This is a genomic window from Daejeonella sp. H1SJ63, from assembly GCF_029360775.1.
In the GTDB taxonomy this organism is placed as follows: Bacteria; Bacteroidota; Bacteroidia; order Sphingobacteriales; family Sphingobacteriaceae; genus Daejeonella.
In genome coordinates this window covers 1-115,343 of sequence record NZ_JARKMZ010000036.1, presented here as the reverse complement: position 1 = coordinate 115,343, position 115,343 = coordinate 1, and the positions used below count along the sequence as shown (strand labels likewise).

The 115,343-nt window shown below is 40.5% G+C and carries 97 protein-coding genes and 1 tRNA gene (1 of these 98 running past the window's edge); 53 read left to right on the top strand and 45 right to left on the bottom strand.

Annotated elements, in window-relative coordinates:
- Window positions 1-231: the beginning of an adenine phosphoribosyltransferase gene (locus tag P2W72_RS13120; RefSeq protein WP_276363316.1), read on the bottom strand. 300 nt of this gene lie to the left of the window's left edge; only the first 231 of its 531 coding nucleotides appear in the window; its start codon is at window positions 229-231; its stop codon lies off the left edge, out of view.
- Complete coding sequence (locus tag P2W72_RS13115) at window positions 228-1,127, bottom strand: helix-hairpin-helix domain-containing protein (protein ID WP_276363313.1); 900 nt, start codon at window positions 1,125-1,127, stop codon at window positions 228-230. The genes P2W72_RS13120 and P2W72_RS13115 overlap by 4 nt, the downstream gene beginning before the upstream one ends.
- A gap of 297 nt (window positions 1,128-1,424) precedes the next feature.
- Between P2W72_RS13115 and P2W72_RS13110 the strand changes: the two genes are divergently transcribed.
- Window positions 1,425-2,633 carry a hypothetical protein gene (locus P2W72_RS13110; RefSeq protein ID WP_276363311.1) on the top strand — a complete coding sequence of 403 codons (1,209 nt, stop codon included), beginning with the start codon at window positions 1,425-1,427 and terminating at the stop codon, window positions 2,631-2,633.
- Between the two features lie 78 nt (window positions 2,634-2,711).
- Here the strand turns inward: P2W72_RS13110 and P2W72_RS13105 are convergent, their stop codons facing one another.
- The 9 genes from P2W72_RS13105 to rpsT form a co-directional block, all read right to left on the bottom strand.
- A complete protein-coding gene (locus P2W72_RS13105; RefSeq protein WP_276363309.1) occupies window positions 2,712-4,091 on the bottom strand; it encodes a hypothetical protein in 1,380 nt (459 codons plus the stop codon).
- 78 nt (window positions 4,092-4,169) lie between these two features.
- Entirely contained in the window at window positions 4,170-6,971 is a 2,802-nt protein-coding gene (locus tag P2W72_RS13100; RefSeq protein WP_276363307.1) for a TonB-dependent receptor, read from the bottom strand.
- Window positions 6,972-7,411: 440 nt separating this feature from the next.
- Window positions 7,412-7,921 carry an Mpo1-like protein gene (locus P2W72_RS13095; RefSeq protein WP_276363305.1) on the bottom strand — a complete coding sequence of 170 codons (510 nt, stop codon included), beginning with the start codon at window positions 7,919-7,921 and terminating at the stop codon, window positions 7,412-7,414.
- An 89-nt stretch (window positions 7,922-8,010) separates the two neighbouring features.
- Entirely contained in the window at window positions 8,011-9,573 is a 1,563-nt protein-coding gene (gene rny, locus P2W72_RS13090) for a ribonuclease Y (RefSeq protein ID WP_276363304.1), read from the bottom strand.
- Between the two features lie 218 nt (window positions 9,574-9,791).
- Window positions 9,792-10,082 carry a cell division protein ZapA gene (locus P2W72_RS13085; protein WP_276363302.1) on the bottom strand — a complete coding sequence of 97 codons (291 nt, stop codon included), beginning with the start codon at window positions 10,080-10,082 and terminating at the stop codon, window positions 9,792-9,794.
- Between the two features lie 21 nt (window positions 10,083-10,103).
- Window positions 10,104-10,409: a hypothetical protein gene (locus tag P2W72_RS13080; RefSeq protein WP_276363300.1), complete on the bottom strand. Its 306-nt coding sequence runs from the start codon at window positions 10,407-10,409 to the stop codon at window positions 10,104-10,106.
- A 134-nt stretch (window positions 10,410-10,543) separates the two neighbouring features.
- On the bottom strand, window positions 10,544-12,943 hold the full coding sequence (gene pheT / locus P2W72_RS13075; RefSeq protein WP_276363298.1) for a phenylalanine--tRNA ligase subunit beta: 2,400 nt from the start codon (window positions 12,941-12,943) through the stop codon (window positions 10,544-10,546).
- A 97-nt stretch (window positions 12,944-13,040) separates the two neighbouring features.
- The gene (gene radC / locus P2W72_RS13070) at window positions 13,041-13,742 is read right to left on the bottom strand and encodes a DNA repair protein RadC (RefSeq protein WP_276363296.1); all 702 of its coding nucleotides are present in this window, start codon (window positions 13,740-13,742) and stop codon (window positions 13,041-13,043) included.
- 82 nt (window positions 13,743-13,824) lie between these two features.
- The gene (rpsT, locus tag P2W72_RS13065) at window positions 13,825-14,079 is read right to left on the bottom strand and encodes a 30S ribosomal protein S20 (RefSeq protein WP_276363293.1); all 255 of its coding nucleotides are present in this window, start codon (window positions 14,077-14,079) and stop codon (window positions 13,825-13,827) included.
- Between the two features lie 275 nt (window positions 14,080-14,354).
- Here rpsT and P2W72_RS13060 point away from each other — a divergent pair, with 275 nt between their 5' ends.
- On the top strand, window positions 14,355-15,317 hold the full coding sequence (locus P2W72_RS13060; RefSeq protein ID WP_276363291.1) for a zinc dependent phospholipase C family protein: 963 nt from the start codon (window positions 14,355-14,357) through the stop codon (window positions 15,315-15,317).
- Window position 15,318: 1 nt separating this feature from the next.
- On the opposite strand, the gene P2W72_RS13055 is transcribed toward P2W72_RS13060, so the two are convergent.
- The 7 genes from P2W72_RS13055 to P2W72_RS13025 form a co-directional block, all read right to left on the bottom strand.
- Entirely contained in the window at window positions 15,319-15,966 is a 648-nt protein-coding gene (locus tag P2W72_RS13055; protein WP_276363289.1) for a VTT domain-containing protein, read from the bottom strand.
- Window positions 15,967-16,058: 92 nt separating this feature from the next.
- Window positions 16,059-16,706: a DedA family protein gene (locus P2W72_RS13050; RefSeq protein WP_276363287.1), complete on the bottom strand. Its 648-nt coding sequence runs from the start codon at window positions 16,704-16,706 to the stop codon at window positions 16,059-16,061.
- A gap of 79 nt (window positions 16,707-16,785) precedes the next feature.
- Window positions 16,786-17,502 carry a DUF4397 domain-containing protein gene (locus P2W72_RS13045; protein ID WP_276363285.1) on the bottom strand — a complete coding sequence of 239 codons (717 nt, stop codon included), beginning with the start codon at window positions 17,500-17,502 and terminating at the stop codon, window positions 16,786-16,788.
- A gap of 122 nt (window positions 17,503-17,624) precedes the next feature.
- Window positions 17,625-18,749, bottom strand: a complete 1,125-nt coding sequence (gene dnaN, locus P2W72_RS13040; RefSeq protein WP_276363282.1) for a DNA polymerase III subunit beta — start codon at window positions 18,747-18,749, stop codon at window positions 17,625-17,627.
- 112 nt (window positions 18,750-18,861) lie between these two features.
- Window positions 18,862-20,544 (bottom strand): gliding motility-associated ABC transporter substrate-binding protein GldG, encoded by a 1,683-nt coding sequence (gene gldG, locus P2W72_RS13035; RefSeq protein ID WP_276363280.1) that lies wholly within the window; start codon window positions 20,542-20,544, stop codon window positions 18,862-18,864.
- Entirely contained in the window at window positions 20,538-21,266 is a 729-nt protein-coding gene (gene gldF / locus P2W72_RS13030) for a gliding motility-associated ABC transporter permease subunit GldF (RefSeq protein ID WP_276363277.1), read from the bottom strand. Before gldF ends, gldG begins: the two co-directional genes overlap by 7 nt.
- A gap of 23 nt (window positions 21,267-21,289) precedes the next feature.
- On the bottom strand, window positions 21,290-22,018 hold the full coding sequence (locus P2W72_RS13025) for an ATP-binding cassette domain-containing protein (RefSeq protein WP_276363275.1): 729 nt from the start codon (window positions 22,016-22,018) through the stop codon (window positions 21,290-21,292).
- A gap of 120 nt (window positions 22,019-22,138) precedes the next feature.
- On the opposite strand from P2W72_RS13025, the gene P2W72_RS13020 reads away from it, so the two are divergent.
- The 6 genes from P2W72_RS13020 (at window position 22,139) to P2W72_RS12995 (ending at window position 31,032) form a co-directional block, all read left to right on the top strand.
- On the top strand, window positions 22,139-23,599 hold the full coding sequence (locus P2W72_RS13020) for a glycine--tRNA ligase (protein WP_276363273.1): 1,461 nt from the start codon (window positions 22,139-22,141) through the stop codon (window positions 23,597-23,599).
- Window positions 23,600-23,887: 288 nt separating this feature from the next.
- The gene (locus tag P2W72_RS13015) at window positions 23,888-24,703 is read left to right on the top strand and encodes a murein L,D-transpeptidase catalytic domain family protein (protein WP_276363271.1); all 816 of its coding nucleotides are present in this window, start codon (window positions 23,888-23,890) and stop codon (window positions 24,701-24,703) included.
- Window positions 24,704-24,774: 71 nt separating this feature from the next.
- Entirely contained in the window at window positions 24,775-26,373 is a 1,599-nt protein-coding gene (locus P2W72_RS13010; RefSeq protein WP_276363268.1) for a glycosyltransferase family 39 protein, read from the top strand.
- Complete coding sequence (locus P2W72_RS13005; RefSeq protein WP_276363266.1) at window positions 26,370-27,326, top strand: glycosyltransferase family 2 protein; 957 nt, start codon at window positions 26,370-26,372, stop codon at window positions 27,324-27,326. The genes P2W72_RS13010 and P2W72_RS13005 overlap by 4 nt, the downstream gene beginning before the upstream one ends.
- On the top strand, window positions 27,295-28,197 hold the full coding sequence (locus P2W72_RS13000) for a lysylphosphatidylglycerol synthase transmembrane domain-containing protein (protein ID WP_276363264.1): 903 nt from the start codon (window positions 27,295-27,297) through the stop codon (window positions 28,195-28,197). The genes P2W72_RS13005 and P2W72_RS13000 overlap by 32 nt, the downstream gene beginning before the upstream one ends.
- 204 nt (window positions 28,198-28,401) lie before the next feature.
- Window positions 28,402-31,032, top strand: coding sequence for a bifunctional YncE family protein/alkaline phosphatase family protein (locus P2W72_RS12995; RefSeq protein WP_276363262.1), 2,631 nt, complete (start codon window positions 28,402-28,404; stop codon window positions 31,030-31,032).
- Between the two features lie 62 nt (window positions 31,033-31,094).
- On the opposite strand, the gene P2W72_RS12990 is transcribed toward P2W72_RS12995, so the two are convergent.
- Window positions 31,095-32,051, bottom strand: coding sequence for a GDP-mannose 4,6-dehydratase (locus P2W72_RS12990; protein ID WP_276363261.1), 957 nt, complete (start codon window positions 32,049-32,051; stop codon window positions 31,095-31,097).
- Window positions 32,052-32,163: 112 nt separating this feature from the next.
- Between P2W72_RS12990 and P2W72_RS12985 the strand changes: the two genes are divergently transcribed.
- The 3 genes from P2W72_RS12985 to P2W72_RS12975 are packed head-to-tail and all read left to right on the top strand — an operon-like array spanning window position 32,164 to window position 35,118.
- Window positions 32,164-33,909 (top strand): aromatic amino acid hydroxylase, encoded by a 1,746-nt coding sequence (locus P2W72_RS12985; RefSeq protein ID WP_276363260.1) that lies wholly within the window; start codon window positions 32,164-32,166, stop codon window positions 33,907-33,909.
- Window positions 33,910-33,914: 5 nt separating this feature from the next.
- Window positions 33,915-34,619, top strand: a complete 705-nt coding sequence (locus P2W72_RS12980) for an SDR family oxidoreductase (RefSeq protein WP_276363259.1) — start codon at window positions 33,915-33,917, stop codon at window positions 34,617-34,619.
- A gap of 10 nt (window positions 34,620-34,629) precedes the next feature.
- Window positions 34,630-35,118 (top strand): hypothetical protein, encoded by a 489-nt coding sequence (locus P2W72_RS12975; protein WP_276363258.1) that lies wholly within the window; start codon window positions 34,630-34,632, stop codon window positions 35,116-35,118.
- Between the two features lie 339 nt (window positions 35,119-35,457).
- Here the strand turns inward: P2W72_RS12975 and P2W72_RS12970 are convergent, their stop codons facing one another.
- Entirely contained in the window at window positions 35,458-35,799 is a 342-nt protein-coding gene (locus tag P2W72_RS12970; RefSeq protein ID WP_276363257.1) for a single-stranded DNA-binding protein, read from the bottom strand.
- A 157-nt stretch (window positions 35,800-35,956) separates the two neighbouring features.
- Here P2W72_RS12970 and P2W72_RS12965 point away from each other — a divergent pair, with 157 nt between their 5' ends.
- From P2W72_RS12965 to P2W72_RS12940, 6 genes are all read left to right on the top strand, one after another.
- Window positions 35,957-36,310: a hypothetical protein gene (locus tag P2W72_RS12965; protein ID WP_276363256.1), complete on the top strand. Its 354-nt coding sequence runs from the start codon at window positions 35,957-35,959 to the stop codon at window positions 36,308-36,310.
- Between the two features lie 190 nt (window positions 36,311-36,500).
- Window positions 36,501-37,460, top strand: coding sequence for a site-specific integrase (locus P2W72_RS12960; RefSeq protein WP_276363255.1), 960 nt, complete (start codon window positions 36,501-36,503; stop codon window positions 37,458-37,460).
- 182 nt (window positions 37,461-37,642) lie between these two features.
- The gene (locus P2W72_RS12955; protein ID WP_276363254.1) at window positions 37,643-38,476 is read left to right on the top strand and encodes a tyrosine-type recombinase/integrase; all 834 of its coding nucleotides are present in this window, start codon (window positions 37,643-37,645) and stop codon (window positions 38,474-38,476) included.
- An 11-nt stretch (window positions 38,477-38,487) separates the two neighbouring features.
- Window positions 38,488-39,690: an IS91 family transposase gene (locus P2W72_RS12950; RefSeq protein ID WP_276363252.1), complete on the top strand. Its 1,203-nt coding sequence runs from the start codon at window positions 38,488-38,490 to the stop codon at window positions 39,688-39,690.
- A gap of 414 nt (window positions 39,691-40,104) precedes the next feature.
- Window positions 40,105-40,992 carry an adenine-specific DNA-methyltransferase gene (yhdJ, locus tag P2W72_RS12945; RefSeq protein ID WP_276363250.1) on the top strand — a complete coding sequence of 296 codons (888 nt, stop codon included), beginning with the start codon at window positions 40,105-40,107 and terminating at the stop codon, window positions 40,990-40,992.
- Window positions 40,964-42,085: a hypothetical protein gene (locus P2W72_RS12940; protein WP_276363248.1), complete on the top strand. Its 1,122-nt coding sequence runs from the start codon at window positions 40,964-40,966 to the stop codon at window positions 42,083-42,085. Before yhdJ ends, P2W72_RS12940 begins: the two co-directional genes overlap by 29 nt.
- A gap of 177 nt (window positions 42,086-42,262) precedes the next feature.
- Here the strand turns inward: P2W72_RS12940 and P2W72_RS12935 are convergent, their stop codons facing one another.
- Window positions 42,263-43,426: a Fic family protein gene (locus P2W72_RS12935; protein WP_276363246.1), complete on the bottom strand. Its 1,164-nt coding sequence runs from the start codon at window positions 43,424-43,426 to the stop codon at window positions 42,263-42,265.
- A gap of 518 nt (window positions 43,427-43,944) precedes the next feature.
- Between P2W72_RS12935 and P2W72_RS12930 the strand changes: the two genes are divergently transcribed.
- The 7 genes from P2W72_RS12930 (at window position 43,945) to P2W72_RS12900 (ending at window position 50,277) form a co-directional block, all read left to right on the top strand.
- Entirely contained in the window at window positions 43,945-44,280 is a 336-nt protein-coding gene (locus tag P2W72_RS12930; RefSeq protein WP_276363244.1) for a hypothetical protein, read from the top strand.
- 230 nt (window positions 44,281-44,510) lie between these two features.
- Window positions 44,511-45,686 (top strand): MFS transporter, encoded by a 1,176-nt coding sequence (locus P2W72_RS12925; protein ID WP_276363242.1) that lies wholly within the window; start codon window positions 44,511-44,513, stop codon window positions 45,684-45,686.
- Window positions 45,687-45,904: 218 nt separating this feature from the next.
- On the top strand, window positions 45,905-47,119 hold the full coding sequence (locus P2W72_RS12920; RefSeq protein WP_276363240.1) for a voltage-gated chloride channel family protein: 1,215 nt from the start codon (window positions 45,905-45,907) through the stop codon (window positions 47,117-47,119).
- A gap of 77 nt (window positions 47,120-47,196) precedes the next feature.
- Complete coding sequence (locus P2W72_RS12915) at window positions 47,197-48,282, top strand: PAS domain-containing sensor histidine kinase (RefSeq protein WP_276363238.1); 1,086 nt, start codon at window positions 47,197-47,199, stop codon at window positions 48,280-48,282.
- 280 nt (window positions 48,283-48,562) lie between these two features.
- Window positions 48,563-48,769 carry a DUF2892 domain-containing protein gene (locus tag P2W72_RS12910; RefSeq protein WP_276363236.1) on the top strand — a complete coding sequence of 69 codons (207 nt, stop codon included), beginning with the start codon at window positions 48,563-48,565 and terminating at the stop codon, window positions 48,767-48,769.
- Between the two features lie 106 nt (window positions 48,770-48,875).
- Window positions 48,876-49,349 (top strand): DinB family protein, encoded by a 474-nt coding sequence (locus P2W72_RS12905; protein ID WP_276363234.1) that lies wholly within the window; start codon window positions 48,876-48,878, stop codon window positions 49,347-49,349.
- A 40-nt stretch (window positions 49,350-49,389) separates the two neighbouring features.
- On the top strand, window positions 49,390-50,277 hold the full coding sequence (locus P2W72_RS12900; protein ID WP_276363232.1) for an ATP cone domain-containing protein: 888 nt from the start codon (window positions 49,390-49,392) through the stop codon (window positions 50,275-50,277).
- 46 nt (window positions 50,278-50,323) lie between these two features.
- On the opposite strand, the gene P2W72_RS12895 is transcribed toward P2W72_RS12900, so the two are convergent.
- Genes P2W72_RS12895 through P2W72_RS12885 form a run of 3 tightly spaced genes read right to left on the bottom strand, consistent with a single transcriptional unit; the run spans window position 50,324 to window position 53,341 of the window.
- Window positions 50,324-51,004 (bottom strand): ABC transporter ATP-binding protein, encoded by a 681-nt coding sequence (locus P2W72_RS12895; protein WP_276363230.1) that lies wholly within the window; start codon window positions 51,002-51,004, stop codon window positions 50,324-50,326.
- A gap of 1 nt (window position 51,005) precedes the next feature.
- Window positions 51,006-52,265 carry an FtsX-like permease family protein gene (locus tag P2W72_RS12890; protein ID WP_276363229.1) on the bottom strand — a complete coding sequence of 420 codons (1,260 nt, stop codon included), beginning with the start codon at window positions 52,263-52,265 and terminating at the stop codon, window positions 51,006-51,008.
- Window positions 52,265-53,341 (bottom strand): HlyD family efflux transporter periplasmic adaptor subunit, encoded by a 1,077-nt coding sequence (locus P2W72_RS12885; RefSeq protein WP_276363228.1) that lies wholly within the window; start codon window positions 53,339-53,341, stop codon window positions 52,265-52,267. The genes P2W72_RS12890 and P2W72_RS12885 overlap by 1 nt, the downstream gene beginning before the upstream one ends.
- Window positions 53,342-53,526: 185 nt before the next feature.
- Between P2W72_RS12885 and P2W72_RS12880 the strand changes: the two genes are divergently transcribed.
- The 3 genes from P2W72_RS12880 (at window position 53,527) to P2W72_RS12870 (ending at window position 56,399) form a co-directional block, all read left to right on the top strand.
- Entirely contained in the window at window positions 53,527-53,700 is a 174-nt protein-coding gene (locus tag P2W72_RS12880; RefSeq protein ID WP_276363227.1) for a hypothetical protein, read from the top strand.
- Window positions 53,701-53,814: 114 nt separating this feature from the next.
- Window positions 53,815-55,272: a cardiolipin synthase gene (gene cls, locus P2W72_RS12875; protein WP_276363226.1), complete on the top strand. Its 1,458-nt coding sequence runs from the start codon at window positions 53,815-53,817 to the stop codon at window positions 55,270-55,272.
- Between the two features lie 95 nt (window positions 55,273-55,367).
- Window positions 55,368-56,399 (top strand): LLM class flavin-dependent oxidoreductase, encoded by a 1,032-nt coding sequence (locus P2W72_RS12870; protein WP_276363224.1) that lies wholly within the window; start codon window positions 55,368-55,370, stop codon window positions 56,397-56,399.
- Window positions 56,400-56,412: 13 nt separating this feature from the next.
- Here P2W72_RS12870 and P2W72_RS12865 read toward each other — a convergent pair whose 3' ends face one another.
- The gene (locus P2W72_RS12865) at window positions 56,413-56,868 is read right to left on the bottom strand and encodes a YciI family protein (protein ID WP_276363222.1); all 456 of its coding nucleotides are present in this window, start codon (window positions 56,866-56,868) and stop codon (window positions 56,413-56,415) included.
- Window positions 56,869-57,009: 141 nt separating this feature from the next.
- Between P2W72_RS12865 and P2W72_RS12860 the strand changes: the two genes are divergently transcribed.
- The 9 genes from P2W72_RS12860 to P2W72_RS12820 all read left to right on the top strand — a co-directional run bounded on the left by P2W72_RS12860 (window position 57,010) and on the right by P2W72_RS12820 (window position 64,006).
- A complete protein-coding gene (locus P2W72_RS12860; protein ID WP_276363220.1) occupies window positions 57,010-58,131 on the top strand; it encodes an XdhC family protein in 1,122 nt (373 codons plus the stop codon).
- Window positions 58,132-58,135: 4 nt separating this feature from the next.
- Window positions 58,136-58,744 carry a nucleotidyltransferase family protein gene (locus P2W72_RS12855; RefSeq protein WP_276363217.1) on the top strand — a complete coding sequence of 203 codons (609 nt, stop codon included), beginning with the start codon at window positions 58,136-58,138 and terminating at the stop codon, window positions 58,742-58,744.
- Window positions 58,745-58,757: 13 nt separating this feature from the next.
- Window positions 58,758-59,738, top strand: a complete 981-nt coding sequence (moaA, locus tag P2W72_RS12850) for a GTP 3',8-cyclase MoaA (protein WP_276363215.1) — start codon at window positions 58,758-58,760, stop codon at window positions 59,736-59,738.
- A gap of 71 nt (window positions 59,739-59,809) precedes the next feature.
- Window positions 59,810-61,009: a gephyrin-like molybdotransferase Glp gene (gene glp, locus P2W72_RS12845; RefSeq protein WP_276363213.1), complete on the top strand. Its 1,200-nt coding sequence runs from the start codon at window positions 59,810-59,812 to the stop codon at window positions 61,007-61,009.
- A gap of 4 nt (window positions 61,010-61,013) precedes the next feature.
- Complete coding sequence (locus P2W72_RS12840) at window positions 61,014-61,745, top strand: sulfite exporter TauE/SafE family protein (RefSeq protein ID WP_276363211.1); 732 nt, start codon at window positions 61,014-61,016, stop codon at window positions 61,743-61,745.
- An 11-nt stretch (window positions 61,746-61,756) separates the two neighbouring features.
- Window positions 61,757-61,990, top strand: a complete 234-nt coding sequence (locus P2W72_RS12835) for a MoaD/ThiS family protein (protein WP_276363209.1) — start codon at window positions 61,757-61,759, stop codon at window positions 61,988-61,990.
- A 2-nt stretch (window positions 61,991-61,992) separates the two neighbouring features.
- Window positions 61,993-63,102, top strand: coding sequence for a HesA/MoeB/ThiF family protein (locus tag P2W72_RS12830; RefSeq protein ID WP_276363207.1), 1,110 nt, complete (start codon window positions 61,993-61,995; stop codon window positions 63,100-63,102).
- Between the two features lies 1 nt (window position 63,103).
- Window positions 63,104-63,547: a molybdenum cofactor biosynthesis protein MoaE gene (locus tag P2W72_RS12825; RefSeq protein WP_276363205.1), complete on the top strand. Its 444-nt coding sequence runs from the start codon at window positions 63,104-63,106 to the stop codon at window positions 63,545-63,547.
- A gap of 3 nt (window positions 63,548-63,550) precedes the next feature.
- Window positions 63,551-64,006: a DUF1801 domain-containing protein gene (locus P2W72_RS12820; protein ID WP_276363203.1), complete on the top strand. Its 456-nt coding sequence runs from the start codon at window positions 63,551-63,553 to the stop codon at window positions 64,004-64,006.
- Between the two features lie 14 nt (window positions 64,007-64,020).
- Here the strand turns inward: P2W72_RS12820 and P2W72_RS12815 are convergent, their stop codons facing one another.
- On the bottom strand, window positions 64,021-64,932 hold the full coding sequence (locus P2W72_RS12815; RefSeq protein WP_276363201.1) for a Gfo/Idh/MocA family oxidoreductase: 912 nt from the start codon (window positions 64,930-64,932) through the stop codon (window positions 64,021-64,023).
- A gap of 234 nt (window positions 64,933-65,166) precedes the next feature.
- Here P2W72_RS12815 and P2W72_RS12810 point away from each other — a divergent pair, with 234 nt between their 5' ends.
- The 4 genes from P2W72_RS12810 to P2W72_RS12795 are packed head-to-tail and all read left to right on the top strand — an operon-like array spanning window position 65,167 to window position 68,148.
- A complete protein-coding gene (locus P2W72_RS12810) occupies window positions 65,167-65,937 on the top strand; it encodes a LiaF domain-containing protein (RefSeq protein ID WP_276363198.1) in 771 nt (256 codons plus the stop codon).
- A gap of 57 nt (window positions 65,938-65,994) precedes the next feature.
- Window positions 65,995-66,357: a DUF4288 domain-containing protein gene (locus tag P2W72_RS12805; RefSeq protein ID WP_276363195.1), complete on the top strand. Its 363-nt coding sequence runs from the start codon at window positions 65,995-65,997 to the stop codon at window positions 66,355-66,357.
- Window positions 66,335-67,405, top strand: coding sequence for a histidine kinase (locus P2W72_RS12800; RefSeq protein ID WP_276363193.1), 1,071 nt, complete (start codon window positions 66,335-66,337; stop codon window positions 67,403-67,405). The genes P2W72_RS12805 and P2W72_RS12800 overlap by 23 nt, the downstream gene beginning before the upstream one ends.
- On the top strand, window positions 67,405-68,148 hold the full coding sequence (locus tag P2W72_RS12795; RefSeq protein WP_276363380.1) for a LytTR family DNA-binding domain-containing protein: 744 nt from the start codon (window positions 67,405-67,407) through the stop codon (window positions 68,146-68,148). Before P2W72_RS12800 ends, P2W72_RS12795 begins: the two co-directional genes overlap by 1 nt.
- Before the next feature lie 101 nt (window positions 68,149-68,249).
- Here the strand turns inward: P2W72_RS12795 and P2W72_RS12790 are convergent, their stop codons facing one another.
- Window positions 68,250-69,197: a fumarylacetoacetate hydrolase family protein gene (locus P2W72_RS12790; protein WP_276363190.1), complete on the bottom strand. Its 948-nt coding sequence runs from the start codon at window positions 69,195-69,197 to the stop codon at window positions 68,250-68,252.
- A gap of 202 nt (window positions 69,198-69,399) precedes the next feature.
- Here P2W72_RS12790 and purN point away from each other — a divergent pair, with 202 nt between their 5' ends.
- The 7 genes from purN (at window position 69,400) to rodA (ending at window position 77,709) form a co-directional block, all read left to right on the top strand.
- Window positions 69,400-69,981: a phosphoribosylglycinamide formyltransferase gene (gene purN / locus P2W72_RS12785; protein WP_276363187.1), complete on the top strand. Its 582-nt coding sequence runs from the start codon at window positions 69,400-69,402 to the stop codon at window positions 69,979-69,981.
- A 216-nt stretch (window positions 69,982-70,197) separates the two neighbouring features.
- On the top strand, window positions 70,198-71,724 hold the full coding sequence (purH, locus tag P2W72_RS12780) for a bifunctional phosphoribosylaminoimidazolecarboxamide formyltransferase/IMP cyclohydrolase (protein ID WP_276363184.1): 1,527 nt from the start codon (window positions 70,198-70,200) through the stop codon (window positions 71,722-71,724).
- 83 nt (window positions 71,725-71,807) lie between these two features.
- The gene (locus P2W72_RS12775) at window positions 71,808-72,830 is read left to right on the top strand and encodes a rod shape-determining protein (RefSeq protein WP_276363182.1); all 1,023 of its coding nucleotides are present in this window, start codon (window positions 71,808-71,810) and stop codon (window positions 72,828-72,830) included.
- Window positions 72,831-73,043: 213 nt separating this feature from the next.
- A complete protein-coding gene (gene mreC / locus P2W72_RS12770; RefSeq protein ID WP_276363179.1) occupies window positions 73,044-73,871 on the top strand; it encodes a rod shape-determining protein MreC in 828 nt (275 codons plus the stop codon).
- The gene (locus P2W72_RS12765; RefSeq protein WP_276363176.1) at window positions 73,871-74,389 is read left to right on the top strand and encodes a rod shape-determining protein MreD; all 519 of its coding nucleotides are present in this window, start codon (window positions 73,871-73,873) and stop codon (window positions 74,387-74,389) included. The genes mreC and P2W72_RS12765 overlap by 1 nt, the downstream gene beginning before the upstream one ends.
- Window positions 74,390-74,537: 148 nt before the next feature.
- Entirely contained in the window at window positions 74,538-76,457 is a 1,920-nt protein-coding gene (mrdA, locus tag P2W72_RS12760; RefSeq protein WP_276363173.1) for a penicillin-binding protein 2, read from the top strand.
- Complete coding sequence (gene rodA, locus P2W72_RS12755; protein WP_276363170.1) at window positions 76,450-77,709, top strand: rod shape-determining protein RodA; 1,260 nt, start codon at window positions 76,450-76,452, stop codon at window positions 77,707-77,709. Before mrdA ends, rodA begins: the two co-directional genes overlap by 8 nt.
- Here rodA and P2W72_RS12750 read toward each other — a convergent pair.
- Window positions 77,702-78,646 carry a hypothetical protein gene (locus P2W72_RS12750; protein ID WP_276363167.1) on the bottom strand — a complete coding sequence of 315 codons (945 nt, stop codon included), beginning with the start codon at window positions 78,644-78,646 and terminating at the stop codon, window positions 77,702-77,704. The two genes, rodA and P2W72_RS12750, sit on opposite strands and share 8 nt — an antisense overlap.
- A gap of 179 nt (window positions 78,647-78,825) precedes the next feature.
- On the opposite strand from P2W72_RS12750, the gene P2W72_RS12745 reads away from it, so the two are divergent.
- Entirely contained in the window at window positions 78,826-79,404 is a 579-nt protein-coding gene (locus P2W72_RS12745; protein WP_276363164.1) for a thymidine kinase, read from the top strand.
- A 95-nt stretch (window positions 79,405-79,499) separates the two neighbouring features.
- Here the strand turns inward: P2W72_RS12745 and P2W72_RS12740 are convergent, their stop codons facing one another.
- The gene (locus P2W72_RS12740) at window positions 79,500-82,310 is read right to left on the bottom strand and encodes a S8 family serine peptidase (protein ID WP_276363161.1); all 2,811 of its coding nucleotides are present in this window, start codon (window positions 82,308-82,310) and stop codon (window positions 79,500-79,502) included.
- Between the two features lie 173 nt (window positions 82,311-82,483).
- Here P2W72_RS12740 and P2W72_RS12735 point away from each other — a divergent pair, with 173 nt between their 5' ends.
- Both P2W72_RS12735 and P2W72_RS12730 read left to right on the top strand, forming a co-directional pair.
- On the top strand, window positions 82,484-82,912 hold the full coding sequence (locus tag P2W72_RS12735) for a response regulator (protein ID WP_276363159.1): 429 nt from the start codon (window positions 82,484-82,486) through the stop codon (window positions 82,910-82,912).
- A 271-nt stretch (window positions 82,913-83,183) separates the two neighbouring features.
- Window positions 83,184-94,193: a PKD-like domain-containing protein gene (locus P2W72_RS12730; protein WP_276363155.1), complete on the top strand. Its 11,010-nt coding sequence runs from the start codon at window positions 83,184-83,186 to the stop codon at window positions 94,191-94,193.
- 6 nt (window positions 94,194-94,199) lie between these two features.
- On the opposite strand, the gene P2W72_RS12725 is transcribed toward P2W72_RS12730, so the two are convergent.
- Window positions 94,200-95,240 (bottom strand): hypothetical protein, encoded by a 1,041-nt coding sequence (locus tag P2W72_RS12725; RefSeq protein WP_276363152.1) that lies wholly within the window; start codon window positions 95,238-95,240, stop codon window positions 94,200-94,202.
- A 141-nt stretch (window positions 95,241-95,381) separates the two neighbouring features.
- Here P2W72_RS12725 and P2W72_RS12720 point away from each other — a divergent pair, with 141 nt between their 5' ends.
- A complete protein-coding gene (locus P2W72_RS12720) occupies window positions 95,382-96,146 on the top strand; it encodes a DUF4382 domain-containing protein (RefSeq protein WP_276363149.1) in 765 nt (254 codons plus the stop codon).
- Between the two features lie 60 nt (window positions 96,147-96,206).
- On the opposite strand, the gene P2W72_RS12715 is transcribed toward P2W72_RS12720, so the two are convergent.
- The 11 genes from P2W72_RS12715 to P2W72_RS12665 form a co-directional block, all read right to left on the bottom strand.
- The gene (locus P2W72_RS12715) at window positions 96,207-96,413 is read right to left on the bottom strand and encodes a heavy-metal-associated domain-containing protein (protein WP_276363147.1); all 207 of its coding nucleotides are present in this window, start codon (window positions 96,411-96,413) and stop codon (window positions 96,207-96,209) included.
- Window positions 96,414-96,417: 4 nt separating this feature from the next.
- Window positions 96,418-98,691, bottom strand: a complete 2,274-nt coding sequence (locus tag P2W72_RS12710; protein WP_276363144.1) for a heavy metal translocating P-type ATPase — start codon at window positions 98,689-98,691, stop codon at window positions 96,418-96,420.
- Window positions 98,692-98,784: 93 nt separating this feature from the next.
- Entirely contained in the window at window positions 98,785-99,357 is a 573-nt protein-coding gene (locus tag P2W72_RS12705) for a helix-turn-helix transcriptional regulator (RefSeq protein ID WP_276363142.1), read from the bottom strand.
- Window positions 99,358-99,431: 74 nt separating this feature from the next.
- Window positions 99,432-101,474 (bottom strand): copper-translocating P-type ATPase, encoded by a 2,043-nt coding sequence (locus P2W72_RS12700; protein ID WP_276363139.1) that lies wholly within the window; start codon window positions 101,472-101,474, stop codon window positions 99,432-99,434.
- Between the two features lie 42 nt (window positions 101,475-101,516).
- The gene (locus P2W72_RS12695; RefSeq protein WP_276363136.1) at window positions 101,517-102,734 is read right to left on the bottom strand and encodes an efflux RND transporter periplasmic adaptor subunit; all 1,218 of its coding nucleotides are present in this window, start codon (window positions 102,732-102,734) and stop codon (window positions 101,517-101,519) included.
- Entirely contained in the window at window positions 102,731-104,050 is a 1,320-nt protein-coding gene (locus P2W72_RS12690) for an efflux RND transporter periplasmic adaptor subunit (RefSeq protein WP_276363134.1), read from the bottom strand. The genes P2W72_RS12695 and P2W72_RS12690 overlap by 4 nt, the downstream gene beginning before the upstream one ends.
- On the bottom strand, window positions 104,028-105,260 hold the full coding sequence (locus P2W72_RS12685) for a TolC family protein (RefSeq protein WP_276363132.1): 1,233 nt from the start codon (window positions 105,258-105,260) through the stop codon (window positions 104,028-104,030). Before P2W72_RS12685 ends, P2W72_RS12690 begins: the two co-directional genes overlap by 23 nt.
- A 1-nt stretch (window position 105,261) precedes the next feature.
- Entirely contained in the window at window positions 105,262-107,208 is a 1,947-nt protein-coding gene (locus P2W72_RS12680) for an efflux RND transporter permease subunit (RefSeq protein ID WP_276363378.1), read from the bottom strand.
- A complete protein-coding gene (locus P2W72_RS12675; protein WP_276363128.1) occupies window positions 107,198-108,502 on the bottom strand; it encodes an efflux RND transporter permease subunit in 1,305 nt (434 codons plus the stop codon). Before P2W72_RS12675 ends, P2W72_RS12680 begins: the two co-directional genes overlap by 11 nt.
- A 5-nt stretch (window positions 108,503-108,507) precedes the next feature.
- Window positions 108,508-108,780, bottom strand: coding sequence for a heavy metal-binding domain-containing protein (locus P2W72_RS12670; RefSeq protein WP_276363124.1), 273 nt, complete (start codon window positions 108,778-108,780; stop codon window positions 108,508-108,510).
- 159 nt (window positions 108,781-108,939) lie between these two features.
- Window positions 108,940-109,335: a hypothetical protein gene (locus P2W72_RS12665; protein WP_276363121.1), complete on the bottom strand. Its 396-nt coding sequence runs from the start codon at window positions 109,333-109,335 to the stop codon at window positions 108,940-108,942.
- 186 nt (window positions 109,336-109,521) lie between these two features.
- Between P2W72_RS12665 and P2W72_RS12660 the strand changes: the two genes are divergently transcribed.
- Window positions 109,522-110,898, top strand: coding sequence for a neutral/alkaline non-lysosomal ceramidase N-terminal domain-containing protein (locus P2W72_RS12660; protein ID WP_276363119.1), 1,377 nt, complete (start codon window positions 109,522-109,524; stop codon window positions 110,896-110,898).
- 88 nt (window positions 110,899-110,986) lie between these two features.
- Here the strand turns inward: P2W72_RS12660 and P2W72_RS12655 are convergent, their stop codons facing one another.
- Window positions 110,987-112,207, bottom strand: coding sequence for an MFS transporter (locus P2W72_RS12655; protein WP_276363118.1), 1,221 nt, complete (start codon window positions 112,205-112,207; stop codon window positions 110,987-110,989).
- A 279-nt stretch (window positions 112,208-112,486) separates the two neighbouring features.
- On the opposite strand from P2W72_RS12655, the gene P2W72_RS12650 reads away from it, so the two are divergent.
- Window positions 112,487-112,849: a four helix bundle protein gene (locus P2W72_RS12650; protein WP_276363117.1), complete on the top strand. Its 363-nt coding sequence runs from the start codon at window positions 112,487-112,489 to the stop codon at window positions 112,847-112,849.
- Between the two features lie 102 nt (window positions 112,850-112,951).
- On the opposite strand, the gene P2W72_RS12645 is transcribed toward P2W72_RS12650, so the two are convergent.
- From P2W72_RS12645 to P2W72_RS12635, 3 genes are all read right to left on the bottom strand, one after another.
- Window positions 112,952-113,506: a DUF4256 domain-containing protein gene (locus P2W72_RS12645; RefSeq protein ID WP_276363114.1), complete on the bottom strand. Its 555-nt coding sequence runs from the start codon at window positions 113,504-113,506 to the stop codon at window positions 112,952-112,954.
- A 261-nt stretch (window positions 113,507-113,767) separates the two neighbouring features.
- A tRNA-Val gene (locus P2W72_RS12640) sits at window positions 113,768-113,842 on the bottom strand.
- 34 nt (window positions 113,843-113,876) lie between these two features.
- A complete protein-coding gene (locus P2W72_RS12635) occupies window positions 113,877-114,902 on the bottom strand; it encodes a patatin-like phospholipase family protein (protein ID WP_276363111.1) in 1,026 nt (341 codons plus the stop codon).
- Between the last annotated feature and the right edge of the window lie 441 nt (window positions 114,903-115,343).

Here is a 115,343-nt window from a genome sequence, read left to right as displayed (position 1 = left end):
AAATGGTACCTGCAAGCGGTTGGCCAGCATCAAACCAAATAAAAAACCTCTGCTTTCTATTCCGGCAACCACATCGACCTGTACTCCTTCAAGGCGATGAACAAATTCATCAATCACCGCAGTACATAATGCAGAATCTTTAAGTATTGGTGTAATATCTTTGAAAACAATGCCCTGCTTTGGGAAATTGGCTATATCACGAATAGCCTTATCAAGCTCTTTACTGATCATGGATTGAATGAAATATATGGCTCAATTTTACGGATAATTTCTTCATTGAGCAGAGCAACTTTATTTAATTCATCAATACTACCAAAAGGACCATGCTGCCTGCGATACTGAAGAATGGCATTCATTTGTTTATATGTCAAATAAGGGTGCTTTTTAAGCTGTTCAAACGTAGCTGAATTGAGGTCTATTCTGCTGATAAGCTTTGAATCTAAAACAATCTGATCATCAATCTGTTGAAATTTAGCGGAGTCAAGACCATAAACTTCCTTTAACTGTTCCTTTTTATAAAAGCCTCCCAGACGATTTCTATACCTGATAATTCTGGATGCAAAAGCGGGACCAATTCCACGAATTGCAGTTAACATTGCTGAGTCAGCTGAATTAATTTCTACCATCACTACCTCAGTATTCTGCTTTTCCCGGGCGGCGTTTATGAAAGATATCTTTCTGCTTTTCTTTTCAAATGACGTTGGATTAACAATGCGGATATAAGGTTCCAGCTTTAAATACTGCTCAGCACTTATAGAATACATCTTTTTCAAATCCTCCTTACTATTAAACTTCCCTCCTTTTGATTCATATTTATAAATCACTTTGATCTGCTTATCCGAGAGTCCAAGTTTCCTCCATGATTTTTCATCCAGCATATTCGGATCAAACATGAAATATTCTGCTTTAATGGCTTCTTTTAACGGTTGATGAGCACGGGCTTTGCTAATCTGTTCTTTAAGTTCAAGGATTTCCAACTCAAAGTTACTGGTGTCGTACAGAGTATCTTCACTATAATAGCGGTAAATTACAGGGAACGAAAGAGTAATCAACACCAGAGTCAGCAGCAATATAATTCCATTCAGTTCTTTTCTGGAAAAAGAAAAATATGATCTGATATATTTCATGGCCGTATGTTAATTTGAAAATTCAATTCTTCTGAAGAATTCAGATTGCTATCACAGTGAACATAGGAAAATTCCCTAAACACAGATTTACAATCAATTTAAATTCCAATCCAACATTTCTTCAAAAACGGCTAACTTTTCTGAGTTAATGGTACCCTGAAACTCGAAATCAAACTTTCAATGTCTAATCAGATAAAACAGAAATCCTTAAATATTGTAAAAAAACTCTGGCATATCCGCTCTTTTTGTTACTTAAACATTATCTTTATGTTAACTTAATGTTAAGTTATTGGAAAATTGAAGTCACTCATATCCATATTAAGCCTTAAACTGCTATTATTAGCCACGTTTTGCGTTCGGGCTGATTATGCATTTGCAAATAATTTCAGCATAGAATTTTACAGCGGAACTTTTAGTTTCGAGATTGATCCATCATCTGATATTGAGTTTTCAGGAGAGCTCAACACAGAGACCATAAAGGATTTTTATAACAAACTGGATCAAAGCAGATATCAGTCTGTATTAACCTCACTGCTCAATTATAAAGAAAAACACCAGCTGAATGATTGGATCTATTATCAGCTGATCAGAAAAACTGCTCAGAAGATCAGTCCTAAAGCAGAAAACTATCATCGATACACCTTATACAAATGGTTTTTCCTGAGTAAATCAGGATACGATGCAAGACTTTCAATAGGAAATAACAGGATCATTTTTTACGTAAGAAATGACGAGAACATCAATGACATTCCCTTCTTCAGTATAGAAGGGAATAAATACATGTGCCTCAACTATCATGATTATGGAAAGGTAGATTTTGAAAAAGACAAAGTATATCCAATTCAGATTAACATTCCGGAGGCAAAAAATTCATTCTCGTATAAAGTTACCCGTATGCCTGATTTCAGGCCTGAATCATATCGTGAAAAAGAAGTCCTGTTTCAATACAAACAGAAAGCTTATCATTTTCAGATCAAACTAAACCCGGAAGTAGAAAGTATATTCGCCAATTATCCGGGGGTGGATTTTGAATCTTACTTCAATATACCACTCAGTCATGAAACCTACAGTTCCCTGATTCCGATACTTAAAAAAAATCTTACAGGTATGACACAGAAAAAAGGCGTAGACTATTTAATGAGATTTACGCGTTATGCTTTCCTGTATCAGAATGATGAAGACAATTTCGGGAAGGAAAAACGCCTTTCGCCTGAACTAACTTTATTTTCAAAATACAGCGACTGTGATGACCGGGCAGGACTTTTCTTTTACCTGGTAAAGGAGATCTACAATTTACCGATGATTGCTCTCCTGTACCCTACGCATATAAGCATGGCCGTACAGTTTGATAAACCTGTTGGCAAATCAATTATCTACAATGGGCAAAAATATTCTGTTTGTGAGCCAACACCACAAGAACAAAACCTAAGAATAGGTCAGATTGCTTCAGAGTTTCAAAATGCTGATTATGAAGTTGTATATAGCTATCATCCCTCAGCAAAGTAGAATTAGGTTTACAAAAGTCTAAAAAGCAAAATACCCGCCATACAGCGGGTATTTATACTAACATCAAAATAAAGGATCTTAATAGCCGTTTGCCCCTTTAGTGAAATTAAAATTAGTCCATCCTGCCATCCAGTTCGTTGTACCGAATGCTCCACGGTAAGTGGTAGCAGTGAAGAATGAATTAGAAAGATCACCTGCAAATGCAGCTCCTGTTAAAGCAGGAGAACCTGTTTGAGGAAGAAGATTTGGGTTTGTCAGATTAAACGGATCAGTAATTTTAGCATCAGCAGCAGCAGTTAAAGTGATTGTCGAAGCAGCTTCTGCTTTAGATTTCACAATTGCATCACTGGCACCTGTTACAGTTACAGAACCAATTTTATATGTTGCTGCGTATGCATGCAAAAGGTTATTCTTAAACTCAGAGGTTGGAGTTGTTCCGGTCAGACTGTTATAGGTAGCATCTGATTCCAGAGAAAGGCCACCTTTCATCCATCCAACAAGCACAGAATTGTCCAATACAAAGTTTGATGCTCTTCTGAAACGATTTGCAAAGTTGTGATTCTTTGAAGAAGTATTATCTACATTAGGGCCAATAAATGTAAAGTTAGAAAGTACCGGACGGGTTGCAGGAGTTGCATTTGTACCGGTGCCATCATTATCACACTCAATACCATTACCAGCATCACCACCATCCACAAATGATGGATCTCTCAGTGTAACACCAAACTGAATTTTACCGGTGTATCCGAAGTCAAAGTCAAAATCATCATCTGCAGTTCCGTAAGCAATCAGGTACTTAGCATTTACGGTTCCGCCGAAAATCTCAAATGCATCATCATTACCATAAGCAACCTGAACATACTCAATTGTAGTTCCTGAGCCAACACCACCAAGTGTTAAACCGTTAATCTCAGAATTTGGCTGAGCTGCAATACCTGCAAATTCGATACGAACGTACTTCAATGTACCTGAGTTATCATTATCTACTGTACCACCATAATTTTTACCAACTCCACCTTCAATAGTTGGCTCTGTTGAACGATTGGTTTTTGACTTTCCAAGGATGATCAAACCACCCCAGTCGCCTGGATTACGCTGACCAAGTGCTTTACCTGATGTGAATACGATTGGCTTCGCTGCTGTTCCGATAGCGTTAATTTTAGCACCTCTTTCAATTATAAGAGCTCCTTTGTCAGAAACATCACTTTTGATAGTTGTTCCGGCTGCAATGTTAATCTCACTGCCATCTTCAAAATATACATAACCTTTCAGAATGTAAGTACCCTCGGTAAGATTAAGAACCGTATTTTTATAAACACCGGAAATAACCGATCCATTCTGCAAAGTCAGAGTTTGTTTAGCTCCTCCAACAACTTCAGGGGTTCCTGAGTCCTTTTGACAAGATGCTGCAAAAATTGCCAGAGCAAGAATTAAAGTCTTAAATTTCAATGATTTCATGTTATTATTTTTGTTTTTGTAAATGTAAGGACCCAATGTTAGCTCAACTTTAAGCCTTCGTTAAGTCTCTCTCAATTCTTATTTATTCTGTCCCAGACCGATATTGTATGAGAAAGACAATGAGATATTAGAACCCAATCTGGAAGAGTTAATCATACGGTCAATACCTGCACCCTCATAAGCCTTTTTGGAGTTTCCTGCATTATTCTGATAAAAGACAGTGTTTTGATTCAGGATATCACCGAAATTAAGTTTGATTTCAGCTTGTGACTTCATCACTTTCTTACTTACCTGCAAATCAATCACATCGCGGGCATTCTCATAGATATCTCCATAACCCTGATATCCTACAAGGAATATCCTCTGTCCAATACGGTTATACACTGTAGTGAATGTCAATGCTGTCTTAGGTGAGAAGTATTGCAATCCTGCATTCAAAAGGTAAGGCGATTGTCCCTGCAAAGGCCTGTTGATACCTACACCTTTAACCTTTGAATCGATATAGGAAGCATTGGCAAATACAGTCATGTTTTCCAGCCAGTTTTTATCTCCAAGGAAAGATAATTTCTTACGGACATCCAGTTCAATACCTAATGATGTTGCCTGATCAGCATTCAGAAAATTTATACCTCTAACAACCGGGGTTGAATTCGAATTCACACGCTGCTCAATTGGATCATTAAATTTTTTGTAAAAACCTGAAATTGTAAAGGTTTCTCCTGCCGAAGGATATAATTCATATCTAAGGTCAGCATTAAAGATCCTGGCACGTTTCAGGTTAGGATTACCTGTTACTGAAGTCTGACTGATAAAGTCATAATAGTTAAACAATGCCAGTTCTCTGAACTCAGGTCTTGAAACAGTTTGTGAACCTGACATACGAATATTTGAACGATCATTTACTTTAAATGTCAGGTTAGCTGATGGAAGAATATCAAAGTTATCCTGTTTAGCTACAATCGGCTGACCTGAAAAATCAATTGCATTCAATGTTTGTGCAAATTGCTCGAAACGTGCTCCATAAGAAAGTCTGAATCTTTTGCTCAGGTTATTATCCAACATCAGGAAGCCGGCATTTAAATCAGAGTTTGCTGTGTAGCTATCCGTATTATTTGAAAAATCATTTAAGATATAAGCATTCTCGCTGATGTTTGCAGGAGCAAAAATCTGATCGATTGGCAAACTGCTGTAGGTGTGTTCAAATGAAGCCGGCCCAACGTACAGGTAGTTGAAAATACGTGCAGCGAAATCACGCTCTTTGTATTGCTTTAATACACCTGCTTTAAATGTCGACTGCTGATCAAAAAGCTTCACCGGTACAGAAACTGAAGTCTGCGCACCGTAAGTATTTTCCTCAAGACCTGAGAACAGACGTCTTGTATTTCTGTCAATCAGGCGGAATGGTTCCTGTGTTCCAAGAGAACGGCGATAATCAATTGTTCTTTGATCAGGCTGATCTCTGTTAACTCTTGCATAGTTTAAGTTCCAGTTAACTTTCAGCTGCTTTTTACCTAACTGATGCTCGCCTTCAAGCTGAGAGTTTAACAGACTTTTCTCTGTCAGATCAGATACATTAAGCCTTACATCCTGAATATTATCATTGGTATATCCGATTCTTGAAGTGTAATTATCTTCAAATACCCGGTTATACATACTTTTGAAAGCAAGCTTATTAGCTCCTTTGATATAGGCAAAGTTTGCAAGCAAACCCAGACTGGTATTATATTTATTCACGCTTTCGCCGTACTCATAAAAAGGTGTTCCGGAGAACTCATAATCCTTTCTTTGCGCCACCGCTCTGTTCTGGGAGTTTCTGTAGCTTAAAGAGACCACATTACCAAATGAACCGCCATTCTTTAAATCTTTTCTTTTACCCCAGGTTAACTGGTGATTTTGAGAAGGGATAGCCATTGCATTAACTTCACCATAAGCATTGCTTAATTTTGAAGAGTACTTTGCTTTTTCTGCGTTTGTTAATGGATTGTATGCCTGAAATGTTGCAGGGAAGCTGGAAGGAAGCTTACGACTTCCATCATCAAATCCAAGGAAATCGTATTTATTTCTTGCATTTGAAGTAAAATCTTTAAAAGTCGATTGGCTGTTATACCCAAAGCTCGCAGAAATGTTCAGAAAATTCTCTTCCGGAACATCCCTTGTTATAACCTGTATAACCCCACCAGCGAAATCTCCAGGAAGATCAGCAGAAGCAGTTTTATTAACTATTACCCTGTCAATTAAGTTTGCAGGTATAATATCAAATGAAAAAGCCTTTCTATCTGGTTCAGACGATGGAAGTACGGCATTATTCAGAATTGAAGAATTATATCTGTCTGCAAGTCCTCTGATGATCACAAATTTATTCTCCTGAATACTTGCACCACTAACGCGCTTCAATACCTCAGAAGTGCTGCGGTCAGGAGTCCTGCGTATTAACTCAGAAGTTATACCGCTTGATATGCTGATGCTATTCTTTTGTTGAGCATAAAGTGCGCTGATACTTTCCTGTCTTACTGTTGCAGTAATAACAACCTCTTCCAGAGCCAGAGAGCTTGCTTCTTCCATGATCACATCCAGAGTGGTTGTTTTTCCTGGGAGAACTTCAATATCTGTAATGTTCTTTGTTGAATATCCGATATAAGAAAATGTCAGATTGTACTTACCTGGGTTTAACCCGGCAAGTGTGTAACGACCTTCGATATCAGTAGAAGCACCCTGGGTAGCCCCTGTAATTTTTACTGTCAGGCCAATTAATGTTTCACTGGTTTTGGAATCACTTACTACTCCGGAAATTTTTCCGGTTTGCTGACTAAAAGCTGTTAATGTACTTAATGTTAAGAATACAATTAAGCTTAAGATCCGATGATTAACGTTGTGTTTCAATTGTTTAAATTTTGATTTGTACAAAAGTATTACCACAGTGTTAAGTCATTATTGCATTAGTGTTATAGATGAATTACCAATAAATAAATTAATTGTTAAGTATGTTAAGAAAACGTTAAGCGGAATCAAGCAATAAACTACAATGATCTTTAGCTGTATCCAGGCCTGAAAAATGCATTTAAAGGCCTGAAAAAGAGATTTTACAGATTAATTCTACATAAAGAATCTGTCAAATCAGGGGTTGTTAACATTAGAAACAGGCAAAATATCAAAATTCTGCTGACACAGAAATGACAAAGAAGAGATTTATAAAAACATCAGAAATCTGACATCACATCCGAAAATCTTAAAAAAAAACGGGGCAAAACATCCCTGACAAATCAACATGCAGAATTATTCTGCCGGGGATCAGTATTAAAGAAAACCGGTTTGTAGCAAAACTAATATTTGATTCCTGCCTTCTTCAATAAAAAATGAAGCAGCCAGATCGGGCCTATTAACAAGAATCTGAGGTCATCAAAGAATGAAGGCTTTTTCCCTTCTATTTTATGGCCAATGAACTGACCAATCCAGGATAAGACAAAAATACCCAGACAAACCTGCCACATTTGCGGCCAGCCTTCATTATTGTGCATTTTCTCCAGGCTTACAATACCTGCAGAGAAAAACATCATCAGCAGCAACATCAGATAGGATAATACCGGGGACAGTTTATAATAGTAATAGATAGCAAATGCAATCAAAAATGAGGCAAAATTCACATAGCCATTATATCTGCCAAGGAAATCAAGATAAGGAAAAGGAATTGCCCAGATCAGTCCAAACAGACTGAATACAATCAGGGGAACACAAATCCAGTGAATGATTTTATTAGTCGGATTCTGATGACTTTCTGAATACTTATCAAAATATACATCCACTAAACGCTTCTCTTCTTGCTTTTGCATCATTAAATATAAAAAGAATTGAACAATTTACTATAAACAGGATATGCCGGACCAAAATCCGGCATATCCTGTTATAATGGAATAAAACGATTCTATTTCGCGTAAGACACAGATCTGGTTTCGCGGATTACCGTTACTTTGATCTGTCCGGGATAGGTCATTTCAGTTTGAATTCTGTTTGAAATATCAGCAGCAAGAATTTCTGCTGCGGCATCACTGATTCTTTCACTTTCTACCACAACACGTAACTCCCTGCCAGCCTGAATCGCAAAAGTCTTTTCCACACCCGGGTAAGATAATGCAAGAGATTCAAGCTCTTTTAAACGTCTGATATAACTTTCCACTACTTCACGTCTGGCACCCGGTCTGGCACCCGAAATCGCATCACAAGCCTGGATAATCGGAGAAATCATCGAAGTCATCTCTACTTCATCATGGTGAGCTCCGATAGCATTACAAACTTCAGGATGTTCCTTATACTTTTCAGCGAGCTGCATACCAAGGATAGCGTGCGGCAATTCAGGGTTATCGTCAGGCACTTTACCTATATCATGTAAAAGTCCGGCACGTTTAGCCAGCTTCACATTCAGGCCAAGTTCTGCCGCCATAGTAGCACAGAAATTAGCAACCTCGCGCGAATGCTGCAAGAGGTTCTGTCCATACGATGACCGGTAACGCATTCTGCCTACCATTCTGATCAATTCAGGGTGAAGTCCATGAATTCCGAGGTCAATTACGGTACGCTCGCCAATTTCAACGATTTCATCTTCGATCTGTTTCTTGGTTTTAGCAACCACCTCTTCAATTCTTGCCGGGTGAATACGGCCGTCCGTTACCAGACGGTGCAAAGCAAGCCGGGCGATCTCGCGTCTTACCGGATCAAAACCTGAAAGAATGATTGCTTCAGGGGTATCATCCACAATGATCTCAATTCCTGTTGCTGCTTCAAGAGCACGGATATTGCGACCTTCACGTCCGATAACTCTGCCTTTGATCTCATCATTTTCAATATTAAAGATTGAAACGGTGTTTTCAATGGCACTTTCTGTAGCGGTACGCTGAATAGTCTGAATAACAACTTTTTTAGCTTCCTTACTGGCTGTAAGTTTTGCCTCATCAACAATATCCTTGATCTGAATCATTGCCTGAGTACGAGCCTCTTCTCTCAATGAGTCAATCAGTTGATTTTTAGCGTCTTCAGCAGATAAACCTGCAATTGCTTCCATTTGCTGGATATGCTGATTTTTAAGCACATCAACATCTTCCTGCTTCTTCTTTGCAAGCTCTATCTGCTTTTCAAGATTAGATTTTACATTGTTTAATTCCTCTTCCTTACGGTTCAGGTTTTCAATCTTCTGATTAAGCGACTGCTCTTTCTGTTTGATTGAATTTTCGCGCTGATTAATCGTATTATTTTTCGCATTGATTTCCTGTTCATGATCAGCTTTCATCTGCAGAAATTTCTCTCTGGCTTCCAGCAGCTTATCCTTTTTAAGGATCTCTGCATTGGTTTCGGCATCCTTAAGAATTTTTTTAGCCTTATTCTGTGCGTTCAGCTCCTGATTTCTGAATAATTTCAGCAGGAGAAACCGCCCTAGTACTACCCCAACAGCAAGTCCCAGTATAATAAAAAGTACTATCTGTAATATGTTCATAATTGTTTATTAAATAAAAAAACCGCAACTAAATTTTAAGCCTCATGTACTGTAAAAGCTTCATTCATTAGGATTAGAGTTTAAATCTTAACCAGATGCAGGCAAATGGCAGATCTTTTTAACTCTTCTAATACTGAAGTGTTAAGCTTTAAATAGTGAAACTTAAAAATTTAACTGCGGTTAAATCTTTATTGCTCTGAATTCTAAAGAACGATATATTACTTCGAAAAAAAGTCTGTAAGTAGCTGATCCAGTTGATAAACTTTCTCTGCCACATCCGTGTCTTCATGCATCACCTTTCTTTCGGCTTTCAGCGTAGCTGTAGCATAATGTAACACACACATGGACAACAAATCCTGTTTATCTCTAACCGCATAATTCTCCTGATATTCCTTTATGCGTTCATTTATAACTTTAGCCGCCCTTCTAATCACTTCCTCTTCTTCCATGCTTACCTTTAAAGGGTAAACTCTGTCAGCAATATTTATTTTTATGGAGATTTCTCCCATTTGAGCTTAATTCACTATGTACTACTTTTTAAGCAATACAATACACTTATCTATTTCGCGTACAAATTCGGTAATTTTTTGCTTTATGTCAAGAGCTTTTTCATTCAGTCCCAATTCATCCGCTACCTTACCCTCCAAAGATCGCGCCAAGGTCATGATTCTTAACTTTTCTTCGAGTTCGGCATTCTTATTTTTAGCATTTTCAAGTAACTGAGACAGAGAATCATTTTCCAGCTTCAATAAATCATTCTCCTCCTGTAAAACCGAACAAAGCTCAATTAACCTGACTGTTTTATCTACTACCTTACTTAACTGATCTGCTACCATCTTTGTAGTTGTACGTTTTACGTTATACGTTATAAGTTTTACGTGCTACATTATCAGTTTTACGCTCTTGTTTATACGTAACTTACAACGTAGAACGTATTACGTAAAACTTATAACGTAAAACTTATTACGTATTACTTTCTAATCTCCGCTCCGGCCTGCTTCCCTAAATTAAGAATTAATTTCTGCATCAGGCTTTCAATCTGCTTATCTGTCAGTGTTTTTTCTTCATCCTGAATCAGGAAACTCAGCGCATATGACTTTTTACCTTCCGGAAGCTTATCCCCGATGTAAACATCAAATACATTTACTTCCTTCAAAAGACTCTTATCAGTCTTGAGTGCAATCTGCTTCAGCTGTTCAAATGTAATATCCTTGTTCAGCAGCATAGAAAGATCACGTCTTACCGAAGGGAATTTAGACACTTCCGTATAAGTAATCTTATTATTTCTCACTGATCGAATAATAAGATCCCAATCAAAGTCGGCATAAAAAACTTCCGAAGCAATATCCAGTTTTTTTAAGGTCTTCTTTGAAACAGATCCAAAATCAACAAGCGACTTATCTCCTTTGCTGTAACTGATCCCGTATGCGAAATCAGGATTTGCGGTATCAGCACTTGATAAACCTTTAATATTTAACCTGCTAATTACCAGATCAACTAATGATTTCAGGTTATAAAAACTTGCATTGCCTGCTTTTACATTCCAGTTCTCTGACTGCTTTTCGCCGGTAATGAACACTGAAAGGCGTTGATTTTCTTTATAATTCCCGTTATCAATAGAATAAACCTTTCCAAATTCATATAATTTCAGATCAGCATTCTTCCTGTTATGATTATAAGACACCGCCTCCAGGCCCGAATAAAGCAAACTCTGACGCATTACATCCAGATCACTGCTGAGTGGATTCAGGATCTTCACGGCCAGTTCAGGTTGCGCTGAATAAGCTGATTTTGTAAGTGAGTTGCTTAAAATTTCGAGATAGCCATTTCCGGTAAGCATATCAGCCACCTGATTCTGCAGCACTTCCTTATCAGGTTTGCTGGAATAGTTCAATGAAGCACGGATTTGTGTAGGTATCTCCACATTATCATATCCGTGAATTCTGAGAATCTCCTCGATGATATCAACTTCCCGGGTTACATCAACCTTAAATGGCGGCACATTCAGGAGCATTCCATCCGCATCTTCTGCAACAATATTAATCCCTAGTCCGCTTAATGTTGACCGAATCTCATCGGCTGCTATTTCCTTACCTATCAAACGGTTAACATTCTTAAAATTAATTCTAACTTCAAAAGGTGCTACCGGAGAAGGATAGATATCAGAAATTTCAGAGCTGATCTGTCCGCCTGCTACTTCTTTGATCAGCAATGCGGCACGCTTCAGCGCAATAACAGTGATATCAGGATCTGTTCCTCTTTCAAATCTGAATGAGGCATCCGTTTTAAGCCCGTGACGTTTTGAAGTTTTACGAACCGAAACCGCATCAAACCAAGCACTCTCCAGAAAAATACGGGTAGTTGAAGTCTTTACTCCCGAAGAAATTCCACCAAATACTCCGGCAATACACATAGATGCTTCAGCATTACATATCATCAGATCTTCAGCAGACAACTTGCGTTCAACCTCATCTAAAGTTTGAAATACGGTACCTTCAGCACACTTTTTAACCAAAACCTTCTGTCCTTTAATCTCATCAGCATCAAAGGCATGTAAAGGCTGACCAAGGTCATGGAGAACATAATTAGTAACATCAACCACATTATTAATTGGTCTGACACCAATCGTATTCAATTTATCCTTTAACCAATCTGGCGATTCCTTAATGGTTACACCACTGATGGTCAGAGAAGAATATCTGCCACATGCATCTTTATCCTCAACTGTAACAGGAATGATCAGATCATTAGAATCGGTTTTAAAACCTGAAAGATCAGGCATTTTGAGCTCAATCTTAAGATAGGCGGCCAAATCTCTGGCTACTCCAAGATGGGAAGCAGCATCTGCCCGATTAGGGGTCAAACCGATCTCGAACATATAATCATCTTCAAGTTTGAAATACTCTTTTGCAGGGGAACCTACCCTTGCATCAGAATCAAGAACCATAATACCTGCATGATCATGCCCCAATCCAATTTCATCCTCTGCACAAATCATCCCTTCAGAAACCTCACCTCTGATTTTGGATTTATTGATTTTAAAAGGCTCACCTGAAGTTGGATATACCGTAGTATTCACCGTAGCTACAACCACTTTTTGTCCGGCAGCAACGTTATTTGCGCCACAAACCACCTGAAGATCTTCTGCTAGGCCTACATCCACTTTGGTAACCTTAAGACGATCGGCATTAGGGTGCTGAACACATTCTTTCACATAGCCGATCACCAAACCCTCAAGTCCGCCGGGAACCGACTGAACCTTTTCCAAACTTTCCACCTCCAGACCAATATTGGTCAGAATCAGGGATAGTTCTTCAGGAGTTTTATCTGTTTGAATGAATTGCTGCAGCCACTTATAAGAGATCTTCATGTTATAAAAATGCTAAATGGCAAAGATAACAAGAGATATGAGATTTGAGATGCGAGATGTGAGATAAGTTTGATGAATTAAACTACAGCAACAGACATCAGTCGAGAATCCCCTCATCTGCAAAGCTTAGGAATCCAATATCGGTTATAATCAGATGATCAAGAATAGGAATATCCAGCAACTGACCGGCCGACCTTAACTTTCGTGTAAGCTCCATATCTGCATTGCTGGGTTTCAAATTACCCGAAGGATGATTATGAGCCAGTATCAATGATGCCGCATGGTTTTCAAGGGCAATATTAAAGATTATCTTAGGATCGGCAATAGTACCTGACTGCCCTCCTTTACTTATCAGATGTCTTGATGTGATTATATTGGCACGGTTCAAAACTACAATCCAGAATTCTTCGTGATTCAGATCCCTGAAACATGACACAATTGATTCATAAACATCAATGCTGTTCTTTACCTGCGTTCCCTTCGGATTTGCAGATTCCTTCCTTCGCCTTCCAAGCTCCAGCGCTGCAACAATGCTGATCGCTTTTGCTTCGGCAATACCCTTAAATCGGGATAATTCTGAAATACTGAGCCGGGCAAGCTGATTCAGATCATTATTGCAGGAATAGAGGATTCTTTTACTTAATTCAACAGCGCTTTCATCCCTGTTTCCTGAGCCTATAAGAATAGCAATAAGTTCAGCATCACTCAAACTTCTTCTGCCCTGAACAGAAAGTTTTTCTCTGGGACGATCTTCCTCTGCCCAGGCCTTGATTGTTATTTTTTGCTCATAAGTTCTCATAGCTAAATCTAAAAGAACTGAGCATAAAAAAAAGGGATTCTGAAAAAAATCAGAATCCCTTTTTAGAAAATACCTTTATGAATTACTTCAATCCGTTAACAAACTTTGTCAGTTTAGATTTATTGTTTGAAGCTTTGTTCTTGTGTATGATGTTCTTTTTAGCCAAACGATCAAGCATTGAGATCACTTTACTCAAAAGCGGTGTAGCTTCTGCTTTATCAGTAGTTGTACGTAATCTTTTAATTGCACTTCTGGTGGTTTTCGCCTGATAGCGATTACGTAAACGCTTAGCCGCGTTTGATCTAATTCTTTTTATCGATGATTTATGATTTGCCATTTCTTAAGCTTATTATTCCGTCCTTCTTTTAAGGACTGCAAATATATGCTGATTATTTTAAAATACAAAGCATAATTTAAAAAAATCAGATTTGTGATTTGCATAAAAAATCAAGACCCCCTAATCCGTACGTAAAATCAGGCAAAATTGCTTTAAATACCCTGAAAATTGCATGCTGTTAAATATTCTTACCGTTAAATAATTCGACCTTCCTCTGAATAATTATTTTCTTTCTTTAATGAAAAGGAACGGAATTTAAGCAAAAAAATAAACCCATGAATAAAGGCCTGCTCAACTTCCTGGTCATAAGCTCTGCCCTCTTTTGTATTTCCTGGGGATTTTTCGGGCATCAAAAAATCAACAGAACCGCTGTATTTATCCTGCCAGGAGATATGATCAGGTTTTACAAAAGCAATATTGATTTTATAACTGAGCATGCTGTAGATGCCGATAAACGCCGCTATTCAGACACGGCAGAAGCTGCAAGACATTTTATTGACGCCGACCGCTACGGCAATAATCCATTTGACAGTATCCCCGAAAAATGGAAGGATGCCGAACTCAAATTCACAAACCGAGTTCTTCTGGAGAATGGAATTTTACCATGGCAAATCGAAAGAACCTATTATTCACTTATTAAGGCATTTCAGCAAAGGGATTCGATTCAGATTCTCAGACTATCTGCCGACCTTGGGCATTATGTTTCTGATGCTCATGTGCCATTGCATACCACAGAAAACTACAACGGACAACTGAGCGGACAAACCGGCATACATGGTTTTTGGGAGAGCCGTTTGCCTGAATTATTCTCTTCAGAGTACGACTTCCTGACCGGTCAGGCACGTTATATAGAAAACCCTCTTAAAACAGCATGGAACATATTAAAAACAGCGCACTCATATACCGACTCTGTTCTGAAAATTGAATCAAGAATTAATAAAACAATGCCTTCAGATCGGAAATTCAGTTTCAGTGAGCGCAATGGAATTGTAATAAGGCAATATTCTGAAGAATACTCTCTTGCCTATCATCAGGCCATGAAAGGTATGGTAGAACGGCAATTGCGTTCTTCAATACTCATGACAGGAAGTTACTGGTACTCGGCATGGGTAGATGCCGGACAACCTAAGCTGAAAAATTTTGAGACAAAGGCATTCAGCGAATCTGAAAAATCTGAAGAACAAAGAATCTCTGACCTGTTTAAAAAAGGTAAAATATTGGGCCGGGACGAAAACTGAATTATACCGACATTGAATTCTTTGCTCTTACAGCAGCAATTACCGCCGGCAAAATTGTAAGTACAATAATCACCAGCATTACATAAGTGAAATTGTCTCTGATAAAGGGAATATTACCAAAAACAAAACCAATACCGAGAAAACTAACAATCCACAAAATTGCTCCTGCTATATTATAATAGGTAAACTGACCAAACTTCATTTTACCCACTCCGGCCACGAATGGAGCCATTGTTCTGAATATGGGCATAAAGCGGCTAAAAATAAGAACGTTTCCTCCCCTTTTATTGAAATACTCTTTGGTTTTATCGTAATATTCGATCTTTAATATCTTATTACCCGGCTTGAAGACCTTTGAACCCAGAAAATTACCCATTATATAATTAATGGTATTACCACTAATACCGGCTGCAATAAGCAGTACACCCATAATATAGATATTCAGCCCGGTTTCTCCCTTGGCAATTAATGCTCCTACAGCAAAAAGCAAGGAATCTCCCGGAAGAAAAGGTGTTACCACAAAACCGGTTTCAGCAAAAATGACCATAAAAATAATGAGGTAAGTCCAGGTACGGTAATCGCTTACAATCTTAATCAGGTATTTGTCTATATGCAATACAAAATCGAGGATATTACTAATAATTTCCATTGTAAATTAAGGGTTAATTTTTAAGTTGAGGCTGTAAAATGATTGGAATACGTTGTAAGAGATATTCAGGCAATAGAAATTAATCAGAAGTTTCAGGCTTTGCTTTGCTTATTCCCCCGAATCACTTCGATTAAAGGAGGAAGTATGGAGAAGATTATAATCCCAAAAATAACATAGGTAAAATTCTCTTTGATTACAGGTAAACCACCAAAGAAATAACCTATAAATAAGAAAGAAACAACCCATAAGACCGCACCGGTGATATTATATGTCGCAAATTTCAGATAGCTCATTGTTCCAACTCCTGCCACGAAAGGAGCAAAAGTTCTGATAATCGGAATAAAGCGGGCATATATTATAGTCTTACCCCCATGCTTTTCATAAAATGCCTGGGTCTTATCCAGGTATTCCTTTTTCAGCAGCTTATATTTTCCACTGAATGCTTTATGGCCTATAAAATTACCAATATGATAATTAACCAGATCGCCTATAATGGCTGCAAAGATCAGCAAAATGCACATCAGGAATATATTTAACCCACTTTCAGGTTTAGCAATAATGGCACCGGCAGCAAATAACAAAGAATCGCCCGGAAGAAATGGCGTTACTACAAATCCGGTCTCAGCAAAAATGATCAGAAACAGGATCAGGTAAGTCCATGTTTTATAGTCCTGAACAATTTCAATAAGATGCTTATCAATATGAAGTATAAAATCGATTAGTTGCTGAATAATTTCCAAAGTCTTCGCTAATTTTTGCCAAAAATAGAAAACTCAGGGCAAAGACCCTGAGTTTTCTGGTTTAATTGCACAAGAATGATTAATTATGAGTGATAAGCTTTGCTGAGATAGCTGTTTGAGCACTTCCTGTTAAAGAACCGCTGGTATAAATGGTATAAATCTTTCCAGCCTGAAGGGTAAAACTACCCAGATTAACAGAAGTCGATGTACTGGTAGAAAGCACAGTCTGCAGGACAAAGGTACCTGGGTCTACTTCAATGAAATCAGACGCATTTCCAAACATCACATTTGAAGCGAATACGATTCCTCCGGTAACCAGCAGATTAGCGCTTGCAAGACCTTCAGCCAGATTAACAAATCTTACCTTAGCCTTATTGGCTGAAGAAGCAGTCTTTTCATCTTTGAATACAGCACTGCTGGTTCCTGACCCATCTGCTTTTCCAGTGTAAAAGAAGGTGTAGTTTTCATTTGGGCTAAGATTTACATACGCTGAAAAGTTGGCACTGGCACTGCCGCTGTTTCTGAATTCAGCCTTTCGTTCGTTACCTGCACCGGTTGTAATGTAAGATGTGCTTTGCGAATAGGCAACAGCTTCGGTGTTCACCTTGGTATTATCCAGATAAAAATCCTGAGGCTGTGAACCGGATGCCGCATTAACGATCATCACCTTTGCCTCTCCCTGAATGATCACTTCATTATCATCTTTACTGCAGGAGCTTAACAACATAATAGCTGCAACAAGCCCGGTTAACAGACCGGGTATTTGATACTTGTTTAATTTAATTGAGGTTTTCATAATTCGAAGTTTTTTTGATGAAGCCAGATTGGCCATATAACAAAATGGCCTGGTTCAAGAACCAGGCCATTTCAATAAAAGCGATAAACAGAAGCTATATTTACAGCAAGCTGTTCAAAAATCTATACATAATTGTTTAACATCACAGGCATAACCAGCATCAGTACATCTTCCTGATCGTCGTGTGTTTGAGGCATCAGTAAACCTGCACGGTTCGGACTGCTCATTTCAAGAAGAACCTCCTCGCCACCAAGATTATTCAGCATTTCAATAAGGAATTTTGCATTGAACCCAATTTCCATATCCTCTCCTTCGTACTGGCAGGAAAGACGTTCATGAGCCTCATTAGCAAAATCAACATCTTCGGATGAAATATTCAACTCACTTCCGGTGATTTTCAACCGTACCTGATGTGTAGTTTTATTTGCAAAAATAACCACACGACGCAGACAGTTCAGGAACAAAGCACGGTCGATGATTAATTTGTTTGGATTGTTAGTTGGAATTACTGCCTCATAATCAGGATAACGCTCATCGATCAGACGGCAGATCAGATTAATATTACCAAACCTGAAGAAGGCACTGGTACTGTTATACTCAACAGATACATTTACATCGTCGGAAGGAAGTGAAGCTTTTAAAAGAGTAAGTGCTTTTTTAGGCAGAATAAAGGTTGCCGGAGCCTCAGATTTAGTATCCAGACGACGATATCTAACCAGTTTATGAGCATCGGTAGCAACAAATGTAATGTGCTGCGGGCTCAACTGGCAGAACACACCCGTCATGGCAGGGCGAAGCTCATCACTGCTTACTGCAAAAAGAGTTTTGTTGATTGCCTCAGCCAGCACCGATGCCGGCATTGCAACGGATGAAGGGTTATCTACAGTAGGGATTTTAGGGAAATCCTCACCATTTTCACCGCTCAGTTTATATTTCCCGTCACCTGCACTGATCTCAATCGCAAAAGTTTTGTCATCAACTGAAAAAGAGATCGGCTGATCAGGAAGTGTTTTTAAAGTCTCGAGTAAAATTTTTGAAGGAATAGCCACCTTTCCGTCTTCTTTAGACTCGACAGAAAGTGAAGTGGTCATACTGGTCTGCAAATCTGTAGCCGAAACAGTAAGCACTCCATCCTTGATCTCGAACAAAAAATTTTCGAGAATTGGCAAAACCGTACTACTGCTTGATGCACCGTTTACCGCCTGCAACTGCTTTAATAAGGTTGATGTTGAAACTATAAATCTCATATTCAAATATCTGAAAAACAATAATAGTAAAGCTTTTCGGTAGTTCCTAATCAGCCATTATCCGCCGGACAAAATTATTATCAACGGTTTTTACAATCCAAAAATATACAATTTAACGGGTATACTTCCTAATGCGGTAGTAATGTTGAAAAATACCACAGGCTATCAACATCAGCAGCGGCAATCCGATATTAATCAGCTGCCAGAAGGTTTTTTCCTGTCGGATTTTTACCCTGTCGAGCAGACGCAGTTTAATTTCCTTATTACGCAGGCTGATGATCCCTGAATCATCGGTCAGGTAATCGGCAGCATTTAACAGCAGACTCTTGTTGGCATATTGCTCCTGAGTATAGCGGTCGAAACCAAGCGGATACGGAGAGCCATCTTTGGTATTGATCTGGTTTTTAAAAACATCCCCATCTGCAATAGCTATCATTTTACCGTTTCGGCTCTTTTCAGGAATGCTGACCTTTTCATTGATCCCTTCCGGCACCGGCCGGTTTCTGAAATTAGAGGGAAACTCACCCTCAAGCAAAACGGCAAAAGGCTTAGGTACGCCCTTAAATTGTTCGGGATCAGGCTCCTTTTCAACCATATTCAATGAGAGCATCGTAGGTGCATCAATCTTCCTGCTGAATGGCGAGGAAGCCAGAAGTACTTCAGAATGCACATTCTTCAATTCAATAAGGTCGATACTTCCGGGAAATTCAGAACGGATTCCATCCAGATTTTTTACAAGCGGATGAGCTGATACCGGAACAAATACCGGATAAAACAACCAGGGAAGCATTTGAATCTGTGATTGCCCTCCGATATCCCCTACGTTCAGAGGTATCTGAGCACAATTCATATCTGCCAGCAAATCATAATTCATACGAAGCCCATACTTGAAAAGCATATCATCGATATCCAGTTTTTTCGGGAATGCAAGCTGCTCTGATGCCCCTCTTAAGCTATCCAGATCTGCATTTACCTGATCAAGCGACCAGATAATTCTACCTCCTTTCATCAGGAAATAATCTATTTTATATTTCTCGGCTTCAGAAAAGGCCTGATCAGGTTTAGCAATAATCAAAAGCTTCAACTGATCAAGTCCGCCGAATGGAATTGTCTGAAGATTAACCCGCCCAACTTCATAAGAATCGCCCAGCGATTTAATGGCATCGCTAAGCTGCATATCTGTTAATTCGCCATGACCTTCGGTAAAACCAACACGTACAGAACCACCGGTACTAAGCTTCTTCACAGCACTGGCAAAAGCATATTCCAGGTTTTGAATTGAATTATTCAAAACTTCCTCGGGACTGGAACCTGTCCTGTTCTGCAAAAGCTTAACCGGTATTTGCGCACCTTTATAGGTAATCATTGCAGCCGGGAAAATAATCTTCTGCGACATCCCATCCTCTGTTTTTACACTCAGATTTGTAGGCTCGAGTCCTTTTTCAAGCAATTGCTGATAAGCCTGTTCCTGAGCCTGCTGATCACCCGACATGGGATTAACAAAACCAAACTGAAGTCTGTTATCAGAATAGGCTTCAAAATCTATGAGCAGATCTCTGGTAGAGTTTCGCAATCTCTTAAAACCTGCAGGGAACTCGCCTTCCAGATAAACAGTAACCTGAACCTTATCATCGAGCGAATTAAGAATATCTTTTGTTACATCCGAAAGGGTATATCGCTTTTCTGACGTAAAATCAATACGCGTAAAAAACAGGGAGCCCAGAAAATTTATAACAAGAATTACCGCAATGGCAATTGCGAGAGTAATTAGGTCGGCTTTTTTACGATTTACCATTTTCTACCTCCTAAAATCGTTTTAGTGATTAAAAGAAACAGAGCTGTAAAACTCAAAAAATAGATCAGGTCTCTTGTATCAAGCACTCCCCTGCTGATCGACTGATAATGCTCACTGATTCCCAATCCGGTTAGTACCCCGGCAATGCCCTGCAGAGATAGAATCGAACTCATAGAATCAAATCCGCTGAAAGCGAAAAATGAAAGAAAAACTGCGAAGGTGAATGCTATGATCTGATTTTTAGAAAGCGATGAGGTGAAAAGTCCGATAGATGTAAAAGCTGCCCCCAAAAATATCAAACCCAGATAAGAACCAATCACTGCTCCGGTATCTACATTACCCTGAGTAACCCCAAGCTGATAGACCGTAATATAATAAATGATAGTTGGCAACAGAGCCAGAATCACAATAGCCAGAGAAGCAAAGAACTTACCGAGCACGATATCCCAGTCGCGGAGAGGCCGTGTAGCCAGTAATTCGAATGTTCCGTCTTTTTGTTCCTCTGCCAATGAACGCATGGTTATTGCCGGAATCAGGAACATAAACAAATAAGGAGAAATATTAAAAAAACTGTCTAATCCGGCGTAACCATAATCCAGAATACTGGAATCAGGGAATACCCAGAGAAATAAACCGGTAACCAGCAGAAATACCCCCATGATCACATAGGCTACCATTGAACTGAAAAAACCGCTGATTTCTTTATTGAAAATACTGATCACTTCAGAATTAATTAAATGGGGGATTAATAAGTTTGATGAGCATGAGAGGCTGTTAAAGCTATAAAAATATCTTCAAGACTTTTGTTATTATGGCTTAATCTCAGATCGGTCAGTTTATCATCAGCTACAATTTTACCTTGATCAATAATAATCACATTCTGGCAAATAGCCTCTACCTCCTGCATGATGTGCGTGGATAAGATAACTGTACGTGTTGTTGCCAGATCCCTGATCAGATTTCTGATTCCAATCACCTGATTAGGATCCAGGCCTGAAGTAGGTTCATCCAAAATCAAAACCTGCGGATCTGAAAAAATGGCCTGCGCCAAACCTACACGTTGTCTGTAGCCTTTAGATAAAGCACTGATCTTCTTGTTTTGTTCCTGACCTAATCCGCACATTTCAATCACTTCATCTATTCTTCTTGCTTTATTTTCAGTCTGATGGATGGCTCCGATAAAGCCCAGGGCCTCCCTGACATACATATCCAGATAAAGAGGATTATGCTCAGGAAGATACCCAATTTGGCGGCGAACCTCCATAGAATGGGTGCTCACATCAAAACCACAAACTTCTGCCCTGCCCGAGGTCTGGGGAATATAGCCGGTAAGAATCTTCATAGTAGTTGACTTTCCGGCCCCATTCGGGCCTAAAAAACCAAGCACCGAACCCGGCATAGCCCTGAATGAGATGCTGTCCAATGCTTTTTGCTCACTATAAGTTTTACAAAGATCTTCTACCAGAATACTCATGCTGCAAATTTAGTATTTAGTAGTTAGTATTTAGAAATGAATATTCGTAATTCGTAATTCGTAATTCTTAATTCTTAATCATCGGGTAAAATTAATTTTCAATACTATCTTTGCAGGGTTATGAGTAAAAACAACGAAGAACTTTTTAAGAATGTAGTTTCTCACAGTAAGGAATACGGTTTTGTATTCCCTTCAAGTGAAATTTATGACGGACTGAGCGCAGTATATGATTACGGGCAGCTGGGATCTGAATTGAAGAATAATATTAAAACCTACTGGTGGAAAAGTATGGTGCAGATGAACGAGAATATCGTTGGTATTGATGCAGCCATATTCATGCATCCTAAAGTATGGAAAGCAAGCGGACACGTAGATGGCTTCGCCGATCCTATGATCGACAATAAGGATTCTAAAAAACGTTACCGTGCTGATAATTTAATTGAAGATAAAATTGCCCGTTACGCCAAAGACGGCAAACTGGACAAGGCTGAAAAGCTTCAGGCCGATATGGATGCTGCACTCAATGCAGAAGATCTGCCTAAGCTGAAGGCCCTGATTGAAGAACACGAGATTGTTTGTCCGGTTTCCGGAACCCGCAACTGGACTGATGTCAGACAATTTAACCTGATGTTCTCCACTCAGATGGGTGCTATGGCTGAGGGATCTGACGAAGTTTATCTTCGTCCTGAAACAGCACAGGGTATTTTCGTCAACTTCCTGAATGTACAGAAAACAGGCAGGATGAGAATTCCGTTTGGAATTGCACAAATAGGAAAAGCATTCCGTAATGAGGTAATTGCCCGACAGTTTATCATGCGTATGCGTGAGTTTGAACAGATGGAAATGCAATTCTTTGTAAAGCCGGGAACAGAAATGGAATGGTACGCACACTGGAAGGAAGCCCGTTTAAAATGGCATCTTGCACTAGGCACGATTAAAGATAAATATCGCTATCATGACCATACCAAGCTGGCGCATTATGCCAATGCGGCAGTTGATATCGAGTTCGAATTCCCGTTTGGATTCAAGGAAGTTGAAGGAATTCACAGCCGTACTGATTTTGATCTGAGCCAGCATGAGAAATTCTCGGGCAAAAAACTTCAGTATTTCGATACCCAGGAAAACAAAAACTATGTCCCTTATGTGATTGAAACATCTATCGGACTCGACAGAATGTTCCTACTTACTCTTTGCAATGCTTATGAAGAGCAGGATCTCAGCACTGACGAAAAACAGGATTCACGTACTGTATTACATTTACATCCTTGTCTGGCACCTGTAAAAGCAGCGGTTTTCCCTTTAACCAAAAAAGACGGATTACCTGAAAAAGCAAGGGAGATCATGGATCAGTTAAAACTGGATTTTAATCTTCAGTATGACGAAAAGGATTCAATCGGTAAACGTTACCGCAGACAGGATGCAATAGGAACGCCGGTTTGTGTTACGGTAGATCATCAAACTCTGGAAGACAATACAGTTACCATCAGACACCGCGACAGTATGGAGCAGGAACGTGTATCTGCTACAGACCTGGAAAACATCATCGGAAAAATGGTAAGCTGGAAAAATCTGCTCAGCTAATAATTTGAAATGCTATTTTAACAAGCCTCTCCTAACCGGGAGGCTTTTTTATTGCCTGATTTCAGCCTGAAATACCCTGCCCTGAAAGCACTGAATAAGCAACATAATAAAGCTAAGACACTCATATACAGTAACAAGCTTTCTACTCTACCATGACAATTCTGGTAAAGATATTACGTACCTTTGTACCGTTTTAATTCAGAAGCCTATAGCAAACCTGTACTCATCATTTTTAATAATATTTTATTAATAGAACCGTTAAAACAAGGTTTAAAGAAGAACTGAAATATGAAGAAACAATCAATCTGGGTATTAAGCATTCTCCTGCTTGCATTCACACTTCCGGCTATCGGCTGGGTATCAGTTAAAAAATCAGATCTGAATTTTTCAAACACAAACAGCAAAACAAAAGAAACTCCAGTAAGCAAAAACAATTTAAACTCTGAATTATTTAATCAGCACATTGCATCAATGTACGAACAGGCTAGCTTAGCGAAGGCGGGTTTAGACCAGAATGTTTTCAAAAAAGCATTGATCGGATATTACAATCTTAAAAAAACACAGTTACTTTCTGCTCAGAAATCAGTGCTGACGATTATTGATTTCAGCAAGAAAAGCAGTGAAAAAAGACTTTGGATCATTGATCTGGAAAGCAGTAAATTATTATTCAATACACTTGTTGCTCATGGCAGAGGCAGCGGAATGGATATAGCAACCAGTTTTTCCAATCAACCTAATTCGCACCAAAGTAGTCTGGGTTTTTATGTTACCAGCGATACCTATATAGGCAAGCACGGACTTTCAATGCGCCTGGATGGACTCGACAAAGGTTTTAATACCAATGCAAAAGAACGTGCCGTAGTAGTCCATGGCGCAGATTATGTAAGCCAGTCGTTTGTTAACCAAACCGGCCGTTTAGGCAGAAGTCACGGATGCCCTGCCCTACCGGTTGAGCTTACAAAAACCATTATCAATGTAATTAAAGGTCAGACCGTTTTATTTATAAACGGACCATCAGTTCAATACAGATCAGAATTTCTGGATCAGAATATAGCAGTAGCAAACTTTATCTCCTCGGGCAGCAAGCTGCAGGCGAGTATTTAAACATCTTAAAGCTTAAGAAAAGGGAGATTTGAAAAACAAATCTCCCTTTTGCTTTTATATCTTTGCCTTCCATGATGCACAAGCTGGAAACCTTCCTGATCCAAAATCCCGGAAAAGCATTCTTTATCCTCATTTTACTGGCAATACCGGCATTTTTCATCAATCTGGGCCTTTTACCACTCTTTGCAGATGAGCCTACCCGGGCAAATGTTGCACTTGAAATGATTCTCAGCAATAATTTCTCGGTACCAACTGTAGGCGGAGAATTTTATTACAACAAGCCTCCCTTTTACAACTGGATCCTTGCGGGGTTCTATCTCCTGACAGGAAATTTTTCAGAATTCACCACGCGCCTGCCTGCCATCATTCCGATGTTTTTGTTTGCCATAAACATCTATTTCTGGGTAAGTTACTTTCTGAAAAATAAAAGTATTGCAGCCCTGAGCGCACTCCTTTTCCTGGTAAACGGACGCATGCTGATCTATGATTCCATGCTGGGGCATATTGACATCCTTTACTCCTGCCTGACATTCAACTCTTTTATGCTGATCTTCTATTTCCTGGAGCAGAAGAAATGGTTGCTGCTGTTTTTATCATCCTATATCATTACCGCGATCACTTTTCTCAGCAAGGGCATGCCATCCATCGTATTTCAGGGGTTTACACTGATTGCTGTTTTGCTTTACACAAAAAATTTCAAGAGACTATTCAGCTGGCAGCATATTCTGAGCGGTATCATCTGCCTGCTGATCATAGGCGCTTATTTCTGGAATTATTACCAGTACAACCCCAATCTGGAAGGATATCTCAGTACGATCTGGGATCAGAGCAGCAGAAGAACAGCCACTGAATTTGGATTCATGGCCAGCTTAATCCATGTAATATCCTTCCCTTTCGAACATGCAGTTCATCTGTTTCCTGCCAGTTTGCTGTTACTGTTCTGTTTTCACGGGGGATTCATCAGGGGTATTAAACAAAACCCGTTTCTGACCTTCATAACCATTGTATTCCTTGCCAATATCTGGGTCTACTGGTTATCGCCTCAAACCCGTCCGCGATACCTGCTGATGCTCTACCCCCTGCTTTTTATACTCTGGAGTCATGCCTATTATACCTATCGTGAAGTTCTTCCAAAAACACAGAAGATATTTAATGGCATAATTCTATTTCTGGCTATAGCGGTAACTTTAGCGATTCCGGCAGCATTCTTTTTCGGTCTGAATGAATATGTTCCGCATCTGAATCTTAAGATCGTATTTCTGACGCTGGCCTGTGCGCTGATCAGTTGGGGACTTTACCGGCTGAAGGACAGCAAGATCATCGCTTTTATTGTTTTACTGATCATGGTCAGACTGGCATTCAGCTGGTTCATTCTTCCCCACCGGCTTGAAAACATGACGGATAATTATTTCAAAAATTCAGCAATTGAAATTGGTCATATTGTCAAAGATCAGCCGCTTTATTTTTACAGATATCATCCCTCCGAGCCTGATATTCCATTTCATGACCGTCTGATATTTTATATCCAGCGCAGCAGAATGAAGCAGGTGAAATTCACAGAAAGCGATGCTATGCCGGGTTATTATTTTACCTTTGATAAAAATCCGGATAATCCGGATGCGATATTGGTTAAACAGTACCAGAACCTCAAACTTTACCTGATAAAATGAGAGAACTATCTGTAGTCATCACCGTTTTAAATGAACGTGATAACATTGTCCCGCTGATCGCAGCGATTAGAGATGCCCTTCAGAACCTGGATTATGAAGTGGTTTTTGTGGATGACGGATCAAATGACGGAACTCAGAAAATGATCCGTGAACATGCAGACGACCGGATAAATCTGGTAGAATTACGTAAAAACTACGGACAAAGTACAGCCATGACTGCCGGTATTGACCATTCCAAAGGCAAATATATTGCATTGATTGACGGCGACCTTCAGAACGACCCCACAGATATTCCTTTCATGCTTCAGAAACTGATAGAAGAAGACTGGGATGTAGTTGCAGGAAACCGTGCGAACCGCCAGGATGGGATGTTCCTTCGTAAGATCCCTTCCAAAATCGCCAATGCCATTATCAGGCGTATGACCGGAGTTTACATCAAAGATTATGGCTGTACACTCAAAGTATTTAAGCGTGAAATTGCCGAAGATCTTGGAATTTACGGAGAGCTGCACCGCTTTATTCCGGTACTGGCCAAACTCCAGGGCGCAAGCATCACTCAGGTGGATGTTAAGCATCATGCCCGAATCCATGGAACATCCAAATACGGCTTAAACAGAACTTTCAAAGTGATGTCGGATCTGATCACCATGGTGTTCTTCCGTAAATATATCCAGAAGCCGATGCACCTTTTCGGAACCATGGGTTTTATTTCGCTGGGACTGGGAATTCTGATCAATGCATATCTGCTGGTACTGAAATTAATGGGACAGGACATCTGGGGAAAACCACTCCTGATTCTGGGACTTATCTTTTTATTGGGTGGTATTCAGCTGATTACGTTCGGAATCTTAGCCGAAATTAATGTCAGAACCTATTTTGAGGGAACAAACAGAAAAACATACCAGGTAAGACGAATTTTCAATGGACAAAAAGAAGATCTGGAACATCGCTAAACTACTGTTAAAGATCAGCATTACCTGCTTATCTCTTTATCTGGTATCATTAGAAGTAGAATTCAATGATCTGAAAGATGCTTTCAATCAATCGAATCCGCTATTTCTGATACTTGCTTTTTTTGCCTTCGTAGGTTCGCAGATTATTTCTTCCTCTCGTTTGAACACTTTTTTCAAAGGAATAGGACTCAATATCCCTGAACTGTATAATTTCAAGATCTACCTGCTTGGAATGTTTTACAATCTGTTTTTACCCGGAGGAATAGGTGGCGATGGGTATAAAATATTCCTCCTCCGCAAGAAATTCGAACTTAAGGGAAGAAGATTATTTCAGGCTATATTTTTTGACCGACTGAGCGGCTTATGGGCATTGGGGCTGATCATTTCTGCCTTAGTGATATTCATTCCTAATCTTGGTATTCCCAACTGGATTCCCGTACTGGTCGTTGCCCTCGGTACCCTGCTTTACTACCTGGTGATGAGACGCTTTTTTGCCGATTACAGTCATCGTTTTGCTTTAACCCACTTAAAGGCCCTGATGGTACAATCCATGCAGGTTATATCGGTTATTCTCCTGCTCTATGCCTTAAATTTTAACGGAAAATTCTCTCCATACCTCTTTATGTTCCTGGTATCATCGCTTGTAGCAATCTTTCCATTCACCGTTGGCGGATTAGGTGCCAGGGAACTTGTTTTTGTGTACGGGGCCCAATACTTTCAAATGGATCAGCATCTGGCAGTAATCATCAGTCTGCTGTTCTATTGCATCTCAGCCCTGCTCTCATTCATCGGAATTTATTTTGTGTTCCATCCACAGGAAATCGGAGTGAATAAAGTAGATCTGAAGCAGGATATTGAGATTGAATCCTGATGAAGGTATGATCTCCTGATTCTGCTGGTGTGAGCTTGCAGTTCGTACCCTTGCATCCTAAAACTCAACGTAGATAAACCTCCAGAAAAAAATCCCTCCAAACAAAAAAATTCAAATTCTCTTAACATTGAATGTGTAAATTCAACTACTGAATTGGTGCGAAGCACCTGATTCTGAAAAGAATTTAATCTTTAATCAAAAACCATGAAATCCATTTTCAAACAAACCAGCCGTATAAAACCGGTAAGCAAGAGCAACTCACTCATTATTTCAGGACTCTTTTTACTCCTTACAGCCTGCGGATCAAACAAAAAACCATGGGAATTGAACAAATTGTTTGAAAGCACTAAAGATAAATTCCCATACGAAGCGACACTTGGTCCGCAAAGCGACAGTACCCATATTGTTTCCACTTCACAAATCATCAACCCGGCGGGTGATACAAAAGTATTTCCCGGACGGCCGGTTGATCTGGCTTTAAACGCAGCCGGCGATATCCTGGCAGTTAAAAACATCAATTCCATTGTGTTTATGAATGCCCTGAATCACCAGATTATTCAAACACTGAAACTCCCGGGTGGCGGACATACCTTCACCGGAATCATCTGGAATGATACAGATCAAAAAGTATGGACCAGCGACAGCAGAGGGTTTATACGATCAGCAAAAAAATCTGCAAACGGCGATTTTGCATGGGATGATGCTATTGCTATTCCGGGCCCAACTGCTAACGATAAATCCGGCCCTTATCCCGGCGGCATAGCCATCGATAATCAGCGCGGATACTTATACGTTACCCTGAGCCGTAACAATACCCTTGGCCTGATTAACCTGAAGACGGGAAAACTGGAAAGCCAGATCCCGACAGGGATGGCACCTTATACGGTACTCATCCATGGTAATAAGGCTTATGTAAGCAATTGGGCAGGACGAAGACCAAAAGCCGGTGATAAAACCGGTCCCTCAGGAGGATCTGAAGTTGTGGTAGATCCCAAAACAGGAATTGCCTCATCGGGGACCGTATCGGTTATTGATCTGGGAACTAAGAAACAGATTAATGAAATCGAGGTACAGCTGCACCCTTCAGGAATGGCATTTTCACCTGACAAGAACCTGCTTTATGTTGCCAATGCCAATAGTGATCTGGTTTCTGTCATTGATACCAGAACGGATCAGGTTCTTAAAAATCTGAGTACAAAACCTATGGATGAGCTTCCCTTTGGAAGCGCCCCCAATTCAGTAGTGGTCAGTAAAGATGGAAAAACATTATACGCAGCAAACGGAGGGAATAACCACATTGCATTGATAGATCTGGAGCTGGGCAAAGTCAAAGGGCTTATTCCTACAGGCTGGTACCCTGGCGCTGTGATTCTTTCTCAGGATGGAAATAAATTGTTTGTAGCCAATACCAAGGGGATTGGCAGCAGACAAACAGGATTAAGAGAGAAAGGGTTCAATTCACACGATCATTCAGGTTCAGTCTCATTTATTCCTGTGCCGGATGACAGTAAACTCCGGGAATATACCCTTAGTGCGGCCGGCAGTATGCGCCTGCCTAAAATTGCACAGGCATTGCGACTGGAACGCGTCAACGAACGCATAGTACCCGTTCCGACACGACCAGGAGAAAAATCGGTTTTCAAACATGTACTTTATATTATCAAAGAGAACCGTACCTATGACCAGGTATTCGGCGATCTGCCTCAGGGAAAAGGCGACAGCTCGCTCACCCAGTTCGGACGTAAAGTAAGTCCCAATCATCATGCTTTAGCCGAACAGTTTGTTTTACTCGACAATACCTATTGCAATGGTGTTCTGAGTGCTGACGGGCATCAGTGGACCAATGAAGGAGTGGTTACAGATTATATTGAAAGAAGCTTTGGTGGCTTTGTAAGAAGTTATCCCTATGAAGGTGATGACGCGATGGCGTTTGCTTCATCAGGATTTATCTGGGATAAGGTACTGGATGCCGGATTAACGTTCCGCAATTATGGCGAATTTGTGAAAGCTGAGGTACAACCCGCAAATGCAAGCTGGACTCAGATCTATAATGATTATAAAAACGGCACAAGGAATGTAAAAATCAGAGCCACCAGCAAGCTGCATACTATGGCTCCTTATTTATGCCCGACTTTTGTTGGCTTTCCAAGTTCTATTCCTGATGTATACCGTGCCGGAGAGTTTCTGAAAGAATTCAGGGAATACGAAAAGAAAAACTCTTTACCCAACTTCATGATTATGCTCCTTCCTAACGACCATACCACCGGAACAAGAGAAGGATATCCAACACCACGGGCACAGGTTGCAGATAATGATCTGGCTTTAGGTCAGATTGTAGAAGCCGTAAGCAAGAGCGAATTCTGGAAAGAAACGGCCATTTTCGTAATTGAAGATGATCCGCAGGCAGGTCTGGATCATATCGACGGACGAAGAACTGTAGCGCTTTGTATCAGTCCGTATACTAAGCGTAGCGAGGTAATCAGTACACATTACAATCAAAACAGCGTGCTGAGAACCATAGAACTGATCCTGGGACTCTCTCCGATGAGTCAGTTTGACATGATTGCTAACCCAATGACTGATTGTTTTACCGCCAAACCTGATTTCAGACCGTATACTGCACTGCCTAATCAGATCCCATTGGATGAAATGAACCCGAAACTATCGGCATTATCCGGAAAGAAAAAATTCTGGGCAGAGAAATCAATGGCAATGTCGCTGGATGAGCTTGATGAAGCCAACGAAGATACCCTGAACCTGATTCTATGGTATTCGGTTAAAGGCTACAATACGCCTTATCCTAAACTGGCTAAAATCAAAGCAAGAGAAAAATAATTCAGAAGGTATGCCGGTGCGAGCTTGTAGCTCGCACCCTTTTATCCTGGAACTCAATAATTCTAACTATTATTCTTCAGATACCAGTCGTAAAACGCGCGCAAGCCTGTTTCAAGATCAGTTGAAGGATGGTAATTCAATAATTTGCCGGCCTTACCAATATTTGCAAAAGTCTGAGGCACATCGCCCGGCTGCTCCGGCTGGCGGTCAATGATGGCCTGCTTGCCACATATCTTTTCAATGGCTTCAATTAAACCTGCAAGCGTAACCGTTTGATGATTACCTAAATTGATAATCTCAAAATCAGACTGATCATAATTAATAGCAGCCTCAATACCCTTAACGGTATCATTCACAAAAGTATAATCGCGACTGGTAGTTCCGTCTCCGAAAACAGGAATCGGTTGTCCCTTGATAATAGAATTAAAGAATTTATGAATTGCCAGATCAGGTCGTTGAGCCGGACCGTAAACCGTGAAGAAACGCAAAGCAAGAAAACGAATCCCGTACAAATGGCTATATACATGCCCGAGCATTTCGCATGAAAGCTTGGTAGATGCATACGGACTGATCGGCATCAGCTTTTCCTCCTCATGCCAGGGCACATTCTCATTGATTCCGTAAACACTGCTCGATGAGGCAAAAACAAATTGTTTGATATTCCTCTTTCTGGCAAACTCCAGCAGATTCTGAGTACCGGCAACATTCACCTCCTGATACAAAATAGGATTCTGAATGCTTGGCCTTACCCCTGCCTTGGCAGCAAGATGGACAATCACATCTATATCGCCCAGCGAAAACAAATCGTCCATATTCCGGATATCGCCTTCAACAAATTGAAAATCAGACGAAGCAAGCAGGGGGGCAAGATTCTTATCCTTCTGCTCGCGGCTGTAAAAATCATCAAAATTATCAAAACCGATCAGCTCATAGTTCCCATTTTGTAATAAACTACGGCTCAGATTACTCCCGATAAACCCGGCAGCTCCGGTGATTAAAATTCGTTTTTTATTGCTCATTTCAGATGCAAAATTACGAATTTAAAAAATGCTAACGCTAAAAATCAGAACATCCCCGTAAAAAAATCAATAAATTCGCCTCTCTATCCGGCCTTTGATTATCCCATTATAAATGACCCTTTTCAACGATTATCATAACCCTCAGGTTAAAAATATGCCTGTTTATTTAAGGCAGTTTATCATTGAGCAGCAATATGAGTATTATACGCCTGCTGACCATGCTTTGTGGCGGTATCTGATGAGACAAAATGGTCTGAATCATCCTAATAATTCAGTTGCCGAAGCTACAGGTTTAAGTATCGAACAAATTCCCGAACTGCAGAAAATGAATGATGCTTTAAGCAAAATTTCATGGGGTGTGGTCGCGGTTAGTGATCTGATTCCTCCATCTGTATTCATGGAATTTCTTTCACACCGGGTCCTACCTGTTTCAGCAGCTATCCGTTCCCTGTCGCATATCGAACAGAGTTATACGCCCGACATTTTACATGCAGCTGCCCTTTCTGCCCTGCTGTTTGCCGATCCGGAATATCTTTATCATCTGGGTCAGCTTGGAAGCAGGGCCATTTATTCAGTAAAAGATCTTCAGCTGCAAAAAGCCGTATACGATCTGCTTCTTCTGAAAAAAGCAGAAGAACCTGATCCCGCAGCTACCCGGAAAGCAGAAAAACTGGTGGATTTCTGCCAGAAAAATTCTGCTGAGTCTTCAGAAATGGCCTTATTGTACCGCTTGTATCAGTGGACGGCAGAATACGGACTTACCGGAACTCCTGAAACCCTTAAACCCTATGGCGCGGCATTTCATTCTTCGCTGAAAGAACATCGTCATCTTCAACATCCGGAGATAAAAAAATACAGCTATGCAATAGATGCCATCAATTACCCGCTTAGCATTACAGGCCGGCAGGAACAGTATTTTGTTTCAGATGATTTTCAGAGCATGAGCAGAGTATTGAAGGAATTCGCAGATCGCATGGCATACCTGTGCGGAGGTACTGAAGGCATCCTGAAAGCCATTGAAAGCAAAAGTACCTGCACAGCAGTATACAGCTCAGGATTGCAGGTCAGCGGAGTTTTCTGCGATCTGAGAATGGATGTACAGGATAACCTGCAGTTCATCAAAACCACCGGACCTACCGCACTTTCCTTTGGCAACAAACAACTGGAAAATCAGGGGAAGCATGATCATTCCGATGGCTTCTCCTCTCCTGTCGGACGCATTAAAAATCTGGATAAGGCACTTGAAGATGCCTCTTCAGAGGAGCTTGAAGAGCTTGGAATAGTTCCGGGAAATCAGCCTGTCATCCATTTCGAAAGTGGCTTAATCCTCAGCGGAACAGTACTTTCAATCCTTAGCCGGGAATCAAAAATTATCCTGATCAGCTTCAGTGAAGCGAGTCTGAAAGATGAAACGGGGAATATTTATTTCAAACCTTCATGGGGTAAATTTGATATGGCGGTAGGCGAAAAGATCGTTTCTGTTTATGCAGGTGCTGCAGATAAAAAGACTTTTGATGAAATACAGTCTGCATCTGCCTGTGGTATCACTCCTCCAGCCTGTGATAAAAAAACACAACAGTATCGTGAATTGTTCAGCATTGTCCGAAATTGCAGGAAAACAGGAAGCGGATATGAGCGGCTGCCAAAGGTTTGGCATGAGCTCAAAACAAATTATCGGGAAGACTGGCTTTGTGCACTCGAAATTTTAGAGATATTTGAGAAAGAAAACAAGAATAAAGAACTTGCCGGGGAAATCAGAATTTACCTGGAGCTAAAAGCTTCAAACGAAGCGGAATTAAATCAGCTGATCCGTAATGGTCTTAGACTATCGGGGCAGCATCAGAGTCAATTAAATTAGAGAACATGAATATTATCATCAGCGGAGCCAGCAGCGGAGTTGGATTTGAGGCTGTTCTGGAATTAATCGGATCAAAAGACAACAAAGTTATTGCACTTGCGCGGTCGGAAGATAAACTCTATAAATTACAGGAAATTGCCAATGCACTAAATCCTGATTGTTCACTGTACACTGCAAAGTTCGATATTGTACATGATGACTATGAAAACGGACTGGTTCCTTTTGTGCGCGAAAAAATGGGCACTGTAGACATCCTGATCAATAATGCAGGCATGCTTGTGAACAAAGCTTTCATGGAAACCTCAGAGCTTGATTTTGTAGAAATGATACAGAGCAATTACCTGGGTCATGTAAGAATGATACAGCATATTGCACCGCTAATGCCCGAAAACAGCCATATTGTGAATATTGGCAGCATGGGAGGATTTCAGGGAAGTGAGAAATTCCCCGGACTGGCAGCTTATTCGGCAAGTAAAGCGGCACTGCATGCTTTAACAGAATGTTTAGCAGGAGAGTTCAAAGAAAGAAAGATCTCCGTAAATTGTCTGGCTTTAGGATCAGCACAAACCGAAATGCTTGAACAGGCATTTCCCGGTTATGAATCGCCGGTAATGGCTTTTGAAATGGGAAAATACATTGTTAATTTTGCACTTACAGGTAATAAATTTTTTAACGGAAAAATCATTCCGGTAGCACACAGCACCCCTTAATCAGAAAATTATGAACAGAAACTTTAGCATCTTATTTGCGGCAATAGTTCTGATGGCTTCCTGCCGCATCGATCCCAAAAAAGGTAGTGAAAACCCAGCAGCTGATTCTGCAGCACTGGCAGATCTGAGCAAAACGCTTGAAGTGCCCTGGATTGTTGAACTGAACGACAGCACGCAGATGATGGAGATCAAAAAAAACCCGGCAGCGAATCTGACTAATCTGACCGAACTGGATATTGTAGATGCCCTGAATCTGAAATACCCGCAAATCAAACTGGAATGGCAAAAACAAGAAGGCAAGAGAGCCTTTGTAAAGATTGAAGATGCGAGTTTTCTGACCATGCAATCGGGTACCGAAGGTGCCAGAGCCTACCTCGCTGAAGTCACTTTTTCACTGACTGAAATTAAAGGAATTACTGAAGTGAATTTCAGCTTTAAAGAAGGCGATCATGCCCGGCCCGGGGTTTATGGAAGAGAGGATTTTAAGGGATTCAACTGAGTTATCTGTTACCGGTTATCTGAATAAAGACTGCTTCACACGAGATTTAGCAGCCTTCATCTTGATACTGTTATCTGTTGCCTGTTACCAGTTGTCTGAATAAAGACTGCTTCATTTGAAATTTAGCACTCTTCACCTCACTGCGCAATACTCACTACGCAATACTGTTACCAGTTGCCTGTTGTCAGTTGCCTGAATAAAGAGTGCTAATTTTAAATTTAGCACCCTTCATCTTGATACTTGATACTTAATACTCAAACTATAGTCTGTTGCCTGAAGAAAAACAGCTAATTGATTGCCAGTATCTATAAATCAGACAACAGGCAACTGACAACAGATTCACATGCTTTTCTTCCCCAGCATCTGCACATCATTCACCAATACCTCGGTAATATATCGCTTCACTCCTTCCTTGTCGGTATAGGAGCGGTTGCTCAGTTTACCCTCAATACTTACTTCCGAGCCTTTATGCAGATAGTTTTCAGCCAGATTAGCCAGACGGTCCCATAACACCAGGTTATGCCACTGGGTTTCTTCAATTTTCTCCCCTTTGTCATTCTTGTAAGACTCATTGGTAGCAATAGATACCCTTGCTACTTTCTTCTTGTCATTGATGGTTTTTACTTCCGGATCATTTCCTAAAAATCCCATCAGACGTACACTGTTTCTAAGATTACTCATGTTCTTAAAATTTATGTTTTAAATACGTGCCACCCGGCATCGTTTGGTAAAGTTGTGCAGAGTATCAGATCCTTGCCGTAAACTAAACGGATAGATACGGATATAAGCGATTAAACCCAATAGGCACTAAATTCATTCACAATTCAATAGCTGACCCATGGACCGTGAATGTTTAGACTGCGGTGCTGCCCTGAGAGGGCGTTCCGACAAAAAATTCTGCGATGATCAATGCCGCAGTCATTACAATAATCATTTGCATTCAGCACAATTTAAGGCGCTGAAAGAGATCAATATCATACTCAGAAAGAACTATACTGTGCTTTCTACCCTTCTCAAAGCCCAAAAATCAAAGATCAGGAAAGATGAATTACTTAAATCAGGCTTCAACCCCGATTTCCATACCCATCTGCACCATACCCGGAATGGAAACACCTATTACTTCTGTTATGAATACGGGGTTTTAAGATTGGAGGGTGATGTGTTTCTGGTGGTGAAGCGTGCCGGGGGTTAGTTGGTTAGTGATTAGTTGTCAGATGGTTAGAAATTGATTACTGAATGTCAAACGAAGCACTCTCTATCTCAATACTTAATTCTTAATTCTCAAAAATATGGCCATTCCATGGAAAGCTGAGCTTGTAAAAATTAGGGGAGAGAAACGAATTGCAGTTTACTTTCCCAATCAGACTGAATTTGTGTTAAGAATGAAGAAATTATCCGGTTCAAAATGGAGTAATTCTTTAAAAGCATGGCATTTACCCGATTCTGTGGAATACCGCGAAAAATTTAAAATTCAAAATGTCGCAGATCCCTTAGCCAATAAATCAATGGAAATCGCGGGGTTTAAATCATGGTTAAGATCGAAACGCTACAGCGAAAATACAATTGAAACTTATCTTAATGCATTAAAATCGTTTTTAACCTTCCATAAGGATAAATCCATTTCTGAAATTGATAATTCGGATGTAATTAAGTACAATAATAACTATTTACTTAAAAACGGATTATCTGCCTCATATCAGAATCAGGTAGTTAATGCCATAAAATTATTCTTTAAAACCCAAACTGGTCTACGAATCAATCCAGACCTGGTTCACAGACCTAAAAGTGCAAGTGTTTTGCCTAATGTCTTAAGCAAGGAAGAGATCAAAATGATCCTGAATTCTCCTAAGAACATCAAACACAAGGCGATGCTTTGTCTGATATATAGCTGTGGATTGAGGAGATCAGAAATTTTAAATCTGAAGATTACCCACGTGGATTCCAAAAGAAAACTGCTGATTATTAAGCAAGCCAAGGGGAAGAAAGACCGTGTAGTCCCTCTGTCAGAAAGAATAATTTATCAATTACAGGAATACTACAAACTGTACAGACCAAGGATTTGGCTCTTTGAAGGGCAAAAACCGGAGGAGCAGTACAATGAGAGGAGTTTAGCAAGTGTACTTAAACAAGCATTATGCATAGCAAAAATAAAAAAACCGGTGACTCTTCATTGGTTAAGGCACAGCTATGCAACCCATCTGTTGGAGAATGGAACCGATCTACGATACATTCAGGAAATTCTGGGGCATAAAAGCAGTAAAACAACAGAAATCTATACTCATGTAAGTACGAAAAGTTTGCAGAATATTAAAAGCCCATTTGATGATTTGGATATCCTTTAAGTAAAGTGCATATTTAATAAAGGATGATAAACATGCCACAAGCTTGCCTGATTTGGGCGGCTTGAGGAACTTTTGTCATCCTTATATACAAGTTGAACTAAACCGCTTGCAGCGGTAGCTACCTTACCGGCTTTATAATTTGTATCGAACTTTATAGTATGTAAAACCTAAAACATACTATCATGAGCGAATTAAGGAACAAAATGATTCAGCAAATGCAGCTGAAGGGCTATAGTAAGAATACCATAGCCACTTACATTGAATGTCTGGTATGTCTTTCTACCCATTATAAGACATCCCCTGATTTATTGAGTGTGGATCAAATCAGGGAATACATCCAGTACAAACTGACCGAAGCAAAGCTCAGTAAATCATGGATGAATCAAACAATCAGTGCCTTGAAAATCTTCTTTTGTGAAGTTTTAAAAAGAGATTGGGATGGAATTGATATTCCCCGTCCAAGGCGTGAAAAAAAACTACCTGTGGTTCTGTCCAAAGAAGAAGTGAGCAGGATCATCAATACTCCCAGAAATTTAAAGCATAAGGCATTTCTGATGCTCACCTATTCAGCCGGTTTGCGGCTACAGGAAGCGTGTAATTTAAAAATACGACATATTGACTCACAACGGATGCTCATCAGGGTGGTACAAGCCAAGGGGGCAAAAGACCGTTACACGATTTTATCCCCAGTGGCCCTTCATCTCTTAAGGGAATACTGGAAAATCTATCGGGTGAGGGAGTGGCTTTTTGAAACCAAACCGAATCAACCCATTGCGTCCCGTACGGCACAACATATCTTTAAAGATGCGTTACGAAAAGCCGGTATCAATAAACAGGTAGGTATTCATTCCTTGCGTCATAGTTTCGCCACTCATCTTCTTGAGCAAGGTGTTTCTTTGCCTATTATCCAGCAGCTTCTGGGGCATACTTCCCTGAGAACCACCAGCATTTATTTGCATGTACAGAAGTATTCGGTTTATGCCGTAAAAAGTCCACTGGATACCCTTTCCATGTAAGTCCGGTTCTTATGGAAACCATTATGGCTCCTTCTGCGGGGCTTAGGGAAGTATTGGCATCCTTTGGAAGCAACTACAGGCTTGAGCATAAATTACCCGAACAACAGCTCAAGGCAATGTATGCCATACAACATTGTCGCACCCCTGCTATGGGCGGACGCGTAGATAGTTGTGATCATTGCGGACACAAGCGAATCGTTTACAACTCCTGCCGCAATCGCCACTGCCCTCAATGCCAGGGAATGAAACAGGCTAAATGGGTGGATAAACTCAATACTACGCTTTTACCTGTAAGTTATTTCCACCTTGTCTTCACTATTCCATCGGAACTCAACAGGTTGGCTCTTGTTAATCAAAAATGTTTGTATGATATCCTTTTTAAAGCCGCATCCGAAAGTTTGTTGCTGCTTTCCAGAGACAAAAAATACCTGAACGTGCAAAGCGGATTACTTGCCGTGTTGCACACCTGGGGACAAAATCTGATGGATCATCCGCATCTGCATACGATTGTACCATCGGGTGGTTGGTGTCAAACGGCGCAATGTTGGAGACCATCGTCTAAAAAATTCTTTATTCCTGTAAAAGTAATTTCCGCAGTTTTTAAAGGAAAATTCCTTGCTCTGCTCAAACAAGCGCATCGTCAAAACCAGCTCAAGTTTGATGGGCAAATCAAACCTTTACATCTGAAAGGCAATTTTAAGGCACTGTTAAATCTGGTGTATGCAAAAGAGTGGGTGGTTTATGCAAAGAAACCTTTTAAAAACAGTGCTCATATCGTTAATTATTTGAGTCGCTACACCCATCGGGTCGCTATTTCTAACGACCGGATTACCGGTATTGAAGGAGATCAGGTCATTTTTAATTGGAAGGATTACAGGGAGCTTGGAAGAATAAAGTCAATGAAGCTTCCGGCAGCAGAATTTATCAGACGCTTTCTGCTCCACGTACTGCCAAAGGGATTTTGCAAGATCCGGTATTATGGAATATTAGCATTCAGAAATCGTAATGAGATATTATTGAAATGTAAGAAGGTATTGGCCTATAGCTCTTCAAAATCGAAATTGGCAGGGCTTTCCTGGCAAGATACTCTTCTGGTAATTACCGGCATGGATATATTAAAATGTCCGGTTTGTAAAAAAGGAAATATGGTTACTACTGAATTGCTGATTGGAAACCGAGCCCCTCCCGAATCAGTCGCAATCTTCGTTCCTTGACAAAATGAAAATCAAATTTTTACTGCATTTTTCTAAAAGGTGGCCGGGAATCTCTTTGCCCTCATCGTAGTTTGAATGAAGTGAACACAATTATTGATGCCGATTTGTGAAATTATTTATAAAGATTAACTGGTTATTTTATTACAATGATATCCATTCTAAAGATTACTTCTCCATAGCCAAATGCATTGGAATACAGGCGGTTCCGTTCAACTTAATTTTATCCGCAATTAACATGGCGCAGCTCCTTGTATCTTATTTTTATGCTAAATTGCGTATAAAATCCTATTTAGTTATGTGCCATTCTAAAAGACGGTGCTACAACGAAATAACTGTGGACAAAAACAGACAGCTTTCAAACCGACGACCTGTTTTTTTGACTAAATTTGAAACGACTTTTAAATGAATTTGAAAATGGAAATATTAGGCAACGAACAACATAAAATTATTCACGGAGACGCTTTGGAAGCATTGAAAACGCTACCAGATAACTCGGTGGACTTAATTTTTTCCGACCCACCATATAACATTGGTAAGAACTTCAACGGACACATTGAAAAATGGAAAACCGAAGAAGCATACCTTGAATGGTGCTACGAGTGGCTTGACTTGTGTATTCAAAAACTTAAACCAAACGGTAGTTTTTATGTAATGACAGCGACACAGTTTATGCCGTTTTTTGACATTTATCTTCGCAAAAAGTTAAACATACTTTCTCGTCTTGTTTGGTATTACGACAGTTCAGGTGTTCAAGCCAAAAAATACTATGGTTCAATGTATGAGCCGATTTTGTTTTGTGTAAAAGACAAAAATAACTACACTTTTAACACAAACGACATTTTAGTCGAAGCAAAAACAGGGGCAAAACGTAAACTTATTGACTATCGCAAAGCTGTTCCGACAGTTTATAGTTCAGAGAAAGTTCCTGGCAATGTTTGGGAATTTGCAAGGATTCGTTATCGAATGGACGAATACGAAAATCACCCGACACAGAAACCAATCGCTTTACTTGAAAGAATTATCAAAGCAAGTTCAAACGAAGGTGACTTAGTTATGGACCCATTTTCGGGAACATTTACTACTTGCTTTGTAGCAAAAGAACTTGGCAGAAATTCCATTGGAATAGAACTTCAAGACGAGTATGTAAAAATCGGTTTGCGGAGATTACAATTAGCCAAAGAGTTTAAAGGCGAAAAACTACAAAAGGAAATCCGCACATTTGAAACAGAAAAGTTGGCTACCGCCAACACCTTAAAATTATTTGAAGAGCCAAATGGAAAATATATTCACAGCAAACATTAAATCGGTTTTAGAAAAACACTTTGGCAAAAATGCTGACGATATTTTCGATAAGAGCCAACTAATTCAATACATAAACGAGAAAACCCGTTCTGCAAATAAGGGTTCAAAATCTCGTTCAAGTTTCGCAAACCTTTACGCTATCTATGTTATCATAGAAGATTATATCGCCAATGGCTTTGACCAAAAAGGTGATTATTCAAAATACGAAGGAGCAGCGTTTGTAAAACTTTTCAAACGCCAAAGAGAATTACCTTTTGGAAGCAAACTTCAAAATCACGCATTGAACAACAGAATGAACTCGGAATTTCAGAAATATTTTCCAAGTTCAGAGTTTATTCCAATTCTTCGTAACCACGAGACAAATCGTTATTGGATAAATGAAAACCTTTTGAAAATAAAAGTTGGCAAAGCCAACTTCAATGTCGCAAAGGCTATCATTGAAATTATTGACGAATATTCCAAGACAAAGCAAGATGCTTTTCAACGCTTTGTGAAATCTTGTGAGGAGTTGCAAGAAATTGGCAAGACTACCCCGAAAAAAATTGAGGAGTTTGTAATTGGTTTGCTTGCACCAAATGTAGATGCAAGGCTCTTTGAAATCGTTAGTTATTCCATTCTCAAGTATTTCTATCACGACCAGCAAATATTTTGGGGCTACGAACTTGAAAAACTAAACAAAGAGAATTTGAAACTTTACAAAACAGGTAGGACAAACGCAAATGACGGAGGTATTGACTTTGTAATGAAACCGCTTGGGCGATTTTTTCAAGTAACAGAAACTTTGGACTTCAAAAAATACTTTCTCGACATTGACAAAATACAGAAGTATCCAATCACTTTTGTAATTAAATCAACCGAACCGACAGAAGACCTATTAAAGAAAATCAGGGACAATGCCAGCAAGACATATTCAATAAAATCCATAGTTGACACCTATATGGACTGCATTGAAGAAGTGATAAATATTCCGACCCTCAACGACAGATTTAACGATGCTGTGAAACAAGGTTATCTAAACAAAATCCTTGACGAAGTAGTAATTCAAAGCAAAGTTGAGTTTAACTATGAGGACACGGACGAGGACGAAGAATAGAAGAACGGCACATAACAGCGGTTTGGCGTAATGGCGGGTGCAGTGCTTCGTATGACAGTTTTGTGGTAGGTTCAAGTGCAGTTCTTCGATTGAACTTTTTTGCTAAAAATCCGCCACTACGCCAAGCCGCAAAACGTTACCGGCAAGCATTTCACCCCCCAACAGATAGTGCAACTATCAAACTTCATCACGGACAGGAAGGAAACCTTTTTCACCTAATGACTTTATAACACTTCTAAGAAGATAGCTGTTATCAAATCTCAAAACATATTTTCGTGTGCCTTCCTTTTCTGGGACAAGCATTTTTTTATCAATTAGTTTTCTGATTTGCCTTGACACTTCTGCATCAGCCTTGCCGCCAAAAAATTCTTTGACATCAGCAGCTTGGATAACTTGCATATCAATAGCTTTTTTCAAAATCTTTGATTCTACATCAGTAATATATTTCCTTTCTAAAGAATGACCAATTGTAGGAATCAGTATTTCCTTTCTCAAGAAATTGTAGTCCGACAGCCTATCAATTTTTTCTATTTCTTCTTTTAGACCTTTTAAAACATATTCAACCCAAGTAATTATTCCTTCATCTGTTCCTTTATCTGCTTGGGACAAGTTTGTATAATAATCATTCCTGTTGCTGCAAAACACGGCAGTAGGGTTTATGATTCTTCCAACATTAACATTGAATCCTGTTTTGACAAGCATTGCATAAGTAAACAGACGAACAGTTCTGCCATTACCGTTTCCAAAAGGGTGAATCCAAACAAACCGATGATGTGCAATAGCGGCTTTAAGCAAATCATATTTAGGGCTATCTTCTCTGTTGACAAAATCTATCAACTCATTCATATAATCACCAACCTTTAACCATTCAGGCGGCTTATGCGTTGACTTATTTATTTTCAAGTTTACTTTTCTGTATTCACCAGGAGTTGCATCACCTTCTCCATTTGGAGGTGGCAACAATCCGTCAACAATCATTCTGTGCATCTCACTCAAAAAAGCTCTGTTGATTGGACAATCTTTTATATTTTCCTCAATGAAAGCCATCGCCTTTTCTATGTTCCGTATTTCCTTAATACTTGGCGGAACTTTTTGGGTTTCTGTAAGTTTAGTTTCAATGTATTCAGCAATAGTTGTATTGTTTCCTTCAATCCTTGCTGACCCAATACTTTCAAGAGTATGAAAGATATGTTTCAACTGAAAAAAAACCTTCGGGTGTGTTGAACCTCCAAGCGGTTTCTTTCGAAGATAATCCAACTCAATAATTAAATCCGTAAGTGAAGAACCGAAAGACGGCTCTATCAATTTCAAATCGTAATGTAAAAACTCTGCCTCTGACATTTGATTTTGTTGTTAACTTGATTTGACAACTGCAAAATCAAGAATTAACATCCTGACTTACATTATCCTTGTCTATCAATACTTTACAAGTATATATAATACTCAGACAATTAACAAGTACTTTACCAGCATTTGTAATACAACTGTATCACACTTGTATTACATTTATGCTAACAATTAACGACACCGCTTCGAATGACAGTTTTTGCTAAATTTGAACTATTAGTGCTTTGTATCAATTTTTCTGCTAAAAATCGCCACCTTCGCCAAGCCCAAACCCTTTATGTGCAATTGTAAGCTTACAACACCATAGAAGGGCAATAAAACATCAGGGCCGCGATAAAATCGCCGTTCTCGTTCATCCACGTTTCAAACAATAACGATAGGGCCGCGTTTGTATCTTCCTGAATCAGTCTGAATTAAAGGCAATCAAATAATTACTATAAATTGAACCATTAATCTTAATACGTATGTTGCAAAATCAATCAGCTACACGTCTGTAAAGAAAACAATGTTCAATGAAAAAAATATTAGTCGTATTCATGATTGCTTTCTCGCTCAGCAGTTGTGAAAAAGATCAGACAGATGCATCTGAATGTGCAATCCGGATGAAACAGCTATTTGATAATGAGTTGAAATGCACAGAAGAGAATGCAATGGAAGTTAACCTGTACTCCGGCAAGTATCAGAATAAAATAGTTTATTTCCCGAATGTAATGTGTCCTGTCTGTTTGGGTATACCACCATCATACGGATATAGCTGTTCAAATGAAAAAATTTCATTTGACAATTTCCAAAACGTTACTGATATCAAACAGGTATACAATAGCTGTACTAAAAAATATCTGGAATAAAGGATCTTTCTTTAAGTATTGAATTAAAACGGGATAAAATGTAAATGATTTAATTGTATTGAAAATCTTTTGCATTTTTTCCGGATACCGGTGATCATAGAAATTCCTCCCCACTCTTACACCCTAAATGCTTAAATTCATTTAACTTTTCATCGTATCTCCTGCAGTTTGAAGCCCGGCAAAAATGAAACTGATTAACTATAACCAGCATAAAACCTGTAAAATCTAATTTGAAAGCGATCAGCCGAACCGTATGGATCCTCTCGATGATCAGTCTTCTGACCGACATGGCGAGTGAAATGCTCTACCCTATTATGCCGATCTATCTTAAATCAATCGGGTTCTCCATTGTTTTGATTGGGGTTCTGGAAGGGATTGCGGAAGCTACAGCCGGACTAAGCAAGGGCTATTTTGGCAAACAATCAGATTTATCGGGTAAAAGAGTTCCTTTTGTACAGATAGGTTATACCCTGAGCGCACTCAGCAAACCCCTGATGGCGGCATCGGTTTTTCCGCTCTGGATATTTTTTGTCCGCACTCTCGACCGCATCGGTAAGGGCATCCGCACAGGAGCAAGAGATGCCATACTTTCGGATGAAGCCGGCCGGAAAGACAAAGGAAAGATTTTCGGCTTTCACCGCTCCATGGATACACTGGGTGCAGCCATTGGTCCGGCAGCCGCATTGGTCTATTTGTATTACCGGCCCGGCGATTATAAAACTCTTTTCCTCATTGCATTTATTCCCGGACTTTTGGCAATTAGCGCCTCTCTCCTGCTGAAAGAAAAGAACCAAGCTGAAATCAAAACACTCAAGCGCAATTCTTTCTTTTCATTTCTGAATTACTGGAAAGAAAGTCCGGCGATGTACCGTAAACTCAGTGCCGGACTTTTAATTTTTACCCTGTTCAATAGCTCTGATGTGTTTTTACTGCTTCATGCCAGGCAGGCAGGCTTAAACGACAGTTCAGTAATTGGAGTCTATATTTTCTACAATCTGGTTTATGCCTTATTCGCATTTCCGGCTGGTATTCTGGCTGATAAACTGGGATTGAAAACCGTATTTATTGCCGGTTTAATTTTATTCTCCATCGTTTATCTGATCATGCCATTTACCGCTAACTTTTATATATTTTTTCTGTTATTTTTTATTTACGGAATATATGCTGCCGCAACAGAAGGTGTTTCAAAGGCATGGATCAGCAATATTACGGATCAGAAAGACACGGCAACTGCTATCGGAACTTATACAGGTTTACAAAGTATCTTTACCCTGCTGGCAAGCTCAATTACCGGACTGATCTGGTATCAGTTCGGTCCGGCAGCAGCATTTATCAGCACTGCTACCGGCACATTAATTCTGGTAGTTTATTTCCTGAAATTGCCTTTTTCAAAAAATGATCTTTAACAGCTGATATCTGTATTTGATTTACCGGTTTCATTTCTCCAATCCTCAGCTACACTAAATCCTACCAATCAAAAATATTTATAAATTGTGCCGGTAAAACTATGCCCTATTCTTTAAACAGAGTTTAGTTTACAATCAGGATTAAAAAAAATCAGGCCATTAAAACGAAAAATACACCAGACAAAAGTAACACAGGACTCATCCTTATCCTGAAATGGTTGCTGATTACCGCATTGGTGGGAATTCTTGCAGGAACAGCCTCAGCTCTTTTTCTTTACCTGCTGGATCTGTTTACCGCATTACGTGAAAGCAATTTATGGCTTATTGCACTTTTACCGTTTGCGGGATTGCTCATAGGCACAGCTTATCATTACTGGGGTGAAGAGGTAGTCAAAGGCAATAATCTGCTTTTTGACGAATACCAGAATCCAAAGAAAACTATTCCCTTTAAAATGGCCCCAATGGTATTGCTGGGCACTCTGATTACTCACCTCTTCGGGGGCTCTGCCGGTCGTGAAGGCACAGCCGTTCAGATGGCTGCCGCAATTTCAGATCAGTTCAGCAGGTTCTTTAAACCCGAAGCAGACGACCGGAAAATGCTGATCATTATTGGTATCAGTGCAGGTTTTGCTTCTGTTTTTGGCACTCCATGGGCAGGGGCCGTATTTGCAATTGAAGTACTTGTACATGGAAAAATCAGATATAAAGCTATTATTCCTGCATTACTATCCGCATTTATTGCCGACTATACCTGTACAGCATGGAATATCAGTCATACTCATTACACCATCCCGTCAGTACCTGAAATCAGTATTCAGAATATGGCAATGGCCGCATCGGCAGGCATCATTTTCGGATTAACAGCTTTCTTATTCACAGTATCTAACCGTTTCTGGGCAAGCACCTTTAAGAGCACAATTCCATTTGCACCATTCAGACCACTTACTGGGGGTATTTTTATAGCCATTGCGGTATGGTTGCTGGGTAATACCCGGTACATCGGACTTGGAGTACCCATTATTCAGCAGGCTTTTACAGAAAACCTGAATAGCTACGATTTTCTGATGAAGATCCTGTTTACAACTTTTACGATCGGTGCAGGATTCAAGGGGGGCGAGGTTACTCCCCTTTTCTACATAGGTGCCGCTCTGGGGAATACCCTGGTTTGGATATTTCCGCTTCCTACGGCACTGCTTGCCGGAATGGGCTTTGTAGCAGTTTTTGCCGGAACAACCAATACTCCTCTGGCATGTGCAATTATGGGAATAGAACTGTTTGGCTTCGAAAGCGCTCCATTTATTGTCCCGGCCTGCTACATCTCCAGCCTGTTTTCAGGTCCGTCCGGGATATATTCTTCACAAAAGATCGGCGGACTAAAACTTATGGTTTATGAAAGACTGAACCTGATCAAAAAACAGTCATTATCCTCATAATTAACAATATTTAAGCTTTTTGTTTCCGGTTCCGTTATTTTTTTATTTAAGTTTGTTTAACATTTACCGTGTTTAACATGCAGGAGCAAGCTTTAGGTATTGACCCTTCATATAAGTTTGAGAATTTCTTCAAATTATCTCCCGACCTTTTATGCATAGCCGGATTTGACGGCTATTTTAAACGGATTAATCCCGCTGTGTCTGAACAATTGGGCTATTCCATTGAAGAACTTAGCTCAAGGCCTATTACTTCATTCGTTCATCCAGACGATCGTGAACAAACTAAACTCCTGCAAACCAAACTCAGCAACAGTAATCCTGTACTGAACTTTGAGAACCGTTATCTGACCAAAGACGGCAGAGTAATCTGGTTATCGTGGACATCCATTCCTGTACCTGAAGACAAGCTCGTATATGCAATTGCAAAAAACATCACTGAGAAAAAGCAGCTGGAAGAAGAACGTAATCAGCATCTGGCTAATTTAACCCAGGTTCACCAGGATCTTAAGCAGTTCAGCTATACCACATCCCATGATCTGCGATCGCCGGTCAACAACCTGCTTTCAATTATTAACCTTCTGGATGAATTCAATATTACTGATGAAAATATTCAGAAGTATCTTTCATTCCTGAAATCATCTGCGCAAAACCTGAACGATACCCTGAACAATTCTGTTGATGTGATGATTCAGAAGGATAAACTGAACGTAAAAATTGAGGAACTGAACCTGAAGGAAAACCTCAACCGTGTTCTGGGCTCCATACAGTCTCATATTCAAAATTCAAAAGTTAAAATTGATGCTGATTTCTCTGAGCTGGAAAGCATAAATTTCAATAAAGCTTACCTGGAAAGTATCTTCCTGAATCTGGTTACAAATTCCATCAAATATGCTCAGCCTGAATTAACGCCTGTTATCAAAATCAAATCAAAAAAGACAGATAATGGTTGCCAGATCATATTTACAGACAACGGCATGGGCTTTGACATGGAAAAAGTGAAAGATAAAGTTTTCGGATTGCACCAGAAGTTTCACAATCACAGCGACAGCAAAGGCATCGGACTTTACCTCATCTACAACCATATAACAAGCCTCGGAGGTCGTATTACATTGGATAGCCAGGTCAATCATGGTTCTACCTTTACCCTGTATTTCAGAGCTTAATCAAAGAAGAAATAAAGGAGTAAATTTCATCCGTTTATTTTACTTGTTGGATGGAACCTTTGCTGATTAAACCCCGAAGGGCTCATGACTGCAAAAACAGCATCCAAAAGTCGGGACATTATCTTGTGTGCTTCCTGGTTATTTTAAACATGCCGGTTTCATCTTAAAAGGCAAGCGGCAACCCTGTCTCTTATCTCCATCATCTGTTTGAAAATTAAGCATATACAAATTATTTCTGTTGAAAAAATTGTATATTTAATCTAAACCAACACAAAAAAATATGAAAGCTAACGTAGGTAGTACCGACAAAATCATCAGAATTATCGCAGCTATTATTATTGCCGTTCTGTATTATACCGGACAAATTTCAGGAACTATTGGCATCGTGCTTCTTGTTCTTGGGGCCGTATTAGTTCTAACCAGTTTGGTTAACTTTTGCCCGCTTTACATGTTATTCCGAATTTCAACCAAAGCTGAGCAGAAATAAACATTTGATTTTCCTGCCCGCTATTAACTGAACAGAAAATAATTTTATTCTGAAAACTATTTTCTGCTTTTTCCGTAGAAGAAAAGCGGGAAAGTCTATTTCTATTATGAATAAATATCAACAATTTATAAGCCTCTGGGAAGAGGGAAGAACTCGTTTTTCAAAATTATTAAGCGATCTGACAGAGGAGGATCTTGGAAAAAAGCTCGCTCCGGCTCCAAATTCAGTCGGGTTTCTGATCAGACATATTGGCGATGTAGAGCTCTTATTTGCAAAAAATGTTTTCAATTACGAAGGTGTTAAGGTGCATGCAAAAACCGTAATTGCACAAAAGGATACAGGCGAATGGACTAACCTGGCCGAACTTCTGGCCTATGACCAGCTGGCCTATGAATCGCTTAAGGCTGCTATCCTCGCTCACGATGAGGAAGCATGGGAAGAATGTGTCATCACCAAAGAGTTTGGAACCAAGACCAAGGCCGAATCTCTTGGACGTATCATCACTCATACAGCATATCATGCCGGTCAGCTGGCAATGATCCTGAAATACGGCCGCTTAACGACTGAGCAGACGCTTTGATTCGAAGAGAACTCTGTCTTACGTAATTTGATCTGTATATTTGAATTATACAGAAAACAGCACAGGTAGCAGTATGAACAAACCTCAGGAAATTTACGTAACAAAGATGTCGGGAGAAAAAGTACTTTTTGACGAAAAAAGACTTAAAAACTCCCTGAAGCGATCTAATGCCGATCCGGATACCATTGAAGAGGTTGTAGAAAAAATCAAAACTGAACTTTACGATCTCATACCAACCCGTGAGATCTACCGCATCGCATTTTCAATGCTGAGAAAAAAATCAGGCTCATCGGCATCCAGGTATAAACTTAAACGGGCAATCCTGGAATTGGGACCAAGTGGTTTTCCATTCGAAAAATACATCAGTGAGCTGTTAAAATTCAGGAACTACGAAACCAGAGTCGGAGAAATTGTGAAGGGGCATTGCGTTAGCCATGAGATTGATATCATCGCCAATAAAGAAGATCGTCATCTGATCATCGAATGTAAATTTCACAGTGATCAGCGTCGCTTCTGTGATGTCAAAGTGCCTTTATACATTCATTCAAGATTTAAGGATGTGGAGTCTGAGTTAAAAAAGAAGAAAGAGTTTGGGCATAAAACCATACTGGGAGGATTGGTAACCAATACCCGCTTTTCGGCTGATGCATTGCAATACGGCCAATGCATGGGCATGTTCATGCTGAGCTGGGACTATCCCGGTGAAAAAAGCCTAAAATCTGTTATCGACCGATCGGGTTTACATCCTGTAACCAGTTTACTGACCATCACAATGGATGAAAAAACACAGCTGCTTACTCAAGGTATAGTCTTATGTAAAAGTCTGGCGGAAAATCCTGACATTTTGAAAAATATGCGCATTTCTCCTAACAGAATCCAAAAAATACTGCAGGAGGTACGAGACATCTGCGAATGTAAACCTCAGTAATTCATTCAAACCATCAGATCAAATTGTTGAAGTTCTGAGAGACCATTCAATGAGAAATAATTCTGCCATCCTCCATCTCGATAATACGATTGGTGCGTGAAGCAAACTCATTATCGTGCGTAACAATGAGCAATGACTGAAGGTAGACTTCGGCAAGTTCTTTAAAAATATCAAAGACAATTTCGCTGTTTTTCTTATCCAGGTTCCCTGTTGGTTCATCTCCCATGATAATCAGTGGATCATTGATCAGTGCACGGGCAATAGCGACACGCTGCTTTTGTCCGCCAGACAGCTGATTCGGTTTCTTCAAAGCTTCTGCTTCAATCCCCAGAATCCTCAGCTTTTCATATGCCCTGTGTTCAAGTTCATCTTCGGGATATTTACCCAGTTTCAAAGCCGGTAGCATCACATTCTTTAATACAGAAAATTCATTCAGCAAATAATGAAACTGAAAGACAAAGCCTATTTTCTCGTTTCTGATCAGGGCTAGATCTGCTTCCTGCTTTCCTGACATGCTTATTCCGTCTATCAGTATTTCGCCCTGATAGTCGGTATCCATAGTTGACATGATGTATAAAAGAGTGGATTTACCGCAGCCGGATTTACCAGTGATGGAAACAAACTCTCCCTTGTTTAGCGAGAAACTGACATCATTCAGAACCTGTACAGTTATGGGATCGTGGAAATATTTATTGACATGTCTGGCTTCCAGTATTTTCTGACTCATTTTATTTCCCTCTGATAATGATTACCGGATCTACCCTGCTTGCTTTTCGCGATGGTAAATACCCGGCCAAATATGTTGTAAGCAAGGAAAAACAAATCCCGATCATATAAAACCGGGGATTATAATTGATGGGATAGGTTTTAATTGTTGGCAAGGATGCCGTATTAAATGGAATCTGATCAATAATCAGCGACAGACTGAAACCAAGGATAAGACCAAGCAAACCGCCCAATATCCCAATACTAAGAGCAATACTGGTAAAAATCCGGTTCACATCTTTACCAGAAAATCCTGTTGCTTTCAGAATTGCAATTGAATCCATTTTCTCATAGATCATCATGTTCAGGATATTATAGATCCCAAAGCCGGCAACAATCAAAAGGGTTATACCTACTGCATAAGAAATGATCGAACGAACTGAACTTCCGGTTTCAAACTGCGAGTTGGCTGTTTGAATATCTACAGCGTCTACATCAAACAATTTTCCGTATTCTCTGGCAATCTGCGGTGCCATTGTGATATCCTTAAGCTTAATCTGTATATCGGTTATATAGTTTACTGACTCGCCGAGTAATTTCTGGGTAGTGATAATCGATGCATAACTCTGAGTATTGTCTGCATCCTGCAAACCCGACTGAAAGATTCCCACTACTTTGAGCTGAGTTCTCTCGCCCCTTGAAGTGGTTAACTGAATAACATCTCCGATTGAAGCCAGCATCTTGCCGGCCAATCCCTTACCAAGCATGATGCTGTTCGGTGTATTTTTCAGATCGATATAATCACCTTCAACTACATAGTCCTGAAAATTAAACAAGCTATTTTCAGCTTCCACATCAATGCCGTTAACAGCACCCGTTAAATCGATCACACCAACATTATAAAACACCTGCGTGGTAATTTTAGGAGCAATTCCCAAAACGCGATTATCGGATTTCAGGAAATTCATTATCGCCATATTATTATAGATCTCAGGCCGCTCCTGCTTTGGCTTAACCGATTTTACAAAATTGTGATATGACTTATGTGTATCAGACATATCAATCGGTTGATCTGCCGTTGGCTGAATTTCATTGTAGAGGCGTATATGAGGGGTACGGTTCAGGATAAGCCCATCCAGAAGGTCGTTCAAACCCGACATAAAGCTTAACAAACTAACAAACATCGCAATGCCAAAGGTAACTCCAAAAGCAGCCACCATCGTTTGCCTCCAGCGGGCTAACATCAGTGATCTGGCGATAGAAAAAATCAGTTTAAAGTTCATTATTCAGGCAGGATCAATTCATCTGTTTCACGCAGCCCTTCAAGAATTTCTACTTTTTTATAATCTTTCAACCCGATTTTTACACGCTGGGTATCTCCACCCGCTTTCAGGACCAGGGAATCCTTAAAAACATAATTGCGTGGAATCAGCAATGCTTTATCTTTTGTCTGAATCAGTATACTCGCCTCGAAGCTGGTGTTGGGAAATAAATGTTCCGGTATTTGTACAAACTCCGCCTCTACGGTAAAAGTTTGTGTACGCTCGTTCATCAAAGGGTTAAGGCGTGTCAGCACCGCTTCAAATACCCGGTCATTATAACTGTCGAGTTTCACCAGCACTTTCATCCCCTGCCTGACCAGCAGAATATCTTTTTCGTCGATCTGCATTTCCAGAATAAAGTCTTTTGAACTGCCAATAACTGCCAGCGGATTCTGGGGTCCTACGATCTCGCCTACCGACCTGTTAATACTGTAAACAATACCATCCATCTCGCTTCTGAGCACAAAATCAGATGAGAGAGTCTGTGAAATCGATAAATTTCCCTTTGCCTGAGATGAAGCAAAACTAAGCTGACGTTTCAGCTCATTATACCGGATAATGGCATTACTATAGGCATTCCCGGAATTGAGGTAAGCAAGTTCACGCTGTTCGAGTTCATTTTTAGATCCAACCTGCTGATCCCACAGATTTTTCTGGCGATGATAAATCGCCGAATCATTTTTCATCTTACTTCGGGTAAGATCAATCTGGGAGGCGGCTTCATGAAGCTTGTCCTTATTTGCAGCAAGGTCATTATAATCTGCTGCCAGCCTGGCATTCTCGGCATTTAACTGTTGAACTTCATTCGAAATTCTCAGTATCGGATCGCCTTTTTTTAGCGTATCCCCCTCATCAACAAAAATCTCCTCAATAATACCATTAACGGTTGCAAATGCCTGATACTGTCCCTTGCTTTTCAAAGTTCCCGAGGCATAAACAGATTCCGAAATCGGCTGAATCTCAGGCCTGATTCTTTCATCAGAACTGCTGCAGGAATAAAGCAGCACAGAAAAGGCAATAAATACGCTAAACCTCATGGAACAATTTTAAACACAAAAATAAAACTAAAATTCAGTTCAAAATATGACCTTAGTCTCTTATTTAACGGTTAATATCGTGTAATATTCAATTTCTGTTTGAATCAAATCATTAAATAAAAAAATTCACCTGCCCGACAGTTAAAATTAATCAGCAAAAAATCTAATCATAATAATCTCAGCTTATGTTTATCGGACATTTCGGAATCGGATTTGCAGCAAAAAACAATTCCGGCAAATACGGTCTGATTGCACTGATCTTATTTCTGGTGATTATTCAGGCCGGAAATATAATGGGTCCTCCGCCTCCTGATGTTGAAATGATCGCCTGGGCGGTAATTTACAGTGGTTGTTTGTAATTATGGCCTTTTATATAGACAGGAACAGAGTAACTGCACATAATTTGTAGTGAATCAACTTTGGGATTAAGCTAAATATCTTATCTTCATCAGGTAATTCAGCATAGCCCTGGTATGAGTCTTCTGCATTTTATACAGATTATCTATTTGCTCATTCTAAGCATTGTTTGTGTCAGAATTATATATGACACACGAAATAACACCAAAACACTTGCCTACCTCCTGTTTGCCATCTTTGCTCCCTTCGTTGGCATGGCATTTTACTTTTTGTTCGGCATTAACTACCGGACCAGAAAAATGTACAGCAAAAAGCTGATCAGCAATACCGAGCTTGCAGAAAAGCTTAAGAAATTTATCCACAGCTACTCTAAACAAACCTTCGATGAAGGAGATGATGCGGTGAAAAATTATGAGGAGCTTGCAAATATGTTGTTAAAAGACAGTACAAGTCCGCTAACCTCAAATAATGCTGTAAAACTGCTGCTGAATGGAGAAAATAAATTCCCTGAACTGATCAGGGCGCTGAAAACTGCAAAAGAGCATATCCACATTGAATATTATATAGTGGAAGATGATGAAAGCGGAAAGGAAATTGAGTCAATACTGATACAGAAAGTAAAAGAAGGCGTTGCGGTAAAATTCATTTATGACGATTATGGCAGCCGCTCAATACGTAACACCCTTGTACACCGGCTTAGAGCAGCCGGAGTTAAGGCCTTCCCATTTTTCAAGGTCCGTTTTGTTACTCTGGCCAACCGGCTAAACTACAGAAATCATAGAAAAATAGTGGTAATTGACGGAGTTACAGCTTTTATCGGCGGTATTAATATCAGCGACCGCTATATTAACACTTTTGAAAAGCCCGGTAAAATATACTGGCGTGATACACATCTTCGCATCGATGGCCCGGGGGTACAATACCTTCAGTATCTGTTTCTTTGCGACTGGAATTTCTGCGCCGATGTTCAGCTTGAACCTGATAATAAACTATTCCCTCCTCTTGGCAGCATTCCGAAAACCGGGAACAAGATTGTGCAGATTGCTGCCGGCGGACCAGATTCAGGCACTCCGGTCATATTATATTCCATCTTGCAGGCAATCAACCTCGCCACCAAAGAGATTCTGATCAGTACCCCATACTTTATTCCCAATGAGAGTTTGCTCGATGCACTTACCATAGCATCACTTGGCGGGGTTAAGATTAAAATTATTTTACCGCTAAAATCAGATTCATCTATTGTTGATCTTGCCGTTCAATCCTATTACAGCGACCTTCTAAGTGCCGGCATTGAAGTATACCGCTATCAAAGAGGCTTTATCCATGCAAAAACAATGGTATTTGACCAGCAGCTGGGTATGATCGGAACATCAAATATGGATATCAGAAGCTTTGATCTGAACTTCGAAGTAAATGCCATTATTTACGACAAGGAAGTAGCAGAAATTCTTCATAATCATTTTAAGGAAGATCTTAAATATTCAATCAGGCTGGAAGCAGAGGAATGGAACAAGCGTCCGGGCTATAAAAAGCTGAAAGAAAAAGCTGTCAGATTGATCTCCCCCCTGCTTTAATTTGACCGGCTGCTTACAATTCAGATCAGGAAAAATATCAGGCGGGAAATTTAAAATGCGAAATTTGTCCGAAAGAACAAAACCAAAATCCTCATATGGAATTAGGACTCTACACATTTGCTGATATGCGGCCGGATGCTCTAAACCGCAGCCAAAATACCAACCAGCGAATAAAAGATCTTCTCGAAGAAATTGAACTTGCCGACCAGCTTGGTCTGGATGTGTTTGGGATTGGCGAACACCATCGCCCGGATTATGCCGTTTCGGCGCCAGCCATTATTCTTGCAGCAGCAGCTGTAAAAACTAAAACAATCAGGCTAAGCAGTGCAGTAACCGTTCTTAGCTCGGATGACCCGGTAAGAGTATTTCAGGATTTTGCTACAGTTGACCAGTTATCTTCAGGAAGGGCTGAAATCATGGTTGGCCGGGGTTCATTCATTGAATCCTATCCCCTTTTTGGCTATGACCTGAGTGATTATGATGAACTTTTTTCAGAGAAGCTGGAACTGCTTTTAAAGCTAAATCAAACTGATATATTGAGCTGGAAAGGAAAGCACAGACCTTCATTTGAAAACAAGGGAGTTTACCCAAGGCCATTCCAAAACTCGCTGCCTGTCTGGATAGCTGCAGGAGGCACGCCTGCATCAGCAGTGAGGGCTGCAAATTTGAAATTACCACTTGCATTAGCCATTATAGGAGGTATGCCCGGGCAGTTTGTGCCATTCATCAAACTGTACCGTCAAACTGCTGAACGAAATGGACAAAATCCTGATGAATTGCAGGTAAGTATCAATTCTCATGTTTACATTGCTGAGAATTCAAACCAGGCTGCTGATGAATTATACCCGGCTTATGCTACAATGATGAATCGGATAGGTCAGGAAAGAGGCTGGTCGCCTTTGAGCAGACAGCAGTTCGAATATTCACGATCTCCAAAAGGTGCACTGCTTGCCGGAAGTCCGCAGGAAGTGATTGATAAAATACTTTACGAACATGAGCTATTCGGCAATACCCGCTTCCTTGCTCAAATGAGCATGGGCAATATACCTCATCATAAAATACTGAAATCGATTGAACTTTACGGAAACATTGTAGCTCCGGCGGTTAGAAAAGCACTCGGAAAATAAGCATTGAAAAAAATTACATCTTTTTCTTTCCCACCATTTCGTGATACTCCAGATATTTTGCCAAAGCAGCTGATCCGTACCATTGGTATAGCTCCGTATCCAGGAGTTTGGCCTTCACGGCGGGATCTGTTTCCAAAAGTGCTGCTGCCTCTTCCAGGCTTGCTGCATTCAGAATAAATATTCCGCGATAGTTCTTATCATTCTTCTTCATTGGTCCGGCAACAAGAAGTTTTCCTGAGTCTGCAAGTCTGCCGATATTCTTCATATGCCCTCTGAACAAGCTATCTGTCGCTGCTTTATCGGCGCTTACCGGTCCTGTTTTAAGTATTACAAAAACATACATTTTCATGCCATAATCATCTGCACCCAATGATTCAGCCATTGCTTTATTATATTTTGGATTTTCACTTTGCGCCATAGCAGACAAGGAAAAGACACAAAGAAGAATCAGCAGAAAGAGTCTGTTCATCATCAGAAATTAAGAATTAACAATCCATCTCTAATCTAACAAATTCATCCAAATTATTGTAATTTCAAACCGGCTTAAGCGTTTATTTAAATTGGATTGTTTAGAATATTCAGACATTTTAAGCCAAGCTGTGTTAATAAAATGAAAGAGATAAAAGCTATAGTTAAAGCTTACGATGAGACCGATAAAGACAGTCTGCATGCGGCATTGGCAACAGTTGTTCGGGTGGAAGGTTCATCCTACCGTCGCACAGGTGCACGTATGCTGGTTCTTGATAACGGAACCTGGGTAGGCGGAATCAGTGGGGGCTGTCTGGAGGGCGATGCGCTCAAACGTGCGCGATTAGCTATCAACAATTCAAAATCTACCCTGATCACTTATGATACCAGTGAAGATGATCCTCATCAGATTGGGGTTGGCTTAGGCTGTAACGGTATTATTGACGTATTGTTTACACCTCTTGATTTCAATAATCCTGATAATCCGGTAGAAATATTAAAGTCATGTATCAGGGCCAACCGCGATACCCATATCCTGATTACGATCACAAAGTTGAATGGCAACTGGGGAAATCTGCTAGCGGGACAAGTGATCAAATACACCGGATCAGACAGTCTTAACACATTCGAAGATCCCGGTCTGAAAGATCGGTTAAACAAGGCTGCCGAACTTCAGATTTCTAAAAACACATCCAATTCATTCCATTACGAATCGCAGGATGGAAGAAGTGCTGACATGTTTATTGAGATCCTGCCGCCTGAAATCCATGTCGTTCTGATCGGTCATCAGTATGATGTTTATCCGATGAGTCGTTTGCTTAAGGAGCTTGGGTGGAGAGTCAGTATCGTTGCTGAACTTATAAAAGTTAATACAAAAATCAGGGCTATTGCCGATGAGATACGACCGGTTTCAGAATTTTCTGAACTGCTTGTTGATGAGCATACTGCAATTATCCTGATGTCGCATGATTATAAAACTGATAAGCGAAATCTACCCATGGTACTGAGGTCAAATGCCCCATTTATTGGAATGCTTGGTCCGCGACTGCGCTCAGAAAAAATATGGAAAGAACTCGCCGAAGAAAACAATCCTGTTTCTGAAACAGATATGCAGCGCATTTATGCTCCTCTCGGTCTTGATATTGGTGCTGTCATGCCGGAAGAGATTGCCTTATCGCTTGCGGCAGGTATCAGAGCAGCATTTTCAGGAAGAGATGGGCAGTTCCTGAAATTCAGACAAAGTCCCATACATCCCAGAAACTAAACCCATGCCTGATCAAGCTCAAACTGAGGAAAATATTGCCATCATTATTCTGGCTGCAGGACGGTCTTCCCGTTTGGGAAGCCCCAAGCAGCTTTTGGAATACAGGGGTACAAGCCTGCTTCAGCACAGTATTGATGCTGCTACCGGAAGTATGGCATCCTCTGTAATAATTATCCTGGGTTCAGACAAAGAAAATATAGAAAAACAACTCAACAGAGAGCAGATTATCATTACAGAAAACCCGGACTGGGAGAGTGGAATGGCCTCTTCAATCAGGTGCGGGATCAATGAGATTCTGAACAGTTTTAGTAAAACGGATGCGGCAATCATCATGGTTTGCGATCAGCCCTATGTCAGTTCAGATCTGTTAAACGAATTAATTCTCGCTCATCAGACAAGCGGAAAAGCCATTATTGCCAGCAGTTATGATAATATACTGGGTACTCCTGCGCTATTTCATAAAAGCATGTTTCATGAGCTCATGGCATTGAAAGGAGACAAAGGTGCAAGAGTACTGTTCAATAAATTTCATGATCAAACCGGATCTATTGATTTTAAGGATGGGCGTATCGATATTGATACCAGCGAAAATTATAAGAATTTAGCTAAATAGCGTACTTTTAACCATGCTCATTGATTCATATAATCGGGTTCATAATTACCTCAGGATCTCTTTAACGGATAACTGCAACTTACGCTGCTTTTACTGCATGCCTGAGGAAAACTATGAATTTACCCCCCATTCAAGGCTGATGCAGCCCGATGAGATTGAATCACTTGCAAGGCTTTTCGTTGAGAATGGTGTAAATAAGATCCGCCTGACAGGTGGTGAACCATTGGTAAGAAAAGATGCTGCCGACATTATACTTCGACTGGCTAAGCTCCCTGTAAAGCTGACTCTTACTACCAATGCAACCCGTCTTCATGATTTTGTGGATGTTCTTGAACAGGCAAAAGTAAAATCGCTAAACATTAGTCTGGATACCCTTGATCCCGGCAAATTCAGTATCATTACCCGCAGAGACAGTTTTCAGAAGGTGATGGATAACATCAATCTGATGATCAGCAGAAACTTTCATGTCAAAGTAAATGTAGTGGTAATGAAGGGGATGAATGATCATGAAATCAATGATTTTATTGCCTGGACAAAAGATGTTCCGGTGCATGTACGTTTCATTGAGTTTATGCCATTTGAAGGTAACCGCTGGACCAGCAATCAGGTGTTTACCTGGACTGAAATGCTCGACGAAATTGGAAAGCAATTTCATGCAATACCCATACAGGGTGATAAGCATGATACGGCAAAAAAATACGCTATTGAAGGTCATAAAGGAACCTTTGCCATTATCAGTACAATGAGTTCTCCTTTCTGTGCAGGATGCAATCGTATGCGGCTCACCGCTGACGGAAAAATGAAAAACTGCCTCTTCTCTGAAAAAGAAAATGACCTGCTGAGTGCGCTTAGAAACGGTGAAGATGTATTGACTCTGATCAAAGCGAGTATTGCCACAAAAGCTAAGGAGCTTGGCGGACAGTTCAGCAAAGATTTTGAAAAAATCCATACAGAAGATCTGCACAACAGAAGCATGATCAGCATTGGCGGATAAGAGGTATTGTCCCGATTGCTAATCCCCTATTTTTTATCGAAATTCACATTTATTTAGCAAATTCATAAGAAATGTCGGCAGAATTCATTGAGGTTTCAGAGGCAAAAAAATTGATCAGGGAGCATATTATCCCCCCTGATCCTGTAAAGGTTTCAATTGCCGCAGCAGCAGGACTGATCCTTGCTGAAGATGTTTATGCATTAACAGATGTTCCTCCGTTCAATCAATCTTCAATGGATGGTTATGCCCTGAACTTTGAAGGATGGAAGCAAAATAAAGCACTTAAAATTGAAGGTCTTGCTCAGGCCGGCCTTGCTGAACAAAGTCCGTTGCACATTCAAAACACCTGCAGAATCTTTACAGGTGCCGCAGTTCCTCCGGGAGCCGACACAGTAGTAATGCAGGAAAAGGTTGATATTCTGGATGGAAAACTGATCATAAAAGACCCTGATTTATCTGTAGGCCAGAATGTAAGAATTCAGGGATCAGATGCAAAAAAGGGCGAACTGGCATTGGAAAAAGGCTGTTTACTGAATGCCCCTGCAATTGGTTTTCTGGCCGGTTTAGGTATTCATGAACTGATGGTCTATCCGGGACCAACTATCAGTATCATCCTTACAGGCAATGAACTTCAGCAACCCGGACTCCCCCTCGCCTACGGACAAGTGTACGAATCCAATTCCTATGCTTTAAATGCTGCTATCAGAGAAGCCGGAATATTGAATGTGGATGTATTTTCAGCTGAAGACGATCTTAAGGTTCTGATTGAAATATTAGGAATTGCCATGGAACAAAGCAATCTGATATTGCTGACGGGTGGCGTAAGTGTGGGGGATTATGATTTTGTGATTCGTGCGGCTGAAGCAAACGGCATAGAACAGATATTTCATAAGATCAAACAAAAACCAGGTAAACCGATCTATTTTGGCAAAAAAGGCAATAAATATATTTTCGGCCTGCCCGGAAACCCTGCTTCAGTATTGAGCTGTTTTTATGAATATGTGTATCCGGCTATGAGTCTGCTGAGTAATCGGGAAAAAGATCTGAAAAAGATAACCGGAATTCTGGAAACAGGCATGAAAAAACCGGCAGGAATTACCCATTTCCTGAAAGCTTATTTCGATGGAAAATATGTAAAAGACCTTAAAGCACAGGAGTCATTCAGGCTAAGTTCATTTGCAAAAGCCAACTGCCTGATTAAACTCGACGAAGATCGTACAGAATACAAGGCCGGAGAAGAAGTAGAAATTCACATTTTACCTTCATTCTGAAACAATGGAAAGTATTTATATTTTTTACATACTACTATTTATCGTTGCTTTTCTATACGCATCGGTAGGACACGGTGGTGCCAGCGGGTATCTTGCCTTAATGGCAATATATGCCGTCTCACCTGATGTCATGAAGCCTACAGCCCTCATGCTTAACCTTTTTGTGTCATTAACTTCTTTCATTCAGTTTTACAGAGGCAAACACTTTAAATGGAATATTTTTCTTCCATTGGCACTTGCTTCAATTCCAATGGCATTTGCAGGGGGACTGATCAGTATTCAGGCTGATTTTTACAAAAAGATACTGGGATTACTCCTCATTATTCCTGTGATTCGCTTTCTGTTTTTTTCGAATGTGCGTATCGAAGAGATCAGGAAAAATAATATTTACCTTTCCATTCTTATTGGTTCGGTCATCGGATTTCTATCAGGGTTGATTGGAATTGGCGGAGGGATCATTCTATCGCCGGTCTTACTCTTACTAAAATGGACCGATCAAAAGCAAACTGCTGCCATCAGTGCCCTGTTCATCTTTGTCAATTCTTTTTCAGGATTAGCCGGACATATGACCAAAGGTATTGAGCTCAGTCCGGATATGTTCAGCTATGTAAGCATTGCCTTTGCCGGTGGGCTATGCGGTTCTTATTTCGGATCCCTGAAATTTAACCAGAACATCCTGAAAAACACCCTGGCTCTTGTTTTACTCGTAGCAGGTATTAAACTTATTCTAACCTAATAAAAAACACGATGCAGGTACAGGTAATGATTTTCGGACAACTTACAGATATCACAGGTAAATCAGAGCTGATGCTTTATGATATACCCGATACAGATACGTTAATCCGGACTCTGCTATCAATATATCCCGCTTTATCAGATACTAAATTTGCAATCGCTCTTAATAAAAAAGTAATACGGGAAAATACATTGCTTGAAGGAGATAATAACATTGCTTTACTTCCGCCCTTTTCAGGAGGTTAATCATGAAAACTAAAAACGAAAGATATCAGCGTCAGATTTCACTGAAAGAGCTTGGCGAAGGTGGGCAGCAAAAGTTGAAGAATGCACGTGTTCTGGTAATTGGCGCAGGCGGACTGGGTTGCCCTGCCTTACTCTATCTTGCCGGCGCAGGTATTGGAAAGCTAGGCATTGTTGATTTTGATTTGGTATCCCTTAGCAATCTCCATCGTCAGATATTATTTTCTGTAAGCGACATCGGACTTTCAAAGGCATTAAGAGCAGGAGATATTCTGGAGCAAAACAATCCGGAAATAGAAATGCACATTTTCAACAAAAGACTGAATAATTCTAATGCCCTTGAAATACTATCGGGGTTTGACATCATACTGGATGGAACTGATAATTTTGCAAGCAGGTATTTGATCAATGATGCTTGTGTCTTACTGAACAAAACATTGGTTTATGGAGCTATTTCCAGATTTGAAGGTCAGGTTTCGGTTTTTAATTCTCCCCTCTCAGCAAATACAGCGGTCAATTACCGCGACCTGTTCCCTGAAGCGCCCTCAGACGGTGAAGTCCTGAATTGTGAAGAGGCAGGAGTGATTGGAGTTCTTCCCGGGATTATTGGAACCATGATGGCTAATGAAACCATCAAACTGATTACCGGCATCGGCGAACCTCTGATTGACCGTTTGCTAACCTATAATTCGCTGAACAATCAGTTTTTTGAAATGGATTTGTCGGCTTTGGCCGAAACCGCAAAGCTGATTCCTTCAAATGCCGATGAATTCAGGTCGTTCAATTATGACTGGTTCTGTTCTTTAAGCCCGGCAAATGAGCTTAATCATGAGGAATTTGAGGCTATGCATCAGGATAAAAAAATACAAATCATAGATGTTCGCGAATCAGATGAAGAAGCTCTTAAAGATGGCTTTAGCCATATAAAAATACCTCTTAGCCGTTTAAAAACCCAAATCCCGGATATTCATGCCGAAACCATTGTACTGTTTTGTCAAAGTGGGAAACGCAGTGCAGGTGCTGCAGAGCTGCTTACAAAACACTTTGGCAAATCAAAAAAAGTATATAGCCTGAAAGATGGACTTACAGGTTGGCAAAAATTCAAAGAATACTAAAATGTCAGAAAGAAAACCAAAGAATATATTCAGCAAAGGACCGATTCCTGCATCATTTATTGCAGAAAGCATACAGAAACACAGCAGTCAGAAAGCTATCGGAGGGCATAGTATATTTCTGGGTCAGGTCAGAGCTGATCAAACAGAAAACGGAATTGTAAAGGCCATTGATTATACTGCCTATGAGGACATGGCTTTGGAAAAAATGCATCTGATACGTGAAGATATTTTTGCCAAATACCCGCTAACCTGTATGCATGTACATCATAGCCTGGGAGAAGTTGCTGCCGGAGAAATCTGCTTGTTTGTATTCACATCCTCAGCACACAGAAAAGCGGCAATGGATGCCTGCGAAGAAACTGTAGAAAGGCTGAAGGCTGAACTGCCGGTTTGGGGAAGAGAGATCATGGAAGATGATTCACATCAGTGGAAAGTTAATCAATAAGCTATGCAATCAAAGGCACTTACACCACAGGAATATTTTGATTCGCTTCCTGAAGAACGAAAAGATGCCATGAACAAGCTCAGAAGGGTGATTCTGAAAAACCTTCCTGAAGGGTTTACTGAGGAAATGAGCTATGGAATGCCGGGATATGTTGTGCCGCATTCGCTATACCCTGCCGGATACCATTGTAAACCTGAATTGCCGCTCCCGTTCATGAGTCTGGCTTCACAGAAAAATTTTATCGCATTTTACCATATGGGGCTTTATGCCGACAAAAAAATTCTCGAATGGTTTCAGCAAGAATATCCAAAACACCATACCGGAAAAGCAGATATGGGCAAAAGTTGTTTACGTTTTAAGAAACCTGAAAATATACCTTTCGATCTGATCGGAGAACTGGTGCAAAAAATCAGTACAGAAGACTGGATCCGTTGCTATGAAAGTAATCTCAGGAAATAATAGTTTTTTTTCTGTTAACTGACAGCAGACAACTGATTAACCACCTCCTCACACAGCTCATGCGTCAGCAATGCGTCATGCATGCTGAACTGAGTTCTTCCCCCCGTTTCCATAGCCTGCAGAAAATCATTGATAATATTCTCAAAACCTCTTTTAGACAGAGTCGATTCCCAGTCGTTAATCCCGTTTGTGATCTCTGTTTTTTGACAGTTGATTCTCAAATCCGTAAGATTAATAACGGTCTTTTTTTCTTCTGTACTGAAAACCTCCACCTTCTCCTCAAGCGTTCCAGAATCCCGGTTCATAATCCCGATCGCGATAGCTCCGTTCTCAGCGATCAACTGAACCACAGCATGAAGCAGCAGTCCATCTCTTTTCATTCCTCTCACCAGAATTTCTTTCACGGGATAAGAAAAAAGATAACGCATAGTATCGAGCACATGAATAAAATCATCAAAAACAAAGGTTCTGATATCCCCCGGCAAAGAATGACGGTTCTTCTGCATAATGATCATGTTCGGGTCTGGCATTTGCTTCAGTTCTCTGTAAGCAGGAGCATATCTCCTGTTAAAGCCCACCATCAGGTTCAATTCCCTGCTTTCTGCCAGATTTATCATTCTTTTGGAGGAGGCATAATGATAAGTAACAGGCTTATCCACATATACATGGATATCATTCAGGAGAAGCTGTTCTATAATGTGCTCATGCGCTTCAGTGGAGGTATGAACAAATGCACCCCTGATACCGCTTTTCAGGATAGATTCAAGGCTGGAATGAAGATTTCCGAGTCTGTACTGCCTGCCAATACGGGCCAGCCGTTCCTGATCGCGGGTAAAAAGATGAATTTCAAGGTCCCTGCTACATAATATCGGCAGATAAGCCTTTTGAGCAATATCACCTAAACCAATTATTCCAATCTTTAACATATACCGTCTTCAATTCTGAGTTTGCAATCTTAATGAAAGCACAATTTAAATGAATTTATTAACAGGGGGATATTTCACCCCGAAAAATTCAGGAATTCAATTTATTAATTCCGGATTCACAATTAAATTTTCACCGACATTTTTCCGACATTCACCGAGAACTGTGGTAAACTTGCCTAAATTGTATTTAAAAGAATAATATTAGATCATAGTTTTGAATCAAATTAATACGTCATGCAAAATTTTAGAAGCTCAAATCAGAAATCAGGTAAAGCCTTAGTCGGTCTGGTATTACTGGGATTAGGATTCATACTATTATTAAAATCACTGGATCTGTACTTTATCCCCGGTTGGTTATTCAGCTGGCCTGTATTTCTGATCCTCATCGGCATATTCATAGGGTCAAGACAGGGATATAACCGTCCTTCAGCATTTATGCCGCTGGCTATCGGGGTAATGTTTTTAAGCAATAAAATCGTGCCCGACATGGAACTAAGCAGATTTTTCTGGCCTTTCCTGATCATCGGGATCGGCGCCTATCTGATATTTGGACGTAAAAGAACTCCTGAAGCAGATTCTCCGGTTTGGGAGAAAAGAGTTGATCCTGATTTTCAGTCAGAAAGCACGAACAATGGCCCGGAAGCAGGATTCAGTTCAAACAATTTTTCAGGAGACAGAGTTGAGTCTACCTCAGTTTTCGGAGGAATAAAAAAGAACATCGTTTCCAAAAACTTTCAGGGTGGCGAAATCGTGAATTTCTTCGGGGGCTCTGAGATCAATCTGATGCAGGCGGATATTAAAGGTATAGTAAAACTGGAAGTTGTACAGGTTTTTGGCGGAACCAAGATTATTGTACCGGCTAACTGGACCGTACAATCTGAAATGGTAGCAATATTCGGGGGTATCGAAGATAAACGTCCTCCTCAGTTAAATCCCTTTCCGGATAAGGTACTGGTTATTGAGGGCACCTCCATCTTCGGAGGAATAGATATCAAGAGCTTCTAAAAAAATCAAATTACTGATAAACAGATATTTAATTATAACATTCTAAATTTATCTATTATGAATTGGTATGTCGCTAAACTAATCTTCAGAATCACCTGTGGTAATGGCAATCACCTGCCTCAGTTCGATGAACAGCTCAGACTGATTAGTGCAAAAAATGAGCAGGAAGCCCTTGCAAAAGCAAGAAAGATGATCAGCGAAGAACAAAGTATTCTGGAAAACAGAGATGATAAAGCTTTCCGATGGAATTTCATCAACATGACTGAATTGTATCAATTGGATGAACTAAAAGATGGTTCTGAGATCTACTGTAATATACTTGAAGTAAATGATGCCGATCAATATATTGAAATGAGTCATCAAAAAGCATTACTGATTGAACAAAATCATACAAACAGTGTCACAACAGCCAGAGCTTAAAAAACAAAACTCAACTGCGCATATTTTGTCAGGAAACAAGATTACACTGGTAGCCGTCCAGAGTATTGTAGCCTGTATTATAGCGCAGTCTGCGATATTGTTCTGGTTTGGCTTTAGTGCACAAACAGCACTGATTGACAGTACTATCAGTATCCTCTTGCTGACAATTGCCTGTTATATGATAGGCAATAACCTTAAATATTACCGGCCTGAGAAAAACAGATATCTGCTGATGCTGCTCTACTGTTCAATTCTGGCCTCGCTATGGCTTATCGTTAATAACTGGGCTCTTGCAAATCTTCTTCTGAATGACCCTTCTTATTCAGAATTCCTTTACAATTCATTGCCGGTGCGATTTTTCATTGGCTTGCTTATCATCGGACTAATGGCGATGGTTAGTGTTGTCTGGTACACTCAGGAAGACCAGAAAGAAAGTGAAAAAAGAAAAACAGAGGCTGAAAGGCTTGCCAGAGAGGCCGAGCTTTATAATTTAAGACAGCAGCTTCAGCCCCACTTCCTGTTCAACAGCCTGAACTCTATCACTGCACTGATCGGAAGCAGACCCGAGGAGGCCAGAAAAATGATCCATCAGCTATCTGATTTTCTGAGAGGAACACTTAAGAAAGAAGATCAGCAGCCTGTTTCACTTATGGATGAACTGGAACATTTACAGTTATATCTTGACATTGAAAAAGTACGCTTTGGGCACCGGCTTTCTACAGAAATTTCATACAATGAAAGTTGCAAAACAAAATTAATTCCCCCAATGCTGCTTCAGCCTATTGTTGAAAATGCTATTAAATTCGGGCTTTATGACACTACCGGTGTAGTAACGATAAGTATTTTCGGAGAATGTACAGAGAATGAGCTTCATATCACTGTACAGAACCCTTTCGATCCGGATACAAGCCGTCCAAAACATGGAACAGGGTTCGGCTTAAGCGGTGTGAAAAGGCGTCTGCATCTATTATTTGGCAGAACCGATCTGTTGGAAACTACATCGCATAGCCATATATTTACCACTATTGTAAAAATTCCTCAGCTATAATTATGAGAGTAATCTTAATTGACGATGAGCCTTTGGCACGTTCAGTAGTATCAGAATATCTGCAAAGCTGGCCGGAAATGGAAATTGTGCAGGAATGCAATGATGGGTTTGAAGGTGTTAAAGCTATTGCCCAGCATAATCCTGATCTGATATTTCTGGATATTCAGATGCCAAAAATCAATGGATTTGAAATGCTTGAACTGATCGAACAACCTCCGGCAGTGATTTTTACAACTGCCTTTGATGAATACGCTATCAAAGCATTTGAAGAACATGCTATTGATTACCTCTTAAAACCATTCACCAAAGAACGTTTTGACAAAGCAGTTCAGAAGTGGATGGATCAACACCAGGTTTCAGAGCCTAAACAAAATACCAGACAACTTTTAGACAATATTCAGAATTCAAGTTTAAGGAATGAACGTGTTGTGGTTAAAACAGGCACCAAGATCAAAATCATTCCGGTTAACGATATTATTTTTCTGGCAGCAGATGATGATTATGTCAAAATACATACTCCCGAAGGTTCATTCCTGAAGAACAAGACCATGGCTTATTTTGAAAAGCTTTTAGGTGAAGATCATTTCGTCAGAGTACACCGTTCATACATCGTAAGAATTGACGAAATCACAAGAATTGACCCTTACGAAAAGGAGTCTCATCTGGCAATATTGAAGTCGGGAGAAAAAATCCCTGTCAGCAAAACAGGTTACCCGAAGTTAAGACAGGTTCTTGGACTTTAAAAAATCAAAAGATTACCAGGAATAGATTCTTTACTAATCTATTCCTGAACTTCATAAAAGTTTTTCACCGGATTGCTATTACAATTGCAGATCAGAACTATTTAAATAGTTTTAGCCTCCCTGATAGTATTTGTTAATCTTCCGAGTCCGGTAATTTCCATTTCCACAATATCTCCTGCCTTCAGCCATTGAGGCTTATAATTTGGATCTCTTTGCATCCCGCTTGCATTCAATTCCATCAAACAACCGGTTCCGACTATTCCCGAGCCTATCACATCTCCCGGCAGAATATCTACTCCGTATGAACATCTTTCAATGATCTCGGCAAAAGTCCATTCCATATCCAACATTTGTCCTGAAGAAACTTCAATACCATTTACCCAGCACCTCATTCCCAGAGAATAAGAATTGCCTGCATGACCGGCTTTAGGTTCAGCTCTGTAATTATCAAGTTCTTCGGGAGTTACGAGCCATGGGCCAACTAAGGTTGAAAAATCATTTCCGGGATTAACAGACCGGTCTTCCATCTGTAAAGCCCGGGTACTTAAGCCATTCATTACCATAAAGCCGGCTATGTATGAAGAAGCCTCAGCAGCTTTAATATTTCTTCCCTTTTTTCCTATTACTATCGCAACTTCCAGTCCGAAATCAAGTTTATCAAGCTGCCCCGGCATACATTCTATATCCCCGATTCCCCGGATTGCATTATGATTGGTAAAGCAGAAAACAGGATACTGATCCCTGCCAGATCTGGCATCCCGCTGTACTGAAGCCAGATGCTGTCTGAATGAAAAAGCTTCACGGCATGAATTTGGATGAGGTACAGGAGCCAATAATTCGAAGAAAATCTCTTCTTTTGCCTCCTGTTTGCCTGATTTAATGCCGGCATCTACCCTTTTTGCCCTGTCCATCAATTCCTCTCCTCCATTCAAAAACTCATTCATATTATCAGGAATAAGTTTATCGCATGAATTCAGGTTATAAATATGGCCTTTGATAAACAGTCCAAGGTGTTCACGATCTTCGGTTTTATAGGAGACTAATTTCATGGATAATCTGATTTAGGTTCGTTTAACTAAATCTAATAAATTTTAAATCAGCTTTATCAGGAATATAAAAATTCAGGAAATGGGTTTCAACCGACCGCTTGGGTCCGGCTGAAAAATAATTACATGACCACCGACAGCGGCAAATTGACTTAGATCATTTCTATAAAAGACGCAAAATAATATCTTTGTTAAAAAATAAGCTTTGAAGAAACGTATTGCCATTTTTGCTTCCGGTTCCGGATCCAATGCTCAGAAGATCATGGAGTATTTCAAAAAACATCATGATGCTGAGGTTGTTATTGTGCTGACAAATAATCCTGAAGCATATGTGCTGCAAAGAGCAGATAATTTTGAGATCCCTTCTCATATTTTCGACAAGCATGAATTTTATAAAACAGATGATGTTATCAGGCTGCTGAAGAATCTTCAGATCGACCTGATTGTTCTTGCAGGTTTCCTTTGGCTGATCCCTCAAAACCTGATCAAAGCCTTCCCTGATAAAATCATAAATATTCATCCTGCATTACTCCCGAAACACGGTGGTAAGGGCATGTATGGCGACCGTGTACATAAGGCAGTGCTGGAAGCCGGAGATGAAGAATCAGGAATTACAATCCATTATGTAAATGAAAATTTTGACGAAGGTGAAACCATTCACCAGTCGAGGTTCAGAATTGAAGAGGGCGATGACCTTGAAATGATTAAGTTCAAAGGTCAGCAGCTTGAACATCAGCATTATCCAAAAGTTGTTGAACAGGTTTTAAAAAAGATAAAATCAGAATAGGTTCAATTCAAATATTCCATACTCAATACGCTTTTTATTACTCTGAGCCTGAATATTCAGACATACTTCGGGCCTACAAATCCGTCTTCTGACTGTCCTGAATAAAAACCTGATAAAGCTTTTCAGGCTTTCCTGTATTTTATTCATTTTTCACCTTATTTTTAACAGCTAATTGATCAAAAAGCCTATCTTTGCGCCTTTAAACCCTTTTTCTCAATGAGCCACCCTGTTAAAATCAAAAACGCCTTAATTTCAGTTTATTACAAAGACAATTTAGAACCTCTGATCCGACAACTGCATGAGCAGGGTGTTGTATTTTATTCAACCGGAGGAACCGAAAAGTTTATTCGTGAATTAGGCATAGATGTTATTGCTGTTGAAGATCTGACAGGCTATCCTTCCATACTTGGCGGACGTGTAAAAACACTGCATCCTAAGGTATTTGGTGGCATTCTTAACCGCAGAGGGCTAAATGAAGATCAGGCTCAGATAAGCCAGTATGAGATCCCTGAGATCGATCTGGTTATAGTTGACCTGTACCCTTTTGAAGAAACGGTTAGTTCAGGTGCATCTGAGGCCGACATCATCGAAAAAATAGATATTGGTGGTATTTCCCTGATCAGGGCTGCTGCCAAAAATTACAATGATGTAGTAATTATTGCTTCAAAAGATGATTATAAAACCTTAGGAGATATCTTAACTGAGAATAATGGCTATACTATGCTCAGCCATAGAAAAGCTTTTGCAAGACAGGCATTCAATATTTCATCGCATTATGATACTGCCATCTTTAATTACTTTAATCAGGAAGACCCTTTAACAGTATTCAAATACAGCGAACAAAAAGCAAGCACGCTGCGTTACGGAGAAAACCCTCACCAGAAAGGTGTGTTCTATGGTAAGCTTGATGCAATGTTCGACAAGCTGAATGGCAAAGAGCTTTCCTACAATAATCTGGTTGATGTAGATGCAGCTGTAGCCTTAATTGATGAATTTGATGAGCCTACTTTTGCAATCCTGAAACATACCAATGCTTGCGGAGTAGCTTCGGGTAATTCTATGCTTGAAGTATGGAAAGCAGCACTTGCCTGCGATCCGGTTTCTGCATTCGGGGGTGTCCTGATCTGCAACCGCGAGATTGATGAGGAAACAGCAGCCGAGATCAATAAACTGTTCTTCGAGGTGCTTATTGCTCCTTCATTTTCAGAAAGCGCCAAACAGATTTTATGCGGAAAGAAAAATCGTATTCTGCTGAAGAGAAATGATGTTGCCCTGCCTTCTAAACAATTTAAAACATTGCTGAACGGAATTATTGAGCAGGACAAAGATCAGCTGATGGAAACGGCAGAACAAATGACTCCTGTAACTGATCGAAAACCAAGTGCTCAGGAAATAAAGGATCTGGTTTTTGCCAATAAAATTGTAAAACATACCAAGTCGAATACTATTGTGCTCGCCCGGGATAATAAATTGATTGCAAGCGGAGTAGGACAAACTTCCAGAGTTGATGCATTACAGCAGGCTATAGTTAAAGCAAACGCGTTTAACTTTGAAATTGCAGGAAGTGTAATGGCATCTGATGCCTTTTTCCCATTCCCCGACTGTGTAGAGATTGCCGCTGATGCAGGTGTGGTTATGATCCTTCAGCCGGGTGGTTCTATCAAAGACCAGGAATCTATTGATATGGCTAATGCCAAAGGAGTTGGAATGGTAACAACCGGTGTAAGACATTTCAAACACTAATCAGATGCTAATTTTCCGGATAGGAACAGATTAACAAAAAGAGTTTATCTTAGTATAATTTTCAACACGCTAACAGATACAGAATGGGATTATTTAATTGGTTTACACAAGAGATTGCCATTGACCTTGGTACAGCAAATACTCTTATAATACATAATGATAAAGTTGTAGTTGATGAGCCTTCAATTGTGGCTTTTGACCGCACAACCAATAAAGTTATCGCTATTGGCCGGCAGGCGATGCAGATGGAGGGTAAGACGCACGATAATATCAGAACAGTCAGACCATTAAAGGATGGGGTAATCGCAGACTTCAATGCTGCGGAATACATGATCCGCGGAATGATCAAAATGATCAATAATGGCAAAGGCTGGTTTTTCCCTTCTCTCCGTATGGTTATCTGTATCCCTTCAGGTATTACAGAAGTTGAAAAGCGTGCCGTTCGCGATTCTGCAGAAATTGCCGGAGCCAAAGAAGTTTACCTGATCCATGAGCCGATGGCTGCTGCGGTAGGTATAGGTATTGATGTTGAAGAGCCAATGGGAAATATGATCATCGATATCGGTGGGGGTACTACCGAAATCGCCGTAATTGCACTTTCCGGAATTGTATGCGATCAGTCCATCCGTGTGGCCGGAGATAATTTCGACAGTGATATTGTTCAGTACATCAGACGACAGCACAATATCATGATCGGTGACCGTACTGCAGAAAAGATTAAAATCGAGGTTGGCGCTGCTCTTCCTGAGCTTTCTGACCCTCCTGCTGATTATGCTGTACAGGGCCGTGACCTTATGACGGGAGTTCCAAAACAGATTACCGTATCTTATACTGAAATTGCACATTGCCTTGATAAATCCATTTCTAAAATTGAAGAAGCAATTCTGAAAGCACTTGAGATTACTCCACCTGAACTATCAGCAGATATCTATCAAACAGGTATCTATCTTACAGGCGGTGGAGCATTACTTCGCGGACTGGATAAACGTATTGCTGCAAAGACCAAACTTCCGGTTCATGTTGCTGAAGATCCATTGCGGGCAGTAGTTAGGGGTACAGGTATTGCGCTTAAGAATATTGGTAATTTTAAATTTCTGATGCAATAGGAAGTACTAAGTTATACGTTATAAGTAATACGTTATAAGTAATACGTTATAAGTAATACGTTATAAGTAATACGTTTAATTTTTACTGTTATTGATTCAATGAAAATTAATTATAAATTTTCCCATTTAAATCAATAGGAATTGGGGCAATTTAATGTAAATCATAAATTTACTTCAACTCATAACTTAATACTTATAACCTGCAAATAAAGTATGCGTAACCTCTGGCTTTTCATCAGTAAGTACAACGCATTTTTTTTACTGATCATTTTTTTTGTTACCTCACTGATCATTCTGGTTAAAAACAATAATTATCAGCGTGCCAGTGTATGGAACTCGTCCAATCAGGTTGTTGGTACAGCTTACGAGCGGGTAAATGAGTTCAGCAGTTATCTGATTCTGGGTAAAATCAACGATAGCCTTGCTCTTGAAAATTCCCGTCTCAGAAATCAGTTAAGCAGTTCATTTCGTAACGACAGTGTTAAGCAGGTACTTGTTAATGATACCAACCTGGTTCAGCAGTATACCTATACTGTGGCAAAAGTGATTAACAATTCCATTCATCAAAAAAATAATTACATTACCATTAATCGTGGTCAGAAACATGGAATTAAAAAAGGGATGGGGGTTATATCATCAACGGGTATAGTAGGAATCATACTTAATGTTTCTGAAAACTTTGCTACCATCCGTTCATTGCTGCATACCGAAACCAAAGTCAGTGCCAATGTAAGTGGCAACATAGGATCACTGGTTTGGGGTGAAGATAATTTTGATCCCCGTTATGCTGAATTAAAGGATATTCAAAGTCACCTGGCCATCAAAAAGGGTGCAAGAGTCTCTACATCAGAGTTTTCTCTGTTTCCTGAAGGCAGCAATATTGGTTTTGTATCAAGAATTGGCACCAGGAAAGGCGATAATTCGCTTGATATTCAGGTAAAGCTGGACACAGACTTTTCAAAACTTCAGTACGTATATGTGATCAACAACCTTCTTTCCCGTGAGCAACTGGAGCTGGAGGCCCAAAATAAAACTGAATAATGGGAAAAGTATTGATCATCAACATCATCAGGTTTATTGTACTGATTGCCTCTCAGGTTTTTCTGCTAAAAAATATTGGCTATTATAACCTCAGTATACCTTATTTGTATATACTTTTTATCCTGTTACTTCCATTTGGAATACCTAATATCCTATTGTTCCTGCTGGCCTTTTTCACGGGTATAACAATAGATATATTTTATGACACCCTTGGTTTAAATGCCGCTGCCTGTACCGTGCTTGCTTTTGTGCGGATTGTTTTCATTAATCTTACCGTTCAGCGTGACGGATTTGATAATGAACCGGATCCCAGCCTTGGCATTATGGGTTTCAGATGGTTTGTATTCTATGCAGTGATTCTCACTTTCTTTCATCATCTCATCCTTTTCAGTTTCGAAAGTTTTAAATTCTCTGAAATGGGATATACTTTAGTCAGAGTATTATCAAGTACTTTGTTCACTGTTTTACTGATGCTTATAACTGAGTTTGCATTCTTCAGCAAAAAGGTAAGGAAGTAAATTACGGCCTTAAATAATTAAACAGAGCTTATACTTTCGGTATCATTTCTTTCTTACTTTTACAGATTCAAAATAGCCTTGGCACCAACGATCTGAAAAATAGTGTGGCTAAAGCAAAGCAGGAATAATATTAATCTGATAAGAATTAATGAATAGTTTTTTTGCGAGAAAGTTTGTTGTTCAGGGAATATTCATTGTTCTATCCATCATCCTGTTATTGCGCCTTTTTTACATTCAGGTAATCAGCGAAGAATACATCCTGTCGGCTGAGAACAACGTAATCAGAAGGTTACCTATTTATCCCGCCAGAGGTATCATTCTTGACAGGAATGAGAAAATACTGGTTCAGAATGAACCGGTATATGATCTGATGGTCATTCCACGTGAGGTTAAAGCTTTTGATACTCTGGAATTCTGCAAGCTAATTGGAATCAGCAAGCAGGGATTCGACCGCAGATTCAAAAAAGCCCGCAATTACTCGCCCTATAAAGCATCAATTTTTGAAAAACAGCTTTCTGTACAGGTATATGCATCATTTCAGGAACATCTGAGCAATTTTCCCGGCTTTTTTGTTCAAAACCGCACAGTCAGACGATACCCTGATAGTATTGCTGCCCATTTCCTGGGCTATATCGGAGAGGTTAATCCAAAAGTTATTGAAAAGTCTAATGGCTTTTATCGTCAGGGTGATTATCATGGAATTACCGGTGTAGAACGATCTTACGAGGAACTGCTCAGGGGACAGCGTGGAGTTCAGAACCTTATGGTAGATGCGCTTAACCGTCCGAAAGGAAATTATGCCGGCGGTAAATATGATACAGTTGCAGTTTCAGGAGAACACCTGATATCCTCTCTGGACAAAGAATTGCAACGCTTTGGTGAGCAGCTGATGAAAAATAAGATCGGCAGTATTGTGGCTATTGAGCCATCATCAGGCGAGATTTTATCCTTTGTAAGCAGCCCGGGTTATGACCCCAATCTTATGGTTGGCCGTCAGCGCGGCAATAACTATATGGCTTTACTGAATGACAAGTACAAACCTATGTTCGTCAGACCCATTCAGGCTGAGTATCCTCCCGGCTCAATATTTAAAGTTGTGAATGCTTTGGTTGCGCAGCAGTTCGGGATGATCAATGAAAACACCTATTTTTTCTGTCCGGGTGGTTACAGATACGGTCGGCGCGGTTTTATGGGATGTACCCACGTTCATGGATCAATAAACCTGAAAGGATCGATTACAGAATCCTGTAACACTTATTATGGATATACCTATGCAAGGATGATTGATCAGGCGGGTATGCGTCCGGTAAATGCCTATAAAAAGTGGAGAACTGCAGTATCTGCATTTGGCATTGGTTCTGCATTAGGAATTGACCTGCCTGCCGAAGCCAGCGGACATTTACCGACAGATGAATATTACACCAAACGTTTCCGTAATGACCGATGGGGCTCATCCTTTACCATTTCCTTATCAATCGGACAGGGAGAACTTGGAATTACACCGCTGCAAATGGCCAATGTTATGGCTATCGTAGCAAACAGAGGCTTCTTCTATAAACCACATCTCATCAAGGCTATTGGCGATAAAAAGGTAATCAAAGAAGAATATACCACAAAAAACAGCGCCGGTATAGACCAAAAATACTTCGATGTGATCATTGATGGAATGAGTGCAGTAGTTAACCAGCCCAGTGGAACAGCATGGGTATCAAGAATGGAAGATATTGAAATGTGCGGAAAAACCGGAACAGTACAAAATCCGCATGGAAAAGATCACTCTGTCTTTGTTGCTTTTGCACCGCGTGATAATCCAAAGATCGCTATTGCTGTTGTGGTTGAGAACGCCGGATTTGGCGCAACATGGTCTGCTCCTATTGCCAGCCTGATGGTTGAAAAATATATTAATAAAACTATCAAACGACCTCAGGCTTATGTCGACAGGCTGATGCAGGCCAACCTGCTGCCAGGTGCCGCCGGACAATCAGCCGGAAGCAGGGTAACAGATAGCAGCAAAAAAGAAGTAAACAAAGCCCTTACAGAACGCAGGACAATAAAAAATAATGAATAATCAAAGAGGCCTATTCTTTAATGTAGACTGGTTTATCATTTTAACCTATCTGAGTCTTTGTATCATCGGATGGTTCAATATTCATGCAGCTGTCTATGACACAAATAATCCGAGTATTATAGATTTGGATACCAATTATGGTAAGCAGCTCATCTTTATTGTTTCAGCAATAATCATTGGTTTTGCCATTCTGTTGCTTGACGGCAAATTCTTCAACACCTTCTCTCCTATTTTCTATGGAATCAGCATTATGCTGCTGATACTGGTACTCATTATCGGAAGAAATGTAGGAGGTAACCAGGCATGGATACCAATAGGAAGTTTCAGACTGCAGCCTTCTGAATTCGCCAAATTTTCAACCTGTCTGCTTCTGGCAAAATATCTGAGTTCAGGAACTATAAAAATACAGGAGCTGAAGACACAAATTATTGCTGCAGTAATTATCCTGTTCCCTACTGCCCTGATCCTGCTTCAGCCGGATGCTGGTTCAGCACTCACCTTTACATCGCTGATTCTGGTTCTTTATCGCGAAGGACTTTCCGGATATTTTCTCATTGTTGAAGGACTTTCCATTTTGCTGTTTGTACTTACTGTACTTTACAATAAATACCTGGTTGTTGGTGGGGTACTGGTTTTTGCCGGAACCCTGATCTACCTCTACCGCAAAAACAGAAAGGTCATTACAATTACGGGACTGGGCGTTCTCTTCTCAGTACTTTTTATATTCTCTGTTGACTTTGCCTACAATCAGATTCTTAAACCTCACCAGAGAAATCGTATCGATCTTATTCTGGGCAAGGTAAATGATCCAAGAGGAATTGGCTACAACCTGAATCAATCGAAAATTGCTATTGGATCGGGCGGACTTTGGGGTAAGGGATACCTGCAGGGTACCCAAACAAAATATGATTTCGTGCCTGAACAAAGTACTGATTTTATCTTCTGTACTGTTGGAGAAGAGTGGGGCTTTGCAGGCTGCTTTGTAGTAATCGGACTCTATCTTTTTTTATTATTAAGGATCGTCAATATCGCTGAAAGACAACGTTCCTCATTCTCAAGAATTTATGGATACGGCGTAGCTTCAATCCTTTTCTTTCATATTTTTATTAATATAGGAATGACCGTCGGGATTATACCGGTTATTGGAATACCGCTGCCATTTATGAGTTATGGAGGTTCATCGCTATGGAGTTTTACCATTCTTCTGTTTATCCTGCTGAAATTTGATTCCAACAGAATGGGAATTAGTTAGAGAAGCGTTTACTGAGCAACTCGTAGAATTTATCCACTGCAGCCTGTTTATCCGACCATGAGTTCTTGGAAGCATAATTCTGTTTCAGGAAATTATCTGCAGATTCAAAATTATCAAAACGGTTCAGAAGTTCAATTGCCTCACTGTAAGCAAGACTGTAACCATTAAACAAATCTCTTACGAAAAGCAGCTTATCATTCAGACTGATCATACTTTTCAAATCTTTTGGCTGCTTTTGGTTTAACTGACTTGAAACTGTTGTTCTGGAAGTTTGGGCAGATAAAATATCATTCAGAGAAAGAGGAGCTTCAGCCGAAGAGGCAGTTGGCAGTTCAGATCCCTTCACTTCTGTTACAGGCAATAATGGCGGTTCAGACGAAGATACAGGCACCAAAACAGATTCAGATGCAGCTACAAGTGTTGTTTCTTCAACATTCAGAGGCTCATCCGAAATTACATGCTGAAGTGACTCAATATCTGAATGAACGGTTGAAACAACCGTTTTCAACCTGGTCTTTTCATCAATTACACGAATCTCTTCTTCAGTAAGCGGCCTGTCAAATAATTCATTTGCATTCTTTTCTTCATAATCGAATGAATCTCTGACTTCTTCAGCAAGTTGAGACTTCCAGTCTGGAATCTGTGCAGCTTCCTCAGGATTCTTAGCAGGGTCAGCAGAAACAGGATTCAAAAATTGAGGAACAGCAGGTTCGGCCTGCTGAGCAGCAACGTGATTATCTGCTTTGGAACTTACAGAATTATCATTTAGTTTGATAAGAATTGAAATATGATTGGATAGAAATTCTGAATTTGCAGCAAACAGTTCAAGTTCGAGATCGTTTAAATTCTCAGGATTCGCTGAAAGATATTCATATTGGTCGTTCAGCTCTGAAATTATATCCCCAACCTTTTTTAAAATTTCCTTCTTATTCATCATAATTTAAAAATAGAATTCTACTCAAAATCAACGAAAAAAAACAGTATTATCGTATATTCCGGCATATTCAAATATATTACATTTATCACTAAAGGCAGGATTTTTAATGCAGTAAAGATTCAATCCGGGAGAAATTTCAGATATTTGATGCCCGAATTAAAAGAGGGATAAAGAGCAGAATGTTATTTAACGAGCATAATTTTAAGAGAAGAGCTGAACTTGGCGGAAGTATTGAGGTGATTTGCGGATCAATGTTTTCAGGAAAGACAGAAGAACTGATCCGAAGATTGCGCAGAGCACAAATTGCACGACTTAATGTAGAGATCTTTAAGCCAAAGACCGATACCCGCTATGACGAAAACTCTGTAGTTTCACATGATCTGAATTCAATTCAGTCTACATCGTTAGAAAACGCCGCTTCAATCCTTTTGCTTGGCGCCAATACTGAGGTTGTAGGCATTGACGAAGCACAATTCTTCGACGATGAACTTCCCGATGTTTGCAATAAACTGGCCAACAGAGGAATCAGGGTTATTATAGCCGGACTGGATATGGATTTTCAGGGGAAGCCTTTCGGACCAATGCCTGCACTGATGTCAATTGCAGAAATGGTGACCAAGGTTCATGCAGTCTGTGTGCAATGCGGAGGAGCGGCAAGTTACTCCTACCGGACCGTAGCAAATGAGTCTAAAATCCTTCTTGGTGAAAAAGAAAGTTATGAACCTCGTTGCAGAGCCTGTTATAATAGCAATCAGTAAGCCTGCTTATTTTACCTGCAGCTCATTCTGTCATATTTTCAAACTATCAGATTATTTTTTAATTTTCAGGAGATAAGCAGAGAAAATATTACATCCTATCTTGAAATCAGCAATTTCAGAGTCTTTTCTTCACCTTCAAACATCATTTTATAAAGATATACTCCCGGATCCAGTCCGGAAAGATCGGCTCTAACACTAAAATAGCCTTCAGCAAGGTTTCCTCTGAACAATTCCCTGACTGCCTGCCCCGTTACGTTGAACAATACTAACTTAACTAATCCTGGTCGCGCCAAACTAAAATCGATTTCCGTTTTATCTGCCACCGGATTTGGGAAATTCTGCCTGAGAACAAAACTATCCGAAGTACCTATCACCGGAGTTTTGTTCAATTCATCATACTTAGTTTGAGCTGCAACAGCACTTGCCTGCAGATCGCTTAATGAATCGCCTCCTATCAATGCAAATGCAACTTTAGCATTGCCATTAACAGGAAGATTGAATGGGCCATAACCACTGACAAACGATATATCATAGCCATTTGCAGCATTATCGCCAAGACCCATAGCCTTTATTCCGCTTGAAAGGGCCTGGTATTTCTCAGCTAAAGTAAATTCATTGTCACTTTCAAGAGGATCACCATTAACTAAATAAGTCATAGGATAATATACTGCCTGTATGCTCTTACTGAGTAGTTTCACCCCGGCATAAGGAGTTTTCCCAAACTTACCGAAAGCATAGGCCAATCTGTTAACCGCATCATATTTTGTCACATCACTACCATTGAGGTCTAAATCCCAATCTGTAAATAGACCGGCATATACCCCATTTAATGTATTCAGACCGGTATTTTGAATTTCATACTCAGCAATGATGTATTTATCATCCGGTGCTGCAGAAAATGCCCTTACATTATGTTTGATATTCAAACCTAAACGACCCGGATTTCCTGAGTCATCAAACTCCGAACGTGCCAGAAATGCTGACGCGGGATCGGTATCATTGAAAACACGTACATGTTTAATAAAATGCTCGTCAGATTCGCCAGATTGAGATCTTACATTATTTGAAACTGCGGTTGGAGAGTTTCCTATCATCAGTGAGGCTTCGAATAACATTGGCTCAGACTTATACATAAAACCCAAACCATTTTGAGCTAAAAAATCTCTGTATCCAATGCGCCCGTTACTGGTTATTGTTGATGAAACCTGATTAACTTCAACATTTAAAAAATCGCGGGCAACCAGGACCTGAAATTGTTCTGAACTGGAATAGGTAGTCCCTGAAGTATAAGTCAGCTTAAAATCAACCGGCTCATTATCTGTGACCCCGGGTTTTATAAATACCTGAAAAGGGCCAATCGTCTTTAGTTCTTTTGTGCCAATACTTTCAAGTATTAACTGCTCATTAATGACCTGAATATTAGGATTAGCTGTACTCAGTTTTATTGTTAAGCCGGAAACAGGCGACAGGAAATTCTCAATATCCAGAAATATTTTCAGCGTATCTCCAACCGGGATTGCACCCTTACCCTTGTCGACCAGTGTAATATTCTGATATCTTATAGATGGTAAATTTTCAGTAAGAGCACGAAATACATTCAGACGGCCTGTACCCATCTGACCTGCGTATGCAGGATTATCAGAATCAATATTATCTGCTGTAACCCTCAATTGTTCCCCAATCTGAAACATATCATATTGAGGAAATTTCGACCTAACCAATGCTGCGGCACTTGAAACTAAAGGTGTCGAAAAAGATGTTCCCTGAGTATTAGTAAATTTATTTCCGTTTGATGTGGTAAATATCTCACCGGGAGCTGAGAGGGTTACAGAATTCCCATAATTAGAAAAACTACTCTTTTTATCATTTATATCTACACTGGCCACAGCAATTACCCCCTGAAATGCAGCAGGATAATCAATTTGGGAAGAGCTTGAATTTCCGGCTGCGGCTATGACCATACATCCTTTTGAAAAAGCATAATTAATGATATCCTGTCCGAAGAATCCTCCGGCTGGCCCGCCCCAGGAGCAGTTTATAATATGTGCCCCATTATCTGCAGCATATTTAATCCCTTCATAGCCTCTGTAAATCGTTCTTGCTCTATTATCTGCAGAAACTTTCACTATCATTAATTTAGCATCTGATGCCAGACTGGCAATACCAAAACCATTGTTGGAAATTGCAGAGGCAATACCGCTTACCATTACACCATGACCGGCAGAGTCACTTTTTACATCCGGATCATTATCTTCAATTGAATTGGCAAAGTCTGCACCCACAAGATCTATTCCAGGGGAGAGAATATTTGCCTTAAGATCTGCATGATCCATATCAGTACCCGTGTCTACAATGGCAATGATGGTATTCGATGAATTACGTATCAGATCCCACGACTGCTCTGCCTTTACCTGCCTGAGATAAGCCTGATTGCCGGAATAAAAAGGATCATTAGGGATATAAGATGCGTAATAAACATAACTTGGTTCTGCATATTCAATCAGAGGATTTTTAAGTAATTCATTGATTACCTTCTCAACGCCGGTTGCCGGATCGAACTTTAAATGATAGACTCTGTCAAGTCCTATCGTATCTTCGATCACCCTGCGTTGTATTGGCTCTGCTGTCTGAGCCTTGATTGAGTTCTTAAAGACCCGGCTGATCTGACCGGCATCGGCAGTTTTGCCTGCCACTTGCCTGGATATAAAAGAAGAACTAACTGAATTAATCTGACCCGACGTACTACCTTTCTTGAATTTAACAATAACAACACCCGGTAAATAATCCTTCTCAGTTACACCCTGAGGCAACTTAAATGAAGTTTTCTTCCCGGAGTCAGGACCATTTTGCGCAAACGCCGTAATAACAAGTAAGCAGCACAAAAGCAATAAAAGGGTCTTCATCATGAGCGTTTCTCAAAAATAGCAAAATCAATATAGATTTTATGTTTTTCATTATTTATTGAATGCATATTGCAGGGCTAATACCAGAAGGGCCTTCTGATTTATAAATTTAAGTTGAATGAAACTTTTTTTCTCAATCAACGTAAATAAGAACACATTAATATTTACTGGATTGTATGCATGCTGAACGATTAAAAGGAATACTTTGTATCAACGATAATGAATTAACATTATTTATTCAGAATCGGATTCTGAATAAATCAAGTATTTCAGAAGAGGTAATTACAGCACTGGACGGTAAGATAGGACTTGATTATTGCAAAAATCTGATCAGCGAAAATACCCTGACATCTAACAGTTATCCCTGGCTTATCTTTCTTGATTTGCACATGCCGGTTATGGATGGATGGGAATTTCTGCATCACTTTTCAGCAGACATCTGGCCACATTTTAAGAATGCCAGAATAATTATTACATCTAATTCAGTTAATGAAGCAGATTACGAACGGGCAAAACAATATCCCTTTGTAATTGACTTTCTGACCACATCTTTAAGCACTGAATATCTCCAAAATCTTTCCATGTCAAACCTTTCATATTCATAATCTGATCCTCTTTTATATCCGGATTTTCAAATTGAACACCAGAAACAGAAATATTCGTCGTTAATCTCAGGCTGACCTTCAAATTCATCCTGTTCTCAATAGTATCTTAAATTCAGAATTGCCTTTTCATTTAAGATCCCCGATGATCTTTTTTAACAATAGCCTGAATGACTATTTGTTCCTAATTAAAATACAATTCCGGTAACATTTAACCACAACTTTACGTACATATAAAATCAATGAAGACTCTATAATATTTCATAAATGCAGTATGAAGTTAATTTACCGGAAATTAATCTTATTCTTTTTCATTACTGCTCTCGGGTATTCAAAAATATCCGCTCAGTGTATTCCTAACAGTGTAAAATTTATCGGCGGGCAGCCTATTTACAATACAGCATGCGGAAATAATAGTTATCAGGCCATTAAACCGGACTCTGCTATTCCGGGTAATGGTCAAACCTATCGATGGGAAGTATCTTTCAGTGGTGTTCCATATTCCGCGATTGTCAATGATTCTAATTCTCCCATCACAACATCCGAACTTTCTAAAAACGATATTACCAGTTTCATATTAAACAAGAATGCCTTTGCTTCAGGAGATTACAGAATCAGAAGGATTGTAGATGATAGTTCACCGGTATGTACCAGCACTTCGGAACCTGTATATCTGTATTATGCTCAAAGTCAATCAAGTGTTTCAGGAGGAACAATATCCGGTACGGCAACTTATTGTTCCCCTGCAAGTGGTACGCTGATGATAACCGGAAATACAGGGCCTGTGTTGAGATGGGAGTCTGCCCCTGCAGGAACTGAAAACTGGACGGTAGTTAAAAATATAAATCCTGGTGAGTACTCAAACACACTTGACTATACTAACCTGACTGAGTCAAGATGTTACAGAGCGTTAGTTGATAATATCTGTGGTGGAACTGCAGGAGTTATTGATGATCTGGATAAATATTCAAGTACTTTCTGTGTAACCGTTAACTCCAGTCCGATTATCACCAGTCCGGCAAACCAGATTTTATGCCTTGGCTCTGGGCTCACAATGAGCGTTTCTGTTACCAGTGTACTTCCGGTTACCTATCAGTGGCGCAAAAATGGTGTAAATGTTTCCGGCCAAACTTCAGCAACATTAAGCATCGCTGCTGTTGCATTCACTGATGCCGGATCTTATGATGTGATTGTTAGCAATGCCTGCGGATCAAGCACTTCTACGGCTGCAACTTTAACTGTAAATTCAATGCCGGTAGCAACTGTTCCGGCAAACTTTACCATTTGCGCCGGTGCAAATATCGCTGAAAGCAGTTTCAGCAGTACTCCATCAGGAGCTACATATACCTGGACCAATTCCAATACAGCCATCGGACTACCTGCGAGCGGCAGCGGAAATGTGCCTGCATTCACAGCTATTAACACCGGCACAAGTAACATCAGTGCAACAATTATTGTAACACCTTACTTTAATAATTGTGCGGGTCCAACATCTTCATACACCATAACAGTTAAGCCACAGCCCACAGTAATCCTGCCGGCAGGATTTACTGTATGTGCCGGTGCAACAGTCAGCTCCTCCAGTTTCAGCAGCAGTCCGGCAGGTGCTACCTATACCTGGACCAATTCCAATACCAGCATTGGACTGGCAGCAAGCGGGACAGGCAACGTGCCCAGCTTCACTGCTGTGAATACGACAACTTCACCGGTTACAGCAACCATTACTGTAACCCCAACTATTAACGGATGTACCGGGCCGCCCTCAACCTATACCATTACAATTAATCCTTTACCGGTAATAAACTCTGCTGTTGCCGTAAATGAGACGTATTGTGATGCAAGTGACGGTAGCATCAGCATTACTGCTTCCGGTGCCGCTCCGCTCGAATATTCCATCGACGGAGGAAGTACATTTATTCAGAATGGCGGTTCTTTTACCGGGCTGGCGGCCGGCAGTTATTCTGTGATGGTAAAAAATGCTTCGGGATGTGTGATTGCCGGACCGACCTTATCCATCTCCAGTCCGGGAGCCCCGCCGGTTCCAAATATTAACCCATTCACAAATCCTGTTTGTGAAGGAAGTACGATGGTTTTATCCATACAAAACCCGAATCCTCTGGCTACCTATTACTGGACCGGACCTTTAGGATTTACCGCGACGGGAACAAGTATTTCACGTCCAAATGTAACACCATCCATGTCTGGAAATTATGCGGTAACTGCTCAAATCGGTTCCTGTGTGAGCGATGCCAGAATTATTGAACTGAATGTTAGTCAACTTCCAATTGCTACGGTACCCGCAAATATGACCTATTGTACCGGTGCAACTATTCCGGTTGGAAGCTTCACCAGCACCCCTGCAGGAGCAACTTACACCTGGACCAATTCTAATACAGCCATCGGACTGGCAGCAAGCGGTTCAGGCGATATGCCAACATTTACAGCGGTTAACACCACATCAGCACCGATTACTGCAACAATCACAATAACCCCTAAACTTAATGGTTGTACCGGCCCGACAGCAAGTTATACCATTACGGTTAACCCTCTTCCTGTTGTTTCAGTACCTGCAAATCAGAGTTTCTGTGTAGGTACAACGATACCGGCAAGTAATTTCAGCAGCACCCCTGCCGGAGCTACTTATACCTGGACAAATTCCAATACTGCAATAGGACTGACTTCGAGCGGAAGTGGAAACGTACCTTCTTTTACTGCTGTAAATACGGGTAACACAAGTATCAGTGCAACTATTACTGTAATCCCAACAGTTAACGGATGTACCGGACCATCAACCACCTATACTATTACAGTAAATCCTTTACCTAAAGTAAATGTTCCTGCCGATTATTCGGTCTGTGCAGGAACTTTAACAACGGCAAAAACATTCAGCAGTATACCGGGCGGAGCAACTTATAGCTGGACTAATTCAAATACTGCCATAGGACTGGCAGCAAGCGGAACAGGGAATTTACCTGCCTTTACCCCTGTAAACAATACTACTGCTTCTATCAGTTCTATCATAACCGTAACCCCCACCCTCAATGGATGTGTAGGTCCGAGCTCAAGTTTTACGATAACCGTTAATCCACAACCAGCCGTTATCCTGCCTAACAACTTTACGGTATGTGCGGGTGAAACAATTTCACCTTCAAACTTTAGCAGCAGTCCGGCCGGTGCTACCTTTACCTGGGTTAATTCGAACACTTCTATAGGGCTGGCTGCAAGTGGAGCAGGTAATGTGCCCAGCTTTACTGCTTTAAACAATACCGCATCACCTCAAACTGCAACTATTACAGTAATACCTTACCTGAATGGCTGTGCGGGGCCACCATCTTCATACACCATTACGATTAATCCATATCCTCAGCTAAGTTCTGCCGTAGTGGTTAATGAAACGTTTTGTGATGCAAGTGATGGAAAAATAACCATATCAGCCACCGGAGCCGGCCCGCTGGAATATTCAATTGACGGTGGAAGTACATATCTTCAGAATGGTGGAAAATTCACCGGTTTAATGGCAGGAAGCTATGCAGTAAGAGTACGGAATGCCAATGGATGTATACTGATAGGACCAACTTTGTCTGTATCCAGTCCGGGAGCACCACCAATCCCTACTATTACCCCGTTTACATCTCCGGTTTGTGAAGGAAGTACTTTAGTTTTATCTATACAAAATCCAAACCCGCTGGCAACCTATAACTGGACCGGACCATTAGGATTTACTGCTACCGGGACAAGTATCTCCAGACCTTATGCCAATCCATCAATGTCAGGAGATTATGCAGTAACGGCAAGTATCGGTTCCTGCGTAAGTGGTGCAAAAGTTATTTCATTAATAGTTAGTCCCCTGCCTGTAGTTACCTTACCATCCAACATGCTCTATTGTGCAGGTACAACGGTTCCGATCAGCAGTTTTGCAAGTACTCCTGCTGGCGCAACCTACACCTGGACCAATTCCAATACGGCTATCGGGCTGGCAGCAAGCGGAACAGGAAATGTTCCCAGCTTCACTGCAGCGAATAATTCATCGGCACCTGTTACTGCAACAATTACGGTAACACCTATTCTGAATGGTTGTGCTGGGCCAGCGTCTTCCTATACCATTACAGTAAACCCGCAAATTACAGTTTCTGTACCTGCAAGCTTTGCTGTTTGTTCAGGGATAATGGTAGGTTCTCCGATATTTAGCAGTAATCAACCCGGTGCTACCTTTACCTGGACCAACTCCAATACCGCAATCGGACTGGCGGCGGCTGGAAGCGGAAATCTTCCATCATTCACAGCAATTAATTCAGGAACCGGCAGTATCAGTGCAACAATTACTGTTACACCTTATTTTAATGGCTGTACCGGACCTCCGACTACCTATACCATTACTGTCAATCCCTTACCGAGGGTGAATGTGCCTGATAATTTCACCGTTTGTGGTGGAGCTAATGTGGCCGCATCTAACTTCAGCAGCAGTTCGGCAGGGGTTACCTATACCTGGACCAACTCCAACACTGCTATCGGACTGGCAGCAAGTGGTACCGGAAATGTACCATCTTTCACAGCTGTTAATTCAGGAACAAACAGTATCAGTGCAACAATTATTGTAACACCGTACCTTAATGGTTGTGCAGGGCTCCCTTCTTCTTATACAATAACAGCGAGTCCACAACCCATTGTAAACCTGCCGTCAGGATTTACTGTATGTGCCGGAGCAACGGTCAGCTCTTCCAGTTTCAGCAGCAGTCCGGCAGGCGCTACCTATACCTGGACCAATTCCAATAGCACCATCGGACTGGCGGCAAGCGGAACAGGGAATGTACCCAGCTTCACCGCTGTGAATACCGCAACATCGCCTGTTACAACAACCATTACTGTAACCCCTTCTATCAACGGATGTACCGGGCCTCCGTCATCATATACTATAACGATCAACCCTCAACCGGTGATCAATTCTGCTGTGGCCGTAAATGAGACAGTTTGCGACGCTGCAGACGGAAGTATAACCATCAAAGCTTCAGGGGCTGCTCCGCTTGAATATTCTATCGATGGAGGAAGTACATTTATTCAAAATGACGGCTCCTTTACAAGATTAGCTGCCGGCAGTTATTCTGTGATGGTAAGAAATGCTTCTGGATGTGTGATCGCCGGACCAATTTTATCTATCTCCAGTCCGGGTGCACCACCAATGCCTGCCCTTAATCCTTATACTTCTTCGACCTGCGAAGGCAGCACCATCGTCTTGTCTGTACAGAATCCGAATCCTCTGGCAACCTATACCTGGACCGGACCTTTAGGATTTACTGCTACAGGAACAAGTATTTCAAGAACAAACGTAGCACCTTCCATGTCAGGCAATTATGCCGTAACGGCACGGATTGGTTCTTGTGTAAGTGCTGCAAAGATCATTGCAATAGCCGTAAAACCGTTGCCAATTGCTACAGTACCAGCAAATATGACCTATTGTGCAGGTGCAACAATCCCGATTAGCAGCTTTACCAGTACCCCTGCAGGAGCAACCTACACCTGGACCAACTCCAATACTGCCATTGGACTGCCGGCCAGTGGATCCGGTGATATGCCGACATTTACAGCGGTTAATACCACATCAGCAACAATAACCGCAACAATTACAATTACTCCGGTATTAAACGGGTGTACAGGACCGGCTGTCAGCTTTACCATTACAGTTAATCCATTACCGGTTATTTCAGCAATTGCTAATCAGAACGTATGTTCAGGTGCAACAATACCGGCAAGCAATTTTATCAGTACCCCTGCCGGAGCTACCTACACATGGACCAATTCCAATACGGCAATAGGACTGGCCTCAAGCGGCAGTGGAAACGTACCTTCTTTTACCGCTATCAATAACGGCACTGCAAGTATCAGTTCAAATATTACCGTAACTCCATACTTTAACGGATGCAGCGGACCCTCTGTTACCTATACCATTACTGTAAACCCTTTACCTAAAGTAAATGTACCCATCGACTATACACTCTGTGCCGGAACATCAGTAGATATTACTGCCTTCAGCAGCAGCTCAGCCGGCACCACCTTTACCTGGACCAACTCCAATACCTCAATCGGACTGGCGGCCAGCGGCAGTGGAAATCTACCTGCATTTACTGCAATAAATTACACCTCTGCTCCAATCAGCACTACGATAACTGTTACTCCAACTCTTAACGGTTGTGCTGGGCCAAGTTCAAGCTATACCATCACCATAAATCCCCTACCTGAAGTAATTGTTCCGGGAAGCTTTATTATATGTGCAGGAGCAACAGTATCTGCACAAAACTTCGGAAGCACTCCTGCAGGCGCCAGCTTTACCTGGACCAATTCCAATACATCAATCGGGCTGCCTGCAAATGGCACAGGCAATGTGCCCAGCTTTACCGCTGTAAATAATACTTCCTCACCAATAACAGCAACCATTACCGTAGTTCCAAGACTGAATGGATGTGCAGGTCCTGCAAAAACATATACCATTACCATCAATCCTCAGCCTATAATCAGTGGTATAAGCAACTCCATCGTTTGTGCAGGAGAAATCATAGAATCAAGCAATTTTACCAGTAATATTCAGGGTACTACCTACCGATGGACAAATTCGAATACGGCAATCGGACTGGCGGCGAGCGGAACAGGCAACGTTCCAAGTTTTACTGCGCTTAACTCATCCGTTTTTGCGGTTTCAGCTACCATAACAGTAACTCCTGTTTTAAATGGATGCTCCGGAACACCAGTTAAATATACCATAACTATAAATCCTCTTCCGGTAATTACATCAGCGGTTGCAACCGCCGAATCTCAGTGTGATTTTAAAGATGGAACTATTATAATTTCTGCATCCGGAATGCAGCCATTGGAATACTCGATTGATGGAGGAAGTACTTTTATTCGTAATAATGGTAATTTTACAGGCTTACCTGCAGGTAGCTATTCCGTAATGGTTCGCAATGCAGGTGGTTGTATTATTTCCGGACCTACATTATCTGTTTCCAGTCCTGACGCTCCTCCTCCTCCATCGGTTAATACTTATGCTAATCCGGTTTGCGAAGGTACCACTCTGATTCTTTCTGTGAAGAATCCCAATCCGTTGGCGATATATACATGGACCGGACCTTTGGGTTTTAAAGCTATCGGTGCATCCATCACACGTCCTGATTCAGACCCTTCAATGTCTGGAACTTATGCGGTAACAGCTACGCTTAACTCCTGCGTAAGTGATTCACACTCATTTGATATTGTAGTTAGCCCGCTCCCAACTTTAACTGTTCCACAAAATCAAACCTATTGCAAGGGAGTTCCTATTCCTGAGAACATATTGAGTAGTACTCCATCGGGTGCAAACTTCACCTGGACAAACTCAAGACCTGAGATCGGCCTGGCTGCAGGTGGCAGCGGAAATATTCCTGCATTTGTCGCTACAAATAATACCAATCTGCCAATTATTGCAATCATTACCATAACTCCGACTTTAAACGGATGTACCGGAAAAACTTATACCTATACAATCACCGTTAATCCCTTGCCGGTAATTAAAGTGCCGGCCAGTTCAGTTATTTGTGCTGATGAGATTGTTCCTTCAAGTAATTTCACAAGCAACATTAGTGGAACCAGTTACAGTTGGACAAATTCGAATACGGCAATAGGACTGGCAGCAAGTGGAACCGGAAATGTTCCAAGTTTTAAGGCCGCAAATTTAACAGGTTCAGTAATAACCGCGGTCATTACCGTAATACCTACAGTTAACGGATGCAAGGGTGAAGCAATAAGTTATAGCATTACGGTCAATCCATTACCAATCATTTCAGCAGCAATTGCAACTAATGAAACAATCTGTAACATCAAAGACGGAACAATCACGATCACTGCAAGCGGTACCCAACCTTTAGAATATTCTGTTGATGGTGGAAATACTTTTGTTCAGAATGGGGGTAATTTTACCGGTCTGGAGGCAGGAAGTTACCCTGTGGTAGTAAGGAATTCAAACGGATGTCTGGCTATTGGTCCAATATTATCTATTTCAAGTCCCGGAGCACCTCCTTCACCATCTGTCAATACGTATAGTCCGATTTGTGCGGGAGAACCCTTGGTTCTTTCCGTTTTGAATCCTGATCCTCAGATAACATATAAATGGGTAGGACCAAAAGGCTTTACAGCCATTGGCCCATCTGTAACGCGTCCCAATTCAGACCCTTCAATGTCTGGGAACTATGCAGTAACAGCAATGCTGAACTCCTGCGTAAGTATTGCCAGAGTATTTGAAGTAAAAATCAATCCGGCACCTGCTCTGGTTGTTCCTGAAAGTTTGACTTACTGTAATGGAGCTGCGATACCGGAAAGCTATTTTTACAGTACACCTCCCGGAGCTACAATCACATGGACTAATTCAAGACCTGAAATTGGACTGCCAGCCAGTGGTACCGGTAATGTTCCTTCATTTAATGCAATCAATAATACCGATCTGCCTATTACCGCAGTTATTACTGTTGTTCCGACTTTAGATGGATGTCAGGGACCTGAGCATAACTTTACCATTACAATTAATCCAACCCCAAGAGTGATTGTACCTGCAGATCTGATTCTCTGTGCAGGAACTAAATCTTCAGTAATAAACTTTAGCAGCAATACTCCGGGAACTACTTATACCTGGACCGGCTCAAATCTATCCATTGGTCTTGCAGCCAGTGGCAGCGGAGAAATTCCGGTGTTCACTGCCGCCAATAAATCAACGAGCATTATTCAATCAATAATTACTGTAACACCTATTTTGAATGGATGCCAGGGACCTTCTTCAAGCTTCACTATTTCGGTAAAACCACTTCCAAGATTAAGCAATACTTCATTAAGTCAATCGCTATGTACCGGATCAAATTCAAAAGAGGTTTTACTAACATCAGATATTCCGGGCACCAGTTTTACATGGACATCAGATGCACCTTCCGGATTGGAAGGCTATGCGATACGGGGTACAAACAAAATTCCGGTGCAGACCCTTATCAATACTAAGTCTGTTCCTGATACCATTACTTATACCATTATACCTACCTATGATGGTTGTGCCGGACCTGCAAGTAAATACACAATTATAATTCATCCATTGCCAACTGCCACAATCAGTGGAGGAAAAACGGCATGTTATGGATCTACAAGTACGCTGAATGTAAAACTTACAGGGTTGGCTCCATGGACAATTACCTATACTGACGGAAAAACTCCGGTAACCATTTCCCGCATAGGAAACAGCAACTTTACATTCAACGTCACTTCAGATTCTACCAGAACTTATAAAATACTTTCAGTTTCTGATGGCCTTTCCTGTACCAATACCGGAACAGGAACTGCAACCATTGTTCAACCGTCTGCCGCTATCAAGGCAACTGCAACAAGTATTGATATTAATTGCTACGGCGAAAATACCGGAGCAATTCAGGTGGGTACGGTTACCGGAGGATTCGGGACTTATGAATATAGTATTGACAGAGGTAAAACCTGGCAAAGCAATAAAAAGTTCAGTGGCCTGGCATCGGGCACTTATCAGGTATATGTAAGAGATGCGCAATATCCGGAATGTATCACTTTGATCGCACCTGATATCTTAATTAGCCAGCCTGAAAGTCCGATAAGTCTGAAATATATCCTTACCGATGTATCCTGTTATGGTGATAATACAGGTTCCATCAATACTACCCCTGAAGGCGGTACTGCTCCTTATACTTATCGCTGGTCAAATGGACAAATCACAAGAGATTTAAAAAATCTTACAGCAGGTACCTATACCCTGACGATTACAGATTCTAAAGGCTGCAGCTATACTGAATCAATCACCATTAAACAGCCGGCTGCACCAATCAAAATCTCTTATACCAAAACCGATGTTAGTTGTTTTGGAGGTAAGGATGGCAGTATTGATGTCAAGGTAACGGGTGGTGTTTTGCCTTACAGCTTTAAATGGTCAAACAACCAAACTTCTGAAGACCTGCAAAACCTTGCTCCAAATATTTCTTATGCATTAACCGTAATTGATGCAAACGGTTGTAGTGCAATACAGATTATAAATATTGCTGAACCTGAAATATTAAAAGCTACTCTAAATGTCAGGAATACCATTTGTAAATCATCTGTTGATGGTACAATTACCGCTGAAATTACAGGTGGAACTAAACCTTACAATCTGATATGGAAAGGTATTGCAAGTAAAGAGAATACCATCAACAACCTTAAACCCGGAGTTTATGAACTTCTGGTTACTGATGCTAAAGGCTGTACCCTCAGTATTTCCGGTGAAGTAATGGCTGGAAATTGCCCTCCGGTTGCTGTAAATGACTTATTCAAAACTGACGAAGAAATACCTGTATCAGGTAGTGTGGCATTAAACGATTATGACCGCGAAAAGGAAGCGATCAGCTTTACATTAATTTCTACTGCTCAGAATGGAACGATCAGCTTTAACAGTGAAGGACAATTTACCTATACCCCAAATGTAGGATTCTGGGGAATTGAGACTGTAACTTATCGTGTTTGCAATACTACAGGTATGTGTGAAACAGCCAAGCTGATTATTGATGTCATTCCGAATACCATTGTCAATCTGACACCGGCACAAAGCAGTGTTTCTGAAGGCAGGAAAACTGCAGTTACAGCCAGACTGATTCGTCCTTTCAGAAGTGATGTTACCATAAGAATAGCCTACAAAGGAACTGCAACAAATAATCGGGATTACGCACTTCTGGATCAATATCGGGAAATACGAATACCTAAAGGAAAAATAACGACTACTCAGAAAATTACTATTGCAGCCCTTACAGATGATGAAAAGGAAGGAACAGAAAATATCAATATTAGTATTTCATCCACTTCCGATCCCCTGGTAAGAATTGGTACCGGAGCCGTCGTTAACATTCTTGACATTTACCCTCCGGTCGATACAGATCCGGCGACATTGAATAATAATCTTCCGGCTAATAATGATATCCGTCCGGATCCTCTATTATCACCTAATGACGACGGAATTGGCAATGATTTCTTTAAAATTGACAATATAATTTCCTTCCCTGATAATGAAGTATTAATATTCAACAGATGGGGCAATCAGGTATTTAAAATTAACGGCTATAATGAAAGCGACAGAGTATTCAAAGGCTTTGCCAATACCGGTCTTCTGTCAAATACCAACAGTCCGCTTGTAGATGGAGTTTATTATTATCTGATCACAACCAAACGTACGGTTAACGGCCAGAAAATAACCTCTATGAACAAAGGATATATGATCCTGAAACGTTGATTTTACCTATACAATTTTAAACCTGACTGTTTTGTTATCTTCCCAGAAACAAATCACTTTACCATTGGCAAGGATGTAGACTTTCGGTGACCCCCCTGTGCCAAGAAGTGTAGTTTGTCTGGTTTTCATATTCATTATGCTTATATTTTTTTTATCCTGCCAGACTACATATACCAGATTCCTGTAGCGGGTCATGCTCACATCCCGACCGGCAGCAAGTTTTTGCTCCTGCTTATTCTGTTCCCAGTAATATACATCTCCGTTTCTTCTCCAGGCAGCAGATACTTTTCCCGCCTCATCGATTGCCAGACCTCCCCCATCCATAGGGCAGGCATTTAATTGCCAGGTACCACTTCCTGATTTTTCTGCCGGCGAAAACGATTTGCCTTTATCATTAGAAACTGAATAATAAATATCCCTCGATCCCATTATCCAGTTACGAAAACCGATCACAATCTTATTCTTATTTACCGCAATATTGGGTCTGCAACATTCACACACATGTTTATCCGGCGATTGATACACTAATGAGTTTGCCATCCACCCTTTTGATTTTACATTAAATGAAGAAAAGTAAATATTATTTTTCCCACCCTGCCTGATATCCAGCCATACAGAATAGAAATTATCTTCTTTATCTGCAGTTATAGCCATCAGGCCCTCAACTGCAGAACCAGGCTTATCATTTACAATCCCTATCGGTTTCCAGCCCCCCTTTAAATGATCGAGTACAAATGAATGGATTGCACCCAACTTATCAATAGCGCTTATCATTGAAAGGTGCTTTGAAGAAGCAATCTGAGGCCCTCTGGTATTTCCTAAATGCATCCCCTTAATTTCAGCAACAAGCACTGCCGGAGAAAAATTGAGCCCGTTATCGGTAGAAGTCATGCAATAGATCTTATCTGCGTATCCATAAACCATACGAATATGTCCTTTTGAGTCTACAGATAAGTTGGGTTGCTGTCCATTTATTGGTTCTTCGGGCTGAATAAACGAAGTAAAAAATGAACTGCTAAAAATCAATATCAAGAATAATACTTTCATAAAGGCTTATGTTAGGAGTTAAAAAGGTAAGTAATATAAATAAACAAAATCAAAATAATCATGAAACCCTAAAAACACACATACGTACAATGAATTGGCAGGATTATTGTTTCTGACAGCTTATACCAATAACATTGAATTATGAAAAAACTACTAATGATCGGAATGCTGGGCCTGGGAATAGGTCTGACAGCATGTAACAAGAATGAAAGCGGCAGCAATATGACCAAAATGAATATTAAGCTAACTGATAGCCCTGCTGCATATGATGCAATTTATCTTAGTGTTAAAGAAATACAGGTATTAACATCAGGAGGCTCCAGCACAATAAGCGTTGGAGCAACACCATTCAATATTTTGAATTTCAGAATGGGTAAAGACACTCTTATTGCCTCCAAAGACATTCCTTCCGGTATGATACAGGAAATAAGACTTGTTTTGAATGATACAGGAAACAGAGTAGTTGTTAACGGAAACAGTACTGCACTGACGACTCCAAGTGGACAAAGCTCAGGTGTAAAACTTAAAGTACAGGAAGAGCTTCAGGAAGGTGTTGCTTATACCTTACTTCTTGACTTTGATGCAGCAAAATCAATTGTACAGGCCGGAAATGGAAAGTATTTACTTAAACCTGTTATCAGGGCAATTCCGAATGCTGTATCTGGTGCAATTACAGGGGTAGTAAGCCCGTTAGCAGCAAGTCCTAAGGTTTACGCCATAGCAGGAACAGATACATTAGGCACAATAACTGATGCCACAGGTAAATTCTGGTTCCCTGGTGTTGCTGCAGGAACTTACAAGGTAGAGATCGAGCCGGTAAGCCCTTATCTGAAGAAGACTATTGAAAACGTAGCTGTTGTTCAGGGATCTGTAAAAGATCTTGGAACAATAACTGTTACTCAATAAGACAGTAAAACCTTTATAACAAAAAAGGCCCCAATGGGGTCTTTTTTGTTATAAAACCAGTTATATTTTTTCTGCGGTATAGCCCGCTTTTTTTACTGCATCAATGATCTCTCCGGCATTCAGATCAGTATTAACAGTTAAAATTTTATCTGTTGAGCTCAGATCTACCTGCCAGTTATCTTGTCCGGCAGTTTCATTCAGCGACGGGCCAACCTGTGTCAGACAACCGGTGCATTTAATATTTGTTTTGAATTTAATTGTGTTCATATGATTAAGATTTAATAGAATTTAATTTTAATGTTTTTAATCTCAGGCTATTCGTTACTACAGATACAGAACTGAGTGCCATGGCCCCTCCGGCAATCATTGGATTCAGCAGAAATCCATTGTATGCATACAATACTCCTGCTGCAAGCGGAATCCCAATCAAATTATAGATAAATGCCCAAAATAAATTTTGTCGTATAGCCTGAACAGTTTTTCTGGATAATTTCAAAGCCATCGGTATGGACTGAAGGTTGGAAGTAATCAGGGTGATCTTGGCCACATCCATTGCAATATCTGACCCTTTTCCCATTGCTATACTCACATCTGCCTGAGCTAAGGCATGCGAATCATTGATACCATCTCCCACCATGGCAACAACCTTTCCTTCAGATTGAAGCTTCTTAATAAAATCTGCTTTATCAGAGGGCAAGACTTCTGAACGATAGCTCTTTATGCCCACTTCTTCAGCCACAGCAGAGGCTGTCTGCTGGTTATCTCCGGTAAGCATATGCACTTCAATCCCCAGCCGGTGAAGCTGATGAATTGCCTCAGCCGAAGTGCTTTTAATTTTGTCGGCTATAGTAATAATCGCTAAAACCCTGTTCTGATCAGCAAAAAAAACAACTGTTGAGGCATCATTAAGCCTGTTTTTCAGGTAGGTTTTCTGATAATCATTCAGAGCAATATTATGCTCATCCAGAATACGATGATTCCCGGCAAAATATTCAAGTCCCTTATAAACTCCCTTCACACCACTGGCAGTTAAACTTTCAAAAGAGGATAGATCAACACCTGATACATTATCAGCTTTAAGCTTTTTAACAATTGCATCTGCCAGAGGGTGCTCTGAATTTATCTCCAGACTGAACAGTATCTTTAAATACTCATCATGATCACCCCCTGTTTCAGGATTCCAATCCATCGAGGTAAGTACCGGCTTTCCCTCAGTAATTGTTCCGGTCTTATCAAGAATAACCGCATCAACCTTATAGGCAAGCTCCAGACTTTCAGCGTCTTTGATCAGAATATTATTCTCAGCTCCCTTTCCAACCCCTACAATAATTGCAGTTGGAGTTGCAAGTCCCAAAGCACATGGACAGGCAATCACCAGTACGGTTACAGAAGTGAGTAATGCATGAGTAAAAGCTTCCTCTCCACCAAACAACATCCATATTATAAATGTGAGAATTGAAATACCGATCACAACAGGAACAAATATTCCGGCAATCTTATCCACCAGTTTCTGAACCGGTGCTTTACTGCTCTGAGCAAGCTGAACCATTTTGATGATATGAGCAAGCAGGGTATCTGCTCCCACCTTTTCAGCTTTATAATGCAGACTGCCCTTTTGATTGATCGTACCGGCAAACAGTTTATCTTCTTTATTTTTTGATACAGGAATCGGTTCACCGCTGATCATGCTTTCATCAATGTACGACGAACCGGAAATCACCATACCATCTACAGCAACTCTCTCGCCGGGTCTGAGTACAATAATCTGTTCAGGCAAAACCTCCGAAATAGAAATCTCTTCTTCAATACCATTCCTGATTATTCTGACAGTTTTAGGTTGCAAACCCATCAGCTTTCTGATTGCCTGTGTGGTATTCGCTTTGGCTCTTTCTTCGAGGAGCTTGCCTAAAGAAATGAATACAATAATAACTGAAGCGGCTTCATAATAAACATGAGGATGAATCCCTCTGCTATGCCAGTATTCAGGATAAATTGTATTAAATGCGCTGAAAATAAAGGCAATACCCGTACTTAGGGCTACAAGAGTATCCATATTAGCCATACCATGCCTTGCCTGTTTCCAGCCGTTGATGAAGAAGTTTCGTCCAAACCAAAATACCACCGGAGCACTCAAAATCATCGAAATCCAGGTGCCATAGGGCATATCCATAAAAAGCATACCTATTATAAAAACCGGAAGGGTAAGAATTGAAGCCCGGATCGTTCTGTGCCTGATGTCCTCATATTTCTTTTGCTGCAAGCTTTCCTGCAGCTCTGCTGAATTATCCGAATCAATAATCAGATCATATCCAATAGATTGTATACTTTTCCGTAGCTCTCCGGGACTGGTTTTCTTAGAGTCATATTCTGCCCATGCCGAGTTATCTGCAAAATTTACTCCTGCATCGATCACCCCTTTCACAGATTTTAACATTGATTCAACACTTACTGCACAGCCTGCACAGGTCATACCTGTAACCGGATACGTGGATCTGATCTTGTTCAGTAAAAGTACTTCATCCGGAGATTCATGTTCTGATTTCATATTCTTGATTTACAATACAAAAATATGAAAGACAGCGAGTTAAGAACTTACATAATTATCAGAAAGACTTATAATATTATGTGTTTAAAACGATTAAACACTATCTATAGATTTCCGATGTTTATCCTGATGCCTTGAATTTTTAAACTGAGTGGGCGTCTGTCCCGTAATTTTTTTAAACTGTGCCGAAAGATGTGCAATACTGCTATATCCCAATTGATCAGCAATCTCACCGAGACTTAGCTCATCGTAAAATAAAAGTTCCTTAACCCGCTCTATTTTCTGCCGGATGATGAACTGCTCTATGGTAATACCTTCAACAGAAGAAAACAGGGTACTCAGATAATTATATTCATGGAAAACCTTATCAGAAATCAATTTAGACCAGTTGAGCTTTTGTTCGGATACCTCAGAATGGTGAATTATTCCAATAATCAGGTTCTTAATCTGTTCGATCAGTCTGCTTCTGCTGTTATCCAGCAGCTCAAAGCCAAGTTCATTCAAATTTCTGTTAAGGGTATTAAGTTTTTGCTCATCCAGCTCTTCTTCCATCAGCTTCACAATTCCCATTCGTACGTCTATAGGATGCAAGTCAAGTTTAATCAGTTCATTCTGAACAGCTGTGATGCACCTGTTGCATACCATGTTTTTAATATATATTTCCATTCTCTTAAAATCGAATTCCAGTCAATACAACAGGATGATAATCAGATTTATTCAGACAGTTGTATAACTTACAATTAAAGGCTTCGTTTTAATAACTGAGCATTAACTGCCACGATTATTGTGCTTATACTCATTAATACAGCACCAGTAGCCGGACTTAGCAAAAAGTTGGGATATAAAACCCCGGCAGCCAAAGGAATTGCAATGACGTTATAACCAACTGCCCAGATTAAATTTTGAATCATCTTTTTATAAGTAGCCCTGCCAAATCTGATAATGTTAACAATATCCTGAGGATCACTGTTAACAAGCAATATATCAGCTGTTTCAGCAGCCACATCGGTACCTGAGCCAACTGCAATACCAACATCAGCCTGTGCAAGTGCAGGTGCATCATTTACACCGTCACCGGTCATAGCCACGATCTCGCCCTTCTGCTGAAACTCTAATACCTTCTGCTGCTTCTGATCGGGTAATACATTAGCTAAAAAGCCGTCCATTCCCAGAGTATCAGCAACAGATTTAGCCACATGTTCGTTATCTCCGGTAAGAAGATAGGATTTAATTCCCATTGATTTAAGGTCTTCGATAGCTGCTTTCGATGATGGCCTGATAGTATCTGACAGGGTGATTATTCCGGCAGCTTTTCCATCAACAATTAAAAAATTAACAGTTTCAGATGCCTGATTAATTTCTGCAGGAATTTCCGGAACCGGCATATTCTCTTTCCTGAAATAATTCGGTCCGGCAGCTATCACCTGCCTACCTTTTACCTTTCCTTTAACACCAATCCCCGGAAGATATTCAAATTCAGCCGAAGACCATAGTTCGAGCTTCTTAAGCTCTAATGATTTCTTTACACCTTTAGCAATATAATGTTCAGAATCCTGCTGTAAAGCGGCAGCATATTGAAGAATATCATTTTCTGAATAATTATTATCTAAAACAACAATACGCTGTATTCTGTGAGAGCCTTCAGTCAGGGTTCCGGTTTTATCAAAAATAATAAGGCTTAGCTTTCTTGAAGTTTCAAATGCTGTTCTGTTCCTAATCAGCAGGCCATTAATAGCGGCCTGAGAAGTAGAAATTGCCACAACCAGAGGAATAGCTACTCCGAGCGCATGAGGACAAGAAGTAACCATCACCGTAACCATTCTTTCCAATGCAAAAGCAAGATCTCCATCTTTACTAAACCAGAATAAAAAAGTTATTATTCCAATACTCAACGATATATACGTGAGCCATTTAGCCACTTTATTAGCCAGATTCTGTGTTCTGGATTTAGCAGACTGAGCACCCTCTACCATATTAATTACCTTATTGAGGTAACTTTCTTCACCGGTTCCGGTAACCAGTACTTTAATCGAACCCTCGCCATTAATGGAGCCACCTATAACTTTGTCATCACTTTGTTTGTGAACCGGAATACTTTCTCCGGTAAGCATGCTTTCATTAACCATTGAGTGTCCGCTAATGATCGCCCCATCGGCAGGGATTTTCTCTCCGGGTTTGATCAGAATAACATCACCGTTCCGGAGTTCTTTCAATGAAATATCAACAACTATTCCCTTTCGTTCTACGTGCACATCTGACGGAAGTAACTCTACCAGAGTTTCCAAAGCACGGGAAGCTGCATGCTGAGAACGCATCTCAAAATAATGTCCCAGCAACATGATATCTATCAGGGTAGCCAGTTCCCAAAAGAAATCCATCCCCTTCAAACCAAAAATAACCGAAGCGCTGTAGATAAATGCTACAAGTATCGCAATACCGATCAGGGTCATCATTCCCGGATTTGCCTGCTTTATTTCGCGCGACATCCCGATCAGAAAGGGCTTCCCACCATAAATGAAGAGAATTAGACTGATCCCTAACAATACGAACTTATCTCCCTGAAATTCAAGATGAAACCCAAACCAATGCTGGATCATTTCTGAAAGAAGCAAAACCGGAACCGTAAGGATAAGGCATATCCAGAAGCGCTTTAAAAAATCTGAGGTATGATGGCCGGCATGCGCATCAATTGCAGGAGGTGCTGCCTGTTTGTTCTTTGTTTCAGGAGAATGATTACCATGCTCATCCGGAGAATGAACATGCCCGTGATGATGGTGTTCCATAATCTAAAATTTAGGTATAACATAAAAATAAGGTATTTAACCTTACATTTTACTCATGTCGTGCCCCGACATCAGGTCGGACCCTTTTTTCAATATAAATTCACTGGAAAGTAAATACGCACCACTTACTACCGCCTCCTGAACATTTTCAAGCCCCGAAAGGATAATCACTCTTTCTGAATCTTCTTCACCGGTACGAACCATTCTTGGCGAGAAGGTATTTTTTCCGGTTTTAACCCATACATGAGCTCCCGTTTCATCCCTCACAACTGCATCAAGGGGTAGACTTACTGCACTCGCAATTTCAGTCTGCGGCAAAAACACAGTAGCCTGCATACCCGGCTGCATGTCTCCTGAATTCCTTACCGGAGCTCTTACTTTCAGGATTTGAGTAGCAGGATCCATCTGAGGAGAAATAAAATCCACCACAGCGGTTTGTTCATCTCCACTGCGCCCGTTCAGGCTAAACTTAATCTTTGTTCCGATCTTAATATCGGATATCTCAGAAGGATAAATATCCATTTCAAGCCAAAGCTGATCCAAACTTTCTAATTTCATTACCGGACTTCCTTCCGAAAGGTATTGCCCTTCAGTAATATTAAGTTCTTTTACAATACCCGACGATTTAGAGTAAACCGTTAACAAGGGTTTTAAGTTGCTTCCCTGATTCAATACCTTGATCTGAGCCTCTGTATATCCAAACAAACGAAGCTTATTTTTAGCGGCATCCCTCATCGACTGATAGATCTTTTCTGAAGGAAATGCTGCAACCTGTTTCAGCTGAAGCAGATAATCCTGCTGAAGTGTTTGAAGCTGCTCACTATAAATCTGAAACAATGCCTGTCCTTTAGCAACTGGGCGCCCTGTTTCTTTAATGAACAAACGATCTACCCGGCCGGAATAAAGGCTTGAAATCATCTCAGTACGATCTTCATCTACGATAAGGCGCCCATTCAACACTTTGGATGTACTGAAACCTGAACTGCTGATCTTTATTGTCCGGACATTGGCCAGTTGAATCTGACTATCGCTCAGGGTAAGCTCATTCTTCCCGCCTGAAGCATTTACCGGAACCAGATCCATTTTACAAATCGGACAAGTCCCCGGTCCGTTATTCATAATCTGAGGATGCATCGGACAGGTATACTTTTCCGGAGAAGCGTTTTTACTCCCTTTATCCTGAGTGCATGAACTTAATTCAAGTACAGTAAAACCCAGAAATAAAAAAATTAACCCTGATAATACTTTATTTTTAATCATAACCGTTCTGCTTTAATAAAACTCTCACTATCAACAAGAAACCATGCATTTAAAGCAAGCTCCTGATCTTCAGCAATACTCGTTCCGACATCAACCCATTTATCTGTATGCCTCTTTAAAGTGACATAAACAGGAACAAATGCATCACCCTTTTTAACGAATACTGCATATTTTTCTCCCAGTCTGAGCAAAGCGGTTCTCGGTAACCAAAAACCTTCTGCCCTCGCTTCTCTTTTCACAGTAATCAGTTGCCCAACCTTCCATTTCTTATTTTCATTCATCAAATTCGCTTTAACCAATGAATAGTTCTGGCCTTCGTTGTAATAAGGTTGGATCAAACTCACACTGCTCTCCGACTTTTGATCCGGGATATCCAGCGCACTGACATCAATCTTACTACCTGGTTTAAACTCGTCGAGCAATTCAGGGTTCACATAAAATTCTGCCCAAACCTGATTGGCATTGATCAGATTAAATAAGTTCTGACCGGCCGAAACATATTGTCCTTCCCTGAGTTGAAACGCCTGACCGGTATTAATGACAGGAATTTCTGGGACGGCATCTGCAGATGAACCCGAAGACATTGAATTCATCCCTGATGACCCAGATGAACTGATCCTTGTGGCTCCCGCAGCATTTGAACTTCCCTGGTTTGATCCTGCATTTAAATTCAATTCTGCCACATATCCTGAATAAGGACTATAAACAGAGATCGTGTAGCTGATCTTACCTGTGTTAAGCACCTGATCAATCTGAGCACTATTCATCCCCAGATACAGTAATTTCTTCTTTGCCGATTCAAGCAGTCCGGCATCAGCATTTGATTTCAGGAACAATAATTCCTGTTGGGCATTAGCCAGATCAGGACTATAGATGTCCATAATCTTCTGGCCTTTACTAACCATTTGATAATTGTATTTAACGTACAATCGCTCTATACGTCCGCTAACTCTTGCTGATAAAGATCTCCAGTTATTGGTATTATAGTTGATAATACCTTTCATACTTAATTCAGTGCTTTTAAACCCTTTCTCAGGCCTTACGGTTCTTATTCCTGAAATTATGTACTCATTTGCTGGTCTTACCAGTGCATTCAGACTTTCGTCTGCAGCCGCATGTCCGTCATGATGATCCAAAGGAACCAGATCCATTTTGCAGATCGGACAAGTCCCGGGACCATCCTTCAGAATCTCCGGATGCATCGGGCAGGTATACTTCACCGAAACCTGCTCCGATTTCTCATTTGAATTACATCCTGCCAGAATGAATCCCAGAACAAGAAAAAGCACGATACTACCTTTCAATATTTTTTTCATATGCTGTGACCATTTGGTAAAACTTTTGTAATTGCTCCAGATAATTCATTTGCGACATGTTTAATGCTTCCCATCCATCAATTACAGTATTCAGATCAGATTTGTTTTCCTGATAAGACAACATAGAAACTTTGAGATATTTCTCAAGTGAGGGCAGGATCTTATTCTCATAATTACTGATCTGCTTCTGCATCGTGATTAGCTCATTTTCCATAGACTTAGTCATACCCAGCATCTCGGTCAGCATTGCTGATTTTTGCTGACGCATTGCCTCCCGCTCAAAATTCATTGATTTGATCTCTGATTTATACATTTTCTGCGACCATGGAACAATAGGAATGGACAACATGCCCATCACTGTAAACTGCCTTGGCATCATAGCAGAATAGTTAGACATATGGTCAAAACGGATCTTAAAATCAGGCTTGTTTTCCTGGCGCATCTGATTGATATTCTTCTCCATGGCATGGATATCATGCTCCATATGAAGAATATCACTTCTGGTTCCCGCAAAATACGCTGTGTCCAGATCTGCTTTAGGATTAAAGCTGACCTTTAATGCGGTATCAATTTCAATCACAGATCCGGGCATTCTGTTCATCAATGCATTCAGGGCAATTTTCTTAGAACGGATATCTGCATCAGTCATCAGAATCATATTCTCTGCTTCATAAGTACGGCCTTCAGCTTTAAAAATCTGATTCAGTCCCCCCTGATTAAAAGGAAAACGGATTTCAGCAAGCTTCTTCATAGCTTCCATAATCTGCTGATTTTCTCTCTGAAAGCTGATCTTCCTGTAATCAATAAGCAATCCGAAATATAGTTCTCTCGCTTTTGCCCTCAGCTCATTGAAGCGTACGCTTTTACCATAAACATCGGTCAGCGATTGAGTGCTTAGATAATCCTTTCTGGCTTTAATTTTGGCAGGATTAGGTATTTCCTGCTCAGCACTGAACATAAATGCTCCTTTATCATTATCTGAAATCTTACCCTGAAAAGGATAAGGACTCATAAAGGTGCCTACCCCGACCATCGGAGCCATCCATGCTCCTGCACCTTCAACTTTGGCATCTTTACTTTGAATACGGCTATCATAAGCCTTTAATGCCGGATTATTTTCACTGATCTCCTTAAATATCTGTTCCAGACTCAAAGGCTGCTGAGCAAAGCTATTCAGCGAACAGAATAACAATACCGGCAACAGTCTCATTTTAATGCTTAACATCGTACACCTCCAGTTTTCCAAATTTTTTCAATTCATATTCCTTAGTCATCAGGAAGATTAATGGTGTTACCAGTAAGATATGTGTTGATGAAGTCAGTACACCACCGATCATAGGAAGTACTATTGGTAACATCACATCACTACCTACTCCGCTCGACCATAAGACCGGTATCAAACCGAACAAGGCAACAGAAACCGTCATAATCTTTGGCCTCAGACGTTTGGCCGCACCGTTAATGACATATTCTTTCAGATCTTCCTTCGTGATGGTCTCACCTGAATTTCCCTTTAACTCAACCAGCTGACGCATGGCATCATTCAGATAAATGACCATAACCACCCCGGTTTCTACGGCTATACCAAATAGTGCGATAAAACCTACCGCTACTGCAACTGAAAGGTTAACTCCCCAGAAATAGACGAGATATGCCCCTCCAATCAATGCAAAAGGAATAGTGATCAGACTCAGAAATGCTTCCCTGAGCGACTTAAATGCCAGATATAATGCTAAAAAGATAACAAACAATACCACCGGAAGGATGTAAAGCAGGGTTTTCTGCCCGCGCATCAGATTCTCATATTGACCGCTCCATTCTACGAAATAACCATTCGGCAATTTTAAGTCCTTATTCAGCTTATCGATAGCTTCCTGAACCGTATGGCCCAGATCGCGATCTCTGACATTAAACATTACAGCTCCTCTCAGAATAGCATTATCTGAAGTGATCATCGGCGGACCATCCACAAAACGTATCTCTGTTACCGCAGATAATGGGATCGTTCCTGCATCCGGAGAATTTAAAGGAATACGCTTTAATTTATCGATACTGTTCCGGTAATCCTCACCTAAACGCAGATGAATATTAAAGCGCTTTCTTCCCTCAACTGTTGATGCAAAAGGAGTACCTCCGATAGCTGTTTCTACCGTGGCATTCACATCATCTACATTCAGTCCATAACGCTCCAGCTTATCGCGCTGAATATCAATTTCCAGATATTTACCTCCCGAAACCGGTTCTACATAAAGATCCTTTACACCCTCAATATGCTGAAGAATCTTCTGTACATCCTGCGAAATATGGCTGATCTGCTTCAAATCCTGGCCATAAACTTTTACGCCAACATCTGTACGAATACCAGTTGAAAGCATATTGATCCGGTTAATGATTGGCTGAGTCCAGCCATTAACCACTCCCGGTATCTGTAATTTGGCATCTAACTCATTAATAATATCTTTCTTTGTTATTCCCGGACGCCATTCTGATTTAGGCTTTAAGGAAATGATTGTCTCAATCATACTGATCGGAGAATTATCTGTTGCCGAACCGGCACGGCCTGCTTTGCCCAGTACATGATCCACTTCAGGAACAGATTTAATAATCTTATCCTGTACCTGAAGAATTCTCTTGATCTCAGTATTAGATACATCGGGTAAAGTAACAGGCATAAAAAGCACCGACTGCTCATCCAGTGGCGGCATAAATTCACGGCCCATGCTCATCATCATGGGTACACTGATTACCAATGCCAGAATATTAACCCCGATAGTTGTTTTCCGGTTACGGATACAGGCCCGGATTACCGGAAGATAAACCTTTTCCATACCTCTGTTAATCGGATTTTCATGTTCCAGCCTGAATCTTCCCTTCATAAAAAAGGAAATGATCACCGGTGCCAGAGTAAGCACTAAAATGGCATCAATAATCAGAATAAATGTTTTGGTATAAGCCAGCGGATGGAACAACTTACCCTCCTGTCCGCTTAGTAAAAACACCGGTAAAAAAGATACAACAATGATAATCGTTGAGTAAAATACCCCCCTCGACACCTGTTTGCACGCTTTCCCGATAATACTCAGTCTTTCTTCGTCCGAAAGTCTGACATAATCCTTTTTCTTTTCAGAATCAACTGAAGATTTCTTCTTATTCCACATCTGCATTCCCTCCTTTACTTTGTTCATTTAACTCAGCCTGCCTTACAGCAAGATTTTTATAAGAATTTTCGGCCATAATAATCCCGTTATCGACAATTACGCCAATAGCAAGTGCTATACCTGTGAGCGACATGATATTCGACGATATATCAAACGCATTCAGCACAATAAAACTCGCAGCTATGGTAATTGGAATCTGTATAATAATACTCACAGCACTTCTCCAGTGAAACAGGAATGCAATTACAATTAGAGAAACCACAATCATTTCCTCAATTAAGGTGGTTTTAATAGAGGATACAGATTCTTCAATCAGCTCAGACCTGTCATACACAATATTAAATTTCATTCCCTGAGGAAAACCTTTGGCAACGTCGAGCATTTTGGCTTTTACTTTCATGATTACCTCATCTGCGTTTTCACCGTAACGAAGTACCACGATACCACCAACCACTTCACCGGTACCATTATAATCAAAGATGCCGAGACGACTTTCTCCGGCCATCTGTACTGTTCCGATGTCGCGGATTTTTACAGGAATGGAATTTTGTGTTCTGACAGACAGATTCTCAATTTCCTGGATGGATTTAAGATAACCGGTAGTTTTAATGATGTATCCGATACCGCTCATCTCAAATTTTCTCCCGCCGGCCTCATTATTATTACTTTTAACTGTTCGCATCACATCCTGAATCGTCAGTTTATAATAACTTAACTTATTGGGATCAATATTGATCTGATACTGCTTTTGAAAACCACCATAGGATGCGATTTCACTCACACCCTGAACGTTTTGAAGAGCAAATTTAACATACCAGTCCTGTACTGCCCTTTGCTCACCCAGATCCATACCGGGAGCATCCAGAGTATACCATAAAACATGCCCCACCCCTGTGCCATCCGGTCCGATAGTAGGATTTACACCCTCAGGCAATACATTTCTGATCGAGTTCAGACGCTCAAGTACCCTCGATCTTGCCCAGTAAACATCCGTATCATCTTCGAAAATGACATAGATGAAGCTCATCCCGAACATGGAGTTTGCCCTGACATACTTCACCTGAGGCATACCCTGAAGATTGGTAACCAATGGATAGGTAACCTGATCTTCTATGATCTGCGGACTTCTGCCCATCCATTCAGTAAACACGATAACCTGATTCTCTGAAAGGTCAGGAATCGCATCTATCTTGCTTGTTTTTACTGAATAGATCCCCCAGGCAAATATTCCTGCTGCAAAAAGCAGAACCACGAAGCGGTTGCGTAAAGAGAATGAAATTAATTGTTCAACCATTGGACTTAGTGTTGATTTGAATCATGAGCAGCGGTATCTGCAGCTGCTGAGTCTGCCGGAGCACTGCCTTCGGTCTTAGCCACAAGATCCATTTTACAAATTGAGCAGGAACCGGGTTTATCACTTTGAATTTCGGGGTGCATCGGACAGGTATAAACAGAAGCCGAAACAGGAGCAGAAACAGTGTCGATAGCCTTAGAAACAGGCTTCTCAGAACTGCTGCATGCAGCAAAAAACAAAACAATTAAAATTACTGTTGAGCTAAATAAATTTCTCATGATGAAATTTTTTAATTAATAAATATTAAATACGATTAATGATAAATTGCCGGGAAATCCGGACAAATCATTTCATCGGTACGCTGTCAAAGCACACGATGTAAGCGGGCATTAAATGCCTGAACAACCTGAAAGAATATCAGACTGAATGAGAATTAATCAGATACGGAAATTACAATTACGAAGAAAAGCAGCTGCTTTCTGTGTTCGGGGAGGAGCATTGATCTCAGGGATGATGTCTTTATGAGTACCCCTGAAAGTGATGTTAAATTCAGGATAAACAAGCGGAGTCAGATCAATTACCTTAGCCTGAACGGTATTTAAAGATATTTTCTGGGATTCTTTTAGTTTAAATTCCTGCTTTTGATCTTTGCAGCAATCTTCAGAAATGCCTTTTTTCATGCCGCAATTGCTGCAGTTATCAGCCTGTTCTGAGCTATCATTTGAAAGCCCCCACTCGATCAGCTCGCCCATGCAATAGTGAAAATGCACAGTTGCCCCGGATGAAACACCCAGGTAGAAGACAGCTAAAACGGTGATTAAAAGCTTTTTCATGTAATTGCAATACAAAGATTAGGATAAAATCTTGTAATCTTTTATATAATTTTTTGAAATGTTTACAGAATGTTCTGAATTCTGTATCAGGCAATCCATCTAATCTATGATAATTGCACCGCCCGATTAGCTACTTTAAACTCGGAAATGCCTAAATTGATCATACAAAGCACACAATTAGAAATTATGAAGAAACAAATCTGTCTCATAATCTGCCTGGTGATATCAGGTATTCTTAATACCTCATGGGTATATGCCGGCGAGAACAATGCGGTTTCAGGCTGGAAAGCCGGAACTGCCCGGGCCAACATTACGCCCGAAGAACATATGTGGATGGCAGGATATGCTTTTAGAAATAAACCCTCTGAAGGCAAGCTTACCGACCTTTGGGCCAAAGCCCTGGTTCTGGAAGATGCCAAAGGGCAGCGTGTTGTAATGATCTCGCTGGATCTGGTTGCCATCCGTAAAGTGATCTCAGAACCTGTCAGAAACCGCATCGAACAGGAATATGGCTTAAAAAGATCCCAGATCCTGATCAATGCCTCGCATACACATACCGGACCGGAAACACAATCTGCGCCGCATATTTTTACTCTGGAAAAGAAAGAATTAGTTAAAATCGATCGTTATGCAAAAAAACTGGAAGATCAGCTGGTCAAACTGGTTGCTGAGGCTATCAAAAACATGCAGCCTGCAAACCTTGCTTCCGAGAATGGGGTCAGCCGTTTTCAGGTAAACAGGAGAAATAATAATGAGAACACTTTAGGAATGCAAACCGAATTAAAGGGGCCTAACGATTTTGCAGTTCCGGTTATCAGAGTAACAAATACTAAAGGGAAGATCATTGCCATTGCCTTTGGTTATGCCTGCCATAATACAGTTCTCGGCACATACGAATGGTCGGGAGATTATGCAGGATTCGCTCAGATTGAACTCGAAAAAAAATATCCGGGGGCAACTGCATTATTCTTTCAGGGAGCCGGTGCTGATCTGAATCCACTGCCACGCAAGACAGTGGCATTGGCCATTCAATACGGCGAAACGCTTGCAGCCTCTGTCGACAGGGTTTTAAAGGAAGAAATGAAGCCACTCAAACCTGAGCTAGCCCTATCCTACTCAGAAATTGACCTGAAATTTGAAAAGGCCAGTCCGACAAAAGAAGAACTCAAAGAACTGATGAGTGATACTTCCAAAACGCCCGACTATCTCAAAGCCAGTGCCAAAGTGCTGCTTTCAAAGCTTGAAAATGGCGAAAAACTCATGACCTCCTACCCATATCCACTACAGGTATGGAAACTTGGGGAACAGCCCATTATCACTATGGGCGGCGAAGTGCTTGTTGGATACAGCAATGAACTGAAGAAACTCTACGGTCAGAATATTTTTGTTTTTGGCTACAGCAATGATGTGATGGCCTACATTCCAACAAGTATTGCCTGGAAAGAAGGCGGCTATGAAGCAAGCCGTTCGCCGATATTTACTACACCATGGGCTTCAAATATCGAAGAGGTGATTATTCAGGAGGTAAAACGACTGGCAGCAGAAGTGGGATTTTCTAAATAAGGGTCTGAATTTCCTGACCGGGGCAAAAAAAATCTTCAGCTATTTTAAAGAGTAGCTGAGGATTTTTGTTAATTAAATCAGATCGGAATTAATTCGCCGGCATTCTCTTTGGAGTCAGAATCACTGTAATAATACCCACTACAGCCAGTACAATCAGCACAGAGAATCCATTGGCATAACTTCCGCTTATATCCCTGATCCAGCCCACCATCCATGGGGCGATTGCTTCAGCAAGACCATCGCCGGTTAAAACAATACCCATCACCCTACCCATCACCCTTACTCCGAACAACTCGGCAGCCATCAATGGGATGATCATATAATCACCACCTAATCCGATGCCGAAAACGATAGCGAAAACATAGATCACACCTGGAACATGGGCAAAATGAAGCAAAGGAATGGCACAGGCTACCAGACAATAGATCAGGAGCATCACGTATTTCTTTTCGATCTGATCAGCCAGCCAGCCCATAAACAAACGGCCAAAAATACTGGCTGCAAGTATCAGCGAAAGCACATTGGCTGCCTGCTGCTGTGAATATTTCAAATCAAGACTAAAGAACAATTTCAGGTTCTGACTGGTAGCACTCACTGCCCCGATTGAACACATACTTCCAATCAGCAATAAATAAAATGCTCTGGTTTTTAAAATAGCTTTAATGTCTTTCGTTGGCACTTCAGGCTTATCCGACCCGGATTTTTCGCCTGTTTGCGGAGGATTATCCTTCACAAACCAGGCCATCGGAAATGAAAGAACAATCATCGTAACACCAAGGATTACCAATGCATGACGAAATCCAAACTCAACATTCAATGCTTTAGCGATCTGCGGTGCCAGCATACCACCGATACCAATTCCCAGATAAGCGAAGCCCATGGCCTTGCCTCTGGCTTTATCAAACCAACGTGAAGTTAAAACCTGATTGGGCAGCGGCCCCCCGCACATATAACCAAGCGCACTGAAGATATAGAATACATAAAACTGCCATAAAGAAGTCATTAAACCCAAACCGATTACCGCACCACCGGCCATCAAAACACCGGCGAGCATCATCTTCCTCGGACCAAAGCGATCAATCAGATAACCCACCACAAATCCAAATAATCCAACCAGAATCTTAGCAAAAGCATTACCTGAAGTTACTGTTGCCCTGGTCCATCCAAATTCCTGTACCCAGAAATCATAAAAGAAAGTGAGCCCGTAAAACATAATCCCGATCAGGGAAAACAAGCTTAAAAACCCTGTTGCGGCAACCTTCGCTTGTCCAGCCTTTAATGCGCTTTGAACTTCTGAATTTTCTTTCATCCGGTATGATCCGGACATGACCGGATACTGAGTCTAAATATAGCAAGACATCAGACTTTGACAAGATGAAATAATAAAAAAATTGCGTGTGGATTGTTCGGGTAGGTAAACGGAAAATCAATTACGAATTAAAAATTAAAAATTACGAAGTGGTAATGATCATAAATAGACAAAGCTGCTTACGGTTAATCATTAATATTTAACGGTTATTCATTAAAGGGAAGAGATTTACCAGTTTTGATTGTACAATGATTAATTATGAATACTTAATCAGAAAAGATGAAAAACGATAATATTATTCAGCAGAAATCATTTGCATTTGCAATTCGGATTGTGAACCTGTACAAGTACCTGATTTCGGAGAAGAAGGAATTTGTTCTGTCTAAGCAATTATTACGATCAGGAACCGCAATTGGTGCTAATATTGAAGAATCAATTGGTGGTCAATCAAACAGGGATTTTATATCAAAAATTAGCATTTCCTATAAAGAAGCAAGAGAAACTATTTATTGGATCAAGCTTCTCAAGTCTACATCTTATTTGTCAGAGCAAGAAGCAGAAAACATACTAGATGATGCAGAGGAATTATGCAGAATAATTGGTAAAATTCAAATCACCCACAAATCACGTCATAATAAATAAGCCAGAACTAATAACCTGCAATCTGTAATTCTCATTTGACTACTCTACTAATAATTAGTAATCAACCCTCGTAATTCGTAATTGAAAATTCGTAATTGAAAATCAGACTTTCACCCCAGCCCTAAACCCTCTCGCTGCATAATAAGACTGCGCTCCATTATGGTACACGAATACCCTATCATATCGAAAATCAGCAAATAGTGCCCCTCCCAGATTACGGATCGCTGCCGGGGTTTGTATCCAGCTCGAGGTCTTGGCATCGAAACGGCCCAGTTTCTGCAAAGCCCGGTATTGTTCTTCATCGAGCAGCTCTACACCCATGAGTTTTGCCATTTCCATAGCATTCCCTTCAGGCTTGTTCTCTTTTCTTGCATCAAGTGCCTCACGATCAAAGCAAAGGCTTCTGCGACCGGCCGGACTTTCGGCTGAACAATCATAAAAAATATAGGCTCCCGTTTTCAGATCCTGTCCTACTACATCCGGTTCACCACCGGTTCTTTCCATCTCATTCAATGACCACAACTTTTCCTGATTCAACTCCAGTCTGCTGAGAACAGCTTCCCATTTCAGTTCGGGGTGGCGGGTTAAGTTTTTTTCAAAACGATTTTTTAAACTATGGATCAATTCTTTATTCTCAGTAATAGATAACTGTTTCATCTTATTAGTCTGTTAGATTACAGGTGTTTGAAAGTCTTTTAATATAAAAAGAGCCATTAAAAGAAATCGCACCTATGATTTGCATTAACTCTAACCTGAATGAAGAAGTGATTACTAAATTCAGAAAATCAGGAAAAAGTTAAGCTCTTGTTTATCCCTCACATCAGATTTTCAAATCGTTTTCAACACAATTACTATCTTCAGAACCCATCTGAATGGATTCTTGAGTTTATTTAATGTTCAAAATGACAATAATCGATGTGGGAAATGCCGGGTTCGAACCGGCGACCCCTACCTTGTCGAGGTAGTGCTCTAAACCAGCTGAGCTAATCTCCCTGAAGCTGTTTGTCAAATCTATATTTATATCCGATTAATCAAATTCCACAGCATCTTTATCCTGCCAGATCCGTTCAACGATCTTATCCAGTTCATCTGAATAATCCTCTGCAGTTTTTATACCCAGTTCAATCAATGCCTGAATATTATAAGGGCTCACATTATCCATTTCCGGATCTGCATTTCTGAGATGGGATGGTTGTATTCTTCGATAATTATCCTCATTCCCATTGGCAGAAAACATCTTCAGCAAATGATAATTAGTGGTTTCTGCAGCTCCAGACATCATAATATCAATGGAAGGTTTAATCCATCCCAGGGCTCCCCAGTTTCTGGCAGAATGGTAATTGTAAGATTTGTTTTCACCTCCCGTTCCCAGAGAAACAATGAACATATTTTTTGCCGAAGGATCTCCTTTGGAATTTCGCACTTCAGAATAAGCACATAAACTGGGGTTATTGGCATATATCCCACCATCTATCAGCGGATAACTGATCCCGCTGATAGACTTCACCAAAGCCGTTTGAAAATAAGTGGGTGCAGCAGACGTTGCCCTGCATACATCCCTTACATAGAAATCACCACCCTCTCCCTTCTTTTGGTAATCATGCTGAGTGAAAAAATGGGTCTTTCTTTCCTGAATATCATAAGCTGTAACCAGACAGGGTTTTAACAATTCACTTAAACGAACATCTCCGAAATAATTTTTCAAAGTAGTTTCCAATGCCTTTGCCGAATATTTGCTGTTAAAAATGGGCTGTTTATTTAACAACCTGATCCAGAACGACAGACTGAAAATATCATCACCATAATCTTTATAAAGATCTACGGCCTCCTGTGCACTGAATTTTGGCTTGCCGGGAACAAGCGGATCAGGGCAAAGAAATAAACAGGTTAAAATTCCCCCGGTACTGGTTCCTGCAAAGAAGTCAAAATAGTCAGCAATCCTTGCATCAGAATTTCCGGTTTTTATTTGCAGCTTTTTCTCCAATGCCACCAATACCTGTCCCGGAATCAATCCGCGGATACCTCCTCCATCAATACTCAGAATCTTTTTCATCCGTTTATAATTTGTTTTTAATGGTGATGAACCTGCCTGCGGCAGGCCTGCCTACCGGCCGGTAGGCAGGGCGATCATGATTTATTCATGCTACTGTGGGCTTTTGAAAATCATGATGGTTTCATAACAGTATTATTAATCTTCGTTCAATTAAGAATTGTTTTGTTTCAACTTTCGGTAAAATCGGGTTTAACCTTCTTAAGAATTATTAAATCTATACGAAAGTTAAAGAGAAACCGTTACACCCCGTAAGAACGAGTACAATTCCCTCTCCCTTTGCTGGTGGCAGCTTGCAGCGCGTATCCAATATGATCCGATCAAACAAAATCTAAATTTCTTGCCATGGAACGGCAAAAATTCAGTATCTCTCTTAGCAATTTAAAAAAGTGCATAACAGACCCTGCCCGTATTGTAAAGTACCATATTTTGTCTGGTCCGGTG

Bases quoted from the DNA above. Each gene is read 5' to 3' on its own strand.
- P2W72_RS12690 (WP_276363134.1), bottom strand. From the start codon at position 104,050: ATGAAAAAAATATTGAAAGGTAGTATCGTGCTTTTTCTTGTTCTGGGA.
- P2W72_RS12680 (WP_276363378.1), bottom strand. From the start codon at position 107,208: ATGTGGAATAAGAAGAAATCTTCAGTTGATTCTGAAAAGAAAAAGGAT.
- P2W72_RS12765 (WP_276363176.1), top strand. From the start codon at position 73,871: ATGGGAAAAGTATTGATCATCAACATCATCAGGTTTATTGTACTGATT.
- cls (WP_276363226.1), top strand. From the start codon at position 53,815: ATGAGTCTTCTGCATTTTATACAGATTATCTATTTGCTCATTCTAAGC.
- P2W72_RS12740 (WP_276363161.1), bottom strand. From the start codon at position 82,310: ATGATGAAGACCCTTTTATTGCTTTTGTGCTGCTTACTTGTTATTACG.
- P2W72_RS12705 (WP_276363142.1), bottom strand. From the start codon at position 99,357: ATGGAAATATATATTAAAAACATGGTATGCAACAGGTGCATCACAGCT.
- P2W72_RS12810 (WP_276363198.1), top strand. From the start codon at position 65,167: ATGCAAAATTTTAGAAGCTCAAATCAGAAATCAGGTAAAGCCTTAGTC.
- P2W72_RS12730 (WP_276363155.1), top strand. From the start codon at position 83,184: ATGAAGTTAATTTACCGGAAATTAATCTTATTCTTTTTCATTACTGCT.
- P2W72_RS12635 (WP_276363111.1), bottom strand. From the start codon at position 114,902: ATGAAAAAGATTCTGAGTATTGATGGAGGAGGTATCCGCGGATTGATT.
- P2W72_RS12645 (WP_276363114.1), bottom strand. From the start codon at position 113,506: ATGAAACAGTTATCTATTACTGAGAATAAAGAATTGATCCATAGTTTA.
- P2W72_RS12995 (WP_276363262.1), top strand. From the start codon at position 28,402: ATGAAATCCATTTTCAAACAAACCAGCCGTATAAAACCGGTAAGCAAG.
- P2W72_RS13020 (WP_276363273.1), top strand. From the start codon at position 22,139: ATGAGTAAAAACAACGAAGAACTTTTTAAGAATGTAGTTTCTCACAGT.
- P2W72_RS13055 (WP_276363289.1), bottom strand. From the start codon at position 15,966: ATGGAAATTATTAGTAATATCCTCGATTTTGTATTGCATATAGACAAA.
- P2W72_RS12685 (WP_276363132.1), bottom strand. From the start codon at position 105,260: ATGAGACTGTTGCCGGTATTGTTATTCTGTTCGCTGAATAGCTTTGCT.
- P2W72_RS12865 (WP_276363222.1), bottom strand. From the start codon at position 56,868: ATGAACAGACTCTTTCTGCTGATTCTTCTTTGTGTCTTTTCCTTGTCT.
- P2W72_RS12905 (WP_276363234.1), top strand. From the start codon at position 48,876: ATGAATAAATATCAACAATTTATAAGCCTCTGGGAAGAGGGAAGAACT.
- radC (WP_276363296.1), bottom strand. From the start codon at position 13,742: ATGAGAACTTATGAGCAAAAAATAACAATCAAGGCCTGGGCAGAGGAA.
- P2W72_RS12650 (WP_276363117.1), top strand. From the start codon at position 112,487: ATGAAAAACGATAATATTATTCAGCAGAAATCATTTGCATTTGCAATT.
- P2W72_RS12670 (WP_276363124.1), bottom strand. From the start codon at position 108,780: ATGAGAAATTTATTTAGCTCAACAGTAATTTTAATTGTTTTGTTTTTT.
- P2W72_RS12820 (WP_276363203.1), top strand. From the start codon at position 63,551: ATGCAATCAAAGGCACTTACACCACAGGAATATTTTGATTCGCTTCCT.
- P2W72_RS12895 (WP_276363230.1), bottom strand. From the start codon at position 51,004: ATGAGTCAGAAAATACTGGAAGCCAGACATGTCAATAAATATTTCCAC.
- P2W72_RS12870 (WP_276363224.1), top strand. From the start codon at position 55,368: ATGGAATTAGGACTCTACACATTTGCTGATATGCGGCCGGATGCTCTA.
- P2W72_RS12655 (WP_276363118.1), bottom strand. From the start codon at position 112,207: ATGAAAGAAAATTCAGAAGTTCAAAGCGCATTAAAGGCTGGACAAGCG.
- P2W72_RS12910 (WP_276363236.1), top strand. From the start codon at position 48,563: ATGAAAGCTAACGTAGGTAGTACCGACAAAATCATCAGAATTATCGCA.
- P2W72_RS12695 (WP_276363136.1), bottom strand. From the start codon at position 102,734: ATGATTAAAAATAAAGTATTATCAGGGTTAATTTTTTTATTTCTGGGT.
- rny (WP_276363304.1), bottom strand. From the start codon at position 9,573: ATGAACATATTACAGATAGTACTTTTTATTATACTGGGACTTGCTGTT.
- purH (WP_276363184.1), top strand. From the start codon at position 70,198: ATGAGCCACCCTGTTAAAATCAAAAACGCCTTAATTTCAGTTTATTAC.
- yhdJ (WP_276363250.1), top strand. From the start codon at position 40,105: ATGGAAATATTAGGCAACGAACAACATAAAATTATTCACGGAGACGCT.
- P2W72_RS12890 (WP_276363229.1), bottom strand. From the start codon at position 52,265: ATGAACTTTAAACTGATTTTTTCTATCGCCAGATCACTGATGTTAGCC.
- P2W72_RS12660 (WP_276363119.1), top strand. From the start codon at position 109,522: ATGAAGAAACAAATCTGTCTCATAATCTGCCTGGTGATATCAGGTATT.
- P2W72_RS12980 (WP_276363259.1), top strand. From the start codon at position 33,915: ATGAATATTATCATCAGCGGAGCCAGCAGCGGAGTTGGATTTGAGGCT.
- P2W72_RS12950 (WP_276363252.1), top strand. From the start codon at position 38,488: ATGGAAACCATTATGGCTCCTTCTGCGGGGCTTAGGGAAGTATTGGCA.
- gldG (WP_276363280.1), bottom strand. From the start codon at position 20,544: ATGGTAAATCGTAAAAAAGCCGACCTAATTACTCTCGCAATTGCCATT.
- P2W72_RS12790 (WP_276363190.1), bottom strand. From the start codon at position 69,197: ATGAAATTAGTCTCCTATAAAACCGAAGATCGTGAACACCTTGGACTG.
- P2W72_RS12720 (WP_276363149.1), top strand. From the start codon at position 95,382: ATGAAAAAACTACTAATGATCGGAATGCTGGGCCTGGGAATAGGTCTG.
- glp (WP_276363213.1), top strand. From the start codon at position 59,810: ATGTCGGCAGAATTCATTGAGGTTTCAGAGGCAAAAAAATTGATCAGG.
- P2W72_RS12940 (WP_276363248.1), top strand. From the start codon at position 40,964: ATGGAAAATATATTCACAGCAAACATTAAATCGGTTTTAGAAAAACAC.
- P2W72_RS12975 (WP_276363258.1), top strand. From the start codon at position 34,630: ATGAACAGAAACTTTAGCATCTTATTTGCGGCAATAGTTCTGATGGCT.
- dnaN (WP_276363282.1), bottom strand. From the start codon at position 18,749: ATGAGATTTATAGTTTCAACATCAACCTTATTAAAGCAGTTGCAGGCG.
- rodA (WP_276363170.1), top strand. From the start codon at position 76,450: ATGAATAATCAAAGAGGCCTATTCTTTAATGTAGACTGGTTTATCATT.
- P2W72_RS13005 (WP_276363266.1), top strand. From the start codon at position 26,370: ATGAGAGAACTATCTGTAGTCATCACCGTTTTAAATGAACGTGATAAC.
- P2W72_RS13015 (WP_276363271.1), top strand. From the start codon at position 23,888: ATGAAGAAACAATCAATCTGGGTATTAAGCATTCTCCTGCTTGCATTC.
- moaA (WP_276363215.1), top strand. From the start codon at position 58,758: ATGCTCATTGATTCATATAATCGGGTTCATAATTACCTCAGGATCTCT.
- P2W72_RS12840 (WP_276363211.1), top strand. From the start codon at position 61,014: ATGGAAAGTATTTATATTTTTTACATACTACTATTTATCGTTGCTTTT.
- P2W72_RS13010 (WP_276363268.1), top strand. From the start codon at position 24,775: ATGATGCACAAGCTGGAAACCTTCCTGATCCAAAATCCCGGAAAAGCA.
- P2W72_RS12915 (WP_276363238.1), top strand. From the start codon at position 47,197: ATGCAGGAGCAAGCTTTAGGTATTGACCCTTCATATAAGTTTGAGAAT.
- P2W72_RS12700 (WP_276363139.1), bottom strand. From the start codon at position 101,474: ATGGAACACCATCATCACGGGCATGTTCATTCTCCGGATGAGCATGGT.
- pheT (WP_276363298.1), bottom strand. From the start codon at position 12,943: ATGAAGATCTCTTATAAGTGGCTGCAGCAATTCATTCAAACAGATAAA.
- P2W72_RS12985 (WP_276363260.1), top strand. From the start codon at position 32,164: ATGACCCTTTTCAACGATTATCATAACCCTCAGGTTAAAAATATGCCT.
- P2W72_RS12970 (WP_276363257.1), bottom strand. From the start codon at position 35,799: ATGAGTAATCTTAGAAACAGTGTACGTCTGATGGGATTTTTAGGAAAT.
- P2W72_RS12830 (WP_276363207.1), top strand. From the start codon at position 61,993: ATGAAAACTAAAAACGAAAGATATCAGCGTCAGATTTCACTGAAAGAG.
- P2W72_RS12725 (WP_276363152.1), bottom strand. From the start codon at position 95,240: ATGAAAGTATTATTCTTGATATTGATTTTTAGCAGTTCATTTTTTACT.
- P2W72_RS12880 (WP_276363227.1), top strand. From the start codon at position 53,527: ATGTTTATCGGACATTTCGGAATCGGATTTGCAGCAAAAAACAATTCC.
- P2W72_RS12665 (WP_276363121.1), bottom strand. From the start codon at position 109,335: ATGAAAAAGCTTTTAATCACCGTTTTAGCTGTCTTCTACCTGGGTGTT.
- P2W72_RS12930 (WP_276363244.1), top strand. From the start codon at position 43,945: ATGAAAAAAATATTAGTCGTATTCATGATTGCTTTCTCGCTCAGCAGT.
- P2W72_RS13080 (WP_276363300.1), bottom strand. From the start codon at position 10,409: ATGGTAGCAGATCAGTTAAGTAAGGTAGTAGATAAAACAGTCAGGTTA.
- P2W72_RS12775 (WP_276363182.1), top strand. From the start codon at position 71,808: ATGGGATTATTTAATTGGTTTACACAAGAGATTGCCATTGACCTTGGT.
- P2W72_RS12965 (WP_276363256.1), top strand. From the start codon at position 35,957: ATGGACCGTGAATGTTTAGACTGCGGTGCTGCCCTGAGAGGGCGTTCC.
- P2W72_RS13025 (WP_276363275.1), bottom strand. From the start codon at position 22,018: ATGAGTATTCTGGTAGAAGATCTTTGTAAAACTTATAGTGAGCAAAAA.
- P2W72_RS12935 (WP_276363246.1), bottom strand. From the start codon at position 43,426: ATGTCAGAGGCAGAGTTTTTACATTACGATTTGAAATTGATAGAGCCG.
- P2W72_RS12835 (WP_276363209.1), top strand. From the start codon at position 61,757: ATGCAGGTACAGGTAATGATTTTCGGACAACTTACAGATATCACAGGT.
- P2W72_RS12955 (WP_276363254.1), top strand. From the start codon at position 37,643: ATGAGCGAATTAAGGAACAAAATGATTCAGCAAATGCAGCTGAAGGGC.
- P2W72_RS12675 (WP_276363128.1), bottom strand. From the start codon at position 108,502: ATGGTTGAACAATTAATTTCATTCTCTTTACGCAACCGCTTCGTGGTT.
- P2W72_RS12805 (WP_276363195.1), top strand. From the start codon at position 65,995: ATGAATTGGTATGTCGCTAAACTAATCTTCAGAATCACCTGTGGTAAT.
- P2W72_RS12735 (WP_276363159.1), top strand. From the start codon at position 82,484: ATGCATGCTGAACGATTAAAAGGAATACTTTGTATCAACGATAATGAA.
- P2W72_RS12960 (WP_276363255.1), top strand. From the start codon at position 36,501: ATGAAGAAATTATCCGGTTCAAAATGGAGTAATTCTTTAAAAGCATGG.
- P2W72_RS12745 (WP_276363164.1), top strand. From the start codon at position 78,826: ATGTTATTTAACGAGCATAATTTTAAGAGAAGAGCTGAACTTGGCGGA.
- P2W72_RS12715 (WP_276363147.1), bottom strand. From the start codon at position 96,413: ATGAACACAATTAAATTCAAAACAAATATTAAATGCACCGGTTGTCTG.
- rpsT (WP_276363293.1), bottom strand. From the start codon at position 14,079: ATGGCAAATCATAAATCATCGATAAAAAGAATTAGATCAAACGCGGCT.
- P2W72_RS13105 (WP_276363309.1), bottom strand. From the start codon at position 4,091: ATGAAATCATTGAAATTTAAGACTTTAATTCTTGCTCTGGCAATTTTT.
- mreC (WP_276363179.1), top strand. From the start codon at position 73,044: ATGCGTAACCTCTGGCTTTTCATCAGTAAGTACAACGCATTTTTTTTA.
- P2W72_RS12885 (WP_276363228.1), bottom strand. From the start codon at position 53,341: ATGAGGTTTAGCGTATTTATTGCCTTTTCTGTGCTGCTTTATTCCTGC.
- P2W72_RS12860 (WP_276363220.1), top strand. From the start codon at position 57,010: ATGAAAGAGATAAAAGCTATAGTTAAAGCTTACGATGAGACCGATAAA.
- P2W72_RS12855 (WP_276363217.1), top strand. From the start codon at position 58,136: ATGCCTGATCAAGCTCAAACTGAGGAAAATATTGCCATCATTATTCTG.
- P2W72_RS13115 (WP_276363313.1), bottom strand. From the start codon at position 1,127: ATGAAATATATCAGATCATATTTTTCTTTTTCCAGAAAAGAACTGAAT.
- P2W72_RS12990 (WP_276363261.1), bottom strand. From the start codon at position 32,051: ATGAGCAATAAAAAACGAATTTTAATCACCGGAGCTGCCGGGTTTATC.
- P2W72_RS12815 (WP_276363201.1), bottom strand. From the start codon at position 64,932: ATGTTAAAGATTGGAATAATTGGTTTAGGTGATATTGCTCAAAAGGCT.
- P2W72_RS12710 (WP_276363144.1), bottom strand. From the start codon at position 98,691: ATGAAATCAGAACATGAATCTCCGGATGAAGTACTTTTACTGAACAAG.
- P2W72_RS13085 (WP_276363302.1), bottom strand. From the start codon at position 10,082: ATGGGAGAAATCTCCATAAAAATAAATATTGCTGACAGAGTTTACCCT.
- P2W72_RS13045 (WP_276363285.1), bottom strand. From the start codon at position 17,502: ATGAAAACCTCAATTAAATTAAACAAGTATCAAATACCCGGTCTGTTA.
- P2W72_RS12750 (WP_276363167.1), bottom strand. From the start codon at position 78,646: ATGATGAATAAGAAGGAAATTTTAAAAAAGGTTGGGGATATAATTTCA.
- P2W72_RS13095 (WP_276363305.1), bottom strand. From the start codon at position 7,921: ATGATGCAAAAGCAAGAAGAGAAGCGTTTAGTGGATGTATATTTTGAT.
- mrdA (WP_276363173.1), top strand. From the start codon at position 74,538: ATGAATAGTTTTTTTGCGAGAAAGTTTGTTGTTCAGGGAATATTCATT.
- P2W72_RS13000 (WP_276363264.1), top strand. From the start codon at position 27,295: ATGGACAAAAAGAAGATCTGGAACATCGCTAAACTACTGTTAAAGATC.
- P2W72_RS12825 (WP_276363205.1), top strand. From the start codon at position 63,104: ATGTCAGAAAGAAAACCAAAGAATATATTCAGCAAAGGACCGATTCCT.
- P2W72_RS13060 (WP_276363291.1), top strand. From the start codon at position 14,355: ATGAATAAAGGCCTGCTCAACTTCCTGGTCATAAGCTCTGCCCTCTTT.